Here is a 115,343-nt window from a genome sequence, read left to right on the forward strand (position 1 = left end):
GGCTGTACAACGGATGCCCATCCGGCAACGGCTCCGGCTCGGTCACGTCCAGTGACGCGAGGCCGATCTGGCCGTTATCCAGCGCTTCCAACAATGCTTCCTGATCCAGCAACCCACCGCGCGCGATATTGATCAGGTGCAGCCCCGGCTTGGCGCTGCCCAGCACGTCACGGTTGATGATGTGCCGCGTGGCCTCGGTCAGCGGTGCTGCCACCACCAGGTGGTCGGCACGGGCGAACAGGTCGTGGATGTCCTTGGCGGTTTCTACACCCACGCCAAACGGTGCCAGGCTCTGCCGCAACGCGACGACATGGATGCCCAGGGCCAGGGCTTTCTGTGCCAGGCTTTGACCAATCGCGCCGAAGCCGAGGATGCCCAGGGTGGTGCCCTTGAGTGGGCGCAGGGCGGTGAATTGCCATTGCGCGTCTTTCACCCAAATGTCCGGCAAGTGCTTGGACGCGGCGAAGATCGCCGCCAGGGCGAACTCGGCGAGGTTGTCGGCGGCGCTGCCCCGTGAGGTGGTGACGGGAGGGCCGTTGAACAGCCAATGCGGGTAGAAGTCGATGCCCGATGACACCAGGTGCACCCATTGCGCGCCGTAGGGCCAGCCCGGTGGTGGCGTATCCGGTGCGGTGTAGCCGCGCACATTGATAGGGCGCAGCAGCAGGATATTCGCCTGGGGCGGCAGGTCGCTCGGCACGCCGGCGGGCACGCCGATCACCTGGGCGTGGGGGTGCCGCGTGGCCAGACGTGCGCGGATCACCTCGTTGTAGTCCTCGTCCAACTGGCTGGCAATAATCAGCTGACTCATGTGCGTTCCTTCTGGCGTTGGGCGAACACTGCTTTACCGACGCCTTGCAGCACAGCGTCGTTCTGCGGGGTGTGGACGCGACTGCACAGCACATCGCGGTAGTGCCGTTGCAGTGGGCTATGCCGTGACAGGCCGGGGTTGCCCGAGGCTTCGATGGCCAGCTCGACCGCACGGATAGCGTTGCCGGTCACCAGGTACTTCAATTGCGCCGCGTTGGCGGCCGGCGTGTGGCCGTCGGCGGCGGCATCGAGCAGGCTGCGGTTGGCAAACAGCAGGGTGTCGATATGGCCGACGGTTTCCTGGAAACGCGGCAAGGTGGACAGCGCCGCGCCGAGGTTCGACGGTTGGCGTTCTTCGAGCCAGTTCACCAGCCAGTCCCGCGCGGCCTGGGCCACGGCGTCGTACACCGAGGACAGCAACACCGACATCCACAGCAAGCCCTCGCCATCCAGCTCCGGCTGCGGCGCGCTGCGCGGGCTGACGCTGACGGCGTGGTCCAGCGGCACCAGCACGTTGTCGAGCACCACTTCATGGCTGCAGGTGGCGCGCATGCCCAGGTGATCCCAGGTGTCGATGATGCTCACGCCGGGGCTGTCCTTGGGCACCAGCCAGGCGCCCACCAGCGGGTCGGCATCGTCGCTGCGCGCCCACACGCTGAACCAGCTCAGGCCATGGCTGCCGGTGGAGTAGATTTTGCGCCCGCTGATACGCCAGCCCTCGGCGCTGCGTACCGCGGTCGTCGCCGGCAAGCCGCCACGGGCCGGTGTGCCCAGGTCGGGCTCGACGCGCAGGGCATTGATCAGCGCACCATGGCGCACCGCGTCTTCGCCGACGCGCACACGCAAGTGCCGGGGCCAGGTCTTGCTGTCCTGCAAGCGGCTGTGCTGCAGGTATTGCATCACCAGGATCAGCGCGGTGGAGGGCTCGCCCTTGGCAATCGCGCTGATGGCCTTGCGCGCCAGGGGCAGGCTGGCCCCGCCGCCGCCGAGGGCGCTGGGCACGGTGAGGGCGATCAGACCGTGCTCATGCAGCCGCTTGAAATTATCGTGGGGGAAGGCGCCGCTTTCATCGTGCAGGTGAGCGGTACTGGCCAGCTCGGCGCTGAGGCGTTCGAGCGTCGTGTCGAAATCGACCGCTTCCACAGCACGTAGGGACAATTGAGTCATGAGGATGTACTCGGTCAAAAATGTGGGAGGGGGCTTGCCCCCGATGGCGGCGTGTCAGGCGGCAGATTTATTGGCTGAACCACCGCTATCGGGGGCAAGCCCCCTCCCACAGGGGATTGTGATCAGGCCAGGGCTGTCTCAGGGGTTTCAACCGAGCTGTAGCGGTTGGCCGGTACGTCCAGGCCGAGGTTGTCGCGCAACGTCTGGCCGCTGTACTCGGTACGAAACAGCCCACGCTGCTGCAGCACCGGCACTACCAGCTCAGTGAAGTACTGCAAGCCATCGGGCAGCACCGAGTTGATGATGAAGCCATCGCTGGCTCCCTCTTCGAACCAGCGCTGGATCGCATCGGCGACCTGCTCCGGCGTGCCGACGAAGTCGCGCTTGGGCCGCGAGAACCGCAGCGCCACTTCGCGCAGGGTCAGGCCTTCGTCCCTGGCCAATTGCTTGATGCGTTCGGAGCCGCCTTTCTGGCTGTTGGCGCCCAGGTCGCCGAGTTCCGGGAACGGAGCGTCAAGCGGGTATTGGCTGAAGTCATGGTCGTTGAACGGACGGCCGAGGGCGACGATGGCATCTTCGACGGTGACCAATTCCACCGCCTGCTGATAACGGCTTTCCACTTCGGCGGCATCGCGCCCGACAATCGGCCGGATACCGGGCAGAATCGACAGGCTGTCGGGGTCACGCCCGAAGCCCTTGGCCCGGCGTTTCAAGTCGGCGGTATAGGCTTTGCCCTCGTCGACAGTCTCCACATGCACAAAGATCGCATCGGCATTCTGCGCGGCGAAGTTGCGCCCGTCTTCCGAGGTACCGGCCTGGAAAATCACCGGCTGGCCCTGGCGCGAACGCGCGATATTCAGCGGGCCCTTGACCGAGAAAAATTCGCCCTGGTGGTTAAGCGCATGCAACTTGTGCGGGGTGAAGAATTCGCCGCTGTGCTTGTTATAGGCAAAGGCGTCGTCTTCCCAAGAGTCCCACAGGCCCTTGACCACATTCAGGTGTTCCTTGGCGATGCGGTAGCGCACGGCGTGAGGCGGGTGTTCGGCTTTGCCGAAGTTATCGGCGGTGCCGCTCAGCCACGAAGTGACCACGTTCCAACCGGCGCGGCCACCGCTGATATGGTCCAGCGAGGCAAACTGGCGCGCCACCTGGTAGGGCTCGGTGTAGCTGACGGTCACGGTGGCAACCAGGCCGATGTGCGTGGTCAACGCGGCCAGGGCCGACAGGATGGTCAGCGGTTCAAACCGGTTGAGGTAGTGCGGGCTGGACTTGGCGTGGATATGCAGGCTGTCGGCGATGAACACGAAGTCGAACCGGGCGGCTTCGGCCAGTTCGGTCTGCTGTCTGTAAAAGCCGAAATTCGTGCTGGCGTTGGGTTGCGCCTGCGGGTGGCGCCATTCGCCCCAGCCGTGGCCGACACCGTGGACCATGGCCCCGAGTTTCAATTGACGTGGCTTGCTCATGTTCTGCTCCTTAGCGCGATGCTTGGGAATTGGGGGCACGCTGGGTGTTGAAGCTTTTGTCGAAGCCTTGCGACACGTCGATGCGCCGGCTCAACAGGCCTTCCTTCTGGTAGGTGTCGGCGGTGGCTTGCAGGCCGCTGATCACCGCGTCGTCAATCTGCACTGGCGACAGATGAGTGTCCTTGGCCACTTCGATATGCACCGCCAACGGCAGGCCGGTGATTTTGGCCTGGGCGGCGGCGTATTCGTCGGGGTGGTTGTTGGCCCAGGCGTAGGCCCGGTCGACGCGGGCGACAAAGTCATCCAGTTGCACGCGCTTGTCGGCAATGGCCTGGGCGGTGGCGGCGAAGTACAGGTGGTTGCTCAGCAGGTTCCTGCCGCTGACCAGCACACGGGCGTTGCTTTGTGAGGTGACCACGGTGGTGTAGGGGTCCCAGGTCGCCCAGGCATCGGCGGTGCCGTTATCCAGCACCAAGCGGGATTCGGCGGGCAGCAGGAAAATGAACTGCACATCCTTTGAGGTCAGGCCGGCGCTGGCCAGGGCCTTGATCGCCAGGTAATGGCCGATGGAGCCGCGCCCGGTGACGATTTTCTTGCCCTTGAGGTCGGCTGCGGTCTTGATCGGCGAATCCTGGGGCACCAGCAACGCGGTGGTGTTACGCCCTTCGGCGTGGATGATGCTGATCACTTTGAGCGACGCACCGGCACCGAGGGCGAACACATAGGGCGCATCGCCCAGGGCGCCGACATCCACCGCACCGGCATTCAGCGCTTCGCCCAGGGGTGAGGCCGAGGGGAATTCCGACCACTTGATCTCGTACGGCACGTTTTTAGTTTCGCCGGAGGCTTCCAGCAGCGCCTTGATCGTTGACTTCTGGTTGGCCACGCGCAGGGGTTGCAGGTCGGCGGCGTGGGCATTGGCAAGCAGGCCGAGCGCCAGGGCGCTGCCCAGCAGCAGGCGTGAGAGGGGGGTATTGAACAGCATGGGACAGACTCCAGGCGTTGGGTAAAGGAAGGTACCTCCGCCTGGAGAAGGGGTCGGATATCCGGGAACGGTGCAGCGGTGGATCAGATCACGTAGAAACCGTGGGTGCCGTCGCGGGCCAGTTGCTCGACCAGGCCGAATTCCCAATCCAGGTAGGCCTGCATGGCTTCCCGTGGATTATCGGTGCCTTCATAGGGGCGGCGATAGCGGTCGATACGTGGTGAGGCCAGGTGAGTTTCGCCTTCTTCCAGCGGCAGTTGCGCAGAGATCCAGGTGGCGGTGCCGCCCTCCAGCAGGAACACTTGTTTGCCGGTCAGGGCTTCGACTTCAGGCACCGCCAGGCGCGCCAATTGGCTGCTGCCGCAGGTCAATACGTAGCGCTGCGCGCTGGGCACCTTTGCCAGCGCCTGGGGCAGTTGCGCACGCAACGTCCACCAGGCACCGGGGATATGGCGCTTCACGTAATTGGCGCTGGCGGTGAAGTCCAGCACCACCGTGTCGCCATGTTCGAGCCAGTCGGCGAGGGTGTGCGCGCTGATCAGTTCGGCCTGGGGGGGCGCGGGCACCGGCGCGACCCAGGCGCCGTGTTCGCGCAAATGCGCGGCGTGCACCTCGTCGAGCACATAGACTTCCCAACCCAGTTGGGCGAGCCAGGAGGCCGACATATTGGCACGCACGCCGTCATCGTCCACCAGCACCAGGCGCGCGCCACGCACGCTGGCGACATGGTCGGTTTCCTGCACCAGTTGCCCGCCCGGTGTGGAGCGGGCGCCGGGCAGGTGGCCGGCCTCGAATTCTTCCGGGGTGCGGACATCGAACAGGTAGGTGGTGCGTGTCGCGTCCTGCTGCCAGCGTTGCAGATCATCGAGGATGGCACGGCCGACGCGGGCCTTGTCAGCCACGCCGCGGGCAGCTTGGGCGGCGATCTGGCGATGTTCCTCGCTGGTGGGCGCAAAGCGCCTTGCTTGACCATGGGCGAGTGTCTGCCCGGCCAGGGTCCAGCCGATGGTGCCGTTGCGCAGCGCCGACACCGGGTTGGCCACGCCGGCATTGATCAATGACTGGGTGCCGATAATGCTGCGGGTACGTCCGGCGCAGTTGACGATAATGCGCGTAGCCGGGTCCGGGGCCAGTTCACGGGCGCGCAGCACCAGTTCGGCGCCCGGCACGCTGATGCCGGTGGGGATGCTCATGGTCTGGTATTCATCGAAACGCCGGGCGTCGAGCACCACCACATCGGCCTGGCTGTCGAGCAGCGCCTGGACTTCCTCGGCCGCCAGGGACGGCGTGTGGCGCTGGCTTTCCACCAGTTCGCCAAAGGCCTTGCTCGGTACGTTGACGTCGATAAACAGCTCGCCACCGGCCTGGCGCCAACCCTCAAGCCCACCTTCCAGCAGGCTGACCTGGGTGTAACCCAGAGCAACCAGGCGTTCGGCGGCACGCTCGGCCAGACCTTCACCGTTGTCATACACCGTAACCTGGGTATCGCGGCGTGGAATGCGCGCATACACCTCCAGTTCCAGCTTGGACAGGGCAATGTTTGCGGCAAACAGCGGGTGGCCTTCGGCGAACGGCGCTTCCTCGCGCACGTCTACCAGGGCGACTTCCTCATGGTCCAACAGGGCCTGGCGAATCCGGGCGTAGCTGCGGGTCGATACGGTGCTCATAGGGCAGGGCTCTTTTCTTTGGACAGGTCCCAGATATTCGGGAGGTAGGCGTTGGAATAACCGGAGATAAACAGCTTCTCGCTGCCGTCGGGTTGATACACCGCCCGACGCACCGCGCCGATGTTGGCGCCGTACACATGAATGCTGATGGACACCTGGTCGTCGTGGGCATTGCTGACTTGATGGATATCACCGATCTTGGGCGACACCGCTTCGACCTGGCCCGGCAGCAGTTGCACCGGCGTGCCTTCGGCAACCAGCGCGCCATCGGGCGACCGGGCAAAACCCTGGGAAAATTCCGCGCCGCGCAACATGCCGATCAGCCCCCACACCCGATGATCATGAATCGGCGTGCGTTGACCCGGCCCCCACACAAAGCTGACGATGCTGAAACGCTGGCGCGAATCGGCATGCAGCAGAAATTGCTGATAACGCTCGGGGTCGGGTTGGGCGAATTCGTCGGGGAGCCAGTCATCATGGCTGACCAGTTGCGCCAGCAGCTTGCCGCCACGGTGCAGCAGGTCACCCTCGCGCGGGTTGCCGTCGATCAGCTCGGCCAAGGCGCCGATGAAGGCGCGTAATCTCTCGGGGTGTCGGGCCTGGCTCATGAACATTCCATTCGCGGTAGTTGATGGGCTTATCTAAGCATAATGTTTGTGGTTAATATGCTATTTTTTAATGATTAGCTTATAGCTGTAAGTAATTTGGAGTCGTCCTGTATAGCGTTAGACGTTATTGATCACAGCACGGGCTATCCAGACCGAGTGACGCCAACTATGCTTGGCGCACATCTTAATGACTGTTCTCTATGTGCGGCCCAAATGAAAATTGACGATATCGATGCCTTTGTCGAAGTGATTCGTTGCCAGTCCATCAGCCATGCCGCCGAGTCGTTGCAGTTGACCCAGCCGGCCATCACCCGCCGTGTGCAGAACTTCGAGCAGGCGCTGGGGGTTGAGCTGTTCGATCGCAACACCAAACCGCTCAAGCCTACGCTGATCGGCACCCGGGTGTATGAGCAGTGCCGCTCGATCCTGCGCGAGATGGACGCGCTGCGCGAGCTGGTTGCCACCGACGCACCGCCCAGCGGCGTGCTGCGCCTGGGGGTGCCGCAGACCATCGGCGACGTGGTGCTGCTCGATGCGCTCAAGCACCTGCGCAGCGAGTACGCCGACCTGCGCGCCCAGGTGGCGACCGGCTGGGGCAGCCAGTTGGTCGGCAAGATCGAGCGCGGCGAGTTGGATGCGGCGGTGGTGTTATTCCCGGCGGGCAAGATTTTTCCGGACAACATCGTCGGGGAGTCCATCGGCAAAATGGACTTGGTGGTGGTGTGCGCCACGGCGCAACTGCCGAAAAAGCCGTGCAAGCTGGCCGACGTGTACCAGTACGGTTGGATCCTCAACCCGGACGGCTGCGGCTTCCGTGCCGGTCTGCAACGTACCTTGTCGGACCAGGGCCTGGCCTTGCGGGTCAACCTGGAAACCTTCGGCACCGAGTTGCAATTGGGGCTGGTGGCGGATGGGCTGGGCCTGGGCCTGGTGCCGCGCCCGTTGCTTGCGCGCAGTGCCCATCGCGAGCAACTGGCGGTGATGCCGTTGAAGGACTTCAAGCCGGTGATGGATTTATGGCTGATCTATCCGCACTTTCTTGGCAACCTGCAAGGGCCGGTGGATGCGTTTGGCCAATGGGTGGCGAACTCCCTGCACAAGATCCGCAAGGCTGCCTGAACCTCTGTGGGAGGGGGCTTGCTCCCGATGGCGGAGTTTCAGTTAACGATGATTTGACTGATCTACCGCTATCGGGGGCAAGCCCCCTCCCACATTTGTTATGTGTAGTTGCCGAGAATTTTATAAAAATTAATAATAATTAGCTTAGATTAAAATGTGCTTTTTATTATTTTTGCGCATCGCCTAGGCTGGCCTGGAAGTCTTTAAGGCCATCCAGGAAGTTTTGCCATGAGCAGCGTCACCTCGTTATCGAGCGTTTCCAGTACCGTCCGCCAACGCGTCACGCCAGAGGAATGGGAGGTGCGCGTCAAACTGGCCGCCGCCTATCGACTGGCGGCCTTGTACAACTGGACCGACCATATCTACACGCATTTCTCCGCCCGTGTGCCAGGCCCTGAGGAACATTTCCTGATCAATGCGTTCGGCCTGCTGTTCGATGAAATCAGCGCCTCTAACCTGGTCAAGGTCGACCTCGACGGCACCTTGGTCGATGACCCCACTGGCCTTGGCATCAACTACGCCGGCTACGTAATCCACAGTGCCATCCATGGCGCGCGCCACGACCTGCAGGCGGTGCTGCACACCCATACCCGCGACGGTATTGCGGTATCCGCGCAGAAGGACGGGTTGTTACCGATCTCCCAGCATTCCATCGCGTTTTCCGGACGCGTGGCCTATCACGGCTACGAAGGCGTGGCCCTGGACCTGGACGAACGCGAGCGGCTGGTGGCGGACCTGGGCGACAAGAGCGTGATGATCCTGCGCAACCATGGGCTGTTGACCGCAGGCATCAGCGTGGAGCATGCATTCCAGCAGTTGCAGGGGCTTGAGCGCGCTTGCAACATCCAGATTGCGGCGCAGGCAGCCGGAAATGCGGAACTGGTATTTCCACCGGCTGAAGTGGTGGCCAGGGTCGAGCAGCAGGCCAAAGTCTTCAGCAGCGGCGAAGGGCCTGGGGTAACGCGCCATTGGAATGCGTTGATCCGGAAGTTGGAGCGTAGCGATACCGACTACAAGAATTGAATCATCGCTGGTCTGGATGCAGCAGGGGGCAAGCCCCCTGCGCATTGAGCGGGGTTACTCAGCCCGGTTGTGCTGGAGCTGCTGCTTGGCCAGCTTCACCACATTTTCCTTAGTGAACCCGTACTTTTCCTGCAACTTCGCCAGCGGCGCCGACGCGCCAAAGCTGTTCATCACCACTTTGGCGCCGGTCTGCCCGACGTAGCGGTCCCAGCCCAACGGGCCGGCCTGTTCCACCACCACGCGCGCCTTCACCGCCGGCGGTAACACGCTGTCGCGGTAGGCCTGGTCCTGGTCTTCGAACAGCTCCCAGCTGGGCATCGACACTACCTGCGCGGCAATGCCTTCGTCCGTGAGTTGTTCGTAGGCGGCGACCGCCAGGCTGACTTCACTGCCCGTGGCGATCAGGATCACTTCAGGCTTGTCTGCGCCGGCCAGCACGTAGGCGCCTTTGGCCGCACCGGAGCCGGCGGCATAGCGGCTGCGATCCAGGGTTGGCAGCGGTTGGCGCGACAACACCACGCAGCTTGGCCGATCGGTCTGCGCCAGCGCGACCTTCCACAATTCCAGGGTTTCATTCGCGTCCCCTGGGCGCAGGGTCAGCAGGCCTGGGGTGGCGCGCAGTTGGGTCAGGTGTTCGATGGGTTGGTGGGTAGGGCCGTCTTCACCGACGCCGATCGAGTCATGGGTAAACACGAAGACCACCGGCAACTCCATGATCGCCGCCAGGCGGATCGGCGGTTTCATGTAGTCGCTGAACACCAGGAACGTCGAGGTGTACGGCCGCAGGTAGGACAGCGCCATGCCGTTGGCAATTGCGCCCATGGCGTGCTCGCGAATGCCGAAGTGCAGGTTGCGCCCGCTGTAGTCATCGGCGCTGAAACGGCCGGCGCCGTCGAAGGTGAGGTTGGTCTTGGTCGAGGGCGACAGATCCGCCGAGCCGCCGAGCAGCCAGGGGATCTGTTGGGCGAAGGCGTTCAGCACCTCGCCTCCCGATGCCCGGCTGGCGACACCCTTGGCATCGGTCGCAAAGCGCGGCAGGTCGGCCTGCCAGTGCTCGGGCATTTCTCCGGCGCGCATGCGCTGCAGTTCATCGGCGCGTTGCGGGTCGAGGGATGACAAGGTCTGGTTCCACTCGGCATACAGCGGTTCGGCACGCTCATGCAGTGCGTCGCGCAACGTGGTGCGTGCCTCATCGGGCACCAGGAAACTGGAATCCTCTGGCCAGCCATACGCGGCTTTAGTCAGGCGGATTTCATCCTCGCCCAACGGCTCGCCATGGGCGGCAGCGGTGTTGTGTTTGTGCGGCGAACCGTAGCCGATCACGCTGTCGACCACGATCAGGGTCGGCGCGCCGGTATTGGCCTTGAAGGTTTCCAGCGCCACGCTCAGGGCCTGCAGGTCATTGGCATCGGTGACGTGCACGGTGTGCCAGCCATACGCCTGGAAACGCTTGATCACATCTTCAGTGAAGGCCAGTTCGGTGTGGCCCTCGATGCTGATGGTGTTGTTGTCGTAGATCCAGCACAGGTTATCCAGCCGCAGATGCCCGGCCATCGACGCCGCTTCGCTGCTGATGCCTTCCATCATGTCGCCGTCACCGCACAGGGTGTAGACGTCGTAGTCGAACAGCATCTGGCCGTCGCGGTTGAACCGCTGGGCCAGCCACCGCTCGGCCATCGCCATGCCCACGCTGTTGGCGCAGCCCTGTCCCAACGGGCCGGTGGTGGTTTCCACCCCGGTGGTCATGCGGTACTCGGGGTGGCCCGGGGTTTTGGAGCCCATTTGCCGGAACTGCTTGATATCGTCCAGGCTGACCGCCGGTTGCCCCGAGCGCTTGCCGTGGGCATCGATTTCCACCACACCGGCCAGGTGCAGCAGCGAGTAGAGCAGCATCGACGCATGCCCCACCGACAACACAAAGCGGTCACGGTTGGGCCAGTCGGGATGTTCCGGGTGGTAGCGCAGGAAGCGACTCCACAACGTGTAGCCCACCGGCGCCAGGCCCATGGGCGTGCCGGGGTGGCCCGAGTTGGCCTTCTGCACGGCATCCATGGCCAGGGTGCGGATGGTGTTGATGCATTGCGTGTCGGCAGCAGTGGCAGTGTGATTCATAAAACCGGTCTCCCTCGGGTGGCGATCTACAGTGGAGGGCAGGCCACGGCAAAGGTTTGATCCCATCGCCGAGGTTACGACGAACGGGGAGGGTTTGACCTGGAACATGACAAGACCCCTGGGAATGGGCTAGCTTCAAGGGGTAGGCCATTGATCAACTTGTGGAGGTACGCCATGCCAGTGAAACACGACCTGTATCAGGACTTGGGGATGAGCAAGGAAGCTGTTCACGAACGCAGGGCGAGTGACAAGCGTCTGGACTCGTTGCTCACGCAATACGACGCTGCCGATGGGGAGGTGCTGAAGGCGGAATCCGCAAGTGCCAGCGATGAGGATGTGGAAAAACTGAAGAAGAAACGGCTGTTGATCAAAGATGAGATTGTCGCAAAGTTGAGTTAAGCAAAACTCCAACCCGTGGCGAGGGAGCAAGCTCCCTCACCACAACCCGTGCCCCATTCGAATGTGCATATTTTTTTATACCAGCAGCGTGCTCATGCACTGGTCCACGGAACGCTGCTGCGTCTCGCCATACAGCTGCAACTCGTCAATCGTGCTGCGGCCCAGCGCCTGCTCGAACTCGGCCTTGTTCGAATTGGCCGCGTAGTGACTCTGCGCCGCATCGCCCAGGTTCGACTGAAAAATCCCCGCCGCGCTGACCGGCAGGAAATCCTCGTACACCAGCGGTTCAACCTTCACATGCCCCGCGCTGATCAGTCCCTCCAGTGTGCGCGGTTGGTCGGACTTGCCGCGGGCTGCCAGGCCTTTTTCAGTGGGGAAATAGCGGAAGTACGCCAAGCCTTGTTCACGCATTTGCGCGTGATCATCCGGGAATGCCTGGAAGTGTTGCTCCATCAATTGTTCATAACGCTTGGCGTTGGACTCGTTGGGGAAAGCGCCCAGTTCATCGCGGGCGGCATTCAGCAGTTGGTCGTACAGGGCGCGCCCCTTGGGGGTGAGCGCGACGCCGCGTTGTTCGATTTCGCCGAAGCGTGCGCTGTGGCTGCCCTGGGCATCGGTAAAGCCAATGGGCTCGTCGAGGGCCTTGAAGCTGGTCTGGCGCAGCAGGATCGGGCACTTGCGCCGAGGTGGGCCTTCGATCACGGCTTTGGGGGTGATGCCGTGGCCGGGCATGGCTGCCTGCACCTGGTCGATGTCCAGGGTGCGCGGGGTGAGGTGATTGATGTGCGGGCCTCTGAAGGCCACCACGTCGGCGATCAGGCGATGCTGGTCGCTGAGCTGCCGATACTGCGCGGCCGTGACGGTGGCAGTGGGGTGCCAGCGGAACGTCTCCAGCGCCTGGCGAATGAACTCCTCGGCGTCAGAGGCTCCAAGGCCGCCGTGTTTTTCCGCCTGTTCGATCAGCGCCAGGGCGCCTGGGGTGAAGATCGAGCGCTTGGCCAGGGCGGTTTCGGCAAAGCTGCGCAGCGCCGGGCTTTCGATCAGCTCCAGGCGCAGCAGCGAGGTGAACACGCGAAACGGGCTGGTTTGCAGCGACTGTTCGTGGACAGCGCGAAAGGCCGTGGAATGGACCGGCACGCCAGCCGGGGTCAGGTCGTAATAGCCCACCGGTTGCATGCCCATGACCGCGAACAGACGGCTGATGGTCGCCAGCTCCGCAGCGGTGCCCAGGCGGATCGCACCGTGGCGCTCCATGTCCAGACGCTCGACCTCGCCGGTACGTTGCAGGTGCTCGGCCAGGCCCGGGTTGCTCTCCAGCACCTGTGCGTTGGTTTGAGCCACCAGGGTCATCAGCGCGCCGTACAACGGCACTTCATCCCTGTACATATCGGACATCGCCCGGGAAAAGCCCTTACGGATCTCGTCGGGGCTGACATGTGCGGTACCTGGCATAGAAAAATTCCTGAAGGCTGAGGCGAGGTGTGTGGCTTTCCCTGGATTTTGTTGGGCCCAAGAGGCGCGTGCAAACGAAGTTTCCTCTGGACTTCATTCTGCAAATGAATGAGGTGACGCCCCTGTGCAGTCTTCATGTGCATCCGGGCGGCATTGGGTTCTACACTGCTGCTCATCAGACCGGCGATGGAGGACTCAATGACGGCCGCACCCACACTCACACCTACACACCGACTGCTCGACACCCTCGAAGGTCAACGCCTGGCGACGGAGCATGCAGAAAGCTGGCGCGAGTGGGGGCCGTACCTGAGTGAACGCCAATGGGGCACCGTACGCGAGGACTACAGCGCCGACGGCGACGCCTGGGCCTATTTTCCCCATGAACATGCCCGCAGCCGCGCCTACCGGTGGGGCGAGGATGGCTTGGCGGGTTTCAGCGACAAGGCGCAACGCTGGTGCCTGGGCCTGGCGCTGTGGAACGAACGCGACGCGATCCTCAAGGAGCGTCTGTTCGGCCTCGACAACGCCGAGGGCAACCACGGTGAAGACGTCAAGGAACTGTACTTTTTCGTCGATGGCGTGCCGAGCCATGCCTACATGCGCATGCTCTACAAATACCCCCATGGAGCGTTTCCCTACGCCGATCTGATCGCCGAAAACGCCCGCCGTGGGCTGGCTGACGCTGAGTATGAAATCCTCGATACCGGCGTGTTTGACGACAACCGTTACTGCGACGTCAGCGTTGAGTACGCCAAGCATCAACCCGACGATATTTTCATGCGCATCACCGTGCACAACCGTGCCGAGCAACCCACGCGTCTGCAGGTATTGCCCCAGCTGTGGGCGCGCAATGACTGGAGCTGGACCTTCGGCGCCCCCAAGCCCGGCTTGACCCTGGACAGTGACCGCGTGCGAGCGCGTCATCATGAGCTGGGCGACCGCCATCTCAGCGCCTGGGGCCAGGACGGCATGGAATGGTTGTTTTGTGAAAACCAGACCAATGTCTCCAAGCTGGGTGGGCCGGCGGCGCCGGGGCCGTTCAAGGACGGTATCAACGATTACGTGGTCGGCGGTGTGCAAGGCGCGATTCGCCGGGATACGGGCACCAAGGTGGCGGCGCGGTTCGTCCTGGAACTGGCGGGTCAGGAGCGCAAAGTCCTGTACCTGCGCTTTGCCCCTGTGGACGCGCCCGAGGTCAACGCGCGCAAGCTGTTCGAGCGCCGCCGCCGGGAGGCCGACGATTTCTACGCGGCGCTGCAACAGGGCATCGCCGACGACGATGCACGCAATGTGCAGCGTCAGGCCCTGGCCGGGTTGTTGTGGTCCAAGCAGTTGTACTATTTCGACGTGAACCAGTGGCTCGACGGCGACCCGGCCCAGCCCGCGCCACCGCCCGAGCGCCTGCATCTGCGCAATACCCATTGGCGGCACCTGTCCAATTTCGACATTCTCTCCATGCCCGACACCTGGGAATACCCGTGGTACGCCTCGTGGGACCAGGGATTTCAGGCGGTGGCGATGGCGCTGATCGATCCGGGCTACGCCAAGCAACAGCTGTTATTGCTGGTGAAGGACCGTTTCATGCACCCCAATGGCCAGTTGCCGGCCTATGAGTGGCGCTTCGACGATGCCAACCCGCCCGTGCATGCCTGGGCCAGCTGGCGCGTGTATCAGCAGGACAAGGCGCTGACCGGTGTGGGCGACCTGGACTTTCTGGAGCGAATTTTCCACAAACTGCTGCTGAATTTTTCCTGGTGGGTCAACCGCAAGGACGCCGAGGGCCGCAACCTGTTCCAGGGCGGCTTTCTCGGGCTGGACAATATCGCCCTGTTCGACCGCTCTGCCGCGCTGCCGCCGGGCTATCAGCTGGACCAGGCGGATGGTACGGCGTGGGTGGCCGCCTATGCGCTGGACCTGATGCGCATCGCCCTGGAGCTCGCCAAGCGCAATGGCGTGTACGTGGATATCGCGGTGAAGTTCTTCGAGCACTTCCTGTATATCGCCGGCGCCATCAACCGTGTCGACGATAGCGCCGACGGGCTGTGGGACGAGCAGGATCGGTTTTTCTACGACGTGCTGCATCGCCCCGATGGCGAGAGCGAACCGGTGCGTCTGCGTTCTATTGTCGGGCTGATGCCGTTGTTCGCGGTGCTGGTGCTGGAGCAGCGCGAGCATGAAGGCCTGACGGGCTTGCGCGAGCGGCTGTTGGGCTTCATGCACCATCGGCCGGACCTGGCCAGGCTGGTATCGCGTTGGAACGAACCGGGGCAGGGCAATCGGCTGCTACTGGCATTGCTGCGCGGCGAGCGCACCAAGGATTTGCTGCGGCGCATGCTGGATGACGATGAGTTCTTGTCGGCGTTTGGCGTGCGCTCCTTGTCCAAAGCCTTCGCCGAGCAGCCCCTGGCCCTGAAGATGAATGGCGACACTCTGTGCGCCAGTTACCAGCCCGGCGAATCCGATTCACGTTTGTACGGTGGCAACTCCAATTGGCGCGGGCCGTTGTGGATGCCGGTCAACTACATGCTGATTGAGTCGCTGCGCGAATTTCATCGCTATTACGCGGATAACTTTTCGGTGGAGTACCCCAAGGGCAGCGGTTATCTGTCATCCCTGGAGGAAGTGGCCGACAGCCTCAGTCAGCGCCTGACCGGGTTGTTTCTAAGGGACGAAAATGGCCTGCGCCCGTCGATGGCGGCGTATGCGCAGTTGGAGGCGGACCCGCTCAGCCGTGACCTGGTGTTGTTCCATGAGTATTTTCATGGGGAGACCGGCAGGGGGTTGGGGGCGTCGCACCAGACGGGGTGGAGTGCGCTGGTGGCGTTGTTGCTGCAACCTAAAACTTAACGTGGGAGGGGGCTTGCTCCCGATAGCGGTGTCTCAGCCAGCTCACCTGTCACTGATACACCGCTATCGGGAGCAAGCCCCCTCCCACACTGGATCTTTATCAGACTCAGATTGCCCTGGAATCAGGAAGGAAACAGCTCGCTCAGCTTCATGGCCAGCATCATGTCGCCTTCGGTGCGCAGTTTGCCGCCCATGAAGGCCTGCATGCCGTCGGTGGAGCCGTCGACGATGCCTTCCAGGGTTTCGCTGTCCATGACCAGGGTCACTTGGGCGTCCGGGTTTTCACCTTCCTGCAGTTCGCAGGTCTTGTCTTTGACCACCAGCGAAAAGTTCTTGGTGTCGTCGATACGGAAACCGAATACCAGGTCCAGGCCTTCGGCAGCGGCTGGGTTGAATTTGGCTTTCATTGCTTCTACGGCTTTAGCTACGTCAGTCATGGTTTCGATCCTTTAGGGTAGAGTCCAGTGACCTTGGGGTCACGGTTGGCCGCACTTCATCGGAAAGTGATGAACTGCGGCGCCTTCAACAGCTGCAAGTGGGTATGACTGTTGAAGGAAGCCAGCGCCACCTCGCGACCACGGAATTTCAGTTGGTTGAGCGAGGTGTTGACAATTTGCCAGTTCAGTTCGAATGCCTGGGCGGCCGGCATCCGGGTAATCAGGTGGAGCAGGGCGGTGATGGTGCCGCCGGAGGTAAATACCGCGATTCTCTGCGAGTTGTCGGCCGCTTCAAGGATGCGCTGCAAGCCGCCCTGGACACGCTCGACAAACCCCAGCCAGCTTTCCAGCCCCGGCGGGTCGTAGGTGCCGGCCAGCCAGCGTTCGATGATCAGGGCGAAGATGCGCTGGAATTCGCTGCGGTTCTGCGCACCATTGCGCAGGATGTGCACGGCGTCGGGTTCGGCGCCGAGCAGGTCGGGGAGCAGGCCGCGAATAATCGCCTCGCCGTCGAATTCGTTGAACGCGCTGTCGATTTCCAGCGGCGGAACCGGCAGGCCGAGGGCGCTGTATTGATCGAACGTGGCGGTGGCGGTGTGCTGCTGGCGGCGCAGGTCACCCGACAGGCAGCGATCGAACCTCAGCCCCAGGTCGGCCAGGTGGCGACCGAGTACCTGGGCTTGTTCCACGCCGACGGGCGACAAGACGTCATAGTCGTCTGCACCGAAGGAGGCCTGGCCATGTCGAATCAGATAGATGCTGCCCACGTCCGTTTTCCCGGTACGTTGAAAGTCTGGCGAGGTTATGAGGATGCCCGCGAGCTGTCAATGAAAAAACATACGCTTGTTTTAAAAGCCTGTTAGAGGTGCGCTGGTGGCGGTTTGGGCACTGGTCCGCGGGCATTGGCGCCGGTATGCTGGGCCATCCGCGCCTGGCGCAGTGCATTCTTAAGGAGACATATGGATTTTTTGGCCGAATATGCGAGCTTTCTGGCGAAGACCGTAACCCTGGTGGTCGCTATTCTGGTGGTGCTGATCAGCTTCGCGGCGCTGCGCAGCAAAGGGCGTCGCAAATCCGCTGGCCAGTTGCAGGTCAGCAAGCTGAACGATTTCTACAAGGGCTTGCGCGAGCGCCTGGAATCGAGCCTGCTCGACAAGGACCAGCTCAAGGCCCTGCGCAAATCCGAAAGCAAAGCCGAAAAAAAGCAGGGCAAGAAGAAGCCCGAGCCTAAGCCGCGGGTATTCGTGCTGGATTTCGACGGTGACATCAAGGCCTCCGCCACCGAAAGCCTGCGCCATGAAATCACCGCACTGCTGAGCCTGGCCACGCCCAAGGACGAAGTGGTGCTGCGCCTGGAAAGCGGCGGCGGCATGGTGCACAGCTACGGCCTGGCCTCTTCCCAATTGGCGCGTATTCGCCAGGCAGGCGTGCCATTGACCGTGTGCATCGACAAGGTCGCGGCCAGCGGCGGCTATATGATGGCGTGCATCGGCGAGAAGATCATCAGCGCCCCGTTCGCGATCCTCGGTTCCATCGGCGTGGTCGCCCAGTTGCCCAACGTCAACCGCCTGCTGAAAAAGCATGATATCGACTTCGAAGTGCTCACCGCCGGCGAATACAAACGCACGCTGACGGTGTTTGGCGAGAACACCGAGAAGGGGCGCGAGAAATTCCAGGAAGACCTGGACATCACGCATCAATTGTTCAAGAACTTCGTCTCGCGTTATCGCCCGCAGTTGGCGATTGACGAGGTAGCCACCGGAGAAGTGTGGCTGGGTGTCGCCGCCCTCGACAAGCAACTGGTCGACGAGCTGCAGACCAGCGACGAATACCTGGCCACCAAGGCCAAGACCGCCGAGGTGTTCCACCTGCACTATGCCGAGCGTAAAAGCCTGCAGGAGCGGGTAGGGCTGGCGGCCAGCGGTTCGGTGGACCGGGTGCTGCTGACTTGGTGGAGCCGGCTGACTCAGCAGCGGTTCTGGTAATCCACTACCAACTCGATCGCTCCCACGCTCTGCGTGGGCGCGCATCCCGTGACGCTCTGCGTCACCCTCGCGCAGGCGGGACGCGGAGCGTCCAGGGCTGTATTCCCAGGCGGAGCGTGTGAACGATCACCGGTCAGGCCAAGCGAGGCTGGATGGAATCTGCCAGCCGCGTGAGGATCAGGCAGCACGACACCGCCCCAGCATCCAGCGCCCCGAGCGAGCGTTCACCTAGGCGGCTGGCCCGGCCGATCTTCGCCACCAGGTCCCTGGTCGAATCACGCCCCTGGGAAGCAGCGCTTTTCATCGTCTCCAGCGCGGCGTAGAACGAAGCCCCATCGGCATGCGCTCGTTCAAAGGCTTGCACCGCCGGAATCAGGGTGTCCATCAAACACTTGTCACCCACACCCGCCTCGGTAATGTCCTGCAACGACGTCAGGCCGCCGCGCAGCAAACGGGCGAAGGTGGGGGCGTCGATGTGTTCACTGCCGCGCACTTCGTCGGCCATGCCGATAAACAGGCTGCCATACAACGGGCCCATCGAGCCGCCGATGCCCTCCATCAGGCTCAGGGTCAGTTCGTCCAGGGCTGCCGCCAGGGTCAGTTGGCGACCTTCAAGCGCGCGCCCACAATGGGCGAAGCCCTTGGCCATGTTGATGCCGTGGTCACCGTCGCCAATCGCACCGTCGATTTCGCTGAGGTAGTCACGGTTGGCCACGATCACGCTGACCAGGTCGGCGACGATGGCGCTGCCGTCGTGGCTGGAAAAATGCTCACTCATGGTTCACTCCGCCTGGGTCATGCCGATGGAACGGCAGGGTTGGTCGATCAGGGTTTTCAGCTCCGCGTCCAGGCCGAGCAGGGTCAGGGTCACGCCCATCATTTCCAGGGAGGTGAAGTAGTTGCCGACATAGCAGCGGTGAATCTTCAAACCCTTGGCCGTGAGCTGGCGTTCCACCTCGGCATAGAACACGTACAGCTCCATCACCGGCGTGGCGCCGAGACCGGAGACCAGCACCACCACGCTGTCGTCCTGGCTGAAGTCGCGGTCTGCGAGGATGGGGGCGAGCATGCGCTCGGCCATGGCGGCGGCGGACTCGATGGGGATCACTTCGATGCCCGGTTCGCCGTGATGGCCGATGCCCAGCTCCATCTGGCCGTCGGGGATCTGGAAGTTCGGCTTGCCCACTGCGGCGATGGTGCACGGCGTGAGGCCGATGCCGATCGAGCGACAGTGGTCGACGGCTTTTTGCGCGACGCGAATCACACCGTCCAGGTCGTAATGCTGGGCGGCGGCGGCTCCGCCGATTTTCCACATGAAGATTTCCCCGGCCACCCCGCGACGCTTGGCGATATCCGCCTGGGGTGCGGAGGCGACGTCGTCGTTGGCGACCACGGTGCGAATACGCATGTCTTTGCTGGCGGCCATTTTCATCGCCAGCTTCACGTTCATGTTGTCACCCGCGTAGTTGCCGTACAGGCAGGCCACGCCCGCGCCATGGTCGGCGGCGCGGAAGGCGTCGAAAAAACTCTTGGCGGTGGGCGAGGAAAAAATCTCACCGACCGCCACCGCATCCACCAGGCCCGGGCCGACGTAGCCGAGAAAGGCCGGTTCATGCCCGGAGCCACCGCCGGTGACGATGCCGACACGGCCCTGGGCCGAGGGCTTGGCCTTGACGATGACCCGTGGGTTGGCTTCGTACTGGCGCAGTTCAGGGTGCGCGACCAGGACGCCGCGCAGCATGTCTTCGACCACTTGGTCCGGATCGTTGATGACTCGATTCATAACGTGGGTTCCTGTTTTTGTTCTGTTGGTTCGCAGTTGTTCAGTGTGGGAGGGGGCTTGCTCCCGATAGCGGTGTGTCAGCCAACTGATTTGTCACTGTTGCACAGCCATCGGGGGCAAGCCCCCTCCCACATTTGGATTTGTGGTGTGCTTAGGGCTCAAGTACCACCTTCAGCGACTTGTCACCACGCTCCATCACCGCAAACGCTTCCTTGAAATCCGCCAGCGCAAACTTATGGGTTACCACATCGCGCATGTCGATCTTGCGGCTGCCGATAAAGTCGATGGCGCGCGGGTACATATACGGCCCCAGGTGCGAGCCGAGAATATCCAGCTCCTTGCGGTCGCCGATGATCGACCAATCCACCGTGGCTTCATCATTGAACACGCTGAATTCAACGAAACGCCCCAATTTGCGCAGCATCGCCAGGCCCTGGTTCACTGCCTTGTGGTGGCCGGTGGCTTCGATATAGATGTCGCAGCCGTAGCCATCGGTGATCGCGCGGATTTTCGCCAGCACATCGACTTCGGCCGGGTTCCATACTTCGTCGGCGCCCATGCGCAGGGCCAGGGCGGCGCGTTCGGGTTTCATGTCCAGCACGATGAGCTTTTTCGGGTTGCGCAGACGCACCGCGCCGATGATGCCCAGGCCCAGGGTGCCGGCGCCGGCGACCACGACGATGTCGTCGTGGTCGACATTGGCGCGTTCCGCCGCGTGCAGCGAGCACGCCAGGGGTTCGATCAGGATCGCTTCATCCGGGGCGATGGATTCCGGCACCTTATGGACGATGCCTTCCTTGGTGAAAATCATGTACTGGGCCATGGCGCCCTGCACATTGTTCTGGAAGCCGTAGAGGTCGTGCTTCTGGCACATCCAGTATTGGCCGTGGTTGCAGAACCGGCAGCCCCAGCACGGCACGATCTGCTCGGAAATCACCCGCTCACCGACTGCCACGCCGCGTTTTTCCGCGCCAGGGCCGAGGGCAACCACGCGGCACACAAATTCATGCCCGGGGATCATCGGCGGTTTCACGTAGCGCGGCTGCTCGGCATCGCCCCAGAACGACGGCGCGCCGCGATAGGTCTTGATGTCGCCCATGCAGATGCCGCACAGCTCGACCTTGGTGAGAATTTCATCAGGCCCCGGTGTGGGCACGTCGACAGTTTCCAGGCGATAGTCTTCCGGGCCATGGCACACCACGGCCTGCATGGTTTTCGGGATGACTGGAGCGAGTTGTTCAGCACTGCGTTCGGTAACGGTGGACATGACAAAACCTCACGACATAAAGATGAATTACTGAATGCTGTAGCCGCCATCGATCAGCATGTTCGCGCCGGTGATCATCTGCGCGGCATCGCTGAGCAGGTAGAGTGCCAGCCCGGCGATCTCCTCGGGCTGGGCAAATCGTCCCGCCGGGATCTGCGTTTTGGCCCGTTCGCCCACGGCGCCGGCCCAGGCTTTCTTGCCCAGGGCGGTCTCGACAATGGTGGGGGAGATGGCGTTGACGTTGATCTGCGGCGCCCATTCCATGGCCAATACCTTGGTCATGCCGACAATGGCGGCCTTGCTCGCGCAGTAGGCGACGTGGCGGTCCAGGCCGATCACGGCAGCCTGGGAGGCGAGGTTGACGATGCGCCCGCTGCCCTGGGCCAGCATGTGGCGGGCACAGGCCTGGGCCACGAAAAAGCTGGCCTTGAGGTTGATATCCAGGGTGGTGTCCCAGGCGCTTTCGCTGACCTCGACGGCCTTGTCCAGCAACACCACGCCGGCGCTGTTGACCAGGTAATCCAGGCGTTGGAAGTGTTCGAAAACCTGATCGATAGTGGGTTGTATCTGGCCGATCTGGCTGAGGTCGATGGCAATGCCCAGGTGCCCGGCACCGAGGCGGGCGGCCACCTCGACCACTGCCGGGTCGCGGTCCAGCAGCGCCACGCGTGCACCGCGTTCCACCAGCAGGCTGGCGCAGGCCAGGCCGATGCCGGCGGCGCCCCCGGTGATCACGGCGCAACGGCCGCTGAGGTCGAAGGCTTGGTTCCAGAAACCTGACATGAATGACTCCTCTTTCAATAACGCTGGAGATCCAATGTGGGAGGGGGCTTGCTCCCGATGGCGGTGTAACAGTGATAAATCAAGCAACTGACACACCGCTATCGGGAGCAAGCCCCCTCCCACAGTTGACTGCATTTCAAGTCAATAACTACTTACCGCCACTGACCTGCTTGTACAGCGCATCGGCATTGGCATTCGTCACCGGCACCCATGGCAGGATGTAGTTCTTGGCCGTGCCATCCCCCCATTTCACGTCGTTGCCGTAGCGCGCCCAGATCACCGATTGCGGCTTGTAGTCCTTGCCGGCCAAGGCGCGCAACGCCACGTCCAGCGCACCCTGGGACTGGGCCTGGGCATCCTGGAGGAAGGTGGTGACTTCGTCTTTTTTCGCCGCCTGGATCGCATCCGGCATGCCGTCGATGGAGGTGACGGGCACGTCCTTGGAAGTCAGCCCATGGGACTTCAACGCCTGTACCGCACCGAGGGCCATGTCGTCGTTCTGGGCGATGACACCGTTGATGCCTTTGGGGTGGGCGTTCAGCCAGTCTTCGGTGAGGGTCAGCGCCTGGGCGCGGTCCCAGTTGGCGGTTTTTTTCTCGATGATCTTGATGTCCGGGTGTTTGCCCAGCACTTCCAGTTCGCCCTTTTCCCGGTCGATCTGTGCCGACTGGCCAATCGGGCCCTGGATGATCACCACGTTGCCCTTGCCGTTGAGCTTGTCGACCATGGCCTGGGCCTGCAGGCGGCCGCCTTCGACATCGTCGTTACCCACATACGGCACATTGGCATCGGCTACTTTCGTATTGGAGGCGATGACCACCACGTCGTTGCTCATGGCGGCTTTCACCGTGCCGACGCCGGCCTTGGTATCGATGGGTACAAACAGGATGGCGTCGTAGCGCTGGGTCACCATGTTTTCGATCTGGTTGTTCTGCGTCAGCGCGTCGTAGTTGCCGTCGAACACGGTCAATTGCACGGTGCCGTCCTTGACCGCAGGGTGTTCCTTGAGCTCGCGGACCCAGTTCTGCATGAACTGGCCCTTGAGGCCGTAGACGGCGGCGCCGATCTTGTAGGTCTTGCCATCGGCGGCCAGGGCGATACTGCTGGCCAGCAGGGTAAAGGTCGCCGCAGCGGCCAAGGTGGTACCCAGTTTCATAAGTAGAACTCCGGTTATTGTTGTGGGTCGTTCTCTAGCGTTTTTTCTTGCGCCACACGTCGATCAGTACTGCAAACACGATGATCAGGCCCTTGGCGACCTGCTGGTAATAGGAAGACACGCCGAGCAGGTTCAGCCCGTTGTTGATCACGCCGATCAACAGCGCGCCGAACAATGTGCCGACGATGCTGCCGGTGCCGCCCGACAGGCTGGTACCCCCGATCACCACGGCGGCAATCGCATCCAGCTCATAGGAAACCCCGGCCTGGGGCAGGGCGGAAGTGGTGCGCGCCGACAGCACCACGCCGGCCAGTCCGGCCAGCAGGCCCGACACCACATACACCGAGAACATCACCTTGCGCACACCGATACCGGAGGTGCGCGCGCTTTTTTCATTGCCGCCCACCGCGTACACATAGCGCCCGTACGTGGTGTAGCGCAGCACCATCCAGAAGATCAGTGCGACCACTGCGAAGATGATGATCGGCACGCCAATCGGGCCGATCTTGCCGATGCCCAGCGCCAGGTAGGCGTCAGGCAGGTCGGTGATCGGGCTGCCGTCGTTGAGGATGAAGGTCATGCCGCGGGCAATGCTGAGCATGCCGAGGGTGGCCACGAACGGCGGGATCGACAGGTTGGCAACCATGAAGCCGTTGACCACGCCAAGCATTGCCCCGGCGAACATCCCCGCGCTGACCGCCGCCAGCAGGCCATAGCCCTGGGTCGCGACCATGGCGCTGCACAACCCGGCAAACGCCAGGATCGACCCCACCGAGAGGTCGATGCCCTTGGTCAGGATCACATAGGTCATGCCCACGGCAAGGATGCCGTTGATGGAGGTCTGGCGCAGGATGTCCATCCAGTTACGCCAGGTCATGAAGTATTCGCTGGAAAACGCCATCACCACGCACAGCAGGATAAACACCAGCGGCAGGCCGAAGCGGTCGAGGGACAGGCGCAGGCGGTTGCGCGGTGCGGCGGTAACGGGCGCAACAATCGTTTTGGCATTCATGAGGCAAGACTCAACAAGGCTTCCTGGGAAAGGGCGGTGTCGCTGCTGATGGTCACCAGCCGGCCGCCCTTGAAGACGGCGATGCGATCGCTCAAGTGCAGCAGCTCCGGGGCTTCCGACGACACCACGATGGCCGCGCCCCCGGCGCGTACGAACTGGTCGAGCAAGTGGTAGATCTCTTGCTTGGCGCCTTCATCGATGCCCCGGGTCGGTTCATCGCAGAGCAGGCAGATCGGTTCGGTGGACAAGCATTTGGCGAGCACCACTTTCTGCTGGTTGCCGCCGCTCATGGAGGCCACCGGCAGGTCCAGGGAGCTGGTCTTGATCTGCAGGCGCTTGACCATGTTTTCAGCCAATTGGGTTTCCTTGCGTGCGTTGATCAGCGACCAGCTCGACAAGCGCTTGTAGGCCGACAGCGCAATGTTGGAAAGAATGCTGCCGGTCAATACCAGGCCGCTGTCCTTGCGGTCTTCGGTGACCAGCGACATGCCGGCGTTGATGGTCGCCTTGGGCAGCCCGACAGGCATGGGCTTGCCTTGCAGGGTGACGCTGCCGGAGTCCGGTGTGGTCAGGCCATAGATGCAGTTGAGGAATTCGCTGCGCCCCGAACCCATCAGGCCGTAGATGCCGAGGATTTCGCCTTGGCGCAGTTGCAGGCTGATGTCGTGAAACTCGCCATTGCGGCTCAGGTTGTCGACCTGCAGGCAGGTGGCGGCGGCGCACTCTCGGCCGATCTTGTGGTCGATCCGCGTCAGCTCCTGGCCGACGATGCCGCGCACCAAGTGGTTGCGGTCGATATCGGCCATGCGCCCGCTTTCCACAAAGGCGCCATCGCGAAAGATGCTGTAGTCGTCGGCGATCTGCGCCAACTCGCTCAGGCGATGCGACACGTACACAATGCCCGCGCCGCGTGCAGTGAGGCGGCGAATCGCCTTGAACAGGGTTTCTGCCTCGCGCTCGCCGATGGCCGAGGTGGGTTCGTCCATGATCATCACCTGGCAGTCATGGCTGAACGCCTTGGCGATTTCCACCAGTTGGATCTGCGCCACGCTGAGGCGGTGCATGGGGCTGGTGGGGTCGACGTCGAACTCCAGGCCTTCGAGCAGCTCGCGGGTGCGGCGGTTGAGGGCCTTGCTGTCGACAATGCAGCCGGCGCGGCGCGGTTCGCGGCCCAGCCAGATATTTTCGGCGACGGTCATGTAGGGAATGGGTTCCAGCTCCTGGGTGATCATCGCGATTCCCGCCGCCAAGGCTTCGCTCGGGCGGTTGAACTGCACGGCAACGCCATTGAGCAGGATGCTGCCGGCGTCGCGCGGGGTGATGCCCATCAGGATGCTCAGGAAGGTCGACTTGCCGGCGCCGTTGCCGCCACACAGGGCATGCACGCTGCCGGCCCGCAGAGAGAGGCGCCCGTCACGCAGGGCAGGGACCCCGGCGTAAGCCTTGGCGACGTGTTCAGCCTGGAGCAGTAATGGCGTGGCCATCGGCGTGTCCTCGTGCTGTGAATTCTTATTAGGTCGCACAGTCATGTTTCGCTGTGAGCATATGTGTACCAAATGAAATTCTGATCAGTCAATCTCTTTCACTTGAAAGCGATGATTCTCATCTGGCATGGCGGTATTGGCTTTTAATGCCGCATTAGCGGGAGCTCGGATAAAAACGAGCTTGACAGATCAACCCATATGCCCGAGAAATGCCTGAGCGAAATTTCATTGAGTGATCATATGATCAGTCGTAAGTACGATGACGGCAGCGGAGCCAGACGCCATGAACACACCTTTCCCGGTGGCTATCGGATGCGATGAAGCGGGCTTTGAGCTCAAGGAATTGTTGAAGCGGCATATCGAAACGCTGGGTTACCCGGTGACCGATTTCGGCACGCATTCCACCGCGCCGGTGCTGTACCCGGACATTGCCCTGGCCGTAGCCAACGCCATCACCGCCGGGCAGCAGCGTCTCGGCGTGCTGGTGTGCGGCACCGGGATCGGCATGGCTATTTCCGCCAACAAAGTGTTCGGCATTCGTGCGGCCCAGGCCCACGATACCTACTCGGCCGAGCGTGCGCGCAAGAGCAACGATGCGCAGATCCTGTCCATCGGCGCGCGGGTCATCGGCGTTGAACTGGCCAAGAGCGTCGTCACCGCGTTCCTGGCCTCGGAGTTCGAGGCTGCGCGCTCCGGGGCCAAGGTCGCACGCATCAGCGCGATCGAGCGCGATGGGCATCAATAGTGGACGGCGCGGGGCAAGAGTCGGGAGAATGCGCCTTTGACGCCGAAACGGAAGCCCGTCCCCATGAGTGACAGTAGCCAGCGCATGGCCAGCGATATCGATCAGATGACCGAAGTGGCGATGCTCTATTACCTCGAGAACGTCACTCAGGAGGCCATCGCCAAGCGCTTCGACCTGTCGCGGGCCAAGGTCAGCCGCTTGCTCAAGCGTGCGCGCGATGAAGGCATTGTCGAGGTGCGGGTGTTGCAGCACCCGGCGATGAACAACGAGCTGGAGCGGGCGCTGGTCGAGCGCTTCAAGCTGGATCGCGCGTTGATCGCGGTCGATCACAGCGACCCCGACACCCAGCGCTCGGCCGTCGCCAGCCTGGTGGCCAATTACCTGAATAAAACCTTGGGCGACGGCATGATCGTCGCGGTGGGCATGGGGCGTAACGTCGGCGCGGTGGCCGATAACGTCTTTCTGCCGGTGACGCGCAACTGCACGTTTGTCTGCGCCATCGGCGGTTCGCTCAAGGCCGGCGAGTACATGAACCCCGACCATATCTGCCGGCGCCTGGCCCTGCGCTTTGGCGGTGAAAGTGAAAGCCTGTACGCCCCGGCGCTGGTGGCCAACCCGGAACTGCGCGGTGTGTTGATCAACAACGACACGGTGCGCTCGACCCTGGACCGCGCGCGCCGCGCCGATATTGCCTTGATCGGCATCGGCGACATGAGCGAAAACAGCAACATGGTGCGCATGGGCTGGTTCTCGCCCCAGGAAATCGCCCAGGCACGCTTGTCCGGCACGGTGGGCGACATGATGGGTTACGACTTTATCGATATCCACGGTCAACCGGCGGTCAACGCCATCCAGGGGCGGGTCATCGGCCTGACGGTGCAGGAACTGTTCCGCATCCCGGACGTGGTGGCGATTGCCAGTGAGAATACGAAGGCGGCGGCGACCTTGGGGGCGTTGCGGTCGGGGGTGATCAACACCCTGGCAACGACCGTCACCAATGCCCACACCATCCTCGCGCTGGACGACGCCACCCGAAAATCCTGACACACCGCAGATCAAAATGTGGGAGGGGGCTTGCTCCCGATAGCGGTGTCTCAGTCAGCATAGGTGTAGCTGGAAGATCGCCATCGGGGGCAAGCCCCCTCCCACATGGGTTTTGTGTGGGTTTTTAGGACAGGTTTTGTAATAGTTTTGCTGTGTAGGGAATTTGTATTACGGCTGTAGGATTCAAGTCCTTTCGTTACCTCAGGACTTGCATGAACACCCTCTCGGAGCCTCCCAGTCGTCTTTCCCCAAGACCCCCGCACAAGCACCCCATATTGCATCGACTAACCTTGTCCCGGTCCAATGACCGCGCTTCGCCGTGCCCGGCGTTCTTGAATACAGAGACTTTTTAAATGGAATGGTTAGCGGATCCAACGGCCTGGCTCGGCCTGGCGACCTTGATTGTGCTGGAACTGGTGCTGGGTATCGACAACCTGGTGTTTATCGCGATCCTGGCGGACAAGCTGCCGCCGGAGCAGCGCGACCGTGCGCGGTTGATCGGTTTGTCCCTGGCCTTGCTGATGCGCCTGGGCCTGCTGGCGAGTATTTCCTGGTTGGTGACGCTGACCCAGCCGCTGTTCGAGGTGTTCGACAAGAGCTTCTCCGGCCGTGACCTGATCATGCTGTTCGGCGGTGTGTTCCTGTTGTTCAAGGCCACCATGGAATTGCATGAGCGCCTGGAAGGGCATGTGGCCCAGCATAAGGGCAATGTGGCTTACGCGATGTTCTGGCCGATCGTGGCGCAGATCGTGGTGCTCGACGCGGTGTTCTCCCTCGATGCGGTGATTACCGCCGTGGGCATGGTCGATGAGCTGGCGGTGATGATGATCGCGGTGATCGTGTCCATCGGCCTGATGATCGTGGCGAGCAAGCCGCTGACCCGCTTCGTCAACGCACACCCGACCGTGATCATGCTGTGCCTGGGTTTCCTGATGATGATCGGCTTCGCGCTGACCGCCGAAGGCCTGGGCTTCCATATTCCCAAAGGCTACCTGTACGCGGCGATCGGCTTCTCGATCCTGATTGAAGTGTTCAACCAGATCGCCCGTTCGCGGCGCAAGAAATCGGCGCAAGGCGTATTACCGGTGCGCGAGCGTACGGCCCACGCAGTGATGCGCTTGCTCGGCGGTCGCAGCCTGGCGGTGGAAGAGGTGGGTGAAGAGGTCGCCGACCTGCTGGGCGAGGTGGATACTGCGCAAGGCCCGCTGTTCGACCGACGCGAACGGGTGATGATCAGCGGTGTGCTGCAACTGGCCGAACGGCCGATCCGCACGTTGATGACGCCACGGGCCAAGGTCGACTGCATCGACCTGGCGGATGATCCCGAGAGTATTCGCCTGAAACTGATGCATTCGTCCTACTCGCGCCTGCCGTTGATCCGCAACGGCGCGGTGGATGAGCCCTTGGGTTTCGTGCACAAAAAGGAGTTGCTCAAGGAATACCTGGCCGGCAACGAGCCGAACCTTGAGCATCTGGCGCGTCGGGCGATCAACCTGCTGGACAGCTTTTCGATCCTCAATGCCCTGGAGCAGATGCGTCAGGAATCCACCCACATCGCCTTCGTGATCAACGAATTCGGCGACTTCATGGGGGTGTTGAGCATGACCGACATCCTCGAGTCCATCGCCGGTGAATTGCCGGACGCCAGCGAAATCGAGGGGCCGGATATCGTCGCGGAGGGTGACGGATTTCGCGCCAGTGGTGCCTTGAACCTGAGCCAGGTCGGTCAGCGCACGGGCTTCAAGGCGGCGGCTACCGAGGATTATCAAACGCTGGCTGGCCTGCTGATGAGCCTGCTCGACCGTCTGCCTGTGGTGGGCGATAGCCTGGAATATGAGGGCTGGCGATTAACGGTGGCTGCGGTTGAAGAGCGGCGGGTGACCCAGGTGGTTTTGCGGCCTTGCTCCGGTCAAAGCGCATGAATAGCGCGTCCACGAACTGCTGTTGTTCCTCCACGGGGCCGAAACCCTTGTGCAGTTCCACCCTGTGGCCGCCCTCGTAGACCAGCAGCGTTGGCGTGCCGGTAACGTCAGGGTGCCTCGGGGTGTGCGCGCAATCGAGCACCATGCACACGATCCACGGATGTTGCCAGGCAACCTTTTCGAATAAGGGGACTGCGCTGGCGCAGGCAGGGCAGTGCTCTGAAACGAACAGGATGAAGACCGGGCGCGGTGTGTTCAGCACGCGCTGGAAGTCCTTGGCGCTGGAAATTGTTCGCGTGGCTGCGCCCATGGTGATCTCCTGCCAGTAGGGTGGGTGTGTGGCAACGCTAAGCCGCTGGCTCACCCGCGTCTACTGTCAACCTTCACAGGTCCGGCCCACGCTCCAGCCGTTCCCGTGCCTTGCGCGCCTGGCTTGCGCATTTTCTGTATTCCTCATTGTCGCGGGCCGCTTTGGCGTCGCGGTAGTCATGATGGTTCTGGCTGGTGTAGTTGGTGTCGAAGGCTTCCTTGAGTTTTTGCAATTCTTCCTTGCAGTCGCGGCGGTCGTTGCTGGCCAGGGCGTTGCCAGCCACCAGAAAACACAGGATTAACAGGCCAAGGCTCAATTTCATCGCGGGTCCTTTCATCTAGGAGCTTGCTCGCTCTACAGATTAGTCCAAGGGCGCACAGTTGGTGCGCAGTAACATCGTTGTGGGGCATTGAGTAGCAGCGTGACTCAGGTGATGGCGCAACGCCGTAAAACGCTTCGATGACTATCTCGCTGATCCATAAAGGGTTTACCTCCAGCATATTTTTCTTCCTGCACCTATGGCACACTTTCTGCTGTCTATTCCGTTGTTACATACCAAGTTCCGGTATAGCGGAATACACAACCTCTGGAGTGCTTGTCATGCATCACCGACCTTCCGTGTTCAAAGCGTGTGTTTTTCTCTTCGCCGCATCGGCTACCGTTGCCAGCTTCGCGCAGGCAGCGGACAGCAAGCTCGATGATGTGCTCAAGCGTGGGCACCTCATCGTGGGTACAGGCAGTACCAATGCGCCGTGGCACTTCCAGGGAGCGGATGGCAAGTTGCAGGGGTTTGATATCGACATCGGCCGCATCGTGGCCAAGGGCTTGTTCAACGACCCGAGCAAGGTCGAGTACGTGGTGCAGTCTTCCGACGCACGTATTCCCAACCTGCTGACCGACAAGGTCGACATGAGCTGCCAGTTCATCACCGTCACCGCCAGCCGTGCGCAGCAAGTGGCCTTCACCCTGCCGTATTACCGCGAAGGTGTGGGCCTGCTGCTGCCGAACAACAGCAAGTACAAGGAAATCGAAGACCTGCAGGCGGCCGGCGATGGTGTCACCGTGGCCGTGCTGCAGAACGTGTATGCCGAAGAATTGGTCCACCAGGCGCTGCCCAAGGCCAAGGTTGACCAGTACGACAGCGTCGACCTGATGTACCAGGCCGTGAACTCTGGTCGCGCCGATGCCGCCGCCACCGATCAGTCTTCGGTCAAATACCTGATGGTGCAAAACCCCGGCCGCTACCGCAGCCCGGCCTACGCCTGGAGCCCGCAGACCTACGCGTGCGCGGTCAAGCGTGGCGACCAGGATTGGCTGAACTTCGTCAATACCGCGCTGCATGAAGCCATGACCGGCGTTGAATTCCCCGCTTACAAGGCGTCGTTCAAGCAATGGTTCGGCGTCGACCTGCCAGAGCCGGCGATTGGTTTTCCTGTGGAATTCAAGTGATCCAGAACAATCGGGGCGTGCTTGACGGCGCCCCACTCAGGTACTGCCGACCATGAACTATCAGTTGAACTTTGCCGCCGTATGGCGTGATTTCGACACCTTGCTGGCGGGGCTCGGCCTGGGTCTGCAGTTGGCTTTGCTGTCGATCGCCATCGGCTGCGTGATCGGCCTGCTGATGGCGTTTGCCATGCTGTCCAGGCACCGGGCGTTGCGTGTGTTCGCTTCGGTGTATGTGACGGTGGTGCGCAATACGCCGATCCTGGTGCTGATCCTGTTGATCTATTTTGCCTTGCCGTCGCTGGGGATCCGCCTGGATAAAATCCCCTCGTTCATCATCACCTTGTCGCTGTACGCCGGGGCTTATCTGACCGAAGTGTTCCACGCCGGGCTGTTGAATATTCCCAAGGGCTTGCGCGAAGCCGGGTTGGCGATCGGCCTGGGTGAGTGGCGTATCCGCGCGTATATCACCGTGCCGGTGATGCTGCGCAACGTGCTGCCGGCGCTGTCGAACAACTTTATCTCGCTGTTCAAGGACACCTCGCTGGCCGCTGCGATTGCGGTGCCGGAGCTGACCTATTACGCCCGCAAGATCAACGTCGAAAGCTACCGGGTGATCGAAACCTGGCTGGTGACGACGGCGCTCTACGTGGCCGCCTGTTACCTCATTGCCATGCTGCTCCGTTACCTGGAGCAGCGTCTGGCGATCCGTCGTTAAGGAGGGTTTCCATGTACGAATCCCCTAGCTGGCTGCATGAACTGTGGATCGCCCGGGAGACCCTGTGGGCCGGGTTCCAGACCAGTATTTACTGCTCGGCGCTGGCGATTATCTTCGGCACCCTGATCGGCATCTTCGCCGGGCTGGTGCTGACCTACGGCAAGTTCTGGATGCGTGCGCCGTTTCGCCTGTATGTCGACCTGATTCGTGGCACGCCGGTATTCGTGCTGGTACTGGCGTGTTTCTACATGCTGCCGGCGCTCGGTTGGCAGATCAGTGCGTTCCAGGCCGGCGCGGTCGGGCTCACGCTGTTCTGTGGCTCCCACGTCGCGGAAATCGTGCGCGGTGCGCTGCAGGCCATCCCCCGTGGGCAACTGGAAGCGGGCAAGGCAATTGGCCTGACGTTCTACCAGTCCCTGGGCTACGTGCTGTTGCCCCAGGCGCTGCGACAGATCCTGCCGACCTGGGTCAATTCCTCCACGGAAATCGTCAAGGCCTCGACCCTGCTCTCGGTGATCGGCGTTGCGGAGCTGCTGCTGAGCACCCAGCAAGTCATTGCACGCACCTTCATGACCCTGGAGTTCTACCTGTTCGCAGGCTTCATGTTCTTTGTCATCAACTACGCCATCGAGTTATTCGGGCGCTACATTGAAAAGCGGGTGGCCTTGCCATGAATCAACCTCAAACAATCGAACCGCTGCTGAACATTCGTGGCCTGCGCAAGCAATACGGGGACGTTGAAGTGCTCAAGGGCGTCGACCTGAGCCTGCAGCGTGGCAACGTGGTGACCTTGATCGGTTCCAGTGGTTCGGGCAAGACCACCCTGTTGCGTTGCGTCAACCTGCTGGAAGAATTCCAGGGCGGGCAGATTACCCTCGATGGCGCGTCCATCGGCTACAGCGACGTGGCCGGCAAGCGCGTGCGTCACCCCGAGCGGGTGATCGCCCAGCACCGCGCCATGACCGGCATGGCGTTCCAGCAGTTCAACCTGTTTCCGCATTTGACCGCCTTGCAGAACGTGACCCTGGGTTTGTTGAAAGTTAAGAAAATGCCTAAGGACGAGGCCGTGTCGCTTGCGGAAAAATGGCTCGACCGTGTGGGACTTCTGGAACGTCGCAATCACTTCCCCGGCCAGTTGTCCGGCGGCCAGCAACAGCGCGTGGCGATTGCCCGAGCCATTGCAATGAACCCCAGCCTGATGCTGTTCGACGAAGTCACCTCGGCCCTCGACCCGGAGCTGGTGGGCGAAGTGCTCAGCGTAATCAAGGGATTGGCGGAGGAGGGCATGACCATGTTGCTGGTCACCCACGAAATGCGCTTTGCCTATGAGGTCTCGGACAAGATCGTCTTCATGAACCAGGGCCGCATCGAAGAGCAGGGCTCGGCCAAGGACATCTTCGAGCGGCCGCAGTCACCGCGTCTGGCGGAATTTCTCAAGAACATTCGTTTTTAATCAGGAGCTGTTTTTATGAGCATTACTCGTTACGGTACCGGCAGCACCGCCGGCGGCGGCCAGCCACGTCCTTTCGCCCGTGCGGTGGAAGCCGATGGTTGGTTGTATGTGTCGGGCCAAGTGCCGGCGGTGGACGGTGAAATCATCAATGGCGGCATCATCGAGCAAACCCGCCAGACGATGCGCAACGTGGTGGCGATTCTGGAAGAGGCCGGCTACGAATTGAAAGACGTGGTGCGCGTCGGCGTATGGCTGGAAGACCCACGGGATTTCTGGAGTTTCAACAAAGTCTTCGGCGAATACTTCACCCCGGAACACGCCCCGGCGCGCGCCTGTGTGCAGGCCAACATGATGGTCGATTGCAAGGTGGAGATCGATTGCGTGGCCTACAAGAATAAAGGCTAAATTGGCCCCACTCTCAAGACCACAGCCGTTCCAATGTGGGAGGGGGCTTGCCCCCGATAGCGGTGTATCAGCAACAGATATGTCCACTGGCACACCGCCATCGGGGGCAAGCCCCCTCCCACAGGGGATCTCTGCCAGACCATAGAATTTGACGGGACTTAACACTGCCATGACCGAAGACACCATCAAACGCCGCGCCAAAGGCCTGGACCGTGCGTTCGATATCCTCGATTTTCTCAAGGAAATCGGCCAGCCACTGCGCCCGAATGATATCGCCAGTGGCATTGGCAGCCCGAAGTCCACGGTCTACGAACTTGTCGCCTCGCTGCTCGAGCGGCGCATCCTGGAAACCGTGGGCAAGGATGGTCACGTCTATCTCGGGCGCCAGTTGTACTTCCTCGGCCAGGCGCACCTGCGCCACTTCGATTTGACCCGCGAGGCCGACCACGCCTTGCAGGAGATCGTCAGCCAGACCCACGAAACCGCGCAGATGTGCCTGCTCAACGGGCGCAAGTACACGGTGGCGCTGATGCGCGAAGGCGAGCGGCATTTTCGTATTTCCTCGGATATCGGCGAAAACGCGCCGATCCCCTGGACCGCCTCCGGGCGCCTGCTGCTCGGGCATTTGAGCGACCAGCAGATCATCGACTTGATCGATCCCGACGATTTCATCCTGCCGGATGGCCTGCGCCTGTCCCTGGAGACCTTCCTGGCGCAGATCCGCCAGGCCACCCTCGACGGGTTCTTCTCCTTCGACAGCGTCGCCGACACCTTTACCCACTGCTTTGCCGCCCCGGTGCGCGACGCGCAGGGCGTCAGCATTGCGACGCTGTGCATCGTCGCCCCGCGGGCCGATGCGAGCAAAAACTATCACGACTATCGCCGGGTGCTGATCGACAGCGCCAATAACCTGGCCCGGCGCATCAACGAATAGGAATTTCCCATGTCTGCCTTCAATGCCGTTGAAAAAGGCGCCGCCGCAGTTGGCGCTCACCTGGTCCGCGACGTCAGCCTGCCGGCCCTGGTGCTGCACCGCGAGGCCCTGGAACACAACATTCGCTGGATGCAGCAATTCGTCAGTGACAGCGGCGCGCAGTTGGCGCCACACGGCAAGACCAGCATGATGCCGGCGTTGTTTCAGCGTCAGCTCGCCCAGGGCGCCTGGGGCATTACCCTGGCCACTGCGGTGCAGACCCGCGCCGCCTACGCCGGCGGGGTGCGCCGTGTGCTGATGGCCAACCAACTGGTCGGCGCGCCGAACATGGCGCTGATCGCCGACCTGCTGGCCGACCCGGATTTCGATTTTCACTGCATGGTCGACCATCCGGAAAACGTTGCCGACCTCGGCCTGTTCTTCGCCGCCCGTGGCCTGCGCCTGAACGTGATGATCGAGTACGGCGTGGTCGGCGGCCGTTGCGGTTGCCGCAGCGAGCAGCAAGTGCGCGAGCTGGCAGAGGCGATCAAGGCCCAGCCGGCCCTGGCCCTTACCGGTATTGAAGGCTATGAAGGCGTGATCCACGGCGATCAGGCGATCAGCGGCATTCGCGCCTTCGCGGCCAGCCTGGTGCGCCAGGCGGTAGACCTGCAAGACAACGGCTATTTCGACCTGCCCACGCCTATCGTGACGGCGTCGGGTTCGGCCTGGTATGACCTGATTGCCGAATCGTTCGAGGCGCAGAATGCCGCCGGCCGCTTCCTCAGCGTTCTGCGCCCCGGCAGCTACGTGGCCCACGACCATGGCATCTATAAAGATGCGCAATGCTGTGTGCTTGACCGTCGCAGCGACCTCAACGAAGGCCTGCGCCCGGCGCTGGAAGTCTGGGCCCATGTGCAATCGTTGCCGGAACCAGGTTTTGCGGTAATCGCCCTGGGCAAGCGCGACGTAGCCTACGACGCCGGTCTGCCGGTGCCGCTCAAGCGCTACAAGGCCGGAATTTTATCGGCCGAGGGCGATGATGTGAGCGCGTGCCAGGTGACCGCCGTGATGGACCAACACGCGTTCATGACCGTGGCGCCGGGGGTTGAACTGCGCATTGGCGACATTATTTCGTTTGGTACTTCCCATCCATGCCTGACCTTCGACAAGTGGCAGGTGGGTTGCCTGGTGGATGAGCAATTGCGGGTGATCGAGTCCCTGCGCACCTGCTTCTAGACCGAGTCGCGCCTATCGAGGGCAAGCCCCCTCCCACATTTGGCATGCATTCCCCTGTGGGAGGGGGCTTGCCCCCGATGAGTCCATCAGCCCCACCGAGACAGCAGCCATGACCACTGAACCGCGCATCGCCCTGATCGGCGAATGCATGATCGAACTGCAACACCGCGCCGACGGCAGCCTGCACCAGAGCTTCGGCGGCGACACCTTGAACGCGGCGGTGTACCTGCGCCGCGAGCTGGGCGACTTCGGCACTGTCGATTACGTCACCGCCCTGGGCGATGACAGTTTCAGCGATGCCATGTGCCAACAGTGGGCTGATGAAGGCCTTGGACTGGGCATGGTGCAGCGCCTGGCCGGGCGTTTGCCGGGTTTGTATTGCATCCAGACGGACGCCAACGGCGAGCGCAAATTCCTCTACTGGCGCAACGAAGCGGCTGTGCGCGACTGTTTTACCACGCCGGCCGCCGAGCCGATCCTGGCAGCCCTGCCGGGCTATGACTGGGTGTATTTCAGCGGCATCACCCTGGCGGTGCTGGGGGAAATCGGGCGTGAGCGTTTACTCGAAAGCCTGATCGAAACCCGGCGTCGCGGCGGTAAGGTCGTATTCGACAACAACTACCGGCCGCGTCTGTGGGCGAACATCGAGGCGGCCCACGCGGCGTATCACCGCGTGTTGGCCGAGGTGGATATCGCCTTGCTCACCGAGGACGATGAGCGCGCGTTGTTCGGTTATGCCGACAGCGAGCAGGTGTTCGCGGCCTATCCGATGATTGAGGAGGTGGTGCTCAAGCGCGGCGCGGATGACTGTTTGATCCGTTGCGCCGGCGAGCGCTTTGCCGTGCCGGCGTTGAAGGTGGAGAAGGTAGTGGACACCACGGCAGCGGGGGATTCGTTCAGTGCGGCGTATTTGGCCGGTCGGCTCAAGGGCGGTTCGCCGGAGCAGGCTGCTTTGGCCGGGCATCGGTTGGCGAGTCGGGTGATTCAGGTGCCGGGGGCATTAATACCGAGGTGAATGGCCGCCTGCGGCGGATCGGGAGCAAGCCCCCTCCCACAGTTAACCGCGTTTTAACTGAAAGAATGCAGTTGAATGTGGGAGGGGGGCTTGCCCCCGATGGCGGTTGAAAGCCAACCCCTCAGTCCCGGTAAAACACCTGCACCAAGTGATAACCAAACTTGCTCTTGACCGGCCCATGCACCACCCGCAGCGGTTTCTTGAAGATCACTGCATCGATCGCCCCGACCATCTGCCCTGGCCGCACTTCACCCAGATCACCGCCGCGCTTGCCCGATGGGCAAGTGGAGTACTTCTTGGCCAGCACATCAAAGGCTTCGCCCTTGGCAATGCGCTGCTTGAGCTGTTCGGCTTCTTCGCTGGTTTTCACCAGGATATGACGGGCTTGGGCTTTCATCGATTTCTACCAGGTGTGCGACGGCGCGCGATTATGCCTGAACTCAGGCATCGACGCCGATCATGCTGCGGATTTTGGTCGCCAGCAGGTCAATGGAAAACGGCTTGGCTACCATGTCCATGCCGTGCTCCAGAAAGCCCTGGCGCTCGGCGGCTTTTTCGGCGTAACCGGTCATGAACAACACGCGCAGCCCCGGCCGGTGCTGGCGGGCGATTTCCGCCAGTTGCCGGCCGTTCATGCCCGGCAGGCCGACGTCGGTCACCAGCAGGTCGACGCGTAAATCCGACTCCAGCAACGGCAGCGCCGTGCGCGCGTCCGCCGCCTGGTGCGCGGTGTAACCCAGCTCGTCGAGCAGATTGACCACCAGCATGCGCACCGCCGGGTCGTCCTCGACCACCACCACCGCTTCGCCGGCCAGGGCCAGCGGCGCTTCGGCCAGGCTGGCGGGCAGGCTGCTTTCCAGCGCGGTGCCGTGCAGGCGCGGCAGGTACAGGCGCACGCAGGTGCCTTGGCCCGGTTCGCTCTGGATAGTCACATGGCCCCCCGATTGCTGGGCAAAGCCGTAGATCATCGACAAGCCCAGGCCGGTGCCTTGGCCGATGGGTTTGGTGGTGAAGAACGGGTCGAAGGCTTTGGCGAGGATTTTCGGCGCCATGCCGCTGCCGTTGTCGCGCACGCCGAGCATCACGTAGTCGCCGGCCTTGACCGGCTCCAGGGTGGTGATATCGGTGCCGTCCAGATAGCTGTTAGCGGTTTCGATCAGCAGTTCACCGCCGTCGGGCATGGCGTCGCGGGCGTTAATGACGAGGTTGAGCAGGGCATTTTCCAGTTGGCTGGCGTCGGTGTTCACCGGCCAGATGTCTTTGCCAAGCTGCACGGTGAGCGTGATATGCGCGCCCTTGGTGCGGCGGAACAGATCTTCCAGGGACGCCACCAACTGGTTGGGATCGGTGGGGCGTTTGTCCAGCGACTGGCGCCGCGAGAACGCCAGCAGCCGGTGGGTGAGGGCGGCGGCGCGGTGGGCGGAGGCCACGGCGGCATCGGCAAAGCGGCCGATGTCTTCGCTGCGGCCGGCGGCAATGTAGCGTTGCATCAGGTCGAGGCTGCCGATGATGCCGGTGAGCATATTGTTGAAGTCATGGGCGATACCGCCGGTGAGCTGGCCCACGGCTTCCATTTTTTGCGCGTGGCGCAGCGCGTCTTCAGCCCGCTCGCGCTCGAACATTTCGTTTTGCAGGCGCTGGTTGGCCTCGGCCAGCGCCTGGGTGCGCTGGGCCACGCGCTCTTCGAGGTTTTCGTTGAGATGGCGCAGGGCTTCTTCGGTGAGTTTGCGTTCGGTCTCGTCGATCACAAAGATGTAGAAACCGTTCACTGAGCCGTCAGTGCTGAAGCGCGGCAGGTACTTCATCAAGGCATGGCGCGGCCGCCCGTCGCGATGCGGCGTGACGGTCATGAAGCTGCATGCCTTGCCGTTGAGCGCGGCGGCGATCTTGTCTGCGCGGCCGGCGTACACCTCGTCGCCCAGCACCTCACGGATGGTCTTGCCGTACAGTTCCTGGGGCGTTTTGCCGTACCAGTCGAGGTAGGCGCTGTTGTTCAGGCGAAAACGCTGCTCGTGGTCGACGTAGCCGATCAGCACCGGCATGGCGTTGATGATCAGTTGCAGTTCGGTCTGGCTTTGACGCAGCGCCTGCTCGGTGTGCTTGCGCTCGGTGAGGTCCAGCGCGGCACCCAGGAAACGGGCGGGGCGGCCTTGCGGGTCCTTGTAGCAGCGGCCACGGGCAAACACCCAGCGTACCTGGCCGTCGGCTTGCAGCAGGCGGTATTCCTCGGCGTATTCGGTGCCGAAGGTGATGCAATGCTTGATGCTGCGCGTGACCATGCCACGGTCTTCGGGATGCACGCCGAGCAGGTAGGCGCTGATGGGCAACAGGCTGGACTCATTGGGGTCGACGCCATGCAGGTAAGCGAAATGTGCGTCGGCGATAAACCGGTCTTCGCCGATGTCCCAGTCCCAGGTGCCTACCGCGTCGGTCGCCGCCAGGGCCAGCTGCAGTCGTTGCTCGGTGTTGTGCTGGGCCTTGAGGCTGTCTTCGGAGCGCTGCTGCAGTTCGAGGGCTTTGCGGCGCCGCTCGTTGGTTTCGATGGCTGTGACCAGGATGCCGGCCACGCGGCCGCTTTCATCGCGCACCGGGCTGTAGGTCAGGTCAAGCCAGATTTCGGTGTCGCGCTGGTCGCGCTGCAGCACGAAACGCTGCTCGCTGAAGGTGCGCACCTGGCCGCTCAGCACCGCGTCGTAGACCGGCGCGGCGAAGCTTTGCAGCTCCGGCCAGGTCGCGTGCACCGGCTGGCCCAGGGCGCCGGGGTGCTTGTTGCCGGCCAGGCGGGCGAACCCATCGTTATACAGCTGGGTGAGCTGCTCGCCCCAGAGCAGCAGCATCGGCATGGGCGAATGCACCACGATATCCACGGCGGTGCGCAGACTTTGCGGCCAATCATTGGCCTCACCGAGGGGGCTTTGCGCCCAGTCCAGCCGCTCGATCATTGCCGCGGCTTCGCTACCGGTGGATGTTCCATTCATGAAAAAGCCTTGCGTATCACGCTTTGAAAAATGACAACACCCATTATTCCAAGAGACAACGACGGGTGGCTACCTCAAAAAATAGCACGCATTGCCGGATTTTCCGCAAAACGCCGTATCAGCGCTGAAGCGTTTCATCTGTTACGCCAGCTCAGGGCGGTCGCGAAAGTGTTCGAGGGCCTCGGGGTTGGCCAGCGCATCGGTGTTTTTCACCGGTTCCCCATGCACCACATTGCGCACCGCCAATTCGACGATCTTGCCGCTGATGGTGCGCGGGATATCGGCGACCGCGAGGATTTTCGCCGGCACGTGGCGCGGTGTGGTGTTGGCGCGGATCACCTGGCGGATCTGCTGCTCCAGCGCCTCATCCAACTGCACACCGTCAGCAAGGCGCACAAACAGCACCACGCGCACGTCGTCTTGCCAGCGCTGGCCGATAGCGAGGCTTTCAAGCACCTGCGGGACTTTTTCCACCTGGCGATAGATCTCGGCGGTGCCGATGCGCACGCCGCCAGGGTTGAGTACCGCATCGGAGCGGCCATGGATCAGCAGGCTGCCGTTGGGACGTTGCTCGGCGTAGTCGCCCTGGGCCCACACGCCGGGGAACTGGCTGAAATACGAAGCGCGCAACTTCTGCTGCTGCGGGTCGTTCCACAGCCCGATGGGCATGGCGGGAAAATGCCGGGTACACACCAATTCGCCTTTCTCGCCGACCAGTGGGTGGCCCTGGTCGTCCCACACTTCGATAGCCATCGCCAGGCTCTTGCATTGCATTTCGCCACGGCGCACCGGCAATACCGGGTTGCCTATCACGAAGCAGGAGACGATATCGGTACCGCCGGACATCGACGACAGGCACAGCTCGGCCTTGATCTCGCGGTACACGTAGTCGTAGCTCTGGGGCGACAGCGGCGAGCCGGTGGAGATCAACCCTTTGAGGCTGCGCAAATCATGGCTGAGGCGCGGTTGCAGGCCGGCCTTTTCCAGGGTGGCGAGGAACTTAGGGCTGGTGCCGAACACGCTGATGCGTTCGGCGTCGATCAGGTCGATCAAGCGTTGTGGCCCCGGATGAAACGGAGAACCGTCATACAGCACCGCCGTGGCGCCCAGGGCCAGCACCGACACCAGCCAGTTCCACATCATCCAGCCGCAGGTGGTGTAGTAGAACAGGCAGTCTTCACGGGACAGGTCGGCATGCAGGCCATGTTCCTTGAGATGGGTGAGCAGTACGCCGCCGGTGCCGTGAATGATGCATTTGGGCACGCCGGTGGTGCCGCTGGAATAGAGGATATACAGCGGGTGATCGAACGGCACCGCGACGAACTCGGGCGTGCCGCCGGGTTGGTAGAAGTCGCTCCACAGTGCGACGCGGGCGGACGTGCGGTAATCCGTGACCTGCGCCTGAGGGCGGGCGTAGGGCACGATGATCAAGTGTTCCAGGGACGGCAGCCGCTCGAGGATTTCATTGAGCTTGGCGCTCTGGTCGAGGGTCTTGCCGGCATAGCGATAACCGGCGCAAGTGATCAGCACCTTGGGCTCGATCTGGCCGAAACGGTCGATCACGCCTTGGGTGCCGAAGTCCGGTGACGAGCACGACCAGATTGCCCCGAGGCTGGTGGTGGCGAGCATGCCGACCAGGGTTTGCCAGGTATTGGGCATGCACGCCGCCACGCGGTCGCCTTTTCCAACACCGGCCAAGCGCAGGCTGTTTTGCAGGCCGGCGACATGTTCGGCCAATTGCGCGTAGCTCAATGATTCACGCTGGCCGTCTTCACTGATGGCAACTACCGCCGGGTGATCGTCGCGACGGCGCAGCAAGTGCTCGGCGAAGTTCAGGGTAGCGCCGGGAAACCACTGGGCGCTGGGCATGTCGGCGCTCTCGATCAACGTGGCGCTGGGCGGGCTGCGAAATTGCACCTCGAAGAACGCCACGATGGCCTTCCAGAAATCCGGGCGCTGGTCGATGCTCCACTGGTGCAGGGCGGGGTAGTCGCCCAACTGCAGGTGGTGGCGCGCATTGATGTAGCGGCGGAACTGGTCCATGCGCGTGTTGGCGATGCGTTCCGGGGAGGGTTGCCAGAGGATGTCGGACATTGCGGGGTCTCTTGTTCTTATACCGGTCTTCCAAACAGTAGAGTTCCAATGTGGGAGGGGGCTTGCCCCCGATGGCGGTATGGCAGCTGGCACATGTGGCTCTGACCCATTGCTATCGGGGGCAAGCCCCCTCCCACATTTTTGATCTCCAGTGTCTGGGGTTATTGGGCCAGCCAACCGCCATCAATATTCCACGCCGCGCCACGCACCTGGCTACCGGCCTCACTGCACAAAAACAGCACCAGCTCACCCAGCTGCGGCGGCGTGACGAACTCCAGCGACGGCTGTTTCTCCGCCAGCAGATCATGCTGCGCCTGCTGCGGGCTCACCCCGTTGGCCGTGCGATCATCGATCTGCTTCTGCACCAGCGGCGTCAGCACCCAGCCTGGGCAAATCGCATTGCACGTCACGTTGCTGGTGGCGGTTTCCAGGCCTACGACCTTGGTCAGGCCGATCACCCCATGCTTGGCCGCCACATAGGCCGCCTTGCCCACCGAGCCCACCTGGCCGTGCACCGAGGCGATATTGACGATGCGCCCCCAGCCCTTGGCCTTCATGCCCGGCAGGCTCAAGCGCGTGCTGTGGAACACCGACGACAGGTTGATGGCGATAATCGAGTCCCAGCGCTCCACCGGAAAATCTTCCACCGCCGCCACATGCTGGATGCCGGCGTTATTGACCAGTATGTCGACGCCGCCGAATTCGCGCTCGGCATACGCAAGCATCTCGGCGATCTGCGCCGGGTCGCTGACGTCTGCCGGGTGATGCCCGACCTTGCCGCCAAACGCCTGCACCTGGGCGATCACGCCGCTGGCATCGCCGAAGCCGTTGAGGATCAGGTTGGCGCCGGCCTTGGCCAGGCTCAGGGCAATGCCCAGGCCGATGCCGCTGGTGGAACCGGTGACCAGGGCGGTCTTGCCGTTCAATGTCGTCATGAAAACCTCACACTATGCCGGTGGCGTAGAACGTACCGATCACCACGAACACCGCGAGGGTCTTGATGATCGTGATACCGAAAATATCCTTGTAGGCTTCGCGGTGGGTCAGCCCGGTCACCGCCAGCAGGGTGATCACCGCGCCGTTGTGGGGCAGGGTGTCCATGCCGCCGCTGGCCATGGCTGCGACCCGATGCAGCACTTCAAGGGGATATTGGCCGCATGGGCCGCTGAAATAAAGCTTTCGGACATGGCCGCCAGGGCGATGCTCATGCCGCCGGATGCGGAGCCGGTGATCCCCGCCAGCAGGGTCACGGTAATGGCTTCGTTGACCAGCGGGTTGGGGATGCCCTTGAGCCAGTCCGCCAATACCAGGAACCCCGGCAGCGAGGCGATCACTGCACCGAACCCGTATTCGGAAGCGGTGTTCATCGCGGCCAGCAGCGCGCCGCTGACCGCACTTTTACTGCCCTCGGCCAGCTTGCTTTTGATCGCTGAAAAACCGCACACCAGCACCACGATAATCCCCACCAGCAACGCCGCCTGCACCGCCCAGATCGCGGTGAGCTTGGCGATTTCGGTGGTCACCGGCGCGCTCATGCCCGGCAGGCTGAGGCTGTGGGTCTTGCCGTACCACTGCGGGATCCAGTGGGTGAACAGCAGGTTCATCACCCCCACCAGAAGCAACGGCGACAGCGCGATCCAGGGGTTGGGCAGGGCCAGGTCCTCGGCGGTTTCCGGCTCGTTGCGCAGCTCGGTGCCATAGCCTTCACCCGCGCGCTGGGCCTTGTTGCGCTGGCGCGACAGGTAGAGCATGCCGGCGCAGAACACGAAGATCGTACCGATCAGCCCCAACCACGGCGCCGCCCAGGCGGTGGTGTTGAAGAAGGTGCTGGGGATGATGTTCTGGATCTGCGGCGTGCCGGGCAGGGCGTCCATGGTGAACGAGAACGCACCGAGGGCGATGGTGGCCGGGATCAGGCGCTTGGGGATATCGCTCTGGCGGAACATCTCCGCGGCAAACGGGTACACCGCAAACACCACCACAAACAGCGACACGCCGCCGTAAGTGAGCAGGGCACAGACCAGCACAATCACCAGCATCGCCTGGCGCGTACCGAGCAAACGAATGGCGGCGGCGACGATGGAACGCGAGAACCCCGACAGCTCGATCAGCTTGCCGAACACCGCACCGAGCAGGAACACCGGGAAATACAGCTTGATGAAACCGACCATTTTCTCCATGAACACCCCGGTGAAGGCCGGTGCGACAGCGGAAGGGTCAGTCAGCAGAACAGCGCCGAGGGCGGCGATCGGGGCAAACAGGATAACGCTATAGCCACGGTAGGCAGCCAGCATCAGCAGCGCCAGGGCTGCCAAGGCAATGATCACACTCATGGTGTGTCTCCAATTGTTATTTTTGTGGGTGAAACGCTGGAGAAGGGCTATAGCGAGATGTGTGCCAGGTTTCTAACTTATTGAAATATAGGTAAATTAACTATTTTGTCTGTGATGATTTTGGACTTTGTCTCAATTCAGAGACCGCCACCGATCAAATGTGGGAGGGGGCTTGCCCCCGATGGCGGCGGATCAGCCAGTGGATATATAAGCTGGCTGACCGCTATCGGGGGCAAGCCCCCTACCACAGGGATTGTCTTTATAGTGAGATTTGAGTCTCATATAAGAGACTGTGCAATCCCCAAGGCCACCATCTTCTTGTATAGCGTTGAGCGCCCCAGTCCCAATCGCCTCGCCGCCTCCACCACATTTCCTTCGCAGTGCTCGAGCGCCGCCATAATCACCTGCCGATCAAACCGCTCCCGCGCCGCCGCAAACGTCTCACCCTCGGCCGTGGCTACCGCACCACGCGCCACCGGCCTGAACGTGCCAATCGCCGCCCGAATCTCTCCGGCGTTCAGCACCAGGTCATCACTCAACAACGCCGCCCGCTCCAGCACGTTGCGCAGCTCACGGATATTCCCCGGCCACGCATGCTGCGCCAACAGCGCCAGGGCTTCGCGGTCCAGTTCGTGCTGGCTGCGCAGTTCCTCGAGGATCGCTTCGCTCAGCGCCGGAATATCTTCCAGCCGTTCACGCAGCGGCGGCACCTGGATCGGCAACACGTTCAGGCGGTAGTACAAGTCCGCACGGAACTCGCCACGCTTGATCGCCGCTTCCAGGTCCATGGAGGTCGCCGCGATCACCCGCACATCGCTGTGCAGCATCTCGTTGGAGCCCACCGGCTCGAATTCCTTTTCCTGCAGTACCCGCAATAACTTGCTTTGCAGCGGCAGCGGCATGTCGCCGATTTCATCGAGGAACAGCGTGCCGCCCTGGGCGATCTGGAATTTGCCGGGACGACCCTTGCGGTCGGCGCCGGTAAAGGCGCCCGGGGCGGTGCCGAAAAATTCAGCTTCGAGCAGGTCGTGGGGGATCGCCGCGCTGTTGATGCTGACGAACGCCTTGTGGGCTCGGGGCGATGCGCCATGGATGGCCTGGGCGAGCAATTCCTTGCCGGTGCCGGTTTCGCCGAGCAGCAGCACCGGCGATTCGGCGCTGGCACTGCGCCGCGCACGGCGCTTGACTTCAAGGCTGGCGGCGCTGGTGCCGATGAAGTGCGCGAAGTTGTATTTGCTTTGCCGCGAGCGCAACAGCGAACGCGTGGACGCCAGTTCCTGCTGCATGCTCAGGTAGCGCTCGATCAGCGGCGACAGGTTGCGCAGTTCATCGAACAGCGCAAAGCCAATCGCACCGATCACCGCGCCCGCATCGTCGTGGATCGGCAGGCGCATCACCACCAGCGGGCCCTTGGGCGTGTCCTGGATATCCAGCAGTATCGGCCGGTCATTGCGCACCACCTGGCGCAACAGGCTGTTGGAAATCACCTGCTCGCAGGGTTGGCCGATGGCCTGCTCGGCGCTCTTGAGGCCGAAACGCTTGGCGTAGCGCTCGTTCATCCAGACGATATTCGCATCACGGTCAACGATCACCGTGCCTTCGCTGGACTGCTCGATAATCTCGAACAGCGACTGAATGGCCAGGCCGCGAACGTGTTGGTAGTCCTTGAGGTTTTCGGTGGTGTTCATAGTCATAGCGCCGATTGATGGTCCAGCAGGTGAAGCGTGGCGAGGGAGCCCGCTCGCCACTATAAACGCGCTTCTACAACGGGATGTGTGCGGCAGCCAACAGTTCCTTGGTGTAGGGATGCTGCGGCGCTTCGAACACGGCATGGCTGGGGCCGCGCTCTACCACTTTGCCGTCCTTGACCACGATCATATCGTGGGCCATCGCCCGCACCACCGCCAGGTCATGGCTGATGAACAGGTAGGTCAGGCCGTATTTCTCCTGCAGTTCGCGCAACAAGGCCACCACTTGTTTTTGCACCGTACGGTCCAGCGCTGAGGTCGGCTCATCCAGCAGCATCAGCGCCGGCTTGAGCACCAGTGCCCGGGCGATAGCGATGCGCTGGCGCTGGCCACCGGAAAATTCATGGGGGTAACGGTGCCGGCTGGCGGGGTCCAGGCCGACGTCCTTGAGTACCTGGATCACCTGCGCTTCGCGCGCGTCGAGGCTGCACGGGGCATGCACTTCCAGGCCCTCGCTGATGATCTGTTGCACTGACATGCGCGGGCTGAGGCTGCCATACGGGTCCTGGAACACCACCTGCATCTGCTTGCGCCATGGACGCATCTGCCGGTGGTTGAGCGGGTCGAGGGCCTCGCCCTGGAAGCGGATGCTGCCGGTGGAATCGAGCAGGCGCAGGATCGCCTGGCCCAGGGTCGACTTGCCCGAGCCGGACTCACCGACAATCCCCAAGGTTTTGCCGCGTTGCACACTGAGGCTGATACCGTCCACCGCCTGCAGGTAGCGCTTGGGTCGCAGCAGCCCGCCGCCGAGAGCAAACCGCACGCTCAGGTCGTTCACCTGCAATACGGTCTCGCGCTCCTCGCCGCACAACACTTCAGCCGAGGGCTCGGCGTCCAGCAGCAAGCGGCTGTAGGGGTGCTGTGGCGCGGCAAACAAGGCCTGGCAGTCGGCCTGCTCGACGATCTCTCCGGCGCGCATCACGCACACCCGCTGGGCAATGCTGCGCACCAGGTTGAGGTCGTGGCTTATCAGTAGCAGTGACATGCCCAGGCGTTGCTGCAACGACTTGAGCAGCAGCAGGATCTTGCGCTGTACGGTCACGTCCAGCGCGGTGGTGGGTTCGTCGGCAATCAGCAGCTCCGGCTCGCAAGCCAAGGCCATGGCGATCATCACCCGCTGGCGCTGGCCTCCGGAGAGTTGATGGGGGTAGGCCTTGAGCCGCTCCTGGGGTTTCTGGATGCCGACCAGGTCGAGCAGCTCGAGGATACGCGCCTGCGCCGCCTTGCCGCCCAGACCCTTGTGCAGCAGCAGGGTCTCGCCGATCTGCTTTTCGATCGTGTGCAGCGGGTTCAGCGAGGTCATCGGCTCCTGGAAGATCATGGCGATACGGTTGCCGCGCAGCTTTTGCAGGGCCTTAGGCGACGCGCCCATCAGCTCCTGGCCGCGATACTTCACCGAGCCTGTGCTGAGCGTGCCGGCTTCGGGCAGCAGTTGCAGGATCGAATGGGCGGTCACCGACTTGCCCGAGCCCGACTCACCCACCAGCGCCAGGCACTCGCCGGGGCGCACGTCCAGGTTCACATTGCGCACCACGGTGTGGCCGCTGAACGCCACGCTGAGGTCACGGATTTCGATCAGGTTCATACGCAGTCACTCATGAGCGAGGGTCGAAGGCATCACGCAACGCCTCGCCGATAAACACCAGCAGCGACAGGATCAGCGCCAGGGTAAAAAACGCCGTCAGGCCCAGCCATGGGGCTTGCAGGTTCTGCTTGCCTTGGGCGATCAACTCGCCCAGCGACGCACTGCCGGCCGGCATGCCGAAGCCGAGGAAATCCAGGGCGCTCAAGGTCGAAATCGCCCCGGTCAGGATGAACGGCAAATAGCTCAAGGTCGCAGTCATGGCATTGGGCAGGATATGCCGGCCAATGATCTTGCCGTCGCCCAGGCCCAGAGCGCGCGCGGCCTTGACGTACTCCAGGTTGCGCCCGCGCAGGAACTCGGCGCGCACCACATCCACCAGCGCCAGCCAGGAAAACAGCGCCATGATGCCCAGCAACCACCAGAAATTCGGCTCGACAAAGCCCGACAGGATAATCAGCAGGTACAGCACCGGCAGGCCCGACCACACCTCGAGGATGCGTTGCCCCAGCAAGTCCACCCAGCCGCCGTAGTAACCCTGCAACGCCCCGGCGGCGATGCCGATGGCGGCGCTGATCGCGGTCAGCGCCAGGGCAAACAGGATCGACACCCGTGCGCCGAAGATCACCCGCGCCAGCACATCCCGCGATTGGTCATCGGTGCCCAGCCAGTTCACCGTCGACGGCGGGCTGGGGGCAGGGCGGGCCAGCTCGTAATTGGGCGTATCGTCGCTGAACGGGATCGGCGGGAACCACATCCAGCCGCCGTCCTGCTTGATCAGCTTCTGCACGTAGTCACTGCGGTAGTCGGCCTGGAACGGCAGTTGCCCGCCGAACTGCTGTTCGGTGTAGCGCTTGAATACCGGGAAATACAGTTCGTGCTTGAAACTGAGCACCAGCGGCTTGTCGTTGGCGATCAACTCGCCACCGAGGGTCAGGATAAACAACCCGATAAATAGCCACAGCGACCACCAGCCGCGACGGTTCTTCTTGAAGCGCTCGAAACGCCGACGAGCCACGGGCGACAGATTGAGCATCAGGCGTTCCTCGCAGCGAAGTCGATACGCGGGTCCACCAGGGTGTAACAGAGGTCGCCGATGAGTTTTATCAAGAGCCCGAACAGGGTGAAGATAAACAACGAACCAAACACCACCGGGTAGTCCCGTGAGACGGCCGCTTCATAGCTCATGCGGCCCAGGCCATCGAGGGAGAAGATCATTTCGATCAGCAGGGAACCGGCGAAGAACACGCTGATGAACGCCTGGGGAATCCCGGAAATCACCAGCAGCATCGCGTTGCGAAACACATGGCCGTACAGCACGCGGCGTTCGCTCAAGCCCTTGGCGCGCGCGGTGACCACGTACTGCCGGGTAATTTCGTTGAGGAACGAGTTTTTGGTGAGGATGGTCAAGGTGGCGAACCCGCCGATCACCAGCGCCGTGACCGGCAATACCAGGTGCCAGAAGTAGTCGGCAATCTTGCCCACGGTGCTCAGTGTTTCGAAGTTCTCCGACACCAACCCGCGCACCGGGAACCAGTTCAGCGACGTGCCGCCGGCAAACACCACGATCAGGAACATCGCGAACAGGAACGCCGGCATCGCATAGCCGATCACGATGGCGGTGCTGCTCCACACATCGAAGCTGCTGCCATGGCGCACCGCCTTGCGGATGCCCAAAGGGATCGACACCAGGTAAGTGATCAAGGTGGCCCACAGGCCGAGGGAAATCGTGACCGGCATCTTTTCCAGGATCAGGTCGATCACCGTCGAGCCGCGAAAGAAGCTGTTGCCGAAGTCCAGTTGGGCGTAGCTCTTGAGCATCAGCCACAGGCGTTCCGGCGCAGGCTTGTCGAAGCCATACTGCTTTTCGATGTCCTTGATCAGCTTCGGGTCCAGGCCACGGCTGGCCCGCGAGCCGCTGATGCCTTCGCCTGCGCCGCCGCCCACACCACCGCCGCCGATGCCTTGCAGGTGGGCGATGGCTTGTTCCACCGGCCCTCCGGGCGCGGCCTGCACGATCACGAAATTCACCAGCAGGATAATCACCAGGGTCGGGATGATCAGCAGCAGGCGCCGCACGATATAGGCAAACATCAGCGCGCACCCCCGCGTTTTTTCAGCTCGGCTTGCATCTGCTCGTTGGTCAGTGGCGTCGGGCTGACTTCCCACCAGGTTTCCAGGGCTTCATCGTTTTTCGCCTCGATGGCCGGGCGGCCGAAGCGGTTCCACCACGCGGCGGAGGTGCCGGGCGGGTAATAGTTGGGAATCCACAGGTAGTTCCACTGCAGCACCCGGTCCAGCGCGTGCGCATAGGTGAGCATCTGCGCCTGGGTGTCGGCCTTGACCAGGCCCTTGATCAGGCGGTCGACGGCCGGGTCCTGGAGCGCCATGTAATTGTTGGCGCCCGGATCGAACGCGGCGGCGGAACCGAAGAAATTGTACAGCTCCATGCCCGGCGAGGTGGTCACCGGAAAACCGGTGACGATCATGTCGTAGTCCCGCGCCATCAAGCGGTTGACGTACTGGGAGGAGTCGATGCGGCGGATATTCAAGGTGATGCCGATCTGCGCGAGGTTGCGTTTGTACGGCAGCAGTAGACGTTCCAGGCCCGCCTGGGCGTTAAGGAAGGTGAACTCTAACGGCTTGCCCTCGGCGTTGACCAGTTTGTCGCCTTCAGGCTTCCAGCCCGCTTCTTCCAGCAGTGCCAGGGCCTGTAACTGTTTGTCGCGGATCATGCCGCTGCCATCGGTAACGGGCGCCTTGAACACCTGGGTGAACACCTCATCGGGAATCTGCCCGCGCAAGGGTTCCAGGATCGCCAGTTCCTCTTGGGTTGGTAACTGGGTGGCGGCGAGCGGGCTGTTGGAGAAATAGCTCTGCTGGCGGATGTACAGGTTGCGCATCATCTGCCGGTTGGCCCATTCGAAATCCCACAGCATGGCCAGGGCCTGGCGCACGCGGCGGTCCTTGAACATCGGGTTTTGCACATTGAAGACATAGCCCTGGGCCGGTTGCGGCATCCCCTTGGCCAGATGCGCGCGTTGCAGGCGGCCATCGTCAAGGGCCGGGCCGTTATAACCGATGGAGTAGCCGGTGGCGGTAAACTCCCGATTGAAGTCGTAGGCACCGCCGCGCAGCACCTGGCGCGCCACTTCGATGTCGCCGAAATACTCAAGGCTCAAGTGATCGAAGTTGTACAGGCCACGGCTGACCGGCAAATCCTTGCCCCACCAATCGGGGTCGCGAGTAAAAGTGATGGTGTTGCCGGAGTCGATCTTGCTGACCTTGTACGGGCCACTGCCCAGTGGGGCTTCATAGCCGCCGCCGTTGGCGAAGTCGCGGCTCTTCCACCAATGTTCGGGGAACACCGGCAGGGTGGCGAGATCCAGGGGCAGGGTGCGGTTTTCATTGCTGGAGAAGTCGAAACGCACCTGGCGCTCGCTTTCGACTTCGACATGCTTGACGTCGGCGAACAGCGTGCGAAAACGCAGGCTGCCTTGGGTCATCAACAAGTCGAAGCTGTAGCGCACGTCTTCGGCGGTGATCGGTTTGCCATCGGCAAACCGCGCCTTGGGATTGAGGTAGAACCGCAGCGACAGGCCGTCGTCGGCGCGTTCCATCTTTTGCGCGACCAGGCCGTAGACCGTGTAGGGCTCGTCCAGGGAGCGCTGGGCCAGAGGCGCATAAACCCAGCCATCGACCTGGGAGACACCGATGCCTTTATCGACATACGGCAATACATGGTCAAAGCGCCCGATTTCCAGGGCGGAGCGGCGCAGGCTGCCGCCTTTGGGGGCATTGGGGTTGGCATAGTCGAAATGGCTGAAGCCGTCGGGGTACTTGGCCGGCTCGCCATACACCGTGAGGGACGCTTGTGGCGCCGCGATCACGGCGCTGCTGGTCAGTAACACGACCAGGGTGATGCTGAACAGTCTGGGAAAAGCCAATCGCATTATCAGCCTTGAGCGCGGATGAACAAAAATAGAGAGCTGTACGTTAACGGCTTAAGCGTCGTCAGTCATCACATGCACAACGGCCCGCCAAATGGCGGGCCGTTGTCTACAACATCAGCACAGACTGAATCAGTCCTGGCGGCTGGTGACTTCCAGCAGGTGATAACCGAACTGGGTTTTCACCGGGCCTTGTACGGTATTGACTGGGGCGCTGAACACCACGCTGTCGAATTCCTTGACCATCTGGCCTGGACCGAACGAACCCAGGTCGCCGCCTTGACGGCTGGACGGGCAGCTGGAGTTGGCTTTGGCGACTTCTGCGAAATCAGCGCCGCCTTCGATCTGGGACTTGAGTTCGCTGCACTTCTCTTCAGTAGAAACGAGGATGTGGCGGGCGGTGGCTTTGGCCATGGGAAATAACTCCTTGAGTGAAAAAAACGGTGAGCCTACCGGATTCAGGCGGTTATTTCCTGGCAAAGTTCCGTCTACTTGCCTGAGCGGGCCAGAAGCGGCCTGGCCCGCGGGGTTCAGGCCAAAACGATGTAGTCGTTTTGCTGCACGATGGGGGCGTGCGGGCCTTGTACAAGATGCACATAACGGCCGTCCACCAGGTCGATGGGCAGGCAATCGTCGATATCCATTACCGCGTCGGTGTGGGCCTGGGACCAGTGGCGCAACAGGTGCTGCTTGCCCTTGCTCATCGCTTCGCGCTTGTCGCGCGCCACCAGCAACAGGTAGTGATGCGCCTCGCCGAAGCGGTTGGCCTCATAGCCGCCGAGGTTGATGAAATACAAGCGAGGCGCATCGCCATGCGGCGCCAATTGGCTGAACTCGACCTTCCAGCCGTCGACACCATCGACCGCCATCCACGAATCGATGTGCACGCCCTTGGGACTGCCAAACCAGGCGTCGCGCAATTGCGGGTAGGTGGCCTGTAGCGTATCCGCCACGGCAAACGCCACATCGTGTACTTCGATCCGGGCCCTGGGGTGCTTGCCCCCGAGCATCACAACAAACAGCATTGCGGGTGATTCCTGGCGATTGATCAGAGGCCAACCATACTGCGATTGAACCCTTTTGTCCGGTCAATGCCACACTGTTAATCCGCGAACTCATCAGGAGGTTGTCATGCGTACTATCGATCTGGCCGGTGTTCCCGTCCCTGTCATCGGCCAGGGAACCTGGCGCATGGGCGAAGACCCAAACCAGCGCCGCGCCGAAGTGGCCGCCTTGCAGCTGGGTATCGACGAAGGCCTGACCCTGATCGATACCGCTGAAATGTACGGCGAAGGCGGTGCGGAGGAGGTGGTCGGCGAGGCTATCAAGGGCCGCCGCGACCGGGTATTTCTGGTGAGCAAGGTCTATCCGCACAACGCCAGCAGCCAAGGCGTGCCCCGCGCCTGCGAAGCCAGCCTTCAGCGCCTGGGCACCGACTACATCGATCTGTACCTGCTGCATTGGCGCGGCCAGTACCCCCTTGCAGAAACTGTCGAAGCGTTCGAGCGTCTGCGCGAAGCTGGCAAAATCGGCCGCTGGGGTGTTTCCAACTTCGATGTGGCAGACCTGCAGGAACTGGCGTCCCCCGCGTGTGCGACCAATCAGGTGCTCTACAACATTGAAGAACGTGGTATTGAATTCGACCTGCTGCCATGGTGGCAACAGCACCATCTGCCCTTGATGGCTTACTGCCCGATTGCCCAGGGCGGCGAGCTGTTGGCGAGCCCGACGCTCAAGCAGATTGCCCATCGTCATGAGGCTACGCCCGCGCAAGTCTCCCTCGCCTGGGTCCTGCGTCAAGAAGGTGTGATCGCCATCCCCAAGGCAGTAACGCCCGACCACATACGGCAAAATGCCGCTGCTGCGAAGCTGGTGTTGGACGAGCATGACCTGGACGCGATCGACCGCGTATTTGGCGCACCCAAGCGCAAGCACCCGCTGGCGATGGTGTAGCGCCAGCAGGAACGGCACCTTCCCTGGGCCGTTCCCGCCACCGCCGCGGTCAGCCGGCCACTGGACTGCGCCAGTCGTCCGAGCCTGAAGTGCCGGCTACTTCATGGGTCCAGACGATCTTGCGATAGGTGAAATACACGTCCTCCAGATGGGTGAAGTGGGCGTTGTCCGGGTCCTGGCAGCTGGGCATGCGCGACTGGACGTCCACGATCGTCGCGCCTTCCAGTTCAATGGTGAAGTAGTGCTCCTGGGTGCCTGCCGAAGAGGTGCGAAACCATTCCAACCGGCACGACACTTCTTCCCCCGAGGTCAGTGCGCTGAATAGCAGGGGCGAGGATTTGTCGAAGACCTTGCTGATCATCAGCGGTTTATGCACGCGCTGGCCGGTAGGCTGGCCCGATTGCGGGTCGCGGGGAATGATCACCTGATGGGCAAATGCCTGCACCAGAATCTGATCCTCGTGGCCTTCCTGATAAATGTTGCCTACCGAGTCCTGGGTAAATGTACCTGCGGTGATCAAACCTTGTTTGACACCGGTGACTGAGAGGTACGCGGGTGTTGGCATGACGGGTTTCCTTGTCTGATTGAGTAGGTGCTCCCGAACGGTGAAGTTGCCGGTCGGGTGAAATGCCTTTAACAAAAAGCGTGCCTGAAAGTGCGTGGGTCAATGAAATCAAGGTGTGAGAAGTTAAAGCGTTTCATATGGGGGTGATTTTGCGGATGTTTAGTATTTTAAGTTGCACATAAGCGCGCAGTTAATTGCTCATGGTGAGAAATGAGTAATCAGGCGCGGTTGGCGGTGATCGCGGGTTATTTAACTTGATTAAGTGCGCAAATTACTGCGCAGGCCTTGATTTTAGAGGGTTCGTAGGAAATTCCTTAAGTGTGAGGCTGTGGCTTGCTGACTGTTTTTTTGATGGCTAAGGTTCGTTCACTTCGTTGTGTGTTGAGCGAGGGTTAAGCGGAGCTCTGCTACGCATTTCCCAGTATCAAGTTTGCCTATTCAGCCTTCATAGTTGTGTGCAGCCCAAAAATGGTTCATTCAGAAAAGTTGTGCGCTTATTACCAGGAACTTGCACGGAAACCTTGCTCGCCAGGGGATTTTTCCGGCAATGACGTGCGCTTTTCGAGTGAGTTTGAAACCGTGGAAGCCGAGGTTGCCAAGGCACAATCCATACATGGCGCGAGCCTGCCGGACTGGCAGCAGGTCTGCGAATTCAGCGAGCGCCTGTTGCGTGAGCAAACCAAGGACCTGCGCCTCGCTGTGTGGCTCACCTGGGGACTGCATCAGCGTGATTCATTCCCGGGGTTGCTGGCCGGCCTCGGTTTGCTGGTTTATCTCTGTGAGCATCACTGGGCGGCGGTCTATCCCACCAAGCTGCGCACCCGCGTTGCCGCATTGGCTTGGCTGGTGACGCGCCTCGGCCCGCTCTTCTCGCAGAACCTGTCGCTTGTCGATCGATTGCCCTTGTTCCAGGCGTTGCAGGCACACCTTGTGCGCCTTGATGAGCTATTGAACGAGCGCCTTGGCAGCGGCGCCCCGTTGTTGTTGCCGATCCGGCGACAACTGGCGGAACGTCTGGCGCGTGCCACGCAAGACGGCGCGCAGTCAGCGGGCGCTGCGGGCGTGATCACCCAGGTCAAGCAGGCGCTCACGCAGTCGCTCAAGCCTGAGTTGCTGATCAACAATGAAAAAGATGCCCACAAAGTGCTGCGCGCCTTACAGGAACAGGCCCGTACGTTGTGTGCCTGGTGGTTGCGCCAGAATGCCACCGACCTGCGGGCCTTGCGTTTGGGACGCACCTTGGCGTGGCTGAGCCTGGTCAATTATCCCGATGCCAACAGTGAGGGGGTGACGGCGTTGCGCCCGCTGGCTCCCGACAAGCTTAAACGTTACCAGGATCGTCTCAGCCAAGGCCATCACGCCGAGCTGTTGCTTGAACTCGAGGTCAGCCTGGCGGGCGCATTGTTCTGGTTCGATGGGCTACGCATGCTCTGGGAATGCCTTGAAGCCTTGCACGCGAACCTGGCCATGACCGAGCTGGAAACGAGCTTCGCGCTGTTATTGCAACGTCTGCCGAACCTGCCTGAATTGCGCTTCGACGACGGCACGTCGTTTGCTGGCCCGGCGACCTGTGAGTGGATCACGCTTCATGTTGTTCGCCACCTGCACAAAGCCGAGCCTTTCAATGCCGTTGCCGATGGCGGCAGCGAACCCTGGGAAGCCGCCTTGCAGACGGTCATGCCCAGCTTGCGCAAGGATGGACTCAAGGCTGCCGTCGGCGTGCTCAAGCAGGGTTTGCACAGCGCTGGCAGTGAACGCGCGCGCTTTCATTGGCGCCTGGCACTGGCCAGGTTGTGCATGCGGGCGGGCAAGCCTGACCTGGGCAGAATCCAGCTGGAACAGCTGGACCTCGAATTACAGCGCGCGGGCCTGGACCGCTGGGAGCCGGAACTGGCCCTGCACGTCGGCCGGCTCCTGTACCGCTGCTATGACCTGTTGCCGCAAAACCACGCCGTGCGCGAAAGCAAAGACGCCACGCATCGCCGGTTGTGCCAGTTCGATCTGGAAGCAGTACTCGAATAAAAAACATCCAAAGGAGAAACACCATGGCCAAAGACGGTTCGGTAGCACCCAAGGAACGTATCAACATCACCTTCAAACCCGCACTGGGTGGTGCTCAGGAGGACGTCGAGCTGCCGTTGAAACTGTTGGTGTTGGGGGATTTTTCCCAGCGCGACGACCCGCGCAAGCTTGAGGATCGCAAGCCTATCGGGATCGACAAGAACAGCCTCGACGAGGTGTTGGCCAAACAGGCCCTGAACTTGACATTGAGCGTGCCCAATCGCCTTCAGGATGACGCTGAGGTTGAAGAGCTGGCGGTCCAGGTGCGAATCAACTCGATGAAGGACTTCAACCCCGCCAGCCTGGTCGAGCAAATACCGCAGTTGCAAAAGCTGATGGTGCTGCGTGAGGCATTGGTGGCGCTCAAGGGCCCGCTGGGCAACACCCCGAGCTTTCGTAAAGCCATTGAGCAGGCGCTGGCCGATGATGACTCCCGTGCTCGGGTGCTGGCCGAACTGGGGCTGAGCAGCCCTGATGCCGAACCTATTCAGTAAAAGGACACTGATACCATGACGACTACCCAGTACAACACGCTGCCTCTGCCCAAAGCCGCCGACGAGTGCAGCATTCTCGACAACATCATTGCCCAGACGTTGCTGAGCGCCGATGACGAGGCGTACAGCATCGCCAAGCGGGGTGTGTCGGCGTTTATCGAAGAACTGGTAAAGCCTCACAACCGCGAAGAACCGGTCAAGAAGCGTCTGGTCGACCGGATGATTGCCGAGATCGATGCCAAGCTCAGCCAGCAAGTGGATGAGATCCTGCACCACCCGGACTTCCAGGCACTCGAGGCAGCCTGGCGAGGGCTGCAACTGCTGGTCGAGCGCACCAATTTCCGCGAGAACATCAAGATAGAGCTGCTGAATGTCTCGCGGCAGGACCTGTTGGACGACTTCGAGGATTCCCCTGAAGTTACCCAGTCGGGGCTTTACAAGCATATCTACAGCGCTGAATACGGCCAGTTTGGCGGCCAGCCGGTGGGGGCGATCATCGCCAACTACTTCCTGTCCCCCAGCGCGCCTGATGTGAAACTCATGCAATACGTTTCCAGCGTTGCCGGTATGGCTCACGCGCCGTTCATTGCGGCCGCCGGGCCGGGTTTCTTTGGTCTGGAAAGCTTCACCGGTCTACCTGACCTCAAGGATCTCAAGGATCATTTCGAAGGCCCGCAGTTTGCCAAGTGGCAAAGCTTTCGCCAGAGCGAAGATGCCCGCTACATCGGCCTTACCGTGCCGCGTTTTTTATTGCGCACGCCGTACGACCCCCTTGAGTGCCCGGTCAAAACCTTTGCCTACCAGGAAAATGTGGTCAACAGCCACGAGCACTACCTGTGGGGCAATACGGCCTACGCTTTCGCCACTCGCCTGACCGACAGTTTCGCGCGCTTTCGCTGGTGCCCGAACATCATCGGCCCCCAGAGTGGCGGGGCGGTCGAGGACTTGCCGCTGCATCATTTCCAGAGCATGGGTGAGATTGAAACCAAGATCCCTACCGAGGTACTGGTTTCAGACCGACGCGAATACGAGTTGGCGCAAGAAGGGTTCATCGCCCTGACCATGCGCAAGGGCAGTGACAACGCTGCCTTCTTTTCCGCCAGTTCCGTGCAGAAACCCAAGACGTTCGGCATCAGCGAAGAGGGCAAGGCAGCGGAGCTGAACTACCGGCTCGGTACCCAGTTGCCTTACATGATGGTGATCAATCGCCTGGCCCACTACCTCAAAGTCCTGCAGCGCGAACAACTGGGCTCGTGGAAGGAACGCACCGACCTGGAGTTGGAACTCAACAAGTGGATTCGCCAATACGTGGCGGATCAGGAAAACCCCAGTGCCGAGGTGCGCGGGCGCCGTCCGCTGCGCGCAGCGCGCATCGTCGTCAGCGATGTCGAGGGTGAGCCGGGCTGGTACCGCGTCAGTTTGAGCGTACGGCCGCATTTCAAATACATGGGGGCGGACTTCACCTTGTCCCTCGTCGGCAAGCTCGACAAAGAATGAGCCGAGGCCAGGGGATGCGCCACCACAACAGCCTTTTCGAGCGCCTTGAGTCCGAGGCGTGTGCCAGCGAATGCCGTATGACGTCCGTCGCCGCGCATTTGACGAAAATGCTCAGCACCCGCGCCGGCAGCGTGCAGACGCTGCCGGATTACGGCTTGCCTGATCTCAATGATATGCGGCTCAGCCTGCATGAATCCCTGACCCAGTCACGCCTGCTGATCGAGCGTTTCATCCAGGCTTACGAACCACGGCTGGTGAATGTTTGCGTCAGGGTGCTCCCGCGCGTCCATGAATCGTTGGCACTGGCCTTTGCCATCGATGCCGGGCTGCTCATCGACGGTGGCACACAATCTGTCGTGTTCCATGCGCGCCTGGCGGATGCCGGGCAGGTAGAGGTCTGCGCAGATGGCCTTTAACCGCTATTTTCAAAGCGAACTCAGTGCCCTGCGACAACTCGGGCGGCGCTTTTCCGAGCGCAACCCGGCCCTGGCACCGTTTCTCGCCGAGACCGGTCAAGACCCGGATGTGGAGCGTTTGCTGGAGGGTTTTGCATTCCTGACCGCACGCCTGCGCCAGAAGCTTGATGACGAGCTGCCTGAGTTGACGCATTCCCTGATGCAGCTGTTATGGCCCAATTACATGCGGCCGATGCCTGCTTTCAGCATCCTGCAATTTGACCCGTTGAACTGCGCCGGCCCCAGCGTTCGCGTGGCACGGGACACCGCAGTGGAAAGCGTGCCTATCCAGGGCGAACGTTGCCGTTTCAGAACCTGCTATGCCACCGACGTGATGCCGCTGCAACTTCGTCGTCTGGATTACACCTGCCAGGGCGAAGCGGCCTGGTTGGACCTGCGCCTGACCCTGAGTACAGAGGGGAATTTCAGTGCGCTGACATTCGAATCGTTACGACTGCACCTGGCCGGAGACCACTATGTGAGCCAAGGCCTGTACCTCAGCTTGTTGCGACATCTGGATGGCATCCATCTGCAGCTATTGGACCAAAACGATTTGCCGGTCAACGGGATCGATGGTCAACCCGCGACGCTACGGCTCGGCGCCAACCAGGTTCAGCCGGTGGGTTTTGCAGAGGAACACGCATTGATTCCTTACCCGCAAAACACCTTCCGTGGTTATCGCCACTTGCAGGAATATTTCACGTTTCCCGAGAAATACTTGTTTGTCGATGTTCAAGGGTTGGGTGCGCTGCATCGATTCCCCCAAGAGGTGCTCAAGCAGGCACATGGCATGGTGTTGCGCTTCGAGCTGCGCCCCCAGGGGCATGCGCTCCAGCGCCCCACCCTGGACAACGTCAAGCTGTACTGCACGCCTATCGTCAACCTGTTCAGTCACGACGCGATACCCATTCGGCTGGATGGAAAACAGGATGAATACCTGCTGTTGCCGGGGGAATATTCTCCGGAAAACGCTGGGGTGTTTTCGGTTGACCGTGTTACCGGATGGCGTCCTGGCGGCTTGGGCTATCAAACCTACGTGCCCTTTGAGTCGTTCGAGCATGACCATGATGGCGAAACTTCGCGGGCGCTACCCAGCTTCAGCATCCGTCAACGGCCGTCGGTCCAGCATGACGGGCTGGCTACCTGGATAGGCTTTGGCGATCGCTGCGAGCAGGGCCCGGAAACACTGTCGATCGAGCTGACCTGTACCAATGCCGGTCTGCCGCGACAGCTAAGGGCAGGTGAGATCAACCAGCCCGGCGAGCACACCCCTGAGTCATTGACGTTCCGTAACATCACTGCGCCAACCGCGAGTTTTGCGCCGCCACTGGATCAGGATTATCTCTGGAAGCTCATCAGCAACATGTCGCTCAACTATGTGTCGCTGACCGATATCAACGCATTGAAAGTGATTCTCGCGACCTACGACCTGCCGCGCTATCACGATCGACAGGCGCTGAAAATCAGCCAGAAAAAGTTGGGCGCGCTGCGCTCTATCCAGCACGAAGCGGTTGACCGGTTGCACCGTGGCCTGCCGATTCGCGGATTGCGGGTGGACCTGACGGTGGATCCCCTGGGGTTTGCAGGCCAGGGCGATCTGTTTGTGTTCGCTTCGGTCCTCAATCAGTTCTTTGCGCTTTACGCCAGCCTCAATTCGTATCACGAGTTGCGAGTGATCAGCACACAAGGAGACGTGTATCTATGGCCGTTCCGGATGGGGCAGCAACCCCTGCTTTGACTCAGCTTTGCCGTGCCATCCGCGAATACACGCTATTCCAGGCGGTGGTGCAGGTGGTCGCACGTTTACGTGAAGCTCATCCCCTGCTGGATGAGGATGCGCTGTATGACCAGCTGGAATTCCAGGCCAATCCAGGCCTGGGGTTTGCGGGACACGATATTGATCGTGTGGAGTTTTTCATGGACCACGGGCACTTGCGGGCGCGTCTGCGCATCAACGTGCTGGGGTTGTTTGGCGCGGGCTCACCATTGCCCGCGTTTTATGCCGAGCAGGCGTTTGCGGAGCGCGCAGGTGGTAACCCCACGCGGGACTTCCTCGATATGTTCCACCATCGACTGCACCGTCTGATGTTACCGATCTGGCGCAAATACCGTTACCGGGCCTGCTTTCAAAAGGGCGCCAGTGATGGGTTTTCCCAGCAAATGTTTGCGCTGATTGGCCTCGGCAGTCACGCGATACGGGGCGCCTCGCTTCTTGATTGCAAGCGCTTGCTGCCTTACCTCGGGCTTCTGAGTCTGCGCGCGCACTCGGCTGCGTTGATGGAGACCGTCCTGCGGTATTACTTCAAGCATGCCCAGGTGTTCATCGAGCAATGGGTCGAACGCACGGTGGACGTCGCGCATTCGCAGCGCAATGACTTGGGCCACGCCAACTGCACGCTTGGCCACGACCTGGTACTAGGGCGTCGCATCGCTGATCGCAGCGGCAAGTTCAGGGTGCACATCAAGGCCCTGGGCTGGCAGCGTTTTCACGACTTTCTGCCCACGGGAACGGCCTATTCCCCCGCATGCTCGCTGGTGCGTTTAACCGCGCGAGACGCGTTGCAATTTGACCTGCGCCTGGTATTGGCACCCGGCGAAATCAGGGCGTTGCATATCGGCGAAAACAATGTGTGCCGCCTGGGTTGGACCAGTTGGCTGGAACATGAGCGAGCGGACGGTGCGATCACACTCGCCGGCCATTTTCATTAAGGATTGATGAGCATGATTAATGTGGACCTGCAACAACTGATCCTTACATTGACGGCCCCGACCCGCCGGGACCTGACGCGCGCGGCCGAGCGCTGCATGGCGCGTGGTGGTCATGAAGTGTTGGTGGAGGATCTGCTTCTGGCCTTGCTCGAGCATCCCGCCGGGTTGATGGCCAAGGCGCTGGCAGATGCCGACGTTTCCCTGGGCGAACTGCAAGCAGCCTTGCAGCCGAGGAGCGAGCAGAGCGCTACACGCAACCCGGTGTTCGCCCAGGCTCTGGTGCTGTGGTTACAACAAGCCGTGATGGTTGCCCACGTAGAGTTGGGCCAACGCTCTGTCGATCACGGTGCGCTGTTGCTGGCACTTTTACAGCACCCGCTGGAGTATGCGGGCAGCCGGTATCACGCTGTGCTCAGCCGCCTGGATGTCGGCAAGGTGCGTGATTTTCTGCTGGGCCAGCCCAGCGAGCATCAGCCGATTGCCACGGAGTCGCTGCTGCAGCGCTTTACCCAGGACCTCACCCAGCATGCCCGTGAAGGCCGAATAGACCCAGTGCTGTGCCGCGAGCGCGAAATACGGCAATTGATCGACATCCTGGTGCGGCGGCGCAAGAACAACCCGATTCTCGTGGGGGAGGCCGGGGTGGGGAAAACGGCGATCGTCGAAGGGCTTGCGTTGCAGATCGCGGCTTTGCAGGTGCCCGAGGCCCTTAAAAGCGTTCGCGTGCTGACCCTCGATATGGGCTTGCTGCAAGCCGGTGCTGGCCTCAAAGGCGAGTTCGAGCGACGTCTCAAAGGTGTGATCGATGAAGTGAACGCATCGCCTGAGCCGGTCATCCTGTTTATCGACGAAGCCCATACCTTGGTGGGCGCTGGCGCCCAGCCGGGAGGCCTGGACGCGGCCAACCTGCTCAAGCCGGCCCTGGCGCGCGGCGCGTTGCGTACGATCGCCGCTACCACCTGGTCGGAATACAAGCAGTACATCGAAAAGGACCCGGCATTGGCGCGGCGGTTCCAGCCGGTACTGGTCGAGGAGCCGGGTGTCGAGCAGGCAGTGTCGATTCTGCGGGGACTGGTGCCTGTCTATGAAGCGAGCCATGGCGTGTATGTCCGTGATGATGCGGTGGTAGCAGCGGCCCACATGAGCGCACGCTATCTGGTGGGCCGACAGTTGCCGGACAAGGCGGTGGACGTGCTGGACACCGCCTGTGCCAGCGTCCGCACGCGTCAGGCAATGCCGCCTGAGGCACTGCAGGCGCTACGCGCCGAACTGATCGAGGGCCAGCGGCAGGCGCGGGCGCTGAGTCGAGACTTTGATAGCGGATTGCCTGTGGATGCGCAGGCCCTGCAGGCGCTGAAGTTGCGCCTGGAAACCCTTGAGCACGAGCGCCAGGTACTGGAACAACAGTGGCTTGAGCACGATGGGCCGCTGGTGAAACCTGAGGTCTGCCCGCACGGCGTAGCGCATGTCATCAGCGCGTGGACCGGTATTCCCGTCGAGCAGCTGGCCCTTGAACCGAACACAAAAGTGCTTGGGTTTGCCGCGGCCTTGCGCTCGCGCGTGCTTGGGCAGGACCACGCGGTGCAGGCCCTTGATCGTGCCTTGCGCGCCGTTGCCGCCGGGCTCAACAAGGTCGATGCCCCTGTCGGGGTGTTTCTGCTGGTGGGGCCAAGCGGTGTAGGCAAGACAGAAACAGCCCTGGCCCTGGCGGATCTTCTGTACGGCGGTGAACGGTTTGTCACCACCATCAATATGTCGGAGTACCAGGAGAAGCACGCGCTTTCCCGATTGATCGGTGCGCCACCGGGTTATGTCGGTTATGGCGAGGGCGGGGTTTTGACCGAAGCGGTACGCCAGCGTCCCTATTCAGTCGTGCTGCTCGACGAGGTGGAGAAGGCCGACCCGGAGGTATTGAACCTGTTTTACCAGGTCTTTGACAAAGGGCGCGCGAATGATGGCGAAGGGCGGGAAATCGACTTTCGCAACACCGTGCTGCTGATGACGTCCAACCTTGCCAGCGACGCTATCAACGCGCTTTGTTCAGGCGGCCAACGACCTGAACCCCAGGTGCTGCAAGACGCCATTTACCCGGTGCTGCGTGCCCACTTCAAGCCCGCGTTGCTCGCCCGTATGCGCGTCATACCGTATTACCCGATTGACGAGCAGGTGCTGCACGACGTGGCAGAGCTCAAGCTTGCGGGCCTTGGCCAACGGCTGCACTCGCGCAAACTGGCATTCACCTATACGCCAGAATTGGTCGCGCACATGACCGAGCGTTGCGCGGACGGTGACAGCGGTGCGCGGTACATCGACCAGTGGATCGAGCGCCATTTGTTGCCGCAGATGGTGGACGGTCTGCTCGGCGCCATGGCCATGGAGACCCCGGTTTCCCTGGTACATGCGCGATTGGATGGCAACGGCCTGCCGCTCTGCGAGTTCAGCCAATGACCGGCCTTGATCAATTGCCTGACCCGCTTGCCCACGCCAGCGCCTTGATCGGCTGCTTCACACGTATAGGCCTGGACAGTGACGGCGCTTCATTACCCGGCGCGTGCGTCTCAGCCGTGGCACAACTGAGTCACTGTGAACTCACCCAATTGTACCGGCTTGACGAAGCGACCGGCCGGCTTGAGCTGGCCGCCCAACACCTGAGCGCGACGCCCTCGGTGGCGGTGGCGGCTTCAAGTATCGATCCGCGATACGTGCCTTTACTGCGCGACACACTGGATCAAGGCGCCGCGGTCAGTGTGGATGATGTGCAAAACAGCCCTTACGACCTGGGTTTCTTGCCGGTGCTCGCATCACCTTGGCGCGCCTTGTTGAGTGTGCCGCTGTTCAACCGCCTCAATACGCTCACGGGCGTGCTGCTATGCGCGGCCCAACGCCCGGCAGCGTTGCAAGGCTACGCGTCCTCGCTGGGCCAGTTCGCCAGCTTCGCCTTGCACCAACTGGCCCTGCTGCGCAGCCTGCAGTGGGTGCCGGCTGTTGCGCCGCAAGGGCGCGCAGTATCGCTGACCGGCACGTATGGCCTGATCGGCAACAGCACAGCGATGGCGCAAACCTGCCAATTGATCAGCAAGGTGCTGCATACCCCTTATACCGTCCTGCTACGGGGCGAAACCGGTACCGGCAAAGAAGTAGTGGCTCGGGCCATCCACCTGGCAGGGCCGCGAGCAGCCAAGGCTTTCGTGGTGCAGAACTGCGCGGCGTTCCCGGAAGGCTTGTTGGAGAGCGAGCTGTTCGGCTACCGCAAAGGCGCGTTTACCGGTGCCGAGCGCAACTATGCAGGGCTGTTCGACGCCGCCCATGGCGGCACGTTGCTGCTGGATGAAATCGGCGATATGCCGCTGACCCTGCAAGCCAAGTTGTTGCGGGTATTGCAGGAAGGTGAGGTTCGCCCATTGGGCGCCAGTGCTGCGCACAAGGTTGATGTGCGCATCATCGCGGCGACCCACCGTGACCTCGCAACCATGGTCGCAGAAGGCAGTTTTCGCGAGGATCTTTATTACCGGCTTGCCCAGTTCCCCATCCAGTTACCGGCCTTGCGTGAGCGAGACGGGGATGTGCTGCAGCTGGCACGGCATTTCGCCGACAAGGCGTGCGCAAGCCTGGGAAGGACACCTGTGGAATGGTCGAATATCGCCCTTGATCAGCTGTCGAGTCATGCCTTTCCTGGCAACGTGCGCGAACTCAAGTGCCTGGTGGAGCGAGCCGTTCTGCTGTGTGACGACAACGTGATCCTGCCGGCGCACCTGTCGCTTCCCCAGGCGTCGGCCGCGACCGCCGTTGATGATGTAACGCTACGCCAGCGTCTGGAGCGGGTAGAGCGCGTGTTCCTGCTCGATTGCCTGCACAAGAATCGTGGCAACCGGACCCGTACGGCGCGTGAGCTCGGCGTCGCACGGCGCACGCTGCTTTACCGGCTTGCACGCTTGAACATTCCTTGCGGCGAAGCCAGCGGGGAGCGTTGAACGGTGCATCCGAGGATTGCCGAGATCATTGCCGCCGTCATCGATATGAAGTCGGCGGGCCTTTTCACCGAGGAGAAACCTGATGCCTGATCGTCCGTGGCACGTCGTCGTGCTTGTGTTGTGTCTGCTTGGCGGTTGTAACGCCAATTACGCATTCGATGATGCCCAATACCGTCCTTTGGGTGAGCCCCAGGTGGTGACCCGTGGCCGATAAGAAAGAGGGAGCTTGACCATGCGGCTTGTGTTTGAGGTAAGTGAGGCCGCAGGCGCAGACCCTGTGTCCACGGTGCGCAAAGTGTTTGACGGCGTGGGCGGTGTGATTGGGCGTGGCTCTGGCTGTGACTGGATCATCCATGATCCCAGTCGGCTGCTCTCCAGCCACCACGGTTTGGTGGGTTACCGCGAAGGTCGCTACTTTCTGACGGATATCAGCAGCAACGGTATCGGCATGGCAGGCAGTTGCGAACGGTTGCACAAAGGGCAGGCGCGATTGATCGAAGATGGCGACGTGTTCGAACTGGGTGCGCTGTCGATACGCGCGCGGCTGATGGAATCTTCTCCACCTTTGCGTGAGCAGCCCATCACCACGGGAGTGCCGATTCCCGACGACGCCTTCCTGGCGCTGGACCCGTTGCGGGCACTGGACCTTGAGCATCAGCGACATAGCACCTCGGATGAACTGGCAGCTTTGAATGCGGGCGTTGGCGAGCCCGGAGAGTGGGCGGACCGGCACGCCGCCGACCGTGAGCATGTGGCAATGCCGTGCCGGGTTGAGCCCATCAAGGAGCTTCCCGTAGCGGACTCTGTCGCGACGGCACCGCCGCCGGATGACGTCTTCTGGACGGAGTTTGCTGCGGCGCTGGGGCTTGACCTGGGCCGCCTTGACCACGTTGCACGAAAGGCGCTGGCGATCAAGGTGGCGCGCCTGTGTCGGCTGGAGGTTGAACGGCTGCAACACAGCCGGGCCTTTGAAGAACAGGTGCGCCTGATCTCAACCCTGCACAGCGATTATCCAGGATGATGTCCATGTCTCGAGTCACCCTCACGCCCCTGTTGCTCACGCTCGGCCTGTTGGCTGGCTGCAGCGCCGTATCGCCTTTTTCGACATTAACCAAACTGGACCTGGTACTGACCGCCAGTGAGCAGGTCAACCCGGACCTTCATGGCCGACCCTCGCCGGTCGTGCTGCAACTGATTGAACTGCGCCATGGCGTAGCTTTCGAGAATGCCGACTTCTTCAGCCTGTATGACCACGCCGAGCAGGTATTGCCAAAGGACTGGGTGAGCAGCGAGGAAATTGAGCTGCGCCCAGGGGACCGACTGGCGCTCAAGCTGAGTGTCGGGCCAAAAAGTCATTTTGTGGGCGTGCTGGCGGCGTACCGGGACTTACCACACGTTCAATGGCGGCTGCTCGTTCCGCTCACCGCACAGCAATTGAACCGTGCCGAGCTGGTACTGGACCACGACGGAATCCGGCTTGCCGACCCGCGCTCCGGCAAGGAGGTGCAGTGATATGCACGCGCATAAAGTCATCTGGCAGGAAGGCATGCTGTTGCGGCCGCAGCACTTGCAGCACAACGACCGCCATTACCAGCAACAGCTCAACCAGACGCGTTTGCTGAGTCCTGACGCCTGGGGCTTCCTCACGCTGGAACTCGATGTGCAGTACCTCAACCTGGGCAAACTGGTGGTCACTCAAGCCAGCGGTGTATTGCCGGACGGCAGCCTGTTCGACCACGGCACCGCGATGGAGCCCCTGGTATTACAGGTACCCGCCAACCCGGGGGAACAGGCTGTTTACCTGGCGCTGCTGCTGGCAACCGGCAATCAGATTGAAGCCCGCCAACCGGAGCAGGACGATGTCCTGGCGCGCTACCTCGCTTGTGAGGTGGAGGTAGGTGATTCGAACGCCGGTGCCGACGCTCGCTGTCGAATTCACTGCGCGCGACCTGATTTGCGTCTCCTGCTGGGTGAGCAGCACAAAGAACAGGGCTTCGTCAGACTCAAGGTCGCCCAAGTGCTGGAGTCTACCGATGCGGGGGGCGTGCGCCTGGATGCGGAGTTCGTCCCGACGTTCATTTTTATGCAGGATCGCGGGTATGTATCGTCTTGTCTCAAGGAGGTGATCGGCCTGCTTGCGTCGCGGGGGGATGCCATCGCGGCGCGGATCCGGGGCGAGAGCAGCGCCGCCGGCACGCAGGTCGGCGATTTCCTCATGCTGCAAGTGATCAATCGTACCGAGTTGGAGCTGCGCCACTGCTTGAGCCAGGCCCAGGTTCGCCCTGAAGCGGTGTTCCGCGCATTGGTGGCGCTGCTCGGTGAGTTGTCGACGTTCGCCAGCGATAGCAGGCGCCCGGTGCTGGATGTGCATTACCGGCACGCCGACCAGGGGGCAAGTTTCCGGGGCCTGATGGAGGCTGTGCGTGCCGTGTTGTCGGTCGTGCTGGAACAACACTCCATCGAGTTGCCGTTGCAACAACGTCAGTACGGCGTATTGGTTTGCCCGGTCAGCGACCTGAAATTGCTGGGTACGGCGACGTTCATCCTGGCGGCTACGGCGCAGTGTGATTCGGAGGCATTGCGCCAACGCCTGCCGGCGCATTTGAAAGTCGGCGCGGTTGAGCGCATACGCGAATTGGTCAATCTGCACCTGGCGGGGATCAAGGTCAAACCATTGCCCGTGGCGCCGCGCCAGATCCCGTTCCACGCCGCCAAGACCTATTTCATGCTGGATATGAATGCCCGCGATATCGCCCAGCTGGAGCAGTCGGGCGGCTTCGCGTTCCATGTCGGGGGCGAGTTCGCCGGGCTTGAGCTGACCTTCTGGGCCATCAGGAATTGAATGCTATGGACAGTGAATACCCGCAGGACGAAAAAACCGTCCTGCTCGATCGCGACGGCCATGGGCCCGCGCAAGGGCCGCTCACGGAGTTCCCGGCGCCGCCGCGCTATGAACAATTGCAGGACCGGATGATCTACGCGAGCCAAGCACTGGGCGCGCACAGCTTCACCACAGCGCTCAATCCCCTCGTGGTCGCCGCTTGGGAGCTATTGTCGCAAGTGGTCCAGCTCAAGGGCTGCTCCGGTCGGGAAAACCTCATTACGATCAACGACCGATTGTCATCCGCTGTGACTCAATTCGAAACCCGTGCGTTGCAGGGTGGCATTGAAAATACCCAGGTCATGTCTGCGCGCTACGTGTTGTGCAGCGTGATTGACGAAGCAGTCGTCACCACATCGTGGGGCGCTCGAAGTGACTGGTCGAAGATGAGCCTGTTGAGTCGCTTTCATCACGAAACGTTCGGCGGCGAGAAAGTATTCCAGTTGCTGGAACGCCTGGCGCGCGACCCGGTAAAACACTTGGCGATGCTGGAGCTGGTGTACCTGTGCCTGTCCCTGGGGTTCGAAGGTAAATACCGGGTGATGGAGCGGGGGGTAGTGCAACTCGAAGCCGTTCGCGATGGCCTGTATCGACAGATCAGGCAGGTACGAGGCAATCCACCGTTGGCGCCGGTGTTGCCGGAAGGGCAGGGGCGCACGCGACGCAGGCACGTACGCGTCATTCCTGTTGGCGGATGTGTGGCCTTCACGCTGTGCGGTTTGCTCGCGATGTACACGGGATTCGCCTGGGTGTTGGAGCGAGAAAGGGCAAGTGCGCTGCAAAGCCTTCAATTGTCGGCGTCGGATCTTACCCGCACGCCCCAGTAAACGCAGGGAGCAACGAATGAACGCATTCTTCAAGGGCGTGGGTGCCGTGCTGGCCAAGGTCTGGGTGTGGAGCCTGATGCTGGTGCTTTGCTGTGCTGCATTCGTGTGGTACGTCGGACCGCTGTTGGCCGTGGACGACTACCGGTTCTGGCAAAGCGCCACTGCCCGCCTGTTGACCCTCAGCGCTTTGTTTCTGCTGTGGGGATTGGCGATGGTCCTGGCGGGTGGGCGCCATGCTGCTGGACTCGAAAGGCCGGCTCCGCCAACCGCTCATCCGCCATTGAGAGCGGTGGAGGACGAGCAGAAGCACGTCCGTGGTCGTTTCAAGGACGCCCTCCACCGGTTGAAAACGTCTGCGCGCTATGGCGAGCGCAACGCACGTTGGCGCCATGATTTGCCCTGGTACCTGGTGATCGGTGAACCGCGCAGTGGCAAGACCCAACTATTGGCGGCAGCGGGTTTGCAGTCACCGTTCGATCAGGCTGACACGCAGCCGACGGGCGGCAGCGGGCAGTGTGACTGGTACTTCGCCGATGAAGGGGTGCTTATCGACACGCCAGGGCGCTATCTGATTCAACCAGACCGTTCGGTGGATGCCGCCGGCTGGACCACGCTGTTGGCCAGTCTGAGGTGGCGGCATCGAGTGCGCCCGCTCAACGGCGTGGTGGTGACGCTGTCGGTAGACAGGCTCCTGAGCGGTAATGAGCACGACCTGGAGCAACTGGCGCGCCATGTCCATTCGCGCGTGCAGGAAATTCAGCAGGTACTGCAGGTGGATGTACCCCTCTACCTGGTGTTGACCCAGGCCGATCGACTGGCGGGGTTCATCGAGTACTTCGACTCACCGTCAGGGGACGATGTCGTAGCGGTGCTGGGCCAACCTCTGGAGGCTGACAAGGCGGGCAATGACATCACCCAGGTTCGCCGAGCGTTCGAGCAATTACTGCAACGTTTGCACGGCGAATTGATTGAGCGATTGCACCAGGAGCGCGATGTCGAGCGCCGCGGGCGGATGCTTGATTTTCCCCAGCAGACTGCGCAAATAGGCGAGCGTTTGTGCCTGTTTATCGAGTGGGCGTTTTGCGCCCATCGCTACCAGCGCATCAGCGGCTTGCGCGGGTTCTACCTGACCTCTGCCAGCGACAGCCGCAGCCATTTCGTGCAGGGCCTGTTCAGTCGGGTGATCTTTGCCGGGGCGGACCTGGCCGCCTTGCAGACCCGCGAGCGCCAGCGCATCTGGCGGCGCAATGGGTTGCTGGGGATGGCGGCTGCGCTGGTCCTGGCGGGTGCCGGGGGGCTGTGGATGCACAGTTACGCGGCCAACCAACAACGTTTGGCTCATATCGCTGCACTTAGCGCTCCCGTCGTGCAGAGTAACGATGAAACCTTGACACTCCTGGCGCTGCTGGACGCTCGCTGGGCGGCGACCCAGGTGTTTCCCATATCAGGCGACGCTCCACTGATCGAGCGAGCCGGCCTGTATCAGGGCGAGGTCAGCCGACCGTGGGTGGCGCGCGCCTATGAGCAGACGTTGCAGCAGCGACTGCTGGGCCGCACTGTTGACCTGCTCGAAGAGCAGGTACGCGCCAGCCTCGGCGATCGCGAGCGCCTGCTCGACAACTTGCGTGCGTACCTGATGCTCAATCTGCGCGAGCGCCGGGATACCGCGTGGTTGGCGCAGCATATGGCCAGCCATTGGTCGCTGCAGTTTCCCGGTGATATGCCGGTACAGAAGCGTCTGAATGAACATTGGGCGCGACTGCTTGAGCAGCCATTTTCCGCCCGGCTCAATGACGAGCTGGTGGCTCAGGCGCGGGCCGCGCTGCGGGGCGAGTCATTGGCCGACGTGGTGTACCGGGTGCTGCGCGAACAATCGCGCGACCTGGAGCCGTTGCGTCTGGCCGAAGGCAAGGTCTTCGCCGCCATCGACCCACCGGTTCCTGGCTTCTACACCAAAAGGTATGTGCAGTACTTCGAAGCGCAGGGCCCCAAGCTGGTGAACGCCATTGCCCAGGATAACTGGGTACTGGGCGAAGGCACTGACTTGAGCAGCGAGGATCTGCAGCGCTTGATGATCGAACTGCAACAGCGCTACTTCAGTGAGTATGCCCAGGCCTGGAGCGATGCGCTCGGTCGCATCAGGCTGCTGCACACCGACGGCCTGCGTGAGGATGCCGAACGTCTCGCGGGGCTGACGTCGGCCCAATCGCCAGTCCTTCTGCTATTGCAGCAGCTTCGTGAAAATACCCGTTTACTGCCGGGCCTGGAGCTGCCAGCAACGATGGCCCAGCCGTCAGGCGCGTTGGGCGCGATCGCCAAGGCTGCGGTAGCGCAGGGGCAGGCTGCTTTGGGCGACGCGGCACGCCGGGCTTTGCAGCGGCGTTTTGAACCCTTGCATCAGTTGCTGGATGAGCAGCAGAACCCCAGTGCGGAGCTGGCCCAGGGGTTGCGCCTGCTCGACCAATTGCACCTGCAATTGGCGACGCTGAGCCGTGAGGGTTCGCCGGAGCAGGCGGCCTTTTTGCGGGCAAAGCGGCGCATGGACGGCCAGCAGGACGTGCTGGGCGACCTGCGTGCAGCGTCCAGCCGTTTGCCGCTTCCGCTTGCCGGTTGGTTTGAAGGGATTGGCGATCAGACATGGCGCCATTTATTGGACCAGGCCTATGCCCATGTCAATCAGCGCTACCAGAGCGAGGTGCAGGGGCTTTACGCCAGGGCGATTCGCCAACGGTACCCGTTCAATGCCCACGCGACGAGTGATGTGGCCCTGGACGATTTCCGTGAGTTCTTTAAACCCCAGGGCGTGTGGGCGCGTTTTTACGAGGGGTACCTGCGCTCGTTTGTCACTGCGGATGGCACGCGCTACCGGTTGCGCGGGCTGGACGGACAGGGTTTTCCGATCTCACGTTCGCTGCTGGATCAACTGACGAAAGCCCAGGTCATCCGACGCAGCTTTTTCACCGAAGACCAGGGAGAGTTGGCGGTGGGTTTTACCTTGGCGCCCTACAGCCTGGATCAATCGGTCAACCGAGCGATCCTGCGATTGGGTGAAAAGCAACTGGAATACCGGCACGGCCCGATCATACCCATGACATTCCGGTGGCCCATCGAAGCAGACAACGGACGCGCCAGCCTCGTACTGGAGAGGGGTATCGAATTGCGCCCCCTGGGTATCGAGAAGAGCGCCGGCGCCTGGTCGTTGTTCCGGTTTTTCGACTTGCTGCAACGCGAGCCTGCGAGTGACCGCAACGCGCAGATCGTCAAGGCTGACCTGGCCGGGTTGCGCGCCAATTACCTGCTGACCAGCCAACGCACACCCAGCCCATTTGAGATGGACACGTGGCGCACCTTCCGCCTGCCGGAGCAACTGTGAACCCGATGCGGCCCACATGGCGCAGCGCCGGGCGTACACAGCGCGGGCAGTCACGGCCGCGCAATGAGGATGCCCTGCTCGATTGCCCGCAAGGAGGCTGTTGGGCCGTGGCGGATGGCATGGGCGGGCACCGGCACGGCGACGTCGTGAGCGAGTGGGTGATCAGCAGCCTGGCTTCGTTGTCGGCGCAGGGCAGCCTTGATCAGCGGGTCGATGCGGTTCGACAACGGCTGCAAGGTGTCAACCGGCGGCTGGCGGATGCGCGGCGCACCGGCAGTGCGACGATGGGGAGTACGGTGGTCACACTGTTGCTGGATAACGGGCGTGCGGCCTGTGTTTGGGCGGGGGACAGCCGCTGTTATTTGTGGCGTGAACAACGCCTGTACCAGCTGTCGAGAGATCATTCGCTGTTGCAGCGCCTCATGGACGAGGGTCAGTTGAGTGCGACGCAAGCTCGGGCCCACCCTGATGCCAGAGCCTTGACCCGGGCCATTGGCGCGCACGCGTCATTGCGGCTTGAGGTGCTGGAGCTCAGGACCCGCCCTGGCGATGTGTTTTTATTGTGCAGCGATGGTCTCTACCAGGCACTCAGCCATGTCCAGCTGGGCCTGGCGTTGAGTGCAGGCGGGCCGCAGCAGGTCGTGGAAAGATTGTTCGCCAGCGCGTTGCGCGCCCCGGCACGCGATGATTTGACCGCCGTCGTGGTGCACTCATGAGTGCGGCATCAACTCCCCCGGTTTTGCTCGTCGGCCGCTACCACCTTGAGCAGGTCGTGGGCCGGGGCGGGATGGGCGTGGTGTACCGTGCGCGCGACCTGTTACATGAGCAATTTGGCGAGCCTTGTTCCGCTGTGGCGCTCAAGCTGCTGGACGAGTCTTTGTCTGCATGCCCGGACGCCCATGTATTGCTGTTCAGCGAGTTTGCGCTGGCGCGCCGCCTGCGACATGAGCGCGTGGTGAGGGTGTATTCGTTTGAGGTGGATACATCCAGCCAGATCGCCTTTTTTACCATGGAGCTGCTGCATGGCCTGACGCTGGACCGACTGCTTGTGGAATGCCCTGATGGAATGCCGTGGGCAGAGCTGCAACCGATTGCCCTGCAACTGCTGGATGCGTTGGTTTATGCCCACCAACACAACGTGCTGCATGGCGATATCAAACCGGCCAATGTCATGGTGGGCGAAGCGGGCGTGCGTTTATTCGATTTCGGCCTTGGGCAGTCATTTGCGCAGACCCCGGCGGACTTGGCGGCGGTGAATCGCAGCCGGTTGAATGCCTGGACCAGGGCCTATGCGGCGCCTGAATTACTGGCGGGTGGCGCGTTGACGCCCGCTGCGGACCTCTATGGCGTGGCGTGCGTCCTGTATGAGCTGGCCCAGGGCAAGCGCCTCGGGGAACGCCAACCGGGGGCCGGGCTGCCTCGGCCCAGGCAGTTGCCCCGACGTTGCTGGCCGGCACTGCACACCGCCTTGGCGCAAGACCCGCACCGCCGGGCCCTGACGGTCGCCGAGTTGCGGCAGGTCATGGGGTGCAGGCGGCTTCGCTGGTGCGGCTAGCCAGAACGTCAGCCAGCCAGGTCATGCAGTTGGCAGTAGTCGGCCCAACTCATGCCGGCCATCTGTGCGACCTCCTTGTGCACCTCGAGGCGTTGAGTTTCGAAGGCTTCGCTGGACTCGGCAGTCAGCTTGAGGGTCAGCTCCCAGGCGAACAGGCCCTGGCGCTCGGCCTGCGCCTCGAACGCTTCATACAGACGCTCGGTACGATACTGCGCCACGGTTTCTCCCCTGGCCTGGGCAGCCAGTGGGTTGAAGTTGTTCAATTCAGCGGCCACATCCGGGTGTTCGTGCAGGAACCGGTCCAGTGCGCGTTGATAGTTATCGCCAGGTGCTGACAACGCCAAGCCCTTCAGCGAGAGAGAGGGGAGTCGACGTCGGGTGCGTGCCCGTCGACGTGACGCCGAGCGCGCTTGCGCGACCTGCGCTGGAGCCAGCGTTGCAACGGTGCCAGTAAAAAGAACATCAGGTAGGCGACAAGCACCAACGTCAAATCTATCCAGGTCTCCGCGACGGGCCCGGTATACAGTTCGATGACGTTCTTGATGATAAATAACAGCGCCACGCTGCACAGCCACAACAGGATGGTGACAAATAGGGGGCGCATGGTGCTGGACCGCTTATGGTGCATGGTAAGGCTCTCTCTCCTTTGTGCCTGCTTCTGGCCAGGCAATATTCCCTGAGTGGGCACCCGATGTTAACCAGGCTGTAACATCCTTTAACAAACGCAAACGCGGCGGATAATACCGACTCAGACAGGTTTAGGGGATGACTCAGGTCAGAAAGTTCGATTTTTTATCTAGGAATTTTCACAGCCCCCAGGGTTTTTTTGCTGAAAAGCCCCGGGAGATGGCAAAAAGCTTTCGCGCCGAGCATCAGGGCGTGTAGCGTTCACGGGTATTCCGGCGCTGATCTCCAGACCCCGCGAATACGGGCAGAGGGCGGCTCATGGCGCAAACGCTGTTCAAACTTTTCCTTACCCAGCGCCTGGCGGCCCTGGCAAGTATCGAGTCGTTGCGTGCGATTCGGGAGGGATTGTTGTGGATCCTGCCGTGCCTGTTGGTGTCTGCCGTTTTCCTGATCCTGTCCGAATGCGCCAAGGTGCTGGGCTTCAGCCCACCGATAGTGAGCTTTCTTTCGGGGCTGCATGACCGGATCAGCTCGGTGATTCCACTGCTGGTCGCCGCTTCCATTGGCTATATGTTGGCCATTCAGCACCGCTTGCCACAACTGCCGATAGCCTTTTTATGCCTTGCCAACGTAGTGGTGGCCACGTTTCTTTTGCGCGAATACCCTCGGGCTTCGGCCACCTTCCTGCTGTTCATTGCCATCGCGTCGCCGCTGGTCAATGTGCCGGCCATGGCCTGGCTGCACCGTTTGCGTTGGACTCGCTTGGTGCATGAAGACCTGATCGGACACAACCTCAAGGGCACGATCAACATGGTGCTGCCCGGTGCGATCACTGCGCTGGCATTGGTGGTGGTGTTGTCGTTGCTGTTGCAGATCCCCTATGTGGCGCAACTGCAGGGGCCGCAGGTGCTCAATGCGTTACAGGCGCCTTACGGTAGCGGCCTGTTTGTGACCTTGATGAACTCGCTGTTGTGGTTTTTCGGGATTCATGGCGTGTACGCCATGCAACCGCTGTTCGATGTACTGGATCAAGCTGTGGTGCTCAACGGCGCAGCGCTGGCGGCGGGTGAGCCGGTCCAATACCTGCTTAACAGCGGCCTGTTAGGCAGCTTTGCGTTTATCGGTGGGTCGGGCGGCGCGCTGTGCCTGCTCCTGGCAATTCTGCTGTTTTCCAGGAGCCAGTCCATGCGGTTGCTGGCGATGGCCAGCTTGCCGCTGTCGTTATTCAACGTCAGCGAAGTGCTGTTGTTCGGTTTGCCGATCATCCTCAACCCGCGGTTGTTCATACCCTTTCTGTTGGTGCCGGCGGTCAATGCGACGGTGGCACTCGCGGTGGTGCAACTGGGTTGGGTAGCACCGGCCGTGGCCAGCGTGCCGTTTACCGCACCGGTGTTGCTCAATGCTTACCTCAGTACCCATGGCGACGTCGCGGCCGTGGTATTGCAGGTTGTACTGATGGGCCTGGGGACGTTGGTGTATGCGCCGTATGTACGGGCGATCCATCGCCAGGCCAGTGACGGCGGCACGGTATACCTCAAATCCCTGGACATGACGTTTCGCGGCCTGGAGGAGAAGGGGCGGTTGCTGGAGTTCGACCCGGTACTCGCGTCGCACCGCGCCCTGGCCCGGCAGGCCATTGAGTTGAACCGGATCCAGCAGATCAGCGACTACGAGTTCTATCTTGAGTTTCAGCCCCAGGTCTCCACCCGTACCGGCCTGTGCACCGGCTGCGAAGCCTTGATGCGCGCCCGGGACAGCCAGGGCACGGTGCATTCACCCTGGGAGTTCCTGCAATGGTTGGCACAGGCCCGGTTGATGCCGGACGTGGACGTGTGGGTGGCGTCCCAGGCCGTACGCCAGTATCAACAGTGGAAGAAGGCCGGTTTTGAATTGCCCATGACCATCAATTTATCCAGCGTCACCCTCAAGGACGCGGCTTATGGTAATCGCCTGGTGGAAATCCTCGCCCAGGCCCAGGGATGGGTGTCGGTGGAGATCACCGAAGATGCGCTGGTCAGCGATATCCAGGCGACCCGTCAGACCATCCAGAAACTGCAGGCATTGGGGGCAAAGGTGTATATCGATGACTTTGGCACCGGGTTTTCAGCGTTGAGTTATCTGCATCAGTTTCCGGTGGATTTCATCAAGATCGATCGCAGCTTTGTGGTTGCCCAGCACGATCCCAAGGGCGCTCAGGTGCTGACCGGCATGCTGCGTTTTTGTGAGGCGCTTAACCTGGGCGTGGTGGTGGAAGGGGTCGAGACCGCCGAGCAATTGGCGTTTCTGAATACGGGCGCTGAGTTGTTCATTCAGGGCTGGTATTTCAGCAGGGCATTGCCGGGGCATGCAGTGCCGCAGTTTGTGCGCGAGCGGGCGCGGTTGGGGTGATCTGGCAGTCATGGGGCCGACCGGTCTGGCAGTCGGCCCCGTTTAAATGCAGCAAGCCGGCTTGCTAGACCGCCTCGTAGCCCCGATTGGTCCGCTCGATTTCCTCGACCAGTGCGTCTATCCCCTCCAACCGTGCCCGATTGTCATGGTCCCAGGGATGAAAGCCCGGTTTGAAATAGTGCAGCCACGGCCGCAGCATGCGCGCAAAGATGCCCTTGGGGGCATACAGAAACTTGAGCATGCGCCAGAACCCCTGCAGATGCCCACCCGACTTGCGGTCTGCAATCAACAGACGCACGTGGAAATCGAACACCACCAGCCAGAACAGCAGCGTGGTAAACAGCATGGTGCCGGTGCGCAGCAGGTAGCGCTTGGGCCCAGGCTTGATCACCCGGTTCCACACATCGAAGGCCACCGCTTTATGTTCGGTTTCCTCAAGGGCGTGCCAGTACCACATCTGCTGGTAGCCCTTGAGTGAGTCGCCGAAACGCGACGGGTCGCTCAGCAGGATTTCCGCAAGCATTGCGGTGTAGTGCTCAAGGGCGATGGTCACCGCGAGGTTAAAAGATGGCGGCAAGTGCTTCTTTTGCAGGTCGAGGAAGAATTTCAAGCGGCGATCGAGGCTGTGCGCCGGCAGGCCTGCCGCTTGCAGCAGGTCGTTGTAGGCCACGTGTTCACGGCTGTGCATGGCTTCCTGGCCGATGAAGCCCTGGATTTCTTTCTTGAGGTCCGGATCGTCGATGCGAGAACGGTAGTGGCGCACGCTGTCCATGAAAAACAGCTCGCCCTGGGGAAACAGCAGCGACAGGGCATTGAAAAAGTGCGTGATGAACGGGCCTTGTTCATGCCAGTTGGTGATGCGCCCGGCGGGCAGGGCGAAGCGGATATCACGGCGAATCGGCAACATGGGGTGTGCTCCTGTTCAGAGACGGGGCTCGTCGTTGGTTTCAAACACGGGCGTGCGTGGTTTGGGCGCCATGCGCCTGCTGGCAAACACCACCAGCGCTTGATAGGCCGCCGGCAGGCAACGGGCGAGCAGGTCGAGGAAATACGCGTCGCGGCCGATCAGCACGCGGCGTTTGTTTTTGCGCACGCCTTGCAGGATCACCTTGGCGGCCTGGTCGGCGTCGGTGATAAACAGCTTTTCGAAATCGGCGCGCGCCTGTTGTTCGCTATGGATAAGGAAACCGGTCATGTTCGCGTCGATCCGGCTGCTGCGGCAGATGTCGGTGCGAATTCCGCCAGGATGCACGCAGGTGGCGGAGACGCCGCAGCGTTGCAGGTCCAGCTCCTGGCGTAGCGCTTCGGTAAAGCCGCGCACCGCGAACTTGCTGGCGTTGTAGCCACTCATGCCGGGCTGGGCGAACAGGCCGAACACGCTGGAGGTGTTGACGATATGCCCGTCGCCACTGGCCTTCAGGTAAGGCAGGAACGCCTTGGTGCCATGCACCACGCCCCAGAAATTGATGCCGACGATCCACTCCAGGTCGGCATAGTCCACGCCTTCCACGGTGCTCGACAGCGCCACTCCGGCATTATTGAAGACCAGGTTGACCTGGCCATGCTCGGCCGCACACCGCGCCGCCCACTCCAGCATGGCTTGGCGGTCCGAGACATCCAGTACCTGGGTGGTGACGGTCACCGGCGACAGGGTCGACGTCCTGACCAGGTCCCGCGTGTGCTCCAGCCCCTGGCTGTTCTTGTCGGCCAAGGCCAGGTGGCAACCCTCCCGTGCCAGGGCCAGCGCCAGTGCGCGACCCATGCCGGAGGCCGCTCCCGTGATTGCCGCCACGCGGCCGGCGAATGACTTCATGACAGACTGCCTTCTGTGGCGCAATGAGGGGTTGCTGCGGCGCGCGGCACAGGCACAACCGGCGCCCGGCTGACCACATAGTCCTTGAGCGCAAAATGCCGGGTGACTTGCTTGAACCGCCACGTCGAGCCGGGCCACAGTGTGGTGTTCTTGCCGGTACGCGGGTCGAGGTACCAGCTTTGGCAACCGCCGGTATTCCAGATGGTGCGCTTGAGCTTGCCTTGCAATTGCGCGTTGTAGGCCTGCTCCACGGCGGGTTTGACCTCCACCATGGCGATGCGTTGGCGCTGCATCTGTTGCAACGCGTCAAGAATGTAAGCGACCTGGGCTTCGATCATCAGGATCATCGAGTTGTGCCCCAAGCCGGTGTTGGGCCCGACGATCAGGAACAGGTTGGGATAGCCCGGCACCGTGGTGCCTTTATAGGCATGGGCGCCGTCGTGCCAGGTGTCCATCAGGTCGATGCCGTTGCGGCCGATGATGCAGCCGCGGGGCAGGGGATCGGCAGCCTGGAACCCGGTGCCGAAGATCAGGCAATCGGCGGGGTGCTTGATGCCGTCAGCGGTGATCACGCCATCGGCTTCGATCCGCAGCACCTGGTCGGTCACCACCTCGACATTACTGCGTGACAACGCCGGGTAGTAGTCGTTGGAGATCAGCACACGTTTGCAGCCGATGGTGTAGTCCGGCGTCAGAATCTTGCGTAGGGAAGGGCGGGCCACTTGTTTATGCAAATGACGCAGGGCGATTTTCTGCACCATCTTCATCAAGCGCGGGTGCAGGGCAAAGCCCACTACGCGGCCTTCCAACGCCCAGTAGAAGGCACTGCGCACCAGCCTTTGGGTCACCGGCAGATGCTTGAACAGCCAGCGTTCGACGCGTGAGATCGGCCGGTCGGGTTTGGGCATGATCCAGGGCGGCGTGCGCTGGAACAGGTCCAGGTGCGCCACTTGCGGCGCAATCTGCGGCACGAACTGAATAGCACTGGCGCCGGTGCCGATCACCGCCACGCGCTTGCCCTTCAAACTGTAGTCATGGTCCCACTGCTGCGAGTGGAAACGCTTGCCCTTGAAACTGTCCAGCCCAGGAATATCCGGCAGTGCGGGACGCGACAGGCCACCCATGCCCGACACCAACACTCGCGCACTGACCTGGCGGCCATCGCTGAACGTCAGTTGCCAGCGTTGCTGCTGATCATCGAACACCGCCCGTTGCAGGCCCATGCCGAAACGCAGGTACGGCGCCAGCCCGAACCGCCGCGCGCATTGCTCCAGGTAAGCGCGAATCTCCGCTTGCGGGGCAAATTGGCGCGTCCAGTCGGGGTTGGGCGCAAAGGAAAAGGAGTAGACATGGGACTGCACGTCACAGGCACAGCCAGGGTAGTGGTTGTCACGCCACGTACCGCCGAGTGTGTCGGCCTGCTCAGCGACGAAAAAATCGCTGAGCCCGGCTTGCTTGAGTTTGATTGCCATGCACAGGCCGGCGAAGCCTGAGCCGATGATGGCGATGTCGATGGCGTCGCTGTGGGCATTCATAAGCGGTCCTTGGTGGGCATCGGATGTGCTCCTGTTTTTCTTTTGTGTTTTAGATAGAACACCATTGCAAAGGAAAATTGAATTAATTATTTTAAAAAAGATTTTAAATAATCTACCTGAAAATTTCGCCTACGCTAGGACCTTGTTCGATCTATGCGACTTGTCCGACAGACGCGCATGGAGGCTGGGTCCAAGGTATGGGCGAAGGTTGAGGCCTTGATCAATCCCGATCAGGTCGCCAGCAGCAGGGAAGCAGAGGACCGAGCTATGGCTGTCGAGTGGGTTGTCGCTGCGGGTGTGGTGATAGGCGCGAGCGCTGTGTCGTGGGCTTTCAGCGCCTGGATGACACGGCGTATTGAAACCGCCGTTCCGATCAACGGGCGCGTCGTCGAGGTGGATGGCGAGCGCTTTCATTATGTAGACGAAGGCCAAGGCCCAGCGCTGGTGATGATCCACGGGCTGATGGGCAGCAGTCGCAATCTGACCTATGCGTTATCCAGTCAGTTACGTGGGCAGTTTCGCGTCATCAGCGTCGATCGCCCAGGGTCGGGCTACTCCAGTCGGCGCCATGGCACGGCGGCAGACCTGCCGGCCCAGGCGCGCCAAATGGCCGCTTTTATCAAAACCCTCGAACTGGATCAGCCGCTGGTGCTTGGGCATTCCCTGGGCGGTGCGGTTGCCCTGGCATTGGCCCTTGATCATCCGCATGCGGTATCCGGCTTGATCCTGGTGGCGCCCTTGACCCATCCCCAGCGCATGCTGCCGTTGGTATTCCTGTCCTTGGCGGTACGTCCCGCCTGGCTGCGACGCTGGGTATCGCGCACCTTGACCCTGCCCATTGGCCTGTTGACCAAGGGATCGGTGGTCAAGGGCGTGTTCGCCCCCGATGCCGCCCCGCCAGACTTCGCTACGCGCGGCGGCGGTTTGCTGGGGATGCGTCCCGAGAACTTCTTTGCCGCGTCCACCGAGATCAACCGAGTCAACGATCACTTGCCGGACATGGTCAAGCGTTACCCGCTGCTGACGCTGCCAATCGGCCTCATCTACGGCGCCCGGGATAACGTGCTCGACTTCCAGAAACACGGTCAGGGGCTGGCCAGCAAGGTGCCCGGGCTGAAGCTGCAGGTGGTGGAAGACCGAGGGCACATGTTGCCGATTACCGCCACGGAACGAGTGGTGGCGTTGGTCGAGCAGGTTGCCAAACGGGCCGGGCCTGCGCGAAGCGCCGCCGTATTGCAGCCCTCGTTTGCCATAGTGGGCAAATAACCATGCCATCCGATCTGCGGTTCCAGCGCGTCAACGCCCGCCCTAGAGACCTGGCCGGCGCTCTGAAAAAGAGACTGCCCAGTCACGCAAAATGGCCCGGATAAACTGGTTGACGACCTAACGATTCCGCGCTATTTATTTAAAAAATTATTTCAATTTCTAATTTGAAACATTTTTTGAAATGCCTAAGAGCGAATAAAATAATGAAAAAAACGCCTTTTATCGCATGGTTGATGTCTTGGAGCGGTCAGCGCTCCGCCCTCCTGTTTGCTGCCTCCGCCTGCGCTCGGAGGTGGGCATGAACCCGTCCCTGGCGGTGCCAGGCGTCTGGGCCGACGGCAAGCGTTACCTGTGGTGGCTCGGCATCATGCCCCTGGCGACTCCACTGCTCTCGGGGGCCCTGGCTATCGGCACCGGTATTCAGCAACTGTGGTGGATCGGTGTGCTGGTCATCTTCGGCCTGATCCCATTGATCGACGGCCTGTTGGGTGAAGACCTCAGCAACCCGCCGGAATCTGCCGTCAGCCATCTCGAATCCCAGCGCTACTACCGTTGGATCGTCTATACCGGCGTGCTGTTTGTGATCGCCTCGGTCGTGATCACCGGTTGGCTCGCCGCCGGCGGCATTGACTGGATCATCGGCGGCGGGCTGCTGCGGGCCACCGCGGCGCTCGATCCATCGAGTGGGCTGGCACATGCCGCAGCGTTCATTACCGCTCGCACCGAGTTGCACGGCCCCGTCAGTGGCTTCACTTATCTGGGCATGGCGATGTCCACCGGGGCCGCTACCGGTATCGCGATCAACACCGCCCATGAACTGGGGCACAAACCCAAGCCATTGGAAGTGTTCCTGGCCAAGGTCACGCTGGCGCCGACGTTCTACGGGCACTTCTACACAGAACACAATCGTGGCCACCACGTACGCGTCGCCACACCGGAAGATCCGGCCAGTTCGCGCCTGGGTGAAAGCTTCTGGGCCTTCCTGCCGCGCTCGGTATGGTTCAGCGCTCGCTCGGCCTGGAACCTGGAGCGCGAACGCCTGCGCAAACTTGGCCTGCCGGCCTGGCACTGGAAGAATGCGGTGCTCAGCGCCTGGATGTACAGCGTGCTGCTCTGGGGCGCGATGATTGCCTGGCTGGGCGCGGCAGTGATCCCGTTCCTGATCATCCAGGGCGTCTACGGTTTCTCGTTGCTGGAAGTGGTGAATTACGTCGAGCATTACGGCCTCAAGCGCCAGAAATTGCCCAATGGTCGTTATGAGCGCTGTTCGCCGCGGCACTCCTGGAACAGTAATCGGATAGTCACCAATATCTTCCTGTTTCAATTGCAACGGCATTCCGATCATCATGCCAATCCCACGCGTAGTTATCAGTCGTTGCGCCACTTTGATGAGTCGCCGCAACTTCCCTATGGTTACGCGAGCATGATTGTCTGGGCCTATGTGCCGTATTTGTGGCGGCGCCGGATGGACCATCGTGTATTGAATCATTATGCCGGTGATATCACCTTGGCTAATCTCCAGCCTTCACAGCGCTTGAAGTATCTGGAGAAGTACAGCGGCGAAGCCAAGCCGTTTTAATTTGAAATAAAAACGCGTTTTTCGAGTGTATTTCGATAAGGATTTCTACGTCGATTGTTTGTTAGCTTAGTTGCAGGATGGTTGTTTACCCGAACGAAAATAATTTCAAGGGAAGGGCGTAAACATGCAAGTAACTCAGGTCACTATAAAGTTCACCGTTAATGTCGTACTGGCCGCGCTGGGCTTGATCGCGTGGCATCACGCACAGGCCGCCCGTATCGAACCTGCCGGTAGCACGTTTACAGCCCAGGGCCCAATCAGCTTCTCCAAAGGCGCGTTGATCAGTGCCGACTGCACCATCAAGGTGGCCGGCAAAGTGACGGCCGATGGGACATCCGTCAATATCGACAAAGTCGCGTTCGATGGCGGGCTCAAGTGCAGCCGGGTCGAAGCTATTAATTTGCCATGGATCTTGATTGCAAAGGATACAAAAAGCGGCTCGATGTCGAAGATCAGCGTGGACGTGCATGCATTCGGTCTGGGCGGCAAGTGCGGTCCTTCTACCGCAGTCGGTACATGGGATAACGCCACCGGTAAGTTGGAGGCTGCCAATGTACCTATTGGTGATGACTGCACTATTAAAACGGTGTCAATCAAGATGCCGCCTGATTTCAAAGTAGTTGAATAAAGTTGTCGGACTTAAGTGAATTTGGCTGGAATATGAAGCTCTGCTGTTTTACACGTGGCTTCGTGTTCATGGTCATTACCCCAGGCGAATAACTCGCCATTACATGTGAGGCAAAATAATGAAAAGCTTGAAAACCCTCGTTTGTGCAACTTCGTTTGCAATGTGCTTCGGCGCCGCGTCGATGGCCAGTGCGGCTTCCGTCTCTCCGGACGGTCCGTTCTCGACTAACGCCGGCACCATCGTGGTGAAGTCGCCTTCGTCTTTTGGCGCGGCAGTGACATGCGGTATCACTTTTACCGGCAACGTTAGCGGTGGCGTGGCCTCGATCAATGGCGCGACGCTGACCGGCGGCGGTCTGTGCTCTTTGCCAACGCTGACTAACCTGCCTTGGGTATTGACTGCCTCGACGGGCACCACCGGTACCGTGACCAATGTCGGCTACAAGATCACCTCGATCCCAGCCACCAACTGCGGACCAACCCCTATCGCAGTCACTTGGGCTGCAGGGACCAAAACCCTTTCGGCCGCCAATCAGTCGCTGAGCGGAAACTGCACTGTGGTTTCGCTGAACGTTGTGGCTCCGACGCTCACGGTAAACCCGTAAGCGCGTTACTCCGTAAAGGGCTGATCACCCGTTGAAATGCCGGCGCCCCCCGCGAGGCGCCGGTCAACGATAAATCGCCTTCGCTTATCACCCATCCCTGATTGTCATACACCGTTCCAGTACAGGCGCTTTTGAACAACGCTCCATGGTTACACGACCCACCGGCAGGGGCCGGGCGCACATAATAATAGGGAGTACCGCATGAATAATAAGAAACAACACGCTTACACGTTACTGGGACTGGCCTTGTTGGGAGGCCTGATCACTACGGAATATGTGCAGGCGGGCGGGTTTTCCACGCCCACTTATGGCGCCCCCGGTTGGGGCCGCGCATTTGGTGGCGGTTCTCTGTTCAAGAATGACCCGAGTGCGGCGTACAACAACCCAGCGGCCATGGCGTTCATCGATTCAACCATCGTGCAGCAGACCGTCGATTACGCCCGGATCAAGATCAAATATTCCGGCCAGGCGTATGACCATAACGGCAACCCGGTGACCAATACGCCAGTGCTGGATGACCAAGGCAACCTGGGCGATCCGACCCTCAATACCAATAATGGCGGCCAGGGCGGTTTCACCGCATGGCTACCCACTGGTTTTATGGTTATGCCCATCGGCGACCGCTTCGCTTTTGGCCTGAGCCAGGTCGTACCGCAAGGTATGAAAAGTACGTGGAACGAAAACTCAAAGCTGCGGGATTTCGCGGTCGACACCAAGATCGAGACCATCGGCCTGACAGGCTCACTGTCGTTCAAGGTCAATGATGAATTTTCGGTCGGTGGGGGTGCCATCGTTCAGCGCAGCCAGGGAAACGTCAGCCAGAACGTTGATGTGTTGGCTGCCGCAGATGTATCACCCGGGCTTGGCGGCACCGGCTTTCCGACCGGTGTCGGGCATTCCTTGATACGCGTTAAAGTCGACAACATCTCGGTAGGCTGGTTTGGTGGCGTGGTTTGGAAACCGACGCAGCAAGACACGCTGGGCTTGAATTATCACGCCAAGATCAAAAACAAGATGACCGGCAAGTACGACGTTTATACGGACGCCATCGGTCGTAACACAATGACCAACCCTATTGGTCCGAACGGAGAGACGCTGGTTGAAATGGCCTATCCCGGTCTCAAGCTGTTCCCGGATGGCGCGCATGCCAGTGCGCAACTGGATATCCCGGCGACTGCTGCGATTGACTGGGTCCATCAGTTCAATGACCGCTGGACGCTCGGTGTGAGTGCCCAGTGGACTGAGTGGTCCTCGTTCCAGGACCTCACACTCAAGTCTCAGGGCTCGACCATTGTTGCCATTCCCTACAACTACAAAAACGCGTGGATGACCTCAATCGGCGGCGACTACAAAGCCACCGACGAACTCACCCTGCGTGCAGGTGTGGCGTATGACCAGACGCCTACCCGTAACTCCACGCGTGACCCGCGGATCCCTGATGGCGATCGTTATTTCCTGGCGTTTGGTGCCGGGTACGACATCAAGGCAGTGCCGGGCCTGTCAGTGGATGGCGCGTACTCGCACCAGTTCGTCGAAAAGGTCAACCTGAAAACCAAGAACGTCGATCGCCTCGGCGCTGCTCAACTGGACGGGAAGGCTGAGTCGTCAGGTGACGTCGTGAGCTTGTCGGCGACCTATAAGTTCTAGTCACGTACCTGACCGTGTTGAAGCCGGGTATTCAGCGCATCTTGAGACCCGGCGCACACTGACACGCTTACAGAACAATCCGCAGAACCTAATCGGAGCCACATGACTGATGCAATTAGGCTGACTCGTTCAGCCCTGAATATTTTCGCCAGACCATTAAATAAAAATTTCAAAACAAAATTTGAATTTATTTCCCGAGTTTGTAGTGTGGCTCTACGCCCCGCTCAATCCGAGCGGTCCGCACGGGTGCCACGCCCTGAATCAAGTAGAGGTATCCCATGGTTATCTGGTTATTGGTGGGTTTCGTCGCGGCGATTGCCCTGGCGTATCGACAAGCCGCAGCCACCCTGTGGCTGGGCGCCGGCCTGGTATGGCTGGCGGCTGGCTATCTGTTCAACGCAGTGGCCGCATTCGGCGCTACCGTCGCCGCGGTGCTGGTGGTGTTGCCGGCCTTGTTGCTGGCGATCAAACCCCTGCGCCGCGTGCTGTTGACCCGCAAGGCCCTGGGGCTGTTTCGTACGGTCATGCCGGCCATGTCCGACACCGAACGTGCGGCCATCGAATCCGGCACCGTGTGGTGGGACGCCGAGCTGTTCAGCGGCAAGCCCAACTGGCAGCGCCTGCTGCAAGCCGCGCCGGCCAGCCTGAGTGCCGAGGAGCAGGCGTTCCTCGACAACGAAGTCGAAACCCTGTGCGACATCGCCAACGATTGGGAAACCACCCAGGTGTGGCAAGACATGTCTCCCGAGGGCTGGCAATACACCAAGGAAGCCGGCTTTCTCGGCATGATTATTCCCAAGCAGTACGGCGGCAAAGGCTTCTCCCACTACGCGCACTCCCAAGTGGTGATGAAGCTGTCGACCCGCTGCTCGGCGGCGGCCATTTCGGTGATGGTGCCCAACTCCCTGGGCCCCGCCGAACTGCTGCTGCATTACGGCACCGAGGCCCAGCGCAACTATTACCTGCCGCGTCTGGCGCGGGGTGAGGATATTCCGTGCTTCGCGCTGACCAGCCCGTATGCTGGCTCCGATGCCGGGGCCATTCCCGACGTGGGAATTGTGTGCAAGGGCCTGCACGAAGGCGAGGAGGTGCTGGGGTTCAGCGTGACCTGGGACAAGCGTTACATCACCCTCGGCCCGATTGCCACGGTGCTGGGCCTGGCGTTCCGTGCCGAGGACCCGGACGGTTTGCTCGGTGCCGCAGGTGCCCTGGGCATCACCTGCGCGCTGATTCCCACCTCCCATCCAGGCGTGAACAGCGGCCGTCGCCACTGGCCGCTGAATGCGGTATTCCAGAACGGTCCGACCACCGGCAAGGATGTGTTCATTCCGCTGGAATGGGTGATCGGCGGTCGCGAACAAGTCGGCAACGGCTGGCGCATGCTGATGGAATGCCTGGCGGCGGGCAGGGCGATTTCACTGCCGTCGGCCAACGTCGGTCTGGGCAAAGTGGCGGTCCGTGGCACCACCGCCTACGCTGCGATGCGTAAGCAGTTCGGCCTGCCCATCGGCAAGTTCGAAGGGGTGCAGGCACCGTTGGCCCGCATGGCCGGGCACTTGTATGCCTGTGATGCGGTGCGCAAGGTGTCGGTGGCGTCCCTGGATGCCGGCGAGAAACCTTCGGTCATCTCGGCCATCGCCAAATACCACGTCACCGAGCGCGCGCGAATGATCGTCAACGATGGCATGGACATCGTCGCCGGCAAGGGCATCTGCATGGGGCCCAATAATTTCCTGGCACGCGCCTATCAGCAAAGCCCCATCGCCATCACCGTGGAAGGCGCGAACATCATGACCCGCTGCCTGATCATCTACGGCCAGGGCCTGATCCGCTGCCATCCCTATGTGCTGCGCGAAATGGAAGCGGCGCGCAACCCGGATCGGCGCAAGGCCCTGCAGGAGTTCGACAGCGCGATGTTCGGCCACGTGAGTTTTGTACTGGCCAACACCGTGCGTGCCACGGTACATGCGCTGACCGCTGGGCGGCTGCTTTCTGCCCCGGCCAAGACCGACCCGGCGCTGGCGTCCTACTACCGCCAGGCCAATCGTCTGTCGGTGGTGCTGGCATTGGTCTCGGACGTTTCCATGGGGGTGCTGGGGGGCGCTCTCAAGCGCAAGGAAAGTATTACCGGGCGCCTGGGCGATATGCTGTCGCAGTTGTACATCCTGTCTTGCATACTCAAGCGCTTTGAGGACGACGGCCGGCCCCAGGCCGACTTGCCGCTGGTGCATTGGGCGGCCCAGGACGCATTGCTGCGCGCCCATGAAGCGCTGGCCGAAGTGCTCGACAATTACCCGTCGAAAGCCGCTGCGGCGGTGCTGCGGGCCTTGAGTTTCCCGTTTGGCATTCCTTTGCGCAAACCGTCGGATCGCCTGTTGGCCCAAGTCGCCGAGGTCGTACAGACCCCCGGCGAAACCCGCGACCGTTTGCTCGCCAACTCCTACATCCCGCGCCCGGAAATCGACAAGCTGGCCTATGGCGAACTGGGGTTCCGCCTGTTGCCCCAGGTGGAGCTGATCGAGGCACGGCTCAAGCCCGTCATCAAGCAAGGCCTGCTCGCGCCAATGCCGATTTCGTCTGCGGCCTTTACCGGCTGGCGCGTCAAGGCACGGGCGTTGGACCTGATCAGCGACGACGAGGACGCTTTGCTCGCACGTTATGTGGAATACGCCGATCACGGCATCCAGGTCGACGATTTCCCGCAGGACTTCGGTTTGCTGGAGGCCCTGCAGCAGCGCAAGCAGGCGTTGGAGCCCGCCAAACGTCGCGCCAGCCAAAGCGAGAACGCTTCGGTCAATTAATCCAAACGCGGTCCCAATGTGGGAGGGGGCTTGCTCCCGATAGCGGTGGCTCAGATGCAGATTCACTGACTGACACACAGCTATCGGGGGCAAGCCCCCTCCCACATTTGATCGGTTTTCCAAGGCAGGATTGTGTTGTGAATGGACCTATCTATGAGTGACCGCTACCTTTCTTTCGTCAATTCCCTCTGGGGCCGTCGCCTGGCCCACGCCGTCGGCTTGCCGCAACCCTTGCCCCTGCAGCGCCATCGCAGCGGCCAGCACGGGTTGGCCAACCCGGTCATCGTCGCCGGGGCAGGGCGCCTGACCGAGCACGTACATCGCCTCTTCAGCAGCACCGACACCGTCGCCGCCACCCCGGCGACCGTCAAGGCGCCGTCGACGGTGAAGGTGCAGGGCGCGGTGTTCGATGCCACGCACGTGGCCGACCTGCAGCACCTGGATGAGCTCTATACATTTTTTCACGCCAACGCCAGACGCCTGGGCCAACACGCGCGCGTGGTGGTACTCGGCACCGCACCGGAACATTGCCAGGACTTGCCCCAGGCCGTCGCCCAGCGCGCGCTCGAGGGGCTGGTGCGTTCGCTGGCCAAGGAGCTGCGCCGGGCGATCACCGTGCAGTTGATCTACGTGGCGCCGGGCGCCGAGGACGCGTTGGACAGCAGCCTGCGCTTTTTTCTGTCGCGCCGTTCGGCTTATGTGTCGGGGCAAGTGATACGCCTCCAGAAGCCGGTGGACAGTCACATCACCCTTCACTGGGACAAACCGTTCGCCGGCCGTCGCGCCCTGGTGACCGGCGCCTCCCGCGGCATCGGCCTGGCCATCGCCCAGGTGTTGGCGCGCGACGGTGCCCATGTGGTGTGCGTCGACGTGCCCCAGGCCCAGTCGGCGCTGCAGCAGGTCGCTGACAGTGTGGACGGTTCGGCATTGCCCCTGGACATCACCGCGCCGGATGCCGCCGCGTTATTGCAGGCGCATGTCAGCCAGTATGGCGCCTTTGATGTGGTGGTCCACAATGCCGGAATCACCCGCGACAAGACCATCGCCAAGATGACCGAAACCGCCTGGCGCAGTGTGCTGGCGGTCAACCTCGAGGCGCCGTTGCAGCTCAGCCAGGCGCTGCTGGATAACCACGGCCTGAACCCCGGTGGGCGGATTGTGTGCGTCTCGTCGATTTCCGGTATCGCCGGCAACCTCGGGCAGAGCAACTACGCCACGTCCAAGGCCGGGGTGATCGGCCTGGTGCAGGGCCTGGCCCCGCGTGCGGCGGCGCAGCAGGTGACGGTGAATGCGGTGGCGCCAGGGTTTATCGAGACGCAGATGACCGCGAAAGTCCCGCTGTTGATCCGCGAGGCCGGGCGGCGCATGAATTCGTTGCTTCAAGGCGGCCAACCGGTCGATGTGGCCGAGGCCATCGCCTGGCTGGCGCATCCGGCGTCCGGTGGGGTCAACGGCCAGGTGGTGCGGGTGTGCGGTCAAAGCCTGCTGGGAGCCTGAACCATGGACTACGTGACCCAGATCATCGACCCGCCACCCTCGCGCATCCAACTGGTATTCGACGCTGTGCGCGGCTTGCGCAAGCCCGAGCCTGGCGCCGCGCCGCCGTTGCCCCGGGAGCGTCTGGTACGCCCGGCGGTGGAACTGTCGAGCGCCGCCATCGCGGCGTATGCCCGTGCCGCCTGGAATGAGAGCCTTACATGAGTGACTACTTCAATCCGCCACCGACCCGACGCGTGGCGATCATCGGCGGTAACCGCCTGCCGTTTGCCCGTTCCAACACTGTGTATGCCCATGACAGTAACCAGGACTTGCTGGTGGCCGCCCTGCAAGGCCTGGTGGATCGCTACAACCTGCACGGTCAGCGCCTGGGCGAATTCGTCGCCGGTGCGGTGATCAAGCATTCGCGCGATTTCAACCTGGCGCGCGAGTCATTGCTGTCGACCACGCTGTGCGCGCAGACCCCGGCCTACGATGTGCAGCAGGCCTGCGGCACGGGCCTGGAAGCCGCGTTGCTGGTGGCCAATAAAATCGCGCTTGGCCAGATCGAAGTGGGTATCGCGGGAGGCGCGGACACCACCTCCGACGCGCCCATTGGCATCAACGAATCCCTGCGCCACACCTTGCTTGCGGCCAATCGGGCCAAGGGCATAGGCGACAAACTGAAGGCCTTGTTGAAGGTGCGCCCTTCGATGTTCAAGCCGCTGCTGCCGCGCAATGGCGAGCCGCGCACCGGCCTGTCGATGGGCGAGCACTGCGAAGAAATGGCCAGGCGTTGGCAGATCAAGCGCCTGGCCCAGGATGAGTTGACCCTCGCCAGTCACCAACGCCTCGACGCGGCCTATAAGCGCGGTTTCTTCGACGATCTGATCAGCCCCCATCGGGGCCTCGCACGGGACAACAACCTGCGCGCCGACATCAGCCTGGAAAAACTCGCGAGCCTGGCGCCGGCCTTCGACCGCCAGGACGGCACGCTCACCGCCGGCAACTCAACGCCCCTGACCGACGGCGCTTCGGTGGTGTTGCTGGCCAGCGAAGCGTGGGCCGCTGCCAATGGCTGGCCGGTGCTGGCCTACCTGCGCACCGGTGAAACGGCGGCGGTGAATTTCGTCGACGGCACCGAAGGCCTGTTGATGGCCCCGGCCTACGCCGTACCGCGCATGCTCAAGCGCGAAGGCCTGGGCTTTGCCGATTTTGATTTCTTCGAAATCCACGAAGCGTTCGCCGCCCAGGTGCTGTGCACGCTCAAGGCCTGGGAAGACCCCGACTACTGCCGCGAGCGGCTGGGCCTGGACGCACCGCTGGGCGCCATCGACCGCGCAAAAATGAATGTCAACGGCGGCTCGCTGGGCTGCGGCCATCCGTTTGCCGCCACCGGTGGCCGGCAACTGGCGGCGTTGGCCAAGGCGATCCATGAGCGCGGCGGCGGTCGCGGCTTGATCTCGATCTGTGCGGCGGGCGGGCTGGGTATTACCGCCATCGTCGAAAAGTAGCCCTATCCACAACAACAATAAGGACGCAGCCATGAACGCCATCAGCCTGGAACACACCGAACGCATCTGGTTGAACGCCTACCTGCCCGGCGTGCCGGCGGACATCGATGCCGCTATCGAGGCTTACCCCTCGTTGCGCGAAGTGTTCGTGGAACACCTGGAAAAATTCCGCGAGCGGGTGGCGTATGTCAGCATCGGCACGCCCATGACTTACGCCGACTGGCACATCCAGGGCAGCGCATTTGCCGCCTGGCTGCAGGGCCAGGGGGTGAAGAAGGGCGACCGCGTCGCGTTGATGATGCCCAATTGCCTGCAGTACCCGATCTGCCTGCTGGGCACGATCCTGGCCGGTGCGGTGGTGGTCAACGTCAATCCGTTGTACACCGCCCATGAGCTCAAGCACCTGCTCAAGGACAGCGGCGCCGAGACCGTGGTGATCTTTGAAAACTTCGCCCACACCCTGGAAAAGGTCATCCCAGGCAGCAGCGTCAAGCGCGTGGTGGTGGCGGCCATCGGCGACCTGCTCGGCACCTTCAAGGGCGCGGCGATGAACTTCATCCTGCGCCGCGTGCAGAAGCAGGTGCCGGCCTTCACGCTGCCTGGCTCGGTGCGTTTCAACCAGGTGCTGAAACAGGGGCGGGCGCTCAACTTTCTGCCCGTCAGCATAAGTCGCGATGAGCTGGCCTTCCTGCAGTACACCGGCGGCACCACCGGCGATGCCAAGGGCGTGATGCTCAGCCATCGCAATATTATTGCCAACCTGCTGCAAGCCAAGGCCTGGGTCGGTGATCAACTCGACCAGCACAAGCAGGAGACCAACGTCACCTTGCTGCCGCTGTACCACATCTTTTCTTTGACGGTGAACTGCCTGATGTTCATGTGCCTGGGCGGGCGCAATATCCTGATTGCCAACCCACGGGACGTGAAACGGGTGCAGATGATCCTGCGCAAGGAGCGCTTCAACGGGATCGCCGGGGTCAACACGCTGTTTAACGGTTTGCTGGAGAACAAGGAGTTCTGCGCGCGGGACTTTTCCGACCTGCGCATGGTGATCGCCGGGGGCATGGCCACGCACACAGCGGTGGCCAAGCGCTGGAAGGAAGTCACCGGCTTGCCGATCGTCGAGGGCTACGGGCTGACCGAGTGTTCCCCGGTGGTGAGCATCAGCCCCATCGACATCAACCGCATGCGCGAGATGGAATTCACCGGCAGCATCGGCGTGCCCTTGCCGTCGACCTGGGTGCGCTTCGTGCGTGAAGACGGCGAAATCGCCGAAATCGGCGAGCAAGGCGAACTGCAAGTGCGCGGGCCGCAAGTGATGCAGGGCTACTGGAAGCGCCCGAAGGAAACCGCCGAAGTGCTGGACGCCGAAGGCTGGTTGTCGACCGGTGACATCGGCGTGATGGATGAGCGCGGCTACATCCGCCTGGTGGATCGCAAGAAGGACATGATCCTGGTCTCGGGTTTCAACGTGTACCCGAACGAAATCGAGGACGTGGTGGCGATGCACCCAGGGGTGGCGGAAGTGGCGGCGATCGGTGTGGAAGATGGCGTGACCGGCGAGAAGGTCAAGATCATCGTGGTGCGCAAGGACCCGAGCCTGACCCAGGAGCAGATCCTCGCCCATTGCCGGGAATATCTGACCGGCTACAAGGTGCCCAGGTACGTGGAGTTTCGCACCACCGAACTGCCTAAAACCACAGTCGGCAAAGTGCTGCGCCGAGCCCTGCGCTGATATTGAAGATAACTGCGATCAACTGTGGGAGGGGGCTTGCTCCCGATAGCGGTGTGTCAGCCGACTCATGTATTGGCTGAACCACCGCCATCGGGAGCAAGCCCCCTCCCACATTTAGATTGAGTTCACTTCGACCCAGCGCTCTTCAAGCGCCGCCACACGAATCGCTGTCGCCAGCCGCTCCACCGCCCACGCCGCTTCAAAATCGGTGCCATCCGCACCTTGCCCCGCCAGCGCCATGATCAGTTCGTGAACCTCCAGCGTCTTCAACTCGTTGTACCCCAACTGGTGGCCGGCCGCCGGGCTGAACGCGGCATAGCCGGGCAGGGCCGGGCCGGCGAGCAAGCGCTGGAAGCCATCCTGGCCGGCTCGGCACAGGCGCAGCTCGTTCAAGCGCTCCTGATCGAACGCCAGCGTGCCCTGGGTTCCGCTGATTTCGAAGCTCAGGTGATTCTTATAGCCATGCTTGAGCCAACTGCTGCTCACCGTGCCGCGCGCGCCGTTGGCAAAACGCAACAGGGCATGCACCTGGTCGTCCACGGCGATGCTCTTGAGTTCATGGCTGCCTTTGAGGGCCGGTCGTTGAGCGTGGACGGTGTGGGTATCGGCGCACACGCTGGCCACATCGCCCACCAGGTAATGGGCCATCGACAGCAAATGGCTGCCCAGGTCCGCCAGCGCGCCGCCAGCGTGTTCCACCTCGCAGCGCCACGACCAGGGCGAGGCCGGGTCGGCCATGAAGTCTTCGCTGAATTCGCCCTGGAAACTGATGATCTCGCCAAGCTCGCCGCTGGCAATCATCTGTCGCGCCAGCACGATCATCGGGTTGTGCTGGTAGTTGTAGCCCACGCGCGTCACCACCCCGGCCGCGCTGGCAGCTCGACGCATGGCATCGGCCTGTTCCAGGCTGACCGCCAGCGGCTTCTCGCAGTACACCGCCTTGCCGGCAGCAATGGCAGCCATGGCCATGGGGTAGTGCAGGTGGTTGGGGGTGGTGATGGCCACGACATCGACCTTGGGATCGTCGATCAGCGCCTGCCAGTCGGCATGGGCCTGGGCAAACCCCCAGGCGCTGGCGCAACGCTGCGCGCGCTCGGCGTCGGCATCGGCCAGGGCCGCCAGTGTAAGCGTGACTGGCAGTTCGAACACCGCCCGAGCGTTGTTGAACGCCAGCGCGTGGGCGCGCCCCATGAAGCCTGTGCCGATCAAGCCGATTCCGAGTTCACGCATCGCCGTGGTCCTTTGGATTATTGTTTTCAGGAAGTGTATTAATGGAATAAATATTCTCAAAATTCAATAGATGGAATAAAAATTCATTTCACGCAGGACGCCATGATGCTCGTTCCCACGCTCCGCGTGGTAACGCCGCCAGAGACGCTCCGCGTCCCATAACATCATCATTTGAGCTGATGCAGCTATATTCACCATGTGGCCAAACGCCGCCAGTTAACAAAAGATAACGTAGCGCCGATTGTCAGACGATTCCAAAGCCCGATAGGATGGCCCGTGCTTGCGCCAGGCGCTCTAGATTGCAGGTTTCAGAGCCCCGCGCAAAGCAACACGACCTAACAATAATAAATGGGAGAAAGGTCTATGAGTGAGCCTGTCATGGGTTGGGTTGTTTGCCGCCCACGCGCCGCACGCAAGCTTGCGTTGCTGGCCACAGCGCTCTCGCTGTTTGGCGCCGTTGCGTTACCCAGCGTCGTCCACGCCGCCAGCGATACCCCCGCCGCAGCGGTGTCTGCGATTGAATCCCCCAAGGCCGCCAAAGGCCTGATGATTGACGTGGTCCACGCCGGCCAGCGCCTGGTGGCGGTGGGGGATCGCGGGCACATCCTCTATTCCGATGACCAGGGCAGCACCTGGACCCAAGCCAAAGTCCCCACCCGGCAGTTGCTCACGGCGGTGTTCTTCGTCGATGCCAGCCACGGCTGGGCGGTCGGCCATGATGCGCAGATCCTCGCCAGCAGCGACGGCGGCGCCAGCTGGACCCAGCAATACCAGGACCTCAAGCGCGAAGCGCCGTTGCTCGACGTATGGTTCAACGACGCCAATCACGGCCTGGCCGTGGGCGCCTACGGTGCGCTGATCGAGACCACCGACGGCGGCCAGACCTGGGAAGACGTCAGCGACCGCCTCGACAACGAAGACCAGTTCCACCTCAACGCCATCGCCTCCATCAAGGACGCCGGCCTGTTTATCGTCGGTGAGCAGGGCAGCATGTTTCGCTCCAGCGACGACGGCCAGACCTGGGAAAAACTCGAAGGCCCCTATGAGGGCTCGTTGTTTGGCGTGATCGGCACCGCTCAGCCGCAAACGCTGCTGGCCTATGGTTTGCGCGGCAACCTGTATCGCTCCACCGATTTTGGCAGCACCTGGGAGCCCGTCGAGTTGAACGCGGCGCGGGGCGCGCTGGAGTTTGGGTTGTCCGGCGCGACCTTGCTGGAGGATGGTGCCATCGTCGTCGTCGGCAATGGCGGCAGCGTGGTGGTCAGCCATGACGACGGCCAGACCTTCAGCGTGTTCAACCGCCCGGACCGTATCTCACTCTCGGCGGTCACTGCGGCCGGCAACGGCAACTTGGTCCTGGTCGGGCAGGGCGGCGTTCGCGTCGCTACAGCTGCTGGCGCCGAACCGAAAAAACAATAAGAAGGCGGAGAAAGAATGAGCAGTCATCACAACGATAAAGCGACCTTTCTTGAGCGCCTGATCTTCAACAACCGCCCGGCAGTGATTGTCATCTGCTTGCTGGTAAGCATCTTCCTGTTCTGGCAGGCGACTTTGATTCGCCCGTCCACCAGCTTTGAAAAGATGATCCCCCTCAAGCACCCCTTCATCGAAAAGATGATGGAACACCGCAACGATTTGGCCAACCTGGGCAACACCGTGCGCATCTCGGTGGAAGCCAAGGACGGCGACATTTTCACGAAGGAGTACATGGAGACCCTGCGCCAGATCAACGACGAGGTGTTCTACATCTCCGGCGTCGACCGCTCGGGCCTCAAGTCGTTGTGGAGCCCCAGCGTGCGCTGGACCGAAGTGACCGAAGAAGGCTTCGCCGGCGGTGAAGTGATCCCGCAGAGCTACAACGGCTCGCCGCAAAGCCTCGACCAGTTGCGCAACAATGTGCTCAAGTCCGGCCAGGTCGGCCGGCTGGTGGCCAACGACTTCAAGTCGAGCATCGTCGATATCCCACTGCTGGAGTCCTACCCGGACCCGCAGGACCAAGGCAAGTTGCTGGCCCTGGATTACCGCAAGTTCTCCCATGAACTCGAAGACAAGATCCGCGACAAGTTCGAAGCGCAGAACCCCAACGTCAAGATCCACATCGTGGGCTTCGCCAAGAAAGTCGGTGACCTGATCGATGGCCTGGTGATGGTGGTGCTGTTTTTCGGCATCGCGTTCGTTATTACCCTGATCCTGCTGCTGTGGTTTACCAACTGCCTGCGCAGCACCGTCGCAGTGCTCAGCACCACGCTGGTGGCGGTGGTCTGGCAGCTCGGCCTGATGCACTTCTTCGGCTTCGGGCTGGACCCGTATTCGATGCTGGTGCCGTTCCTGATCTTCGCCATCGGCATCTCCCACGGGGTGCAGAAGATCAACGGGATCGCCCTGCAGTCGAGTGAGGCAGACAACGCCCTGACCGCCGCGCGGCGCACCTTCCGGCAATTGTTCCTGCCGGGGATGATCGCGATCCTCGCCGATGCCGTGGGCTTTATCACCTTGCTGATCATCGACATCGGCGTGATCCGCGAACTGGCGATCGGCGCGTCCATCGGCGTGGCGGTGATCGTGTTCACCAACCTGATCCTGCTGCCGGTGGCGATTTCCTATGTCGGCATCAGCCCGCGGGCCATCGCCCGGAGCAAGAAGGACGCGAACCGCGAACATCCGTTCTGGCGTCTGCTGTCGAACTTCGCCAACCCGAAAATCGCGCCCATCTCCATCGCCCTGGCAGTGCTCGCCTTCGGCGGCGGCCTCTGGTACAGCCAGAACCTCAAGATCGGCGACCTCGACCAGGGTGCGCCGGAACTGCGCCCCGACTCGCGCTACAACAAAGACAACAACTTCATCATCAGCAACTATTCGACCAGCTCCGACGTGCTGGTGGTGATGGTCAAGACCCGCGCCGAAGGTTGTTCGCGCTATGAAGCCATGGCGCCGATCGACCAGTTGATGTGGAAAATGCAGAACACCGAGGGCGTGCAGTCGGCGATCTCGCTGGTCACTGTGTCCAAGCAGATGATCAAGGGCATGAACGAGGGCAACCTGAAATGGGAAACCCTGTCGCGCAACCCCGACGTGCTGAACAACTCCATCGCCCGCGCCGATGGCCTGTACAACAATAATTGCTCCCTGGCGCCGGTGCTGGTGTTCCTCAACGACCACAAGGCCGAGACCCTCGACCGCGCCGTGCATGCGGTGCAGGACTTCGCCAAGGAGAACAACAAGGACGGCCTGGAATTCATCCTCGCCGCCGGCAACGCCGGGATCGAGGCGGCCACCAACGAGGTGATCAAGGAGTCGGAGCTGACCATCCTGATCCTGGTGTACCTGTGCGTGGCGACCATGTGCATGATCACTTTCCGCTCCTGGGCGGCTACCCTGTGCATCGTGCTGCCGCTGGTGCTGACCTCGGTGCTGGGCAATGCGCTGATGGCGTTCATGGGCATTGGCGTCAAGGTTGCGACCTTGCCGGTGGTGGCGCTGGGCGTGGGGATTGGCGTGGACTACGGCATCTACATCTACAGCCGCCTGGAAAGCTTCCTGCGCGCGGGCTTGCCGTTGCAGGAAGCCTATTACCAGACCCTCAAGTCCACCGGTAAAGCCGTGCTGTTCACCGGCCTGTGCCTGGCCATCGGCGTGTGCACCTGGATCTTCTCGGCGATCAAGTTCCAGGCTGACATGGGCCTGATGCTGACTTTCATGCTGTTGTGGAACATGTTCGGTGCACTGTGGCTGCTGCCGGCACTGGCACGGTTCCTGATCAAGCCCGAGAAGCTGGCGGGGCAGAAGGGCAACTCGCTGTTTGCCCACTGATTGCCCGAGCGACATAAAAAGACCGCAGCCCTGGCTGCGGTCTTTGCGCTTCAGGGGACGCCGGTCAGTGCGGCGCAGGTGCGATGGCTAAGAACAGTTGATCATGAGGCGGCGCGATCAGCACATAGAGGATCTTCCTGATAGGTTCCGCCCCCGGCTCCTGCTGGCTCTTCAATCGCGCCTGCACATGCGCCTTGAGCAGGTCCTTCTGGGTGAATTTACGCTGGTCGGCAAGTTTCAGGTGCGCACGGGTATAGCGGGCGGGCGGCATGTTGGCTGCCGCATAGTGAAAATGGGCATACCACAACACGCTCGGCGGTTTTTGAGCTTTGTCATACACCGCGTACTCGGTGAAAAAATCGCCGCTGAGGGTAGGGCGCTGTGGATCGGCCGGGCTGGTCAGGTTGATGTCGATCTGCTGGTGCCGCCACAGGTAATCGAGGCTTTCCAGTGTCGGCCACTGCTGTTTGTAAGCGGCGCTGCAGACCTCCTGCGCCTTTCGCTGCATGTCCCTGGCTTCGGCCCGGTACTCGTTGATCAAGCCCTGGGCCGAGGGTTGGCCGGCGTGTTCCCGTGCAATCTCATCGGCAAGCTCGGTGAGCTTGCCGGCCTGGTCGCTGAGCAGTTCATCCCAGTCGCCGGGGTTGACCGCCTGCCGAGTGCCGGGAGATTCCAGCACTTGCTGTTGAGCGCTGATCACACGTTCGATACCGGCGCGCTGCTGGAGCAGTATCTGGCCCTCGCGCTTGAGTATCGCCAGTGGACGGGCCTGGGCTGGCGGTTGCGGCGCGGTCGCGAGGTCTTCGGCGATGTCTACCCATTCGCCGGCCTGCTCGCGAAACGAGGCGACGGCTTGCCCGGTAGCCGGGTCGGTGATGGTGAAGTGCTCGCGGTTGATGTGGCCATCGGCCGGCTTGAGGTCGCCGACGAGGTATTTTCTTCTACGGGTTTTAAAGATGCGTTTGGTCGGCGCTTTCGGGCGCAGGTTTTTTAATCGCGACTGTTCTACTTCCAGTTCCTCCTGCCTGCGGACCACGGCCTCCAGTTCGTTTTCGGCAAGGGTGCGGACATCTCGCAGTTCATTCACAAGCCGCTCGGCCATCGGGCGCAAGCGTGCCGGGTTGATCAGTTTGAGCGCCTCGATCGCCGTCTCATAACGGCGGTATTGATCGAGCACGGTGTTGTACACCTGGCGCTGTTCATCAAGGGCAAAGCCGCTGCTGCTGCGTACTTCGATGTGAGACAGCAGCGCTTGGCTCAGGCTGGAATGGTCGGCATGCTGCCTGTACAGCGCTTCCTGCGGCGACCTTTCAGTGGCCGACAGCTCAATGGCCACCCACGACAACGGGATCAGCGCGTTGATTTTCAGGCTCTCGGGGAAAAAGTGCTGCGGGTGCGCGATCATTGCCAGCAACTCTTCACGTATCGCACGACCCGCCACTGAGTCCTGTTCCAACAGCTCCAGTGTGGTCTCCATGCCGCGGGTGCCCACGGCCAGGCGTTGCTGGATATCGGCCAGCGCGATGGATTTTGCCGCGTGTTCATCATAGGGCGCGCAGTTGCCGAGCAGCTTTTCCAGCATCATGCGTTCAGACACATGACGCATTGGCTCGCCACTGTCACTGAATTGAAGCGTGTCTGCCCACAAACCCAGGTAGGTATGGATTGCCAGTTGTTCGTCCCAGAGCGTTCTCAGGGTTTTTGCCCGATCCTGAACGTGACTGCCGGCGCCGCCGTACCTTTCCAGGTCCTGGCCCACCTTGACCAGTTCATGGCGTGCCGGCAGCAACTGCGCGTGTCGTTCCTGCAGGGTGTCCAGCAGCGTTTCATAGTGGGCACGCAGCGTTGCATAGCTTTGCATTTCGCGCTGATGACGGGTTTCAAGGGTCGACTTTTGCGGGCCGGTTGCACTGTCCAGAAGCTTCCACACCAGCTTTAACGTCGCGGCCTGTTTGGTCAGGTCGGCGTGGGCGGTGCGCATTCGAACCAGCGAGGCGCGAAGTTCGGTCATCGGTGGCGTGATCTCGATGGCGAGCGCTTGCATACGCACCTGCAACTGCTCCGTTTTGTCGCGGTTTTTCACGCGTAAGGCCGCCAGGCGCTTGGGGCCTCCACCGCTCAGTTTCAGCCCGCGATCCAGGCTCCAATGCCCATTGCCGTCGGTTCTGAGCTTGACGCCAGGGTGGTCGGGCTTGTCGGGATGAATGATGAAGACTTCGTCAAAGTCTGGAACGACCCTGACCCGAAAGAACAGGCCGCCCACCGAGGCGTGCCAGAGGTTGTCGACCTTGAACAGACCTTTGAAGGCGCCCAGCGCAACGGCGACCGGCAGCGGCTGGGGCCAGGGCACGTTGACCTCGAGGAGTTTTTCCAGCAGGCGCGCCGAGGCGCTGTCGCCGGCCAGGGAGCGGTCAAAGTCCAGCAGGGTTCGGCCTCCACCGGGTGGCTCGGAGGGCAGGCCAACCACGCCGCGTTCGATCACCGCAGGGCTGGCCTGTGCACGCCTCAACGGCGGGCGTGGCGGGGATTCGATAACGGGGCTGCCTGGCGCTTCGGTCGCCAGCCCATGGTGCAGCAAGACCATGCCGATGTTGAGCAGCAGGTCGACCCACGCCAACTCCCTGGCAATCGGGTCTGCACTTTCCAGCGCCGGCAGGTCCTGCCTGAGGCCCATCGCCAGTTGCATGAGCCAGCCGACGACCGCCAGGGGGCCGCGCACCAGCATCAACAAGGTGTTGAAGCCCAGTTGCACACCTTCCAGGATCAACGCCCAGCGGCTTTCAGCATTGGAGGTTGACTCGCGGTCGGCCTGGTCCAGAAGTTGACGGGCTTCGCAGACGAACAGGTATTGCATCAGTTGGCCGCTGTTCAGCGCCTGCAGGATCGGGTCGTTACTTTCATCATTGGCCGGTGCCAGCGTCGCCGGTTTCGGCACCTCGGGCAATGGATCGAATTCCGAGCCTATACCGCCGATACGCACATAGTGCGGCTGATTAAACCCCCCATTGCTGTAAATGGCCCTGGCGTCGTCCGCGAGCCAGGCCAGTACGCTGTCCTGCAGGGCGCCGGGCTGGGCGATGGCCGCCAGCAACGGGTCGCGGCCGGCAAACTCCAGCAAAGATTCGCCATAGGCCGGCCGGTAGAGCAGGTGCGGACCGGACTGCGCATTGCGCGGTTCGATAATGAACATGTTCTGCACCACATCAGCCTTGGCCCCAGGCTTGCGTTGAAAGGCCAGCGCGCGCATGACGATTTGATCGCTGTCGACCCAGCGCTCCGCACGCTCGGTGCCGACGACTGCCTGGACGCAACGAAAGCCACGTCGCGTAAGCCCCGCCTCAGCCTTTATCAGGTGTTCCAGCGCCTGGGTTTTCAGCTCGACAGGCCGTTGCCCGCAGAACAGGCGTTCGCGCCGTTCGGCCTCTTCGGTGCCGCTGAGCAACGCCTGTTGAATATAGACGGGGTAGTTGCGGCCGATATCCACCCGTTGGATCAGTTGCAGCAGGTACGCCGGGGTCAGCCAGGCTTCAAGCTCGCGGCCACCGGTATGGCGTAATGTCATGCGGCCGCTGGGCCTTCCCGACAGATTCTTCAGGGCCAGGTCGACCAGGCTCATGGACACTTGCTGGATGTAGCCACTTTGCAACGTGCCGACGGGCACATCGAAGGTCAGCTCCAGGTCTTCGGCCTTGTACAGCGCGTGTTCAAGGTCCGTGCAACTGCGTGTGCCCAGCATCACGGCATTGCGCTCCAGGCACAGTTGGTGATTCAAGTGGCTGGCGGCATAGGTGCGGATATCCTCCAGCCCATCCAGGTAGCCTGCGCCCTGCGTCAGGCGCCTGAGGTTGGCCTGTTCGATCAGGCATTGGCGATAGCTGAAGCGGTCGGCGGGTGAGGCGCCGCGCAGCCAGTCGGGGAGGGCGGCCTGGATCGGCGACAAGCTATCGATCAGCGTGAGCGGCGCGCGGGCAAACCACGAGGCCGGGTTGGTGGTCGACTCGAACAGCTGTTGCGCGGCGTCTATGGAGCTGGCGCGAGGCAGTTGTATCGCGGCGAGATCCTCCAGTTGCCGGTTGAGCACCAGCGCCGCTTGTACCTCGAATATATCGCCGTCGGGCTCGTAGCGGTGCCAGGTGATCTTGTCGGCGCTGAACTGCCGTGACAGGCGCTCGCCCCATGCCTGGCCGAAGGCGTCGAGGCTGGCGTAGGACTCGACCTGGCCGGACACGGCACACAACCATACGCGCTGGCCACTGATCACGAGCAGGTCGCTGGACTGCACGGTCAGGGTGGTGGCTTCCCGCACCAGGTGCGTTTCCAGGGTGTAGGCATGGATCGAATTGTCGGGCCATGGCAGGCCCGCCCTGGCTTCACGAGTAGGGTAGTTGGCCAACGTGCTGAGTATTTGCAGTTGTTGGGCATCCTCGCCGGACTGACGAATCGCCGAGGTCCTCAGCACGCCTTGCAGCAAACTGGCCAGCCATCGCCAGCGACTGCCGCCGGCCTCGCTGTCCTGGTCCCAGTATTCGGTCAGTGCATCCTGATACCCCACAAACAGAATCAAGGGCAGTTCGCGTATCACCGCTTCGACGGCGCGCACGTCATAGCTGGAAGGCTCACCGGTCGGCGGGACGAGGCGGGTGCCGGTGGCGTCACTCAGGTAACCATCCAGGTTGCCGCGCACGGACAGGTCGGGGAAGCTGCCGTCGGCAATATGCTTGAGGGCCACCTCCAGCAGCGGATGCAGGCCCCGGCCGCCGCCGTCACGGGGCAGCGCCAGGCAAAGATCGGAGAGGGGCTTGGGCAGGTGCGGGAAGCGTTCCTTCAAGGTGTAGGTCAGCATCTGGGTCACGACTGAGCGCAGGGATGGGCGCGTGCGAAACTGCGTCTCCACTGCTTTTTGCAGAATGTTTTCAGCCGGGGGTGTCGGGGTGGTTGGCACGGGAGTCATCCTTTACGTGGGTTAGCTATGCCCTCGTAAAGTAATGGCAGCCACGGGCGTGATGCGGTAATTGACTACCGCTTGGCCATGGGAAACGGGAAAGACGCAGGGGATTGGCCTATCATCAGCGTTTTTTCCAGCGATGAATGATCCCGATGACTGCTACCAGCCTGCTTACTGAACTTCAAACCTGCGACATGCTCGAAATCGATGGGCTGCATGCCTTTGATTTCAGGCTCGAGGATCAACAGTTACTGATCAAGAGCATGGACGGCCGGGCCGAGAAACGCTGGACGTTCAGCCTCGCGCAAGTACAGGCCGCGACCTTTGACGACGCCCTGCAAAGCTGGACCCTCACCGGTGATTCGGGCGAGCACCGCCTGGTGTGCATGGCCGCCTTCACCGGCAACAATAACGACGAGGAAGACGAGCATGATGATGCGTAAATTCTGGCCGCTGCTGATGGCCGGCAGTGTGGGGGCGATGTCGGTGCAGGCTGCGCCGGCTGACACCTATGAGTTGTTGGTGGGCAGCTACACCGCTGGCGCCAGCGACGGTATTTATCGCCTGCAATTCGACAGCCGCACTGGCCAGTTCCAGGGCAAGCCGGTACTGGCAGCGAAGGCCGACAACCCTTCGTGGCTGACGGTCTCCAAAGACCAGAAGCACCTGTTTGTGGTCAATGAAAACGGTCCCGGCCAGCAAGACCCGGTCGGTCGCGTCAGCAGCTACAGCATCGACCCGAAGAATCATCAGCTCACCCTGATCAATCAGGTGCAGAGCCTGGGTAACGAGCCGACCCATTCGAGCATCGCTGCGGATGGGCGTTACCTGTTCGTCGCCAATTATTCGGTGGTGGAAGACCCGGGCGGCAGCCTGGCAATCCTGCCGGTGGACGCTACCGGCAAACTGTCGGCGCCGGTGCAGTTGAGCGGGCACCCGGCCAGTCGCGTCAACCCCGAGCGCCAGGCCTCCAACCACGTGCACTCAGTGGTGTCTTCGCCGGATGGCAAGTACGTGTTTGTGCAGGACCTGGGGCGGACAAGGTATTTGCCTACCATTACGACCCCAAGGCCAATCACGAATTGCCGCTGACCCCGGCCAACCAGGTATCGGTGCAATTGCCACCGGGCAGCGGCCCACGTCACCTGCTGTTCAGCGCCGATGGCAAGCACGCCTGGCTGACCACCGAGATGAGCGCGCAGGTCGCGGTGTTCGATTATGCCGACGGCAAGCTCACCCAGACCCAGTTGGTCGACTACGCCGCCGGGCAACCGGTGTCCGACAAGGCCGGCGCTGCCGTGCATGCGTCCAGTGACGGCAAGTTCCTGTATGTGAGCAATCGCGGCACCGCCAACCAGATCATCGTGTTTGGCGTAGACCCGGCCACCGCCCACCTCAAAGAGCTGCAGCGCCGCAGCGTGGAAGGCGACCACCCGCGCGAGTTCAGCCTCGACCCGAGCGGCAAGTTCCTGCTGACCGCCAACCAGAAGAGCAACGAAATCGTGGTGCTCGAACGTGACCCCAACACCGGCCTGCTGGGTAAAACCGTGCAGAAATTGCCGATCGATGCCCCCAGCGACCTCAAGTTCCTGGTGCGTCAATAAGCCACAGGCCCCGCAACGCGGGGCCTGACCCTAAGTATTAATTCCATTGATGACGGCTACTGTTTCAAAGCATTTCTAAGGTTCAACCCCCGGGCGTAAGTTTGGTTCCAAGGCCTTCCCAGGCCACTCAACCAAACGCACACAAGGGTTACCGACATGAATCTGAACCTCTTCTCCATCATCGCCGCTTCCGCTGTTTCCGCCACCGTGGCCTTGCCTGCCAACGCCAGCGTGGACGTCGCCGGGAAAAAATCCAGCACCAGCGCCTACACCCAGAAATACCTGCAACAGAGCGCCAACTTTTATGCGGCGCTGGATCACAAGACCCAGGGCTAACATCAACCAGTGGGAGGGGGATTGCCCTAACGCCAGTCAGTTAAGCGTACACCGCCGTCTGTAGGAGCGAGCTTGCTCGCGAAAAACGTCAACGATAACGCGTGCTTTCTGAATGAACGCGGTGCCTGTGAATTTTTCGCGAGCAAGCTCGCTCCTACAAAAAGCCTTAACTGACTGGCATTAGGGCAAGCCCCTCCCACAGGTTGATTGATGTTGGTTTCAGGGCTTCGCCATCACGGCGATAAACAGCGGTGACTCCAGAATCCGCTGTATCCACGCCTGTAGCCGTGGATACGGCGTGCCCGCAAACCACTCGCGATCCACATGGGCGAACTGCCGCACAAACGGCACGATGGCCGCGTCCGCCAGGCTCATGTGCGCGGCGAGCAAGTACTCACGATCCGCCAGCAAATCCTCCAACCTCTGCAAGAACACCTCGCCCTCGGCCCGATAATGTTCCATCGGCTGCTGCGGATAGCGTTCGGCGTACTTGTATCGATTCAAATGATGTTTAAACAGGTCGTCATTCTCGGCGATCAATGCCAGCACCGCAGGATTACCTTGCAGTCGCCAATCGCCGGGGTCGTTTTGCGCCAATGCCCATTGCATGATCTCCAGGCTTTCCTCGATCACCCGACCTTCCACGCTCAGCACCGGAACCGTGCCCTTGGGTGACAATGCCAGCATCTCGGCCGGCTTGGCCTTGAGGCTCACCTCGATAATCTGCACCGCCACCCCCGAGTAGCGCAGCGCCAGGCGTGCGCGCATCGCATAGGGGCAGCGCCGGAACGAATACAGCAGCGCTTCGCTCACTTGACCTCCAGGGTGCTCAAGCCATTGCCCTGGCGCTTGACCTGGATCTGCACCGGGATGCGCTCATGCATTTCCTGTACATGGGAAATCACCGCGACCTTGCGGCCCTGAGCCTGCAAGCCATCGAGGGCGTCCATCGCCAATTGCAGTGATTCGGGGTCGAGGCTGCCGAAGCCCTCGTCGATAAACAGTGACTCGATTTTCAAGGTGCTGGAGGCCATCGACGCCAGGCCCAAGGCCAATGCCAGGGACACCAGGAACGTCTCGCCGCCGGACAACGAGTGCACCGAGCGCAGTTCATCGCCCATTTCCGTGTCCATCACCAGCAGGCCCAACATGCTGCCGCCACGTTTGAGGCGGTAGCGGCGCACCAGTTGGCGCAGCTGCACGTTGGCGTGATGCACCAGCAGGTCGAGGTTGTAGGCCTGGGCGATCTTGCGGAAGGTGTCGCCGGTGGCCGAGCCGATCAGCGCGTTCAGGCGTGCCCAGCGCTGCCATTCGTCATAGGCCTTGGTAATCTGTTCGGCCAGGGCGCTGTTGGCATCCTGGCGGCGCTGGTCCTCGGACTGGCGCGCGCGCAGTTCGGCGCAGTGTTTCTCGCCCTCGGCCAATTGCTGGTTGAGCGCGGCGAGGCTGCTGTCCAGCTGTTCGGCGTCCAGGTTGCCATTGTGCAAGGCCTGGTGCTCGGCGAGGCGTTGTTCGCGCTCTTGCAGCAGTACGCTGGCTTGTTCGACGGCTTTTTCGCAGGTGTGCAACTGCTGGCGCAGGTCGGTGACCTGGGCGTCGTCCAATGCCAACAGACGCGCCAGACCGTTATCGTCCAGCTCGGGGTGCGCGTCGCGCCACGCGCTGATGCGCGTGTCCAGAGCCTGTCGTTCGCTCTCGAGCGCTTGCTGGCGCTCCTGCACGGCCTTGAGGTCAGCGACCAATTGCACCAGGGCGGAGTGAACGGCGTGCAACTCCTGGCTGGCATCGGCTTCGCTTTGGCGCGACTGGGCGACGGCCTGGTCCAGTTGCTGTTGCCACTGTTCGGCGCTGGCGTGCTCGCCCAGCAAGGCGCTGAGCGTTTCCTGGGCGTCGCGGTGCTGGGTGGCCAGCTCGGCGACCTGCAGATTCAGCGCCTCCAATTGCTGCTGGCGATGCTGCTGGTGGGTCTGTTGCTTCTCGATGGCCTGCTGACGCTCTTGTTGTTCAGCCAGCTCATCACGCTGATGGCCCAGTTGTTCCAGGCGCTGGCTGACCTGCTGATCAAGCTGCAGGAAGGTCGCCGCCGGCTCGCTGCGCAAGCCTTCCAGCGTCGCGCTGGGCAACAGGCTGGCGAAGCTTGCAAGTTCTGCATCGAGGCGTTCACGGTCGTTGGCCAGGGCGCGCTGCTGGTCGAGCAACAGTTGGCGGGCTTGCTGGCTGGCGTCCTGGGCCGCTTGCAACTGCTGCTGCAGACGCCCGGCATTCTGTTGCAGGTTGAGCAGGGCGCTTTGGCGCTGTTCGTCCTGGGCGATGCTTTGCGTCAGTTGCGCCAATTGCTGGGCCAACCAGCTGCTGCGCTTGGCGGCGTCCTGGTTGAACAGCGCAGCGCACAGCGGATGCGCTTGCAGGCTTGGCGCCAACGCTTGCTGCTGCAGCGCAAGCTGTTCCTGCTGCGCCAGGAATTCCTTTTGCTGGGCGATCAGGCCACCCACTTCGCCACGCAGCTCGGTGAGCTTTTCCTTGAGGCTGTCGACGGCTTTCTGCGCCGTGGCCTCTTCGTTTTCATCGTGGCGCCCCAAGCTCTGCAACAACGCTTCGGGCTGGTGATACGGATGTTCGTGGCTACCGCACACCGGGCAAGGCTGGTCATCCTGCAACTGCTCGCGCAGTTCCTCGACGCTGGCACTGCGAGCCAGGCGCTGGCGCTCCAGCAGTTGCTTGGTCACCGTCAGGGTTTGCTCGGCCACCGTCAGTTCGGCTTTGGTTTGCAGGCCGGTCTGGTTCAGTTGCTCGCGCTGCTGCGCCGCCTCGGCGAGTTTTTGCGCCAGGCTGCTGGCCTGGGTGTCGAGCTGCTGCTGGCTGTCCCACAAACGTGCCAGGTCTTCGAAGGCACGTTGTTGCTTGCGATTGTCCTGCAAGAGGCTGGCGAGCAATTGCAGTTGTTCGGCCACCGCGTGCGGCTCGGCGCCGGCCTCCTGGTACAGCAGGTCCAGGGCTTCGCGCTGCTGGGTGAATTGCGCCACGGCGGCGGTGACGCGCTGTTCGAGTTGCGGCAGTTCGGTCTCGCCCTGATTCAGGCGATTGCCGATCAGCATCAGCTGTTGCAGGCGGTCGCGGTAGGCGGTCCAGGCGTCGCTCAGGGGCGCGAGGGCGGCGCTGCGCTCCAGTTCAGCGGCCAGGCGTTGCAGGCGCTCGCCGACCTGGGCCTGCTTTTCTTGCAGACTGTTGAGCAAAATCTGACCTTCGCTGCAGGCGGTGGCGTGCTGCTGCTGGTCCTCGGTGCGCTTGGCCAGTTCCTTGGTCAAGTGGGCGAGGGTGGTCTGTTGTTCGAAGGCCTGGCGCAACAACGGCGCGGCCTGCGCCTGGTTCTGCTGGGCTTGCCCGAGTGCCGACTGGGCGCTGGCCTGCTGCTGTTGCGCCTGTTCCTGGCGGCTGTGCAGCACGGCTTGTTGCGCAAGGTGCTGCTGAATCTGCGTGGCGAGCGGTGCCAGCAAGGCGTCGAGTTCTGCGCGGCGCAGGAAGTGATGGCGCTGTGGGGCGAGCTGGTCCAGGCGCGTCAGGTCCTGGCGCTGCTGGCCCTGGCTGTCCCACTGTTGCTGGGCGTGCTGCAACTGCTCGGCGGCGCTTTGCTGGCGCTCTTGCCATTCGCGCAGTTCCTTGAGCCAGGTGTGCTGCAATTCCAACTGCTTGAGCTGGGCCTGGTGAGTCTTGAGTTGCTGCTGCGCGTGGTTCAGTTGTTGATCCAGCTCGGCGCGGGCTTCGGCGGCCAGGGGTACCACGCCGGTGGCCTGGTCCTGCAACTGTTTGTGAGCGTCCCTGGCGTCCTTGGCCTTGTCGAAGGCGCGGCGGCCCAGCTGGGTGTAGAGCGCGGTGTCGGTGAGCTTTTCCAGCAGTTCGCTGCGCTCGTTGTCGTTGGCCTTGAGAAAGGCACTGAACTCGCTCTGCGCCAGCAGCACCGCACGGGTGAACTGCTCGAAGTTCAGGCCCAGAGCCAGTTCCAGCTGGGTTTTGTATTCGGTTTTCTGGCTGGCCAGCAGTTGCTCGCTGTCCAGGTCGATCAGGCTCTGGCGGCTGCTCTGCAACTTGCCGCTGGCCTTGTCGCGGGCGCGGTTGGCTTCCCAGCGCGCCCGGTAACGGCGGCCGCTGACGCCGACGAAATCCACCTCGGCGTAGCCCCCGCCGGTACCCCGCCTGAGCAGGGTGCGCGGGTCGCCGATGGAAATATCGCTGTCGGCATCCGGCATCTTGGCCTGGCCGGTATCGCCCAAACGCGGCACCGCGCCAAACAGCGCCAGGCACAGTGCATCGAGCAGGGTGCTTTTCCCGGCGCCGGTCGGCCCGGTGATGGCAAACAAACCGGCACTGGCCAGCGGCTCGGCGGTAAAGTCGATTTCGAACGGCCCGGCCAGGGACGCGAGGTTTTTCAGGCGGATGGCGAGGATCTTCATGGCTGTTCGTCCTCCTGTTGCACTTCCTGGAGCAGCACGGCGAAGTCCTTCAAGGTCTGTTCATCCACTTCGCTGCCGTAGCTGTCCTGCCAGGCGCGGCTGAACAGCTCCTGGGGCGTGAGTTGGTCGAGTTCGACCAGGCGCTCTTCGTCGCCGTCGGCGCGCGGGCCGTTGCCGGCGTATTCGGCGGCGATGCGCACCAGGCGCACGGCCTTGCCTTGCAGGGCGGTTTCGATCTGCTGGCGCAGGTCCGGTTGCGGTTCGTCGAGGCGCACGCGCACTTCCAACCAGGGGTGGCGCTGGGTTTCGGCGAGCAGGTCGATGTCGGGCAGCTCGGCCAGGGCCTTGAGAATATCGGCCAGAGGCGCGGCTTCCAGGCGTTGCAGGTTGACCGAGCGCGGAATCAGCAGCGGTTCGACGCCGACCAGTCGTTCGCCCTGGAACGTCACGTCGAGCACCTGGTGCTTGTAGCTGATTTCGGAAAACGACAGCGGAATCGGCGAGCCGCTGTAGCGAATGCGCTCTTCGCCATTCACTTTTTGCGGCTTGTGCAGATGGCCGAGGGCAACATAGCCGACACTCTTATCGAACAGGCTGGCCGGCAGCGCCTCGGCATTGCCGATGATCAGGCTGCGCTCGGAGTCTTCCGACACCGAACCCCCGGCCATGTGCGCATGGCTGATGGCAACCAGCGCCTGGCCTTTCTTGCGTTTGGCGTTGGCGGCCGCGATCAGCCATTCATGCACTTGGCCGATGCCGCGCAGGTAATCATCGCCCAACTGCGCACCCGTGACTTCTGCCGGGCGCAGAAAGGGCAGCGCCAGGCACCAGGCGACGATCTTGCCTTTGGCGTCCGGCAATGGGATCAGCAGGCGTTCGGCGTCCAACTGGCCATCATCCAGCCACAGCACCCGGCCCAACGCATGGGTGCGCAGACGGCGCATCAGCGGGGCGGGCAGCTCGATGCGCGAACCGGAGTCGTGGTTGCCGGCGATCATCACAATCGTCAGCGTGGGGTTTTGTTCGTGGGCGCCGATGATGAAGTCATACAGGCGCTCCTGGGCCTTGAGCGGCGGGTTGACCGTGTCGAAGATATCGCCGGCGATCAACAGCGCCTCCGGGCGGTGGGCCTTTAGTTGGCCCAGCAGCCATTCGAGGAAGCAGGCATGTTCGAAGTCGCGTTCCTGGCCGTGCAGGTTTTGCCCAAGGTGCCAGTCGGAGGTGTGAAACAGACGCAAGGCGAACTCCGTGGAGAAGATGAAAAGGAGGGGAGTTTACCTGTATTACTAGCGCAGTGCCTTGGGTGACGCCGGGGGTGATCGTTCCCACGCTCTGCGTGGTAATGCCTCCTGGGACGCTCCGCGTCCCGCCAGGCGCTGCAAGTTCCGCTACTGCACACAGGTGACGCAGAGCGTCACGGGCTGCATTCCCACGCGGGAGCGTGGGAACGATCTTTGAAGCCGCGCTCTACAGGGGTTGTGCGTTATGCCTGGGGTTGCAGGCACTCCAAGGCTCGGTCCGCCAGGGTGCGGGCCATGTCGATCAGGTGGGCGGTGGAGCAGGCCATGTCGCGTTGGGCGCCGCTGAGGTCTTCAGCGGTCTGCGTTGCGGTGGTGGCGGCGCAGCGTAATAGCGAGGCAATGCTGGCGAGGGCGTCTTCGAAGCTCAGGTCTTCGTGGGCGACAAAAATCGGAAAGGGGGGATCGGGGACGAGTTTGTTCATGCGTGAAGCTCCTGCTTGGGTTGGGAGCCATTCTTTTGCCGATCTCACACGTCAAAAGGTGGCAGCTATGTGCGGGGTGAGATACCGGAAAGCAGGACCCGGCCAGACCAAAGCCTGCCCGCACATAGCCGCCATAGACGGTCGTAGCGCATGGCGCCTGCTAATACACGGGATCTCACACCCGATCGCTGATATGCAGCGACGAAGCGAAGGCTAGCCAGCGGATTGAGCAGGCGCAAGGCCGAAGGATTGTCTAGGAAACGTCCTGCAAATTAAAGCGATATGGATTGCTGGCCTTTAACAATGCATGTCGAGCAGGCGGCGCAGGTCAATTGTGGGAGGGGGCTTGCCCCCGATGGCAATGGATCAGTGACAAGTATGTTGACTGACACACCGCTATTGATCGTTCCCACGCTCTGCGTGGTAATGCCTCCTGGGACGCTCCGCGTCCCGCCAAGCAGCCGTGACGCAGAGCGTCACGGGCTGCATTCCCACGCGGGAGCGTGGGAACGATCTTAGGTGGGGGCTTGCCTCGTGTCAGGGGTTATTTGGGGTAAAGCGGCGGCAAGCTGGTGGTATCGGTGGCCGGGTCTTGTTGGCGCTCGGCCACGGGGATGGCTTTGATCGCACGCCACAGGTCTTCACCCAGCCAATACTGGCCACTCTCGCTGTACAACGCGCCGTTCAGCCCGTCCAACGCATCCGACAGCGGCACGAACCGTGCGGCCATGTCGGCGAGGGTTTCCGGTTGTTGGCGGGCCCAGGCATCCAGGGCCTGGCGGGTGGCGTGGGGGTCGTTGGCCTGGGTGGCGCGCTTGAGGTCGTCGAGCAGGGTGCGCGGGCTGGGGCCGGTTTGCGCGGCGCGTTGCACGGCGGGTTGGCGGCGGGCGCGCCACCACAGGCCGAAGCCCAGCAGGGTAGTGCAGGCCAGCAGCAAGGTGCTGAGCTGCCACAGCCACAGGCGTTCGTCATCCGGGGCGGTGATGACGGTCGGCGTGGCGGGGGTGTCCACCACCAGGCTCGGGTTGACCGCCACTTGCAGGGTGCGGGCCGGCAGGCTGGTGCGTTCCAGGTGGTCTTCGTGGGTGTTCCACCACACCACTTCCACGGCGGGCAGTTCCAGCGCACCGGCACGGGTGGGCACCAGTGCCTCGCGGTCTTCGCGGCTGCCGACCAGGCCACGGTCGCTGGTCTGGTTGCCCAGTACCGGTTGGTCCGGGTAGCGGCGCAGGCCGTTGACATCGGTACTGGGCAGCGCCGGCAGTTGCGCGCTGGACAGGCCCTCGACCTTGACTGTGAGGCTGCGCGTCAGCGAGTCACCGACCTGCACATGCTCAGGCGCCGGGTTCCAGGCTTCGTCCAGGCTCAGGCTGCGCGCCGGCAACCAGGGCGTGTCGGCAGGGTAGAACTCGGGCTTGGGCTTGACCGTCAGCGCAAGCGGCGCTGAGCTGGCGTGGATCAGCTTGCCCGGCTTGGTGCCCTGCAGCGTGTTCTCCTGGGGAGGGCGCGATTCCACCAGGGTCGCGCTGAAGGTCTGTGCCCCAATCGCCAAGGCCCCGCTGTGCTGCGGGTAGATTGCGTAGCGGGTTTCGATCACGCCATGGCGAATGCTGTTGATGACTTTTTCATAGGTGCGCGACTCGCCCAATTGCTCGACCCGTGCGTCGGGAATTTGCAGGGGCGTGAGGCTGCTGTCGTCATACAGCGACACCGAGTGATACACGCGCACCGTCAGCAGAGCCTGGGCCTGCACGTAAACGCTGGTCTGGTCGAGGTTGGCTTCGACGAACACCGGTGCCAGTTCGGCGCTGGTGTTCTGGCTGGCGGTTTCCAGCACTTGCAGGGTGATCGGCTGGGTCTTGAGGTCGCCCACTTGCAGGGGCGGGATCACCACGGTGCCGTTTTCCCGGGGCAGCAGGGTGATGATCCAGCGCGTGGTCGCGTGGTTATCGCCGCCCAGGGTGGTGAGCTGGTTGATCTGGCGCGTGCCGCTGACTTCGAACTGCGCATCCAGGGGCGACAGGTCGGGCTTGCCGAACTTGGTCACGTCGCTGGATTCCACCGTCAGCTCCACCGTTTCCCCTGAGTTGAGGCGGCTGCGGTCGACGCTGGCGACCAGGTTCGCCGCCTGGGCGTGGCCTGCCGACAAGGCGAGCAAGAGCAGAAGGGTGGTGCGGCGGCTCATCGAGTCTTGTCCTGATGTTGTTGCTGTTCGTACCAGAATTTGCGTCGCAGCAGTTCACCGGGGTTGTCCGGGATCTGTTGCAGCCATTGCTCCAACGCCTGGCGATGTTCGCCCTCAAGGCTGGCATCGGCGGGGCGTAGCGGCGGCGTGGTGGTTTGCTCGTCGCCGAGCTCGCTGCCTGGCACGTCGTTACCGTCGGTTGGCGGCGCGCCAGCGGTGTCGGTGGCGCCGCTGGCGGCCTGGCCCTGGGTGGATTGTTCGCCACCTTGGGCATTTTGCCCGTCGGCGCCCGGTTGCGCAGTTTGGCCGGGTTGGGTGGTTTCGTCATCCTGGTTTTTTTCGGGTTGGTCGGGCTCAGGCTGGGCTTGTTCGCGCAGCAGGTTTTCCACCAGCGCCTTGTTCTTCAGGGCCGGCTGCAGATCGGGCTGGGCTTCCAGCGCCTGTTCGTAGGCATCGATCGCGGCTTCCAGCTCACCCGATTGGGCCAGGGCATTGCCGCGATTGTAGTGGGCGTAGGCGTTGTCACCCTGGGCAAAACGCTTGATGGCTTCGGCATAGTTACCGGCTTCGTACAGGGCCACGCCTTGCCACTGCGGGTCCTGGAAGCGTTCGGCGGCCTCGGCCGGGCGTTTTTTCTTCAGCAGGTACTGGCCTTGCTGGTCGGGGCGCAGCCACAGGTCCTGGAATTCGAAGGCATAGCTGGGCTGCGGTGCGGCCATCAACAGCAGCGGCAGGCAGAACAGCCAGCCGCGACGCCCGGCGCAGGCGGCCAATAGCAGCAGCGGCAGGAGCAGCCAGTAACCCTGGTCGGCCCAGGTGTCCAGGCGCAGCAGTTGACCGTCGTCGCGCAAGGCCTGGGGCGGGTCGAGTACGCCGAGTTGGCGCAGGTCTTTGTCGTCCAGGCGCGCGGCTCGGTAGCGGCCGCCCATTTCGCTGGCGAACGCTTTGAGGGTCGGGCTGTCGAGACGTGGGATCAGGATCGCGCCCTGTTCGTCCTTGAGAAATTCGCCGCTTTCCTGGGTGACTGGCGTGCCTTCACGGCTGCCGATGCCGAGGATCGACAAGCTCGGCGCCTGGCTGCCTTGCAACAGCAGCCGGATACCCTGGCGCTCCTGTTTGGACAACGACGAGCCGATCAGCAGCAGGCGCCCCTGGCCGAGGCCGCCGTGCTTGAGCAGGGCCAGGGCTTTTTCCACGGCCAGGTCGGCGCGGTGGCCGGGCTCGGGCATGATCGAGGGGCGCAGCGCTTCAAGCAGGTTACGGCTGGTGGCCAGGTCATCCGACAGTGGCACCAGGGTGTGGGCGCTGCCGGCATACACGACGATTGCGGTTTGCGCATCGGTGCGTGCCTGCAGCAAGTCATAAAGCTTGCGCCGCGCCTGTTCGAGACGGTTGGGCGGGCTGTCGGTGGCGAGCATTTGCGGGGTGAGTTCCAGCAGCACCACCAGCGGGTCGGAAGGCTTCTGGCTGAGTTGTTCAACCCGTTGCCAACTGGGCCCCAGCAGCGCCAGCAACGCCAGCAGCCAGGCGATGCCCAGTACGACCCAGGGTGATTTGCTTTCGCGGCCGTTGCCGCCACTGAGCAGCGTGGCATGGAAAGCCGGGGGCAGGATGAGCTGCCAGCGCCCGGCGCGTTTTTGCCGGTGCCACAGTT

The 115,343-nt window shown here is 61.9% G+C and carries 90 protein-coding genes and 4 pseudogenes (2 of these 94 running past the window's edge); 49 read left to right on the plus strand and 45 right to left on the minus strand.

The genetic code is table 11. The features are described 5' to 3' along the window. The 6 genes from C4J92_RS12010 to C4J92_RS12035 form a co-directional block, all read right to left on the minus strand. Positions 1–811: the 5' portion of a D-isomer specific 2-hydroxyacid dehydrogenase family protein gene (locus C4J92_RS12010; RefSeq protein WP_124403979.1), read on the minus strand. Its footprint begins 134 nt before the window's first position; 811 of the gene's 945 nt are visible here — the first part of the coding sequence; it begins with the start codon at positions 809–811; its stop codon lies beyond the left edge, outside the window. Further along, the gene (locus C4J92_RS12015) at positions 808–1,977 is read right to left on the minus strand and encodes an acyl-CoA dehydrogenase family protein (RefSeq protein WP_124403980.1); all 1,170 of its coding nucleotides are present in this window, start codon (positions 1,975–1,977) and stop codon (positions 808–810) included. Before C4J92_RS12015 ends, C4J92_RS12010 begins: the two co-directional genes overlap by 4 nt. A gap of 122 nt (positions 1,978–2,099) precedes the next feature. Continuing rightward, on the minus strand, positions 2,100–3,440 hold the full coding sequence (locus C4J92_RS12020) for an LLM class flavin-dependent oxidoreductase (protein ID WP_124403981.1): 1,341 nt from the start codon (positions 3,438–3,440) through the stop codon (positions 2,100–2,102). Between the two features lie 10 nt (positions 3,441–3,450). Next, positions 3,451–4,425, minus strand: a complete 975-nt coding sequence (locus tag C4J92_RS12025; RefSeq protein WP_124403982.1) for an ABC transporter substrate-binding protein — start codon at positions 4,423–4,425, stop codon at positions 3,451–3,453. Positions 4,426–4,508: 83 nt separating this feature from the next. Continuing rightward, positions 4,509–6,092, minus strand: a complete 1,584-nt coding sequence (locus tag C4J92_RS12030; RefSeq protein WP_124403983.1) for a rhodanese homology domain-containing protein — start codon at positions 6,090–6,092, stop codon at positions 4,509–4,511. Then, positions 6,089–6,700 (minus strand): cysteine dioxygenase, encoded by a 612-nt coding sequence (locus tag C4J92_RS12035; protein ID WP_124403984.1) that lies wholly within the window; start codon positions 6,698–6,700, stop codon positions 6,089–6,091. Before C4J92_RS12035 ends, C4J92_RS12030 begins: the two co-directional genes overlap by 4 nt. A 213-nt stretch (positions 6,701–6,913) precedes the next feature. Here C4J92_RS12035 and C4J92_RS12040 point away from each other — a divergent pair, with 213 nt between their 5' ends. Then, entirely contained in the window at positions 6,914–7,819 is a 906-nt protein-coding gene (locus C4J92_RS12040) for a LysR family transcriptional regulator (RefSeq protein WP_124403985.1), read from the plus strand. A 228-nt stretch (positions 7,820–8,047) separates the two neighbouring features. After that, the gene (locus tag C4J92_RS12045) at positions 8,048–8,842 is read left to right on the plus strand and encodes a class II aldolase/adducin family protein (RefSeq protein WP_124403986.1); all 795 of its coding nucleotides are present in this window, start codon (positions 8,048–8,050) and stop codon (positions 8,840–8,842) included. 54 nt (positions 8,843–8,896) lie between these two features. Here the strand turns inward: C4J92_RS12045 and tkt are convergent, their stop codons facing one another. After that, positions 8,897–10,954, minus strand: coding sequence for a transketolase (tkt, locus tag C4J92_RS12050; RefSeq protein WP_124403987.1), 2,058 nt, complete (start codon positions 10,952–10,954; stop codon positions 8,897–8,899). Positions 10,955–11,128: 174 nt separating this feature from the next. Here tkt and C4J92_RS12055 point away from each other — a divergent pair, with 174 nt between their 5' ends. After that, positions 11,129–11,353: a DUF465 domain-containing protein gene (locus C4J92_RS12055; RefSeq protein WP_124403988.1), complete on the plus strand. Its 225-nt coding sequence runs from the start codon at positions 11,129–11,131 to the stop codon at positions 11,351–11,353. A 75-nt stretch (positions 11,354–11,428) separates the two neighbouring features. Here the strand turns inward: C4J92_RS12055 and C4J92_RS12060 are convergent, their stop codons facing one another. Beyond that, positions 11,429–12,805 (minus strand): VOC family protein, encoded by a 1,377-nt coding sequence (locus tag C4J92_RS12060; RefSeq protein WP_124403989.1) that lies wholly within the window; start codon positions 12,803–12,805, stop codon positions 11,429–11,431. A gap of 186 nt (positions 12,806–12,991) precedes the next feature. On the opposite strand from C4J92_RS12060, the gene C4J92_RS12065 reads away from it, so the two are divergent. Further along, entirely contained in the window at positions 12,992–15,652 is a 2,661-nt protein-coding gene (locus tag C4J92_RS12065; protein ID WP_124403990.1) for a glucosidase, read from the plus strand. A gap of 122 nt (positions 15,653–15,774) precedes the next feature. Here C4J92_RS12065 and C4J92_RS12070 read toward each other — a convergent pair whose 3' ends face one another. Continuing rightward, positions 15,775–16,089 carry an SCP2 sterol-binding domain-containing protein gene (locus C4J92_RS12070; RefSeq protein WP_124362592.1) on the minus strand — a complete coding sequence of 105 codons (315 nt, stop codon included), beginning with the start codon at positions 16,087–16,089 and terminating at the stop codon, positions 15,775–15,777. 56 nt (positions 16,090–16,145) lie between these two features. Continuing rightward, positions 16,146–16,856: a histidine phosphatase family protein gene (locus C4J92_RS12075; RefSeq protein WP_124403991.1), complete on the minus strand. Its 711-nt coding sequence runs from the start codon at positions 16,854–16,856 to the stop codon at positions 16,146–16,148. Positions 16,857–17,048: 192 nt separating this feature from the next. Here C4J92_RS12075 and sohB point away from each other — a divergent pair, with 192 nt between their 5' ends. Further along, entirely contained in the window at positions 17,049–18,074 is a 1,026-nt protein-coding gene (sohB, locus tag C4J92_RS12080) for a protease SohB (RefSeq protein WP_124403992.1), read from the plus strand. A 133-nt stretch (positions 18,075–18,207) separates the two neighbouring features. On the opposite strand, the gene dhaL is transcribed toward sohB, so the two are convergent. The 7 genes from dhaL to C4J92_RS12115 form a co-directional block, all read right to left on the minus strand. Then, the gene (dhaL, locus tag C4J92_RS12085; protein WP_124403993.1) at positions 18,208–18,852 is read right to left on the minus strand and encodes a dihydroxyacetone kinase subunit DhaL; all 645 of its coding nucleotides are present in this window, start codon (positions 18,850–18,852) and stop codon (positions 18,208–18,210) included. A 3-nt stretch (positions 18,853–18,855) separates the two neighbouring features. Beyond that, positions 18,856–19,857 (minus strand): dihydroxyacetone kinase subunit DhaK, encoded by a 1,002-nt coding sequence (locus C4J92_RS12090; protein ID WP_124403994.1) that lies wholly within the window; start codon positions 19,855–19,857, stop codon positions 18,856–18,858. A gap of 151 nt (positions 19,858–20,008) precedes the next feature. Further along, the gene (locus C4J92_RS12095) at positions 20,009–21,124 is read right to left on the minus strand and encodes a zinc-binding dehydrogenase (RefSeq protein WP_124403995.1); all 1,116 of its coding nucleotides are present in this window, start codon (positions 21,122–21,124) and stop codon (positions 20,009–20,011) included. Positions 21,125–21,151: 27 nt separating this feature from the next. Beyond that, positions 21,152–21,907 (minus strand): SDR family oxidoreductase, encoded by a 756-nt coding sequence (locus C4J92_RS12100; protein WP_124403996.1) that lies wholly within the window; start codon positions 21,905–21,907, stop codon positions 21,152–21,154. 148 nt (positions 21,908–22,055) lie between these two features. Next, positions 22,056–23,063: a substrate-binding domain-containing protein gene (locus C4J92_RS12105; protein WP_124366823.1), complete on the minus strand. Its 1,008-nt coding sequence runs from the start codon at positions 23,061–23,063 to the stop codon at positions 22,056–22,058. A 34-nt stretch (positions 23,064–23,097) separates the two neighbouring features. After that, entirely contained in the window at positions 23,098–24,075 is a 978-nt protein-coding gene (locus C4J92_RS12110; RefSeq protein ID WP_124362600.1) for an ABC transporter permease, read from the minus strand. Beyond that, on the minus strand, positions 24,072–25,559 hold the full coding sequence (locus C4J92_RS12115) for a sugar ABC transporter ATP-binding protein (RefSeq protein WP_124403997.1): 1,488 nt from the start codon (positions 25,557–25,559) through the stop codon (positions 24,072–24,074). The genes C4J92_RS12110 and C4J92_RS12115 overlap by 4 nt, the downstream gene beginning before the upstream one ends. 283 nt (positions 25,560–25,842) lie before the next feature. Between C4J92_RS12115 and rpiB the strand changes: the two genes are divergently transcribed. From rpiB to C4J92_RS12130, 3 genes are all read left to right on the plus strand, one after another. Continuing rightward, the gene (gene rpiB, locus C4J92_RS12120) at positions 25,843–26,304 is read left to right on the plus strand and encodes a ribose 5-phosphate isomerase B (RefSeq protein WP_124403998.1); all 462 of its coding nucleotides are present in this window, start codon (positions 25,843–25,845) and stop codon (positions 26,302–26,304) included. A gap of 63 nt (positions 26,305–26,367) precedes the next feature. After that, complete coding sequence (locus C4J92_RS12125; RefSeq protein ID WP_124362603.1) at positions 26,368–27,348, plus strand: sugar-binding transcriptional regulator; 981 nt, start codon at positions 26,368–26,370, stop codon at positions 27,346–27,348. Between the two features lie 353 nt (positions 27,349–27,701). Further along, positions 27,702–29,270 carry a TerC family protein gene (locus C4J92_RS12130; protein ID WP_124403999.1) on the plus strand — a complete coding sequence of 523 codons (1,569 nt, stop codon included), beginning with the start codon at positions 27,702–27,704 and terminating at the stop codon, positions 29,268–29,270. A gap of 22 nt (positions 29,271–29,292) precedes the next feature. Here C4J92_RS12130 and C4J92_RS12135 read toward each other — a convergent pair. Together C4J92_RS12135 and C4J92_RS12140 are read right to left on the minus strand one after the other, a co-directional pair. Further along, positions 29,293–29,580, minus strand: a pseudogene (locus tag C4J92_RS12135) (thioredoxin family protein); the annotation flags it as partial. A 73-nt stretch (positions 29,581–29,653) separates the two neighbouring features. Beyond that, a complete protein-coding gene (locus C4J92_RS12140) occupies positions 29,654–29,902 on the minus strand; it encodes a hypothetical protein (RefSeq protein WP_124404000.1) in 249 nt (82 codons plus the stop codon). 278 nt (positions 29,903–30,180) lie between these two features. Here C4J92_RS12140 and C4J92_RS12145 point away from each other — a divergent pair, with 278 nt between their 5' ends. From C4J92_RS12145 to C4J92_RS12180, 8 genes are all read left to right on the plus strand, one after another. Then, positions 30,181–31,029: a transporter substrate-binding domain-containing protein gene (locus tag C4J92_RS12145; RefSeq protein ID WP_124404001.1), complete on the plus strand. Its 849-nt coding sequence runs from the start codon at positions 30,181–30,183 to the stop codon at positions 31,027–31,029. 52 nt (positions 31,030–31,081) lie between these two features. After that, positions 31,082–31,744: an amino acid ABC transporter permease gene (locus C4J92_RS12150; RefSeq protein ID WP_124404002.1), complete on the plus strand. Its 663-nt coding sequence runs from the start codon at positions 31,082–31,084 to the stop codon at positions 31,742–31,744. Between the two features lie 11 nt (positions 31,745–31,755). Continuing rightward, entirely contained in the window at positions 31,756–32,418 is a 663-nt protein-coding gene (locus tag C4J92_RS12155; RefSeq protein WP_124366828.1) for an amino acid ABC transporter permease, read from the plus strand. Further along, positions 32,415–33,197, plus strand: a complete 783-nt coding sequence (locus tag C4J92_RS12160; protein ID WP_124404003.1) for an amino acid ABC transporter ATP-binding protein — start codon at positions 32,415–32,417, stop codon at positions 33,195–33,197. The genes C4J92_RS12155 and C4J92_RS12160 overlap by 4 nt, the downstream gene beginning before the upstream one ends. A gap of 15 nt (positions 33,198–33,212) precedes the next feature. Beyond that, the gene (locus C4J92_RS12165; protein WP_124404004.1) at positions 33,213–33,602 is read left to right on the plus strand and encodes a RidA family protein; all 390 of its coding nucleotides are present in this window, start codon (positions 33,213–33,215) and stop codon (positions 33,600–33,602) included. A gap of 169 nt (positions 33,603–33,771) precedes the next feature. Further along, a complete protein-coding gene (locus C4J92_RS12170; protein WP_124404005.1) occupies positions 33,772–34,536 on the plus strand; it encodes an IclR family transcriptional regulator in 765 nt (254 codons plus the stop codon). 9 nt (positions 34,537–34,545) lie between these two features. Continuing rightward, positions 34,546–35,754: an amino acid deaminase gene (locus C4J92_RS12175; protein ID WP_124404006.1), complete on the plus strand. Its 1,209-nt coding sequence runs from the start codon at positions 34,546–34,548 to the stop codon at positions 35,752–35,754. Positions 35,755–35,863: 109 nt separating this feature from the next. Next, positions 35,864–36,769, plus strand: coding sequence for a sugar kinase (locus C4J92_RS12180; RefSeq protein ID WP_124404007.1), 906 nt, complete (start codon positions 35,864–35,866; stop codon positions 36,767–36,769). Between the two features lie 121 nt (positions 36,770–36,890). On the opposite strand, the gene C4J92_RS12185 is transcribed toward C4J92_RS12180, so the two are convergent. The 12 genes and pseudogenes from C4J92_RS12185 to C4J92_RS12240 all read right to left on the minus strand — a co-directional run bounded on the left by C4J92_RS12185 (position 36,891) and on the right by C4J92_RS12240 (position 52,479). Continuing rightward, the gene (locus C4J92_RS12185) at positions 36,891–37,166 is read right to left on the minus strand and encodes a peptidylprolyl isomerase (protein ID WP_124362615.1); all 276 of its coding nucleotides are present in this window, start codon (positions 37,164–37,166) and stop codon (positions 36,891–36,893) included. 43 nt (positions 37,167–37,209) lie between these two features. Continuing rightward, positions 37,210–39,747, minus strand: coding sequence for a PAS domain-containing protein (locus C4J92_RS12190; protein ID WP_124404008.1), 2,538 nt, complete (start codon positions 39,745–39,747; stop codon positions 37,210–37,212). A gap of 141 nt (positions 39,748–39,888) precedes the next feature. Next, positions 39,889–41,841 (minus strand): acetoacetate--CoA ligase, encoded by a 1,953-nt coding sequence (locus tag C4J92_RS12195; RefSeq protein ID WP_124404009.1) that lies wholly within the window; start codon positions 41,839–41,841, stop codon positions 39,889–39,891. Positions 41,842–42,002: 161 nt separating this feature from the next. Beyond that, positions 42,003–42,776, minus strand: a complete 774-nt coding sequence (locus tag C4J92_RS12200; RefSeq protein ID WP_124404010.1) for a 3-hydroxybutyrate dehydrogenase — start codon at positions 42,774–42,776, stop codon at positions 42,003–42,005. 7 nt (positions 42,777–42,783) lie between these two features. After that, positions 42,784–44,174: pseudogene (locus C4J92_RS12205) on the minus strand (GntP family permease). Positions 44,175–44,452: 278 nt separating this feature from the next. Further along, positions 44,453–45,862, minus strand: coding sequence for a sigma-54-dependent Fis family transcriptional regulator (locus C4J92_RS12210; protein WP_124404011.1), 1,410 nt, complete (start codon positions 45,860–45,862; stop codon positions 44,453–44,455). Positions 45,863–45,935: 73 nt separating this feature from the next. After that, entirely contained in the window at positions 45,936–47,507 is a 1,572-nt protein-coding gene (locus C4J92_RS12215) for an ABC transporter ATP-binding protein (protein WP_124404012.1), read from the minus strand. Positions 47,508–47,517: 10 nt separating this feature from the next. After that, on the minus strand, positions 47,518–48,540 hold the full coding sequence (locus C4J92_RS12220) for an ABC transporter permease (protein WP_164484536.1): 1,023 nt from the start codon (positions 48,538–48,540) through the stop codon (positions 47,518–47,520). Next, a complete protein-coding gene (locus C4J92_RS12225; protein ID WP_124404013.1) occupies positions 48,540–49,598 on the minus strand; it encodes a microcin C ABC transporter permease YejB in 1,059 nt (352 codons plus the stop codon). Before C4J92_RS12225 ends, C4J92_RS12220 begins: the two co-directional genes overlap by 1 nt. Further along, positions 49,598–51,457 carry an extracellular solute-binding protein gene (locus C4J92_RS12230; protein WP_124404014.1) on the minus strand — a complete coding sequence of 620 codons (1,860 nt, stop codon included), beginning with the start codon at positions 51,455–51,457 and terminating at the stop codon, positions 49,598–49,600. The genes C4J92_RS12225 and C4J92_RS12230 overlap by 1 nt, the downstream gene beginning before the upstream one ends. 129 nt (positions 51,458–51,586) lie before the next feature. After that, positions 51,587–51,868: a peptidylprolyl isomerase gene (locus C4J92_RS12235; RefSeq protein ID WP_124404015.1), complete on the minus strand. Its 282-nt coding sequence runs from the start codon at positions 51,866–51,868 to the stop codon at positions 51,587–51,589. Between the two features lie 116 nt (positions 51,869–51,984). Beyond that, a complete protein-coding gene (locus C4J92_RS12240) occupies positions 51,985–52,479 on the minus strand; it encodes a DUF1543 domain-containing protein (protein WP_124404016.1) in 495 nt (164 codons plus the stop codon). A gap of 106 nt (positions 52,480–52,585) precedes the next feature. On the opposite strand from C4J92_RS12240, the gene C4J92_RS12245 reads away from it, so the two are divergent. Continuing rightward, complete coding sequence (locus C4J92_RS12245) at positions 52,586–53,407, plus strand: aldo/keto reductase (protein ID WP_124404017.1); 822 nt, start codon at positions 52,586–52,588, stop codon at positions 53,405–53,407. Between the two features lie 49 nt (positions 53,408–53,456). Here C4J92_RS12245 and C4J92_RS12250 read toward each other — a convergent pair whose 3' ends face one another. Further along, positions 53,457–53,972, minus strand: a complete 516-nt coding sequence (locus C4J92_RS12250; RefSeq protein ID WP_124404018.1) for an Hcp family type VI secretion system effector — start codon at positions 53,970–53,972, stop codon at positions 53,457–53,459. A 468-nt stretch (positions 53,973–54,440) separates the two neighbouring features. Between C4J92_RS12250 and tssA the strand changes: the two genes are divergently transcribed. The 16 genes from tssA (at position 54,441) to C4J92_RS12330 (ending at position 73,795) form a co-directional block, all read left to right on the plus strand. Continuing rightward, complete coding sequence (gene tssA / locus C4J92_RS12255; protein ID WP_124404019.1) at positions 54,441–55,994, plus strand: type VI secretion system protein TssA; 1,554 nt, start codon at positions 54,441–54,443, stop codon at positions 55,992–55,994. 23 nt (positions 55,995–56,017) lie between these two features. Further along, positions 56,018–56,527, plus strand: coding sequence for a type VI secretion system contractile sheath small subunit (tssB, locus tag C4J92_RS12260; protein ID WP_124370536.1), 510 nt, complete (start codon positions 56,018–56,020; stop codon positions 56,525–56,527). Between the two features lie 15 nt (positions 56,528–56,542). Further along, positions 56,543–58,024, plus strand: coding sequence for a type VI secretion system contractile sheath large subunit (gene tssC, locus C4J92_RS12265; protein WP_124370537.1), 1,482 nt, complete (start codon positions 56,543–56,545; stop codon positions 58,022–58,024). 14 nt (positions 58,025–58,038) lie between these two features. Next, complete coding sequence (gene tssE, locus C4J92_RS12270) at positions 58,039–58,440, plus strand: type VI secretion system baseplate subunit TssE (RefSeq protein ID WP_124404020.1); 402 nt, start codon at positions 58,039–58,041, stop codon at positions 58,438–58,440. Next, the gene (gene tssF, locus C4J92_RS12275; protein ID WP_124404021.1) at positions 58,430–60,217 is read left to right on the plus strand and encodes a type VI secretion system baseplate subunit TssF; all 1,788 of its coding nucleotides are present in this window, start codon (positions 58,430–58,432) and stop codon (positions 60,215–60,217) included. The genes tssE and tssF overlap by 11 nt, the downstream gene beginning before the upstream one ends. Then, a complete protein-coding gene (tssG, locus tag C4J92_RS12280) occupies positions 60,181–61,188 on the plus strand; it encodes a type VI secretion system baseplate subunit TssG (protein ID WP_124404022.1) in 1,008 nt (335 codons plus the stop codon). The genes tssF and tssG overlap by 37 nt, the downstream gene beginning before the upstream one ends. A 12-nt stretch (positions 61,189–61,200) precedes the next feature. Beyond that, complete coding sequence (locus tag C4J92_RS12285; RefSeq protein ID WP_124404023.1) at positions 61,201–63,636, plus strand: AAA family ATPase; 2,436 nt, start codon at positions 61,201–61,203, stop codon at positions 63,634–63,636. Then, the gene (locus C4J92_RS12290) at positions 63,633–65,159 is read left to right on the plus strand and encodes a sigma-54-dependent Fis family transcriptional regulator (RefSeq protein ID WP_124404024.1); all 1,527 of its coding nucleotides are present in this window, start codon (positions 63,633–63,635) and stop codon (positions 65,157–65,159) included. Before C4J92_RS12285 ends, C4J92_RS12290 begins: the two co-directional genes overlap by 4 nt. A gap of 82 nt (positions 65,160–65,241) precedes the next feature. Further along, positions 65,242–65,373, plus strand: coding sequence for a type VI secretion protein (locus C4J92_RS12295; RefSeq protein WP_124404025.1), 132 nt, complete (start codon positions 65,242–65,244; stop codon positions 65,371–65,373). 18 nt (positions 65,374–65,391) lie between these two features. Continuing rightward, positions 65,392–66,180 (plus strand): type VI secretion system-associated FHA domain protein TagH, encoded by a 789-nt coding sequence (gene tagH, locus C4J92_RS12300; protein ID WP_124404026.1) that lies wholly within the window; start codon positions 65,392–65,394, stop codon positions 66,178–66,180. Positions 66,181–66,185: 5 nt separating this feature from the next. Then, on the plus strand, positions 66,186–66,671 hold the full coding sequence (tssJ, locus tag C4J92_RS12305; protein WP_124404027.1) for a type VI secretion system lipoprotein TssJ: 486 nt from the start codon (positions 66,186–66,188) through the stop codon (positions 66,669–66,671). 1 nt (position 66,672) lies between these two features. Beyond that, positions 66,673–68,001, plus strand: coding sequence for a type VI secretion system baseplate subunit TssK (gene tssK, locus C4J92_RS12310; protein ID WP_124404028.1), 1,329 nt, complete (start codon positions 66,673–66,675; stop codon positions 67,999–68,001). A gap of 5 nt (positions 68,002–68,006) precedes the next feature. Further along, positions 68,007–68,867, plus strand: a complete 861-nt coding sequence (gene icmH, locus C4J92_RS12315) for a type IVB secretion system protein IcmH/DotU (protein ID WP_124404029.1) — start codon at positions 68,007–68,009, stop codon at positions 68,865–68,867. Positions 68,868–68,883: 16 nt separating this feature from the next. Then, entirely contained in the window at positions 68,884–72,240 is a 3,357-nt protein-coding gene (gene tssM / locus C4J92_RS12320; RefSeq protein WP_124404030.1) for a type VI secretion system membrane subunit TssM, read from the plus strand. A gap of 5 nt (positions 72,241–72,245) precedes the next feature. After that, positions 72,246–72,956, plus strand: a complete 711-nt coding sequence (locus C4J92_RS12325; RefSeq protein ID WP_124404031.1) for a PP2C family serine/threonine-protein phosphatase — start codon at positions 72,246–72,248, stop codon at positions 72,954–72,956. Then, on the plus strand, positions 72,953–73,795 hold the full coding sequence (locus C4J92_RS12330; RefSeq protein ID WP_124404032.1) for a serine/threonine-protein kinase: 843 nt from the start codon (positions 72,953–72,955) through the stop codon (positions 73,793–73,795). The genes C4J92_RS12325 and C4J92_RS12330 overlap by 4 nt, the downstream gene beginning before the upstream one ends. Positions 73,796–73,803: 8 nt before the next feature. On the opposite strand, the gene C4J92_RS12335 is transcribed toward C4J92_RS12330, so the two are convergent. Both C4J92_RS12335 and C4J92_RS12340 read right to left on the minus strand, forming a co-directional pair. Next, entirely contained in the window at positions 73,804–74,133 is a 330-nt protein-coding gene (locus C4J92_RS12335) for a DUF6388 family protein (protein WP_124404033.1), read from the minus strand. 11 nt (positions 74,134–74,144) lie between these two features. Then, positions 74,145–74,423, minus strand: a complete 279-nt coding sequence (locus tag C4J92_RS12340; RefSeq protein WP_124362645.1) for a hypothetical protein — start codon at positions 74,421–74,423, stop codon at positions 74,145–74,147. Positions 74,424–74,740: 317 nt separating this feature from the next. On the opposite strand from C4J92_RS12340, the gene C4J92_RS12345 reads away from it, so the two are divergent. Next, a complete protein-coding gene (locus C4J92_RS12345; protein WP_124404034.1) occupies positions 74,741–76,810 on the plus strand; it encodes an EAL domain-containing protein in 2,070 nt (689 codons plus the stop codon). Positions 76,811–76,874: 64 nt separating this feature from the next. On the opposite strand, the gene C4J92_RS12350 is transcribed toward C4J92_RS12345, so the two are convergent. The 3 genes from C4J92_RS12350 to C4J92_RS12360 are packed head-to-tail and all read right to left on the minus strand — an operon-like array spanning position 76,875 to position 80,158. Further along, positions 76,875–77,717: a metal-dependent hydrolase gene (locus C4J92_RS12350; RefSeq protein WP_124404035.1), complete on the minus strand. Its 843-nt coding sequence runs from the start codon at positions 77,715–77,717 to the stop codon at positions 76,875–76,877. Between the two features lie 15 nt (positions 77,718–77,732). Further along, the gene (locus tag C4J92_RS12355) at positions 77,733–78,623 is read right to left on the minus strand and encodes an SDR family oxidoreductase (RefSeq protein ID WP_124404036.1); all 891 of its coding nucleotides are present in this window, start codon (positions 78,621–78,623) and stop codon (positions 77,733–77,735) included. Beyond that, positions 78,620–80,158, minus strand: coding sequence for an NAD(P)/FAD-dependent oxidoreductase (locus C4J92_RS12360; RefSeq protein WP_124404037.1), 1,539 nt, complete (start codon positions 80,156–80,158; stop codon positions 78,620–78,622). Before C4J92_RS12360 ends, C4J92_RS12355 begins: the two co-directional genes overlap by 4 nt. 267 nt (positions 80,159–80,425) lie before the next feature. Here C4J92_RS12360 and C4J92_RS12365 point away from each other — a divergent pair, with 267 nt between their 5' ends. The 10 genes and pseudogenes from C4J92_RS12365 (at position 80,426) to C4J92_RS12410 (ending at position 93,408) form a co-directional block, all read left to right on the plus strand. Then, positions 80,426–81,424 carry an alpha/beta fold hydrolase gene (locus C4J92_RS12365; RefSeq protein ID WP_124404038.1) on the plus strand — a complete coding sequence of 333 codons (999 nt, stop codon included), beginning with the start codon at positions 80,426–80,428 and terminating at the stop codon, positions 81,422–81,424. A 298-nt stretch (positions 81,425–81,722) separates the two neighbouring features. Next, the gene (locus tag C4J92_RS12370; protein ID WP_124404039.1) at positions 81,723–83,003 is read left to right on the plus strand and encodes an alkane 1-monooxygenase; all 1,281 of its coding nucleotides are present in this window, start codon (positions 81,723–81,725) and stop codon (positions 83,001–83,003) included. 124 nt (positions 83,004–83,127) lie between these two features. Then, a complete protein-coding gene (gene praA, locus C4J92_RS12375; RefSeq protein WP_124404040.1) occupies positions 83,128–83,631 on the plus strand; it encodes an alkane oxidation protein activator PraA in 504 nt (167 codons plus the stop codon). A 118-nt stretch (positions 83,632–83,749) separates the two neighbouring features. Further along, a complete protein-coding gene (gene praB, locus C4J92_RS12380) occupies positions 83,750–84,235 on the plus strand; it encodes an alkane oxidation protein activator PraB (RefSeq protein WP_124404041.1) in 486 nt (161 codons plus the stop codon). Between the two features lie 201 nt (positions 84,236–84,436). Beyond that, a complete protein-coding gene (locus C4J92_RS12385) occupies positions 84,437–85,882 on the plus strand; it encodes an outer membrane protein transport protein (RefSeq protein WP_124404042.1) in 1,446 nt (481 codons plus the stop codon). A gap of 278 nt (positions 85,883–86,160) precedes the next feature. Then, positions 86,161–88,683 (plus strand): acyl-CoA dehydrogenase, encoded by a 2,523-nt coding sequence (locus tag C4J92_RS12390; protein WP_124404043.1) that lies wholly within the window; start codon positions 86,161–86,163, stop codon positions 88,681–88,683. Between the two features lie 153 nt (positions 88,684–88,836). Further along, complete coding sequence (locus C4J92_RS12395) at positions 88,837–90,180, plus strand: 3-oxoacyl-ACP reductase (RefSeq protein ID WP_124404044.1); 1,344 nt, start codon at positions 88,837–88,839, stop codon at positions 90,178–90,180. A gap of 3 nt (positions 90,181–90,183) precedes the next feature. Beyond that, a pseudogene (locus C4J92_RS12400) lies at positions 90,184–90,360 on the plus strand (acyl dehydratase); the annotation flags it as partial. 20 nt (positions 90,361–90,380) lie between these two features. After that, positions 90,381–91,673 carry an acetyl-CoA C-acetyltransferase gene (locus tag C4J92_RS12405; protein WP_124404045.1) on the plus strand — a complete coding sequence of 431 codons (1,293 nt, stop codon included), beginning with the start codon at positions 90,381–90,383 and terminating at the stop codon, positions 91,671–91,673. Positions 91,674–91,704: 31 nt separating this feature from the next. Then, positions 91,705–93,408, plus strand: a complete 1,704-nt coding sequence (locus C4J92_RS12410) for an AMP-binding protein (protein WP_124404046.1) — start codon at positions 91,705–91,707, stop codon at positions 93,406–93,408. 114 nt (positions 93,409–93,522) lie between these two features. Here C4J92_RS12410 and C4J92_RS12415 read toward each other — a convergent pair whose 3' ends face one another. After that, the gene (locus C4J92_RS12415; protein ID WP_124404047.1) at positions 93,523–94,638 is read right to left on the minus strand and encodes a Gfo/Idh/MocA family protein; all 1,116 of its coding nucleotides are present in this window, start codon (positions 94,636–94,638) and stop codon (positions 93,523–93,525) included. Between the two features lie 378 nt (positions 94,639–95,016). Here C4J92_RS12415 and C4J92_RS12420 point away from each other — a divergent pair, with 378 nt between their 5' ends. After that, positions 95,017–96,057, plus strand: coding sequence for a YCF48-related protein (locus C4J92_RS12420; RefSeq protein ID WP_177413199.1), 1,041 nt, complete (start codon positions 95,017–95,019; stop codon positions 96,055–96,057). Between the two features lie 15 nt (positions 96,058–96,072). Next, the gene (locus C4J92_RS12425) at positions 96,073–98,448 is read left to right on the plus strand and encodes an RND family transporter (RefSeq protein ID WP_124362662.1); all 2,376 of its coding nucleotides are present in this window, start codon (positions 96,073–96,075) and stop codon (positions 98,446–98,448) included. A 64-nt stretch (positions 98,449–98,512) separates the two neighbouring features. Here the strand turns inward: C4J92_RS12425 and C4J92_RS12430 are convergent, their stop codons facing one another. Then, positions 98,513–103,390: a hypothetical protein gene (locus C4J92_RS12430; protein ID WP_256657480.1), complete on the minus strand. Its 4,878-nt coding sequence runs from the start codon at positions 103,388–103,390 to the stop codon at positions 98,513–98,515. 155 nt (positions 103,391–103,545) lie between these two features. Between C4J92_RS12430 and C4J92_RS12435 the strand changes: the two genes are divergently transcribed. From C4J92_RS12435 to C4J92_RS12445, 3 genes and pseudogenes are all read left to right on the plus strand, one after another. Further along, on the plus strand, positions 103,546–103,836 hold the full coding sequence (locus tag C4J92_RS12435; RefSeq protein ID WP_124404050.1) for a DUF5629 family protein: 291 nt from the start codon (positions 103,546–103,548) through the stop codon (positions 103,834–103,836). Beyond that, positions 103,823–104,997, plus strand: a pseudogene (locus C4J92_RS12440) (lactonase family protein). The gene C4J92_RS12435 and the pseudogene C4J92_RS12440 overlap by 14 nt, the downstream one beginning before the upstream one ends. Before the next feature lie 156 nt (positions 104,998–105,153). Next, on the plus strand, positions 105,154–105,333 hold the full coding sequence (locus C4J92_RS12445) for a hypothetical protein (protein ID WP_124366879.1): 180 nt from the start codon (positions 105,154–105,156) through the stop codon (positions 105,331–105,333). Between the two features lie 219 nt (positions 105,334–105,552). On the opposite strand, the gene C4J92_RS12450 is transcribed toward C4J92_RS12445, so the two are convergent. The 6 genes from C4J92_RS12450 to C4J92_RS12480 form a co-directional block, all read right to left on the minus strand. After that, positions 105,553–106,146, minus strand: a complete 594-nt coding sequence (locus tag C4J92_RS12450; protein ID WP_124404051.1) for a glutathione S-transferase — start codon at positions 106,144–106,146, stop codon at positions 105,553–105,555. Then, the gene (locus C4J92_RS12455; RefSeq protein WP_124404052.1) at positions 106,143–109,781 is read right to left on the minus strand and encodes an AAA family ATPase; all 3,639 of its coding nucleotides are present in this window, start codon (positions 109,779–109,781) and stop codon (positions 106,143–106,145) included. Before C4J92_RS12455 ends, C4J92_RS12450 begins: the two co-directional genes overlap by 4 nt. Then, positions 109,778–111,019 (minus strand): exonuclease SbcCD subunit D C-terminal domain-containing protein, encoded by a 1,242-nt coding sequence (locus C4J92_RS12460; RefSeq protein ID WP_124366882.1) that lies wholly within the window; start codon positions 111,017–111,019, stop codon positions 109,778–109,780. The genes C4J92_RS12455 and C4J92_RS12460 overlap by 4 nt, the downstream gene beginning before the upstream one ends. Before the next feature lie 245 nt (positions 111,020–111,264). Next, positions 111,265–111,504 carry a DUF6124 family protein gene (locus C4J92_RS12465; protein WP_124404053.1) on the minus strand — a complete coding sequence of 80 codons (240 nt, stop codon included), beginning with the start codon at positions 111,502–111,504 and terminating at the stop codon, positions 111,265–111,267. 544 nt (positions 111,505–112,048) lie between these two features. After that, a complete protein-coding gene (locus tag C4J92_RS12475) occupies positions 112,049–113,689 on the minus strand; it encodes a BatD family protein (protein ID WP_124404054.1) in 1,641 nt (546 codons plus the stop codon). Next, positions 113,686–115,343, minus strand: partial view of a tetratricopeptide repeat protein gene (locus C4J92_RS12480; RefSeq protein WP_124404055.1) — the 3' portion only. Its footprint extends 76 nt past the window's final position; only the last 1,658 of its 1,734 coding nucleotides appear in the window; its start codon lies off the right edge, out of view — the gene reads right to left on this strand; the stop codon is at positions 113,686–113,688. Before C4J92_RS12480 ends, C4J92_RS12475 begins: the two co-directional genes overlap by 4 nt.

This window comes from Pseudomonas sp. R3-18-08, assembly GCF_003852065.1.
Taxonomy (GTDB): Bacteria; Pseudomonadota; Gammaproteobacteria; order Pseudomonadales; family Pseudomonadaceae; genus Aquipseudomonas.

Bases quoted from the DNA above. Each gene is read 5' to 3' on its own strand.
- C4J92_RS12065 (WP_124403990.1), top strand. From the start codon at position 12,992: ATGGAGGACTCAATGACGGCCGCACCCACACTCACACCTACACACCGA.
- C4J92_RS12410 (WP_124404046.1), top strand. From the start codon at position 91,705: ATGAACGCCATCAGCCTGGAACACACCGAACGCATCTGGTTGAACGCC.
- C4J92_RS12195 (WP_124404009.1), bottom strand. From the start codon at position 41,841: ATGTCCGACATCCTCTGGCAACCCTCCCCGGAACGCATCGCCAACACG.
- C4J92_RS12350 (WP_124404035.1), bottom strand. From the start codon at position 77,717: ATGTTGCCGATTCGCCGTGATATCCGCTTCGCCCTGCCCGCCGGGCGC.
- C4J92_RS12180 (WP_124404007.1), top strand. From the start codon at position 35,864: ATGACCACTGAACCGCGCATCGCCCTGATCGGCGAATGCATGATCGAA.
- sohB (WP_124403992.1), top strand. From the start codon at position 17,049: ATGGATTTTTTGGCCGAATATGCGAGCTTTCTGGCGAAGACCGTAACC.
- tssG (WP_124404022.1), top strand. From the start codon at position 60,181: ATGGCCGTTCCGGATGGGGCAGCAACCCCTGCTTTGACTCAGCTTTGC.
- tssM (WP_124404030.1), top strand. From the start codon at position 68,884: ATGAACGCATTCTTCAAGGGCGTGGGTGCCGTGCTGGCCAAGGTCTGG.
- C4J92_RS12240 (WP_124404016.1), bottom strand. From the start codon at position 52,479: ATGCTGTTTGTTGTGATGCTCGGGGGCAAGCACCCCAGGGCCCGGATC.
- C4J92_RS12290 (WP_124404024.1), top strand. From the start codon at position 63,633: ATGACCGGCCTTGATCAATTGCCTGACCCGCTTGCCCACGCCAGCGCC.
- tssK (WP_124404028.1), top strand. From the start codon at position 66,673: ATGCACGCGCATAAAGTCATCTGGCAGGAAGGCATGCTGTTGCGGCCG.
- C4J92_RS12020 (WP_124403981.1), bottom strand. From the start codon at position 3,440: ATGAGCAAGCCACGTCAATTGAAACTCGGGGCCATGGTCCACGGTGTC.
- C4J92_RS12185 (WP_124362615.1), bottom strand. From the start codon at position 37,166: ATGAAAGCCCAAGCCCGTCATATCCTGGTGAAAACCAGCGAAGAAGCC.
- C4J92_RS12420 (WP_177413199.1), top strand. From the start codon at position 95,017: ATGGGTTGGGTTGTTTGCCGCCCACGCGCCGCACGCAAGCTTGCGTTG.
- tssE (WP_124404020.1), top strand. From the start codon at position 58,039: ATGCGCCACCACAACAGCCTTTTCGAGCGCCTTGAGTCCGAGGCGTGT.
- C4J92_RS12215 (WP_124404012.1), bottom strand. From the start codon at position 47,507: ATGAACCTGATCGAAATCCGTGACCTCAGCGTGGCGTTCAGCGGCCAC.
- C4J92_RS12025 (WP_124403982.1), bottom strand. From the start codon at position 4,425: ATGCTGTTCAATACCCCCCTCTCACGCCTGCTGCTGGGCAGCGCCCTG.
- C4J92_RS12425 (WP_124362662.1), top strand. From the start codon at position 96,073: ATGAGCAGTCATCACAACGATAAAGCGACCTTTCTTGAGCGCCTGATC.
- C4J92_RS12390 (WP_124404043.1), top strand. From the start codon at position 86,161: ATGGTTATCTGGTTATTGGTGGGTTTCGTCGCGGCGATTGCCCTGGCG.
- C4J92_RS12160 (WP_124404003.1), top strand. From the start codon at position 32,415: ATGAATCAACCTCAAACAATCGAACCGCTGCTGAACATTCGTGGCCTG.
- C4J92_RS12330 (WP_124404032.1), top strand. From the start codon at position 72,953: ATGAGTGCGGCATCAACTCCCCCGGTTTTGCTCGTCGGCCGCTACCAC.
- C4J92_RS12170 (WP_124404005.1), top strand. From the start codon at position 33,772: ATGACCGAAGACACCATCAAACGCCGCGCCAAAGGCCTGGACCGTGCG.
- C4J92_RS12230 (WP_124404014.1), bottom strand. From the start codon at position 51,457: ATGCGATTGGCTTTTCCCAGACTGTTCAGCATCACCCTGGTCGTGTTA.
- C4J92_RS12365 (WP_124404038.1), top strand. From the start codon at position 80,426: ATGGCTGTCGAGTGGGTTGTCGCTGCGGGTGTGGTGATAGGCGCGAGC.
- C4J92_RS12340 (WP_124362645.1), bottom strand. From the start codon at position 74,423: ATGCACCATAAGCGGTCCAGCACCATGCGCCCCCTATTTGTCACCATC.
- C4J92_RS12125 (WP_124362603.1), top strand. From the start codon at position 26,368: ATGAGTGACAGTAGCCAGCGCATGGCCAGCGATATCGATCAGATGACC.
- C4J92_RS12015 (WP_124403980.1), bottom strand. From the start codon at position 1,977: ATGACTCAATTGTCCCTACGTGCTGTGGAAGCGGTCGATTTCGACACG.
- tagH (WP_124404026.1), top strand. From the start codon at position 65,392: ATGCGGCTTGTGTTTGAGGTAAGTGAGGCCGCAGGCGCAGACCCTGTG.
- C4J92_RS12285 (WP_124404023.1), top strand. From the start codon at position 61,201: ATGATTAATGTGGACCTGCAACAACTGATCCTTACATTGACGGCCCCG.
- C4J92_RS12405 (WP_124404045.1), top strand. From the start codon at position 90,381: ATGAGTGACTACTTCAATCCGCCACCGACCCGACGCGTGGCGATCATC.
- C4J92_RS12220 (WP_164484536.1), bottom strand. From the start codon at position 48,540: ATGCTCAATCTGTCGCCCGTGGCTCGTCGGCGTTTCGAGCGCTTCAAG.
- tssA (WP_124404019.1), top strand. From the start codon at position 54,441: ATGGTTCATTCAGAAAAGTTGTGCGCTTATTACCAGGAACTTGCACGG.
- C4J92_RS12370 (WP_124404039.1), top strand. From the start codon at position 81,723: ATGAACCCGTCCCTGGCGGTGCCAGGCGTCTGGGCCGACGGCAAGCGT.
- C4J92_RS12355 (WP_124404036.1), bottom strand. From the start codon at position 78,623: ATGAAGTCATTCGCCGGCCGCGTGGCGGCAATCACGGGAGCGGCCTCC.
- C4J92_RS12385 (WP_124404042.1), top strand. From the start codon at position 84,437: ATGAATAATAAGAAACAACACGCTTACACGTTACTGGGACTGGCCTTG.
- C4J92_RS12190 (WP_124404008.1), bottom strand. From the start codon at position 39,747: ATGAATGGAACATCCACCGGTAGCGAAGCCGCGGCAATGATCGAGCGG.
- praB (WP_124404041.1), top strand. From the start codon at position 83,750: ATGAAAAGCTTGAAAACCCTCGTTTGTGCAACTTCGTTTGCAATGTGC.
- tssJ (WP_124404027.1), top strand. From the start codon at position 66,186: ATGTCTCGAGTCACCCTCACGCCCCTGTTGCTCACGCTCGGCCTGTTG.
- C4J92_RS12200 (WP_124404010.1), bottom strand. From the start codon at position 42,776: ATGACGACATTGAACGGCAAGACCGCCCTGGTCACCGGTTCCACCAGC.
- C4J92_RS12030 (WP_124403983.1), bottom strand. From the start codon at position 6,092: ATGAGCACCGTATCGACCCGCAGCTACGCCCGGATTCGCCAGGCCCTG.
- C4J92_RS12445 (WP_124366879.1), top strand. From the start codon at position 105,154: ATGAATCTGAACCTCTTCTCCATCATCGCCGCTTCCGCTGTTTCCGCC.
- C4J92_RS12345 (WP_124404034.1), top strand. From the start codon at position 74,741: ATGGCGCAAACGCTGTTCAAACTTTTCCTTACCCAGCGCCTGGCGGCC.
- C4J92_RS12225 (WP_124404013.1), bottom strand. From the start codon at position 49,598: ATGTTTGCCTATATCGTGCGGCGCCTGCTGCTGATCATCCCGACCCTG.
- C4J92_RS12250 (WP_124404018.1), bottom strand. From the start codon at position 53,972: ATGCCAACACCCGCGTACCTCTCAGTCACCGGTGTCAAACAAGGTTTG.
- C4J92_RS12165 (WP_124404004.1), top strand. From the start codon at position 33,213: ATGAGCATTACTCGTTACGGTACCGGCAGCACCGCCGGCGGCGGCCAG.
- C4J92_RS12090 (WP_124403994.1), bottom strand. From the start codon at position 19,857: ATGAATCGAGTCATCAACGATCCGGACCAAGTGGTCGAAGACATGCTG.
- C4J92_RS12435 (WP_124404050.1), top strand. From the start codon at position 103,546: ATGACTGCTACCAGCCTGCTTACTGAACTTCAAACCTGCGACATGCTC.
- tssB (WP_124370536.1), top strand. From the start codon at position 56,018: ATGGCCAAAGACGGTTCGGTAGCACCCAAGGAACGTATCAACATCACC.
- C4J92_RS12210 (WP_124404011.1), bottom strand. From the start codon at position 45,862: ATGAACACCACCGAAAACCTCAAGGACTACCAACACGTTCGCGGCCTG.
- C4J92_RS12110 (WP_124362600.1), bottom strand. From the start codon at position 24,075: ATGAATGCCAAAACGATTGTTGCGCCCGTTACCGCCGCACCGCGCAAC.
- C4J92_RS12040 (WP_124403985.1), top strand. From the start codon at position 6,914: ATGAAAATTGACGATATCGATGCCTTTGTCGAAGTGATTCGTTGCCAG.
- C4J92_RS12455 (WP_124404052.1), bottom strand. From the start codon at position 109,781: ATGAAGATCCTCGCCATCCGCCTGAAAAACCTCGCGTCCCTGGCCGGG.
- C4J92_RS12415 (WP_124404047.1), bottom strand. From the start codon at position 94,638: ATGCGTGAACTCGGAATCGGCTTGATCGGCACAGGCTTCATGGGGCGC.
- C4J92_RS12360 (WP_124404037.1), bottom strand. From the start codon at position 80,158: ATGAATGCCCACAGCGACGCCATCGACATCGCCATCATCGGCTCAGGC.
- dhaL (WP_124403993.1), bottom strand. From the start codon at position 18,852: ATGAGTGAGCATTTTTCCAGCCACGACGGCAGCGCCATCGTCGCCGAC.
- C4J92_RS12150 (WP_124404002.1), top strand. From the start codon at position 31,082: ATGAACTATCAGTTGAACTTTGCCGCCGTATGGCGTGATTTCGACACC.
- C4J92_RS12175 (WP_124404006.1), top strand. From the start codon at position 34,546: ATGTCTGCCTTCAATGCCGTTGAAAAAGGCGCCGCCGCAGTTGGCGCT.
- tssF (WP_124404021.1), top strand. From the start codon at position 58,430: ATGGCCTTTAACCGCTATTTTCAAAGCGAACTCAGTGCCCTGCGACAA.
- C4J92_RS12245 (WP_124404017.1), top strand. From the start codon at position 52,586: ATGCGTACTATCGATCTGGCCGGTGTTCCCGTCCCTGTCATCGGCCAG.
- C4J92_RS12475 (WP_124404054.1), bottom strand. From the start codon at position 113,689: ATGAGCCGCCGCACCACCCTTCTGCTCTTGCTCGCCTTGTCGGCAGGC.
- rpiB (WP_124403998.1), top strand. From the start codon at position 25,843: ATGAACACACCTTTCCCGGTGGCTATCGGATGCGATGAAGCGGGCTTT.
- tkt (WP_124403987.1), bottom strand. From the start codon at position 10,954: ATGAATCACACTGCCACTGCTGCCGACACGCAATGCATCAACACCATC.
- C4J92_RS12105 (WP_124366823.1), bottom strand. From the start codon at position 23,063: ATGAAACTGGGTACCACCTTGGCCGCTGCGGCGACCTTTACCCTGCTG.
- tssC (WP_124370537.1), top strand. From the start codon at position 56,543: ATGACGACTACCCAGTACAACACGCTGCCTCTGCCCAAAGCCGCCGAC.
- C4J92_RS12145 (WP_124404001.1), top strand. From the start codon at position 30,181: ATGCATCACCGACCTTCCGTGTTCAAAGCGTGTGTTTTTCTCTTCGCC.
- C4J92_RS12235 (WP_124404015.1), bottom strand. From the start codon at position 51,868: ATGGCCAAAGCCACCGCCCGCCACATCCTCGTTTCTACTGAAGAGAAG.
- C4J92_RS12100 (WP_124403996.1), bottom strand. From the start codon at position 21,907: ATGTCAGGTTTCTGGAACCAAGCCTTCGACCTCAGCGGCCGTTGCGCC.
- praA (WP_124404040.1), top strand. From the start codon at position 83,128: ATGCAAGTAACTCAGGTCACTATAAAGTTCACCGTTAATGTCGTACTG.
- C4J92_RS12155 (WP_124366828.1), top strand. From the start codon at position 31,756: ATGTACGAATCCCCTAGCTGGCTGCATGAACTGTGGATCGCCCGGGAG.
- C4J92_RS12060 (WP_124403989.1), bottom strand. From the start codon at position 12,805: ATGCCAGGTACCGCACATGTCAGCCCCGACGAGATCCGTAAGGGCTTT.
- C4J92_RS12140 (WP_124404000.1), bottom strand. From the start codon at position 29,902: ATGAAATTGAGCCTTGGCCTGTTAATCCTGTGTTTTCTGGTGGCTGGC.
- C4J92_RS12130 (WP_124403999.1), top strand. From the start codon at position 27,702: ATGGAATGGTTAGCGGATCCAACGGCCTGGCTCGGCCTGGCGACCTTG.
- C4J92_RS12295 (WP_124404025.1), top strand. From the start codon at position 65,242: ATGCCTGATCGTCCGTGGCACGTCGTCGTGCTTGTGTTGTGTCTGCTT.
- C4J92_RS12465 (WP_124404053.1), bottom strand. From the start codon at position 111,504: ATGAACAAACTCGTCCCCGATCCCCCCTTTCCGATTTTTGTCGCCCAC.
- C4J92_RS12035 (WP_124403984.1), bottom strand. From the start codon at position 6,700: ATGAGCCAGGCCCGACACCCCGAGAGATTACGCGCCTTCATCGGCGCC.
- C4J92_RS12395 (WP_124404044.1), top strand. From the start codon at position 88,837: ATGAGTGACCGCTACCTTTCTTTCGTCAATTCCCTCTGGGGCCGTCGC.
- C4J92_RS12325 (WP_124404031.1), top strand. From the start codon at position 72,246: ATGCGGCCCACATGGCGCAGCGCCGGGCGTACACAGCGCGGGCAGTCA.
- icmH (WP_124404029.1), top strand. From the start codon at position 68,007: ATGGACAGTGAATACCCGCAGGACGAAAAAACCGTCCTGCTCGATCGC.
- C4J92_RS12115 (WP_124403997.1), bottom strand. From the start codon at position 25,559: ATGGCCACGCCATTACTGCTCCAGGCTGAACACGTCGCCAAGGCTTAC.
- C4J92_RS12045 (WP_124403986.1), top strand. From the start codon at position 8,048: ATGAGCAGCGTCACCTCGTTATCGAGCGTTTCCAGTACCGTCCGCCAA.
- C4J92_RS12095 (WP_124403995.1), bottom strand. From the start codon at position 21,124: ATGTCCACCGTTACCGAACGCAGTGCTGAACAACTCGCTCCAGTCATC.
- C4J92_RS12055 (WP_124403988.1), top strand. From the start codon at position 11,129: ATGCCAGTGAAACACGACCTGTATCAGGACTTGGGGATGAGCAAGGAA.
- C4J92_RS12070 (WP_124362592.1), bottom strand. From the start codon at position 16,089: ATGACTGACGTAGCTAAAGCCGTAGAAGCAATGAAAGCCAAATTCAAC.